The organism is Paraburkholderia ginsengisoli NBRC 100965 (assembly GCF_000739735.1).
In the GTDB taxonomy this organism is placed as follows: Bacteria; Pseudomonadota; Gammaproteobacteria; order Burkholderiales; family Burkholderiaceae; genus Paraburkholderia; species Paraburkholderia ginsengisoli.
Genome location: NZ_BBJF01000005.1, coordinates 57,672 through 170,742, shown reverse-complemented (window position 1 = coordinate 170,742; position 113,071 = coordinate 57,672). Strand labels below are relative to the sequence as shown.

103 protein-coding genes and 3 pseudogenes (2 of these 106 only partly in view) are annotated in these 113,071 nt (G+C 63.4%); 47 read left to right on the top strand and 59 right to left on the bottom strand.

Annotated features, from left to right (window positions below; translation table 11 throughout):
- Nucleotides 1–190: the final stretch of a DinB family protein gene (locus tag BGI01S_RS10025; protein WP_042324874.1), read on the top strand. It extends 296 nt beyond the left edge of the window; 190 of the gene's 486 nt are visible here — the last part of the coding sequence; the start codon falls outside the window, past its left edge; its stop codon occupies nucleotides 188–190.
- A 219-nt stretch (nucleotides 191–409) separates the two neighbouring features.
- Nucleotides 410–670: a hypothetical protein gene (locus tag BGI01S_RS10020; RefSeq protein ID WP_042324871.1), complete on the top strand. Its 261-nt coding sequence runs from the start codon at nucleotides 410–412 to the stop codon at nucleotides 668–670.
- A 171-nt stretch (nucleotides 671–841) separates the two neighbouring features.
- Here the strand turns inward: BGI01S_RS10020 and BGI01S_RS10015 are convergent, their stop codons facing one another.
- Together BGI01S_RS10015 and BGI01S_RS10010 are read right to left on the bottom strand one after the other, a co-directional pair.
- Nucleotides 842–1,222: a BON domain-containing protein gene (locus tag BGI01S_RS10015; protein ID WP_042324870.1), complete on the bottom strand. Its 381-nt coding sequence runs from the start codon at nucleotides 1,220–1,222 to the stop codon at nucleotides 842–844.
- 98 nt (nucleotides 1,223–1,320) lie between these two features.
- Nucleotides 1,321–1,725, bottom strand: coding sequence for a PPC domain-containing DNA-binding protein (locus BGI01S_RS10010; RefSeq protein WP_042324868.1), 405 nt, complete (start codon nucleotides 1,723–1,725; stop codon nucleotides 1,321–1,323).
- A 367-nt stretch (nucleotides 1,726–2,092) separates the two neighbouring features.
- On the opposite strand from BGI01S_RS10010, the gene BGI01S_RS10005 reads away from it, so the two are divergent.
- Nucleotides 2,093–2,449 carry a cupin domain-containing protein gene (locus BGI01S_RS10005; protein ID WP_042324866.1) on the top strand — a complete coding sequence of 119 codons (357 nt, stop codon included), beginning with the start codon at nucleotides 2,093–2,095 and terminating at the stop codon, nucleotides 2,447–2,449.
- A gap of 90 nt (nucleotides 2,450–2,539) precedes the next feature.
- Here the strand turns inward: BGI01S_RS10005 and BGI01S_RS10000 are convergent, their stop codons facing one another.
- On the bottom strand, nucleotides 2,540–4,183 hold the full coding sequence (locus BGI01S_RS10000) for an alpha/beta hydrolase (protein WP_167335641.1): 1,644 nt from the start codon (nucleotides 4,181–4,183) through the stop codon (nucleotides 2,540–2,542).
- Nucleotides 4,184–4,990: 807 nt separating this feature from the next.
- Between BGI01S_RS10000 and BGI01S_RS09995 the strand changes: the two genes are divergently transcribed.
- Nucleotides 4,991–5,782, top strand: coding sequence for an MHYT domain-containing protein (locus BGI01S_RS09995; protein WP_052400445.1), 792 nt, complete (start codon nucleotides 4,991–4,993; stop codon nucleotides 5,780–5,782).
- A gap of 257 nt (nucleotides 5,783–6,039) precedes the next feature.
- Entirely contained in the window at nucleotides 6,040–6,423 is a 384-nt protein-coding gene (locus BGI01S_RS09990) for a BON domain-containing protein (protein ID WP_042324862.1), read from the top strand.
- 144 nt (nucleotides 6,424–6,567) lie between these two features.
- Here BGI01S_RS09990 and BGI01S_RS09985 read toward each other — a convergent pair whose 3' ends face one another.
- Nucleotides 6,568–7,371 (bottom strand): hypothetical protein, encoded by an 804-nt coding sequence (locus BGI01S_RS09985; protein ID WP_232624414.1) that lies wholly within the window; start codon nucleotides 7,369–7,371, stop codon nucleotides 6,568–6,570.
- A gap of 405 nt (nucleotides 7,372–7,776) precedes the next feature.
- Between BGI01S_RS09985 and BGI01S_RS31375 the strand changes: the two genes are divergently transcribed.
- Nucleotides 7,777–8,079 carry an integrase arm-type DNA-binding domain-containing protein gene (locus BGI01S_RS31375; RefSeq protein WP_409372075.1) on the top strand — a complete coding sequence of 101 codons (303 nt, stop codon included), beginning with the start codon at nucleotides 7,777–7,779 and terminating at the stop codon, nucleotides 8,077–8,079.
- Between the two features lie 999 nt (nucleotides 8,080–9,078).
- On the top strand, nucleotides 9,079–9,549 hold the full coding sequence (locus BGI01S_RS09980; protein WP_042324858.1) for a hypothetical protein: 471 nt from the start codon (nucleotides 9,079–9,081) through the stop codon (nucleotides 9,547–9,549).
- Nucleotides 9,550–9,594: 45 nt separating this feature from the next.
- On the opposite strand, the gene BGI01S_RS09975 is transcribed toward BGI01S_RS09980, so the two are convergent.
- The 7 genes from BGI01S_RS09975 to BGI01S_RS09945 form a co-directional block, all read right to left on the bottom strand.
- A complete protein-coding gene (locus BGI01S_RS09975; protein WP_042324856.1) occupies nucleotides 9,595–10,461 on the bottom strand; it encodes a helix-turn-helix domain-containing protein in 867 nt (288 codons plus the stop codon).
- A gap of 129 nt (nucleotides 10,462–10,590) precedes the next feature.
- Complete coding sequence (locus tag BGI01S_RS09970) at nucleotides 10,591–11,142, bottom strand: carboxymuconolactone decarboxylase family protein (protein ID WP_042324854.1); 552 nt, start codon at nucleotides 11,140–11,142, stop codon at nucleotides 10,591–10,593.
- A 179-nt stretch (nucleotides 11,143–11,321) separates the two neighbouring features.
- Entirely contained in the window at nucleotides 11,322–11,543 is a 222-nt protein-coding gene (locus tag BGI01S_RS29495) for a hypothetical protein (protein WP_042324852.1), read from the bottom strand.
- 176 nt (nucleotides 11,544–11,719) lie between these two features.
- On the bottom strand, nucleotides 11,720–12,943 hold the full coding sequence (locus BGI01S_RS09960) for a porin (protein ID WP_042324850.1): 1,224 nt from the start codon (nucleotides 12,941–12,943) through the stop codon (nucleotides 11,720–11,722).
- 80 nt (nucleotides 12,944–13,023) lie between these two features.
- Nucleotides 13,024–13,566: a hypothetical protein gene (locus BGI01S_RS09955; protein ID WP_042324848.1), complete on the bottom strand. Its 543-nt coding sequence runs from the start codon at nucleotides 13,564–13,566 to the stop codon at nucleotides 13,024–13,026.
- A 330-nt stretch (nucleotides 13,567–13,896) separates the two neighbouring features.
- Entirely contained in the window at nucleotides 13,897–14,256 is a 360-nt protein-coding gene (locus BGI01S_RS09950; protein ID WP_042324846.1) for a protocatechuate 3,4-dioxygenase, read from the bottom strand.
- Nucleotides 14,253–15,101, bottom strand: a complete 849-nt coding sequence (locus tag BGI01S_RS09945) for a gallate dioxygenase (protein WP_042324845.1) — start codon at nucleotides 15,099–15,101, stop codon at nucleotides 14,253–14,255. Before BGI01S_RS09945 ends, BGI01S_RS09950 begins: the two co-directional genes overlap by 4 nt.
- 386 nt (nucleotides 15,102–15,487) lie before the next feature.
- Between BGI01S_RS09945 and BGI01S_RS09940 the strand changes: the two genes are divergently transcribed.
- The gene (locus BGI01S_RS09940) at nucleotides 15,488–16,189 is read left to right on the top strand and encodes a GntR family transcriptional regulator (protein WP_042324842.1); all 702 of its coding nucleotides are present in this window, start codon (nucleotides 15,488–15,490) and stop codon (nucleotides 16,187–16,189) included.
- Complete coding sequence (locus BGI01S_RS09935; protein WP_174447396.1) at nucleotides 16,186–17,493, top strand: LysR family transcriptional regulator; 1,308 nt, start codon at nucleotides 16,186–16,188, stop codon at nucleotides 17,491–17,493. Before BGI01S_RS09940 ends, BGI01S_RS09935 begins: the two co-directional genes overlap by 4 nt.
- 31 nt (nucleotides 17,494–17,524) lie before the next feature.
- On the opposite strand, the gene BGI01S_RS09930 is transcribed toward BGI01S_RS09935, so the two are convergent.
- Nucleotides 17,525–18,508, bottom strand: coding sequence for an NAD(P)-dependent oxidoreductase (locus tag BGI01S_RS09930; protein ID WP_232624415.1), 984 nt, complete (start codon nucleotides 18,506–18,508; stop codon nucleotides 17,525–17,527).
- 223 nt (nucleotides 18,509–18,731) lie between these two features.
- On the opposite strand from BGI01S_RS09930, the gene BGI01S_RS09925 reads away from it, so the two are divergent.
- Together BGI01S_RS09925 and BGI01S_RS09920 are read left to right on the top strand one after the other, a co-directional pair.
- Nucleotides 18,732–19,400: an O-methyltransferase gene (locus BGI01S_RS09925; RefSeq protein ID WP_042324841.1), complete on the top strand. Its 669-nt coding sequence runs from the start codon at nucleotides 18,732–18,734 to the stop codon at nucleotides 19,398–19,400.
- Between the two features lie 211 nt (nucleotides 19,401–19,611).
- Nucleotides 19,612–20,214 (top strand): putative pterin-binding protein, encoded by a 603-nt coding sequence (locus BGI01S_RS09920; protein ID WP_042324840.1) that lies wholly within the window; start codon nucleotides 19,612–19,614, stop codon nucleotides 20,212–20,214.
- On the opposite strand, the gene BGI01S_RS09915 is transcribed toward BGI01S_RS09920, so the two are convergent.
- Nucleotides 20,153–22,342: a tetratricopeptide repeat protein gene (locus tag BGI01S_RS09915; protein ID WP_042324839.1), complete on the bottom strand. Its 2,190-nt coding sequence runs from the start codon at nucleotides 22,340–22,342 to the stop codon at nucleotides 20,153–20,155. The genes BGI01S_RS09920 and BGI01S_RS09915 overlap by 62 nt on opposite strands.
- Before the next feature lie 189 nt (nucleotides 22,343–22,531).
- Here BGI01S_RS09915 and BGI01S_RS09910 point away from each other — a divergent pair, with 189 nt between their 5' ends.
- From BGI01S_RS09910 to BGI01S_RS09890, 5 genes are all read left to right on the top strand, one after another.
- Nucleotides 22,532–22,933 carry a DUF2946 domain-containing protein gene (locus BGI01S_RS09910; RefSeq protein WP_042324837.1) on the top strand — a complete coding sequence of 134 codons (402 nt, stop codon included), beginning with the start codon at nucleotides 22,532–22,534 and terminating at the stop codon, nucleotides 22,931–22,933.
- Nucleotides 22,934–23,015: 82 nt separating this feature from the next.
- Nucleotides 23,016–25,427: a TonB-dependent receptor gene (locus tag BGI01S_RS09905; protein ID WP_042324834.1), complete on the top strand. Its 2,412-nt coding sequence runs from the start codon at nucleotides 23,016–23,018 to the stop codon at nucleotides 25,425–25,427.
- Between the two features lie 64 nt (nucleotides 25,428–25,491).
- A complete protein-coding gene (locus tag BGI01S_RS09900) occupies nucleotides 25,492–27,051 on the top strand; it encodes a PepSY-associated TM helix domain-containing protein (RefSeq protein WP_042324831.1) in 1,560 nt (519 codons plus the stop codon).
- A 108-nt stretch (nucleotides 27,052–27,159) separates the two neighbouring features.
- Entirely contained in the window at nucleotides 27,160–27,954 is a 795-nt protein-coding gene (locus tag BGI01S_RS09895) for a DeoR/GlpR family DNA-binding transcription regulator (RefSeq protein ID WP_042324830.1), read from the top strand.
- The gene (locus BGI01S_RS09890; protein WP_042324828.1) at nucleotides 27,951–29,126 is read left to right on the top strand and encodes an MFS transporter; all 1,176 of its coding nucleotides are present in this window, start codon (nucleotides 27,951–27,953) and stop codon (nucleotides 29,124–29,126) included. Before BGI01S_RS09895 ends, BGI01S_RS09890 begins: the two co-directional genes overlap by 4 nt.
- A gap of 39 nt (nucleotides 29,127–29,165) precedes the next feature.
- Here the strand turns inward: BGI01S_RS09890 and BGI01S_RS09885 are convergent, their stop codons facing one another.
- From BGI01S_RS09885 to BGI01S_RS09865, 5 genes are all read right to left on the bottom strand, one after another.
- The gene (locus BGI01S_RS09885) at nucleotides 29,166–30,032 is read right to left on the bottom strand and encodes a sterol desaturase family protein (protein WP_042324826.1); all 867 of its coding nucleotides are present in this window, start codon (nucleotides 30,030–30,032) and stop codon (nucleotides 29,166–29,168) included.
- A gap of 964 nt (nucleotides 30,033–30,996) precedes the next feature.
- Nucleotides 30,997–31,764 (bottom strand): M23 family metallopeptidase, encoded by a 768-nt coding sequence (locus BGI01S_RS09880; RefSeq protein ID WP_232624416.1) that lies wholly within the window; start codon nucleotides 31,762–31,764, stop codon nucleotides 30,997–30,999.
- 619 nt (nucleotides 31,765–32,383) lie between these two features.
- Nucleotides 32,384–32,611: a hypothetical protein gene (locus tag BGI01S_RS09875; protein ID WP_042324824.1), complete on the bottom strand. Its 228-nt coding sequence runs from the start codon at nucleotides 32,609–32,611 to the stop codon at nucleotides 32,384–32,386.
- Between the two features lie 310 nt (nucleotides 32,612–32,921).
- A complete protein-coding gene (locus BGI01S_RS09870; protein ID WP_042324822.1) occupies nucleotides 32,922–33,209 on the bottom strand; it encodes a hypothetical protein in 288 nt (95 codons plus the stop codon).
- A gap of 226 nt (nucleotides 33,210–33,435) precedes the next feature.
- On the bottom strand, nucleotides 33,436–34,293 hold the full coding sequence (locus BGI01S_RS09865) for an oxidoreductase (RefSeq protein WP_042324820.1): 858 nt from the start codon (nucleotides 34,291–34,293) through the stop codon (nucleotides 33,436–33,438).
- Nucleotides 34,294–34,413: 120 nt separating this feature from the next.
- Here BGI01S_RS09865 and BGI01S_RS09860 point away from each other — a divergent pair, with 120 nt between their 5' ends.
- The gene (locus BGI01S_RS09860; RefSeq protein ID WP_042324818.1) at nucleotides 34,414–35,355 is read left to right on the top strand and encodes a LysR family transcriptional regulator; all 942 of its coding nucleotides are present in this window, start codon (nucleotides 34,414–34,416) and stop codon (nucleotides 35,353–35,355) included.
- A gap of 98 nt (nucleotides 35,356–35,453) precedes the next feature.
- On the opposite strand, the gene BGI01S_RS09855 is transcribed toward BGI01S_RS09860, so the two are convergent.
- Nucleotides 35,454–35,786 (bottom strand): DUF2322 family protein, encoded by a 333-nt coding sequence (locus tag BGI01S_RS09855; RefSeq protein WP_042324815.1) that lies wholly within the window; start codon nucleotides 35,784–35,786, stop codon nucleotides 35,454–35,456.
- Between the two features lie 1,047 nt (nucleotides 35,787–36,833).
- On the opposite strand from BGI01S_RS09855, the gene BGI01S_RS09850 reads away from it, so the two are divergent.
- On the top strand, nucleotides 36,834–39,023 hold the full coding sequence (locus BGI01S_RS09850) for a hypothetical protein (protein ID WP_042324814.1): 2,190 nt from the start codon (nucleotides 36,834–36,836) through the stop codon (nucleotides 39,021–39,023).
- 117 nt (nucleotides 39,024–39,140) lie between these two features.
- Here the strand turns inward: BGI01S_RS09850 and BGI01S_RS09845 are convergent, their stop codons facing one another.
- The 5 genes from BGI01S_RS09845 to BGI01S_RS09825 form a co-directional block, all read right to left on the bottom strand.
- Entirely contained in the window at nucleotides 39,141–39,992 is an 852-nt protein-coding gene (locus BGI01S_RS09845) for a carbohydrate ABC transporter permease (RefSeq protein ID WP_042324812.1), read from the bottom strand.
- 11 nt (nucleotides 39,993–40,003) lie between these two features.
- Nucleotides 40,004–40,981, bottom strand: a complete 978-nt coding sequence (locus tag BGI01S_RS09840; RefSeq protein WP_042324810.1) for a carbohydrate ABC transporter permease — start codon at nucleotides 40,979–40,981, stop codon at nucleotides 40,004–40,006.
- Between the two features lie 303 nt (nucleotides 40,982–41,284).
- Nucleotides 41,285–42,538, bottom strand: coding sequence for an ABC transporter substrate-binding protein (locus BGI01S_RS09835; protein WP_042324808.1), 1,254 nt, complete (start codon nucleotides 42,536–42,538; stop codon nucleotides 41,285–41,287).
- 77 nt (nucleotides 42,539–42,615) lie between these two features.
- Entirely contained in the window at nucleotides 42,616–44,598 is a 1,983-nt protein-coding gene (locus BGI01S_RS09830) for a beta-galactosidase (protein ID WP_042324806.1), read from the bottom strand.
- Nucleotides 44,599–44,619: 21 nt separating this feature from the next.
- On the bottom strand, nucleotides 44,620–45,774 hold the full coding sequence (locus BGI01S_RS09825) for an ABC transporter ATP-binding protein (RefSeq protein WP_042324804.1): 1,155 nt from the start codon (nucleotides 45,772–45,774) through the stop codon (nucleotides 44,620–44,622).
- A gap of 191 nt (nucleotides 45,775–45,965) precedes the next feature.
- Between BGI01S_RS09825 and BGI01S_RS09820 the strand changes: the two genes are divergently transcribed.
- From BGI01S_RS09820 to BGI01S_RS09800, 5 genes are all read left to right on the top strand, one after another.
- Nucleotides 45,966–46,997: a LacI family DNA-binding transcriptional regulator gene (locus BGI01S_RS09820; RefSeq protein ID WP_042324802.1), complete on the top strand. Its 1,032-nt coding sequence runs from the start codon at nucleotides 45,966–45,968 to the stop codon at nucleotides 46,995–46,997.
- A 391-nt stretch (nucleotides 46,998–47,388) separates the two neighbouring features.
- The gene (locus tag BGI01S_RS09815) at nucleotides 47,389–48,393 is read left to right on the top strand and encodes a sugar ABC transporter substrate-binding protein (RefSeq protein WP_042324800.1); all 1,005 of its coding nucleotides are present in this window, start codon (nucleotides 47,389–47,391) and stop codon (nucleotides 48,391–48,393) included.
- A 93-nt stretch (nucleotides 48,394–48,486) separates the two neighbouring features.
- Nucleotides 48,487–49,473: an ABC transporter permease gene (locus tag BGI01S_RS09810; RefSeq protein WP_042324798.1), complete on the top strand. Its 987-nt coding sequence runs from the start codon at nucleotides 48,487–48,489 to the stop codon at nucleotides 49,471–49,473.
- A gap of 15 nt (nucleotides 49,474–49,488) precedes the next feature.
- Nucleotides 49,489–50,286: an ATP-binding cassette domain-containing protein gene (locus BGI01S_RS09805; RefSeq protein ID WP_042324796.1), complete on the top strand. Its 798-nt coding sequence runs from the start codon at nucleotides 49,489–49,491 to the stop codon at nucleotides 50,284–50,286.
- Nucleotides 50,287–50,317: 31 nt separating this feature from the next.
- Nucleotides 50,318–51,538, top strand: coding sequence for an ROK family transcriptional regulator (locus tag BGI01S_RS09800; RefSeq protein ID WP_042325888.1), 1,221 nt, complete (start codon nucleotides 50,318–50,320; stop codon nucleotides 51,536–51,538).
- Between the two features lie 58 nt (nucleotides 51,539–51,596).
- Here BGI01S_RS09800 and BGI01S_RS09795 read toward each other — a convergent pair whose 3' ends face one another.
- Nucleotides 51,597–54,686, bottom strand: coding sequence for a transglycosylase domain-containing protein (locus BGI01S_RS09795; protein ID WP_042324794.1), 3,090 nt, complete (start codon nucleotides 54,684–54,686; stop codon nucleotides 51,597–51,599).
- A 192-nt stretch (nucleotides 54,687–54,878) separates the two neighbouring features.
- Nucleotides 54,879–55,901: a LysR family transcriptional regulator gene (locus BGI01S_RS09790; RefSeq protein WP_042325887.1), complete on the bottom strand. Its 1,023-nt coding sequence runs from the start codon at nucleotides 55,899–55,901 to the stop codon at nucleotides 54,879–54,881.
- 139 nt (nucleotides 55,902–56,040) lie between these two features.
- Here BGI01S_RS09790 and BGI01S_RS09785 point away from each other — a divergent pair, with 139 nt between their 5' ends.
- The 7 genes from BGI01S_RS09785 (at nucleotide 56,041) to BGI01S_RS09755 (ending at nucleotide 64,328) form a co-directional block, all read left to right on the top strand.
- On the top strand, nucleotides 56,041–56,973 hold the full coding sequence (locus BGI01S_RS09785; RefSeq protein ID WP_042324792.1) for a dihydrodipicolinate synthase family protein: 933 nt from the start codon (nucleotides 56,041–56,043) through the stop codon (nucleotides 56,971–56,973).
- 397 nt (nucleotides 56,974–57,370) lie between these two features.
- Nucleotides 57,371–57,940 carry an RNA polymerase sigma factor gene (locus BGI01S_RS09780; protein WP_042324790.1) on the top strand — a complete coding sequence of 190 codons (570 nt, stop codon included), beginning with the start codon at nucleotides 57,371–57,373 and terminating at the stop codon, nucleotides 57,938–57,940.
- Nucleotides 57,940–58,731 carry an anti-sigma factor gene (locus BGI01S_RS09775; RefSeq protein ID WP_042324787.1) on the top strand — a complete coding sequence of 264 codons (792 nt, stop codon included), beginning with the start codon at nucleotides 57,940–57,942 and terminating at the stop codon, nucleotides 58,729–58,731. The genes BGI01S_RS09780 and BGI01S_RS09775 overlap by 1 nt, the downstream gene beginning before the upstream one ends.
- Nucleotides 58,732–58,891: 160 nt before the next feature.
- Complete coding sequence (locus BGI01S_RS09770) at nucleotides 58,892–60,181, top strand: NAD(P)/FAD-dependent oxidoreductase (protein WP_042324785.1); 1,290 nt, start codon at nucleotides 58,892–58,894, stop codon at nucleotides 60,179–60,181.
- 94 nt (nucleotides 60,182–60,275) lie between these two features.
- Nucleotides 60,276–60,971, top strand: a complete 696-nt coding sequence (locus BGI01S_RS09765; protein WP_042324783.1) for a TetR/AcrR family transcriptional regulator — start codon at nucleotides 60,276–60,278, stop codon at nucleotides 60,969–60,971.
- Between the two features lie 535 nt (nucleotides 60,972–61,506).
- On the top strand, nucleotides 61,507–62,220 hold the full coding sequence (locus BGI01S_RS09760; RefSeq protein WP_042324781.1) for a phosphatase PAP2 family protein: 714 nt from the start codon (nucleotides 61,507–61,509) through the stop codon (nucleotides 62,218–62,220).
- Nucleotides 62,221–62,648: 428 nt separating this feature from the next.
- Nucleotides 62,649–64,328 (top strand): ABC-F family ATP-binding cassette domain-containing protein, encoded by a 1,680-nt coding sequence (locus tag BGI01S_RS09755; protein WP_042324779.1) that lies wholly within the window; start codon nucleotides 62,649–62,651, stop codon nucleotides 64,326–64,328.
- 216 nt (nucleotides 64,329–64,544) lie between these two features.
- Here the strand turns inward: BGI01S_RS09755 and BGI01S_RS09750 are convergent, their stop codons facing one another.
- The 3 genes from BGI01S_RS09750 to BGI01S_RS09740 are packed head-to-tail and all read right to left on the bottom strand — an operon-like array spanning nucleotide 64,545 to nucleotide 67,476.
- Nucleotides 64,545–65,357: an ATP-binding cassette domain-containing protein gene (locus BGI01S_RS09750; RefSeq protein WP_042324776.1), complete on the bottom strand. Its 813-nt coding sequence runs from the start codon at nucleotides 65,355–65,357 to the stop codon at nucleotides 64,545–64,547.
- Nucleotides 65,357–66,367 (bottom strand): ABC transporter permease, encoded by a 1,011-nt coding sequence (locus BGI01S_RS09745; protein WP_042324774.1) that lies wholly within the window; start codon nucleotides 66,365–66,367, stop codon nucleotides 65,357–65,359. Before BGI01S_RS09745 ends, BGI01S_RS09750 begins: the two co-directional genes overlap by 1 nt.
- On the bottom strand, nucleotides 66,367–67,476 hold the full coding sequence (locus BGI01S_RS09740; RefSeq protein WP_042324772.1) for a sugar ABC transporter substrate-binding protein: 1,110 nt from the start codon (nucleotides 67,474–67,476) through the stop codon (nucleotides 66,367–66,369). Before BGI01S_RS09740 ends, BGI01S_RS09745 begins: the two co-directional genes overlap by 1 nt.
- 286 nt (nucleotides 67,477–67,762) lie before the next feature.
- Here BGI01S_RS09740 and BGI01S_RS29490 point away from each other — a divergent pair.
- Nucleotides 67,763–68,245 (top strand): annotated as a pseudogene (locus tag BGI01S_RS29490) (SDR family NAD(P)-dependent oxidoreductase); the annotation flags it as partial.
- Nucleotides 68,246–68,275: 30 nt separating this feature from the next.
- Here BGI01S_RS29490 and BGI01S_RS09735 read toward each other — a convergent pair.
- The gene (locus BGI01S_RS09735; protein ID WP_042324771.1) at nucleotides 68,276–68,554 is read right to left on the bottom strand and encodes a hypothetical protein; all 279 of its coding nucleotides are present in this window, start codon (nucleotides 68,552–68,554) and stop codon (nucleotides 68,276–68,278) included.
- A gap of 106 nt (nucleotides 68,555–68,660) precedes the next feature.
- On the opposite strand from BGI01S_RS09735, the gene BGI01S_RS09730 reads away from it, so the two are divergent.
- Entirely contained in the window at nucleotides 68,661–69,545 is an 885-nt protein-coding gene (locus BGI01S_RS09730) for a LysR family transcriptional regulator (RefSeq protein ID WP_042324769.1), read from the top strand.
- A 271-nt stretch (nucleotides 69,546–69,816) separates the two neighbouring features.
- Here the strand turns inward: BGI01S_RS09730 and BGI01S_RS09725 are convergent, their stop codons facing one another.
- The 4 genes from BGI01S_RS09725 to BGI01S_RS09710 form a co-directional block, all read right to left on the bottom strand.
- Nucleotides 69,817–70,560: an amino acid ABC transporter ATP-binding protein gene (locus BGI01S_RS09725; RefSeq protein WP_042324766.1), complete on the bottom strand. Its 744-nt coding sequence runs from the start codon at nucleotides 70,558–70,560 to the stop codon at nucleotides 69,817–69,819.
- A gap of 16 nt (nucleotides 70,561–70,576) precedes the next feature.
- A complete protein-coding gene (locus tag BGI01S_RS09720) occupies nucleotides 70,577–71,710 on the bottom strand; it encodes an amino acid ABC transporter permease (RefSeq protein WP_052400444.1) in 1,134 nt (377 codons plus the stop codon).
- Between the two features lie 38 nt (nucleotides 71,711–71,748).
- Nucleotides 71,749–72,624: an ABC transporter substrate-binding protein gene (locus BGI01S_RS09715; RefSeq protein WP_232624418.1), complete on the bottom strand. Its 876-nt coding sequence runs from the start codon at nucleotides 72,622–72,624 to the stop codon at nucleotides 71,749–71,751.
- Nucleotides 72,625–72,726: 102 nt separating this feature from the next.
- Nucleotides 72,727–73,794, bottom strand: a complete 1,068-nt coding sequence (locus BGI01S_RS09710) for a TauD/TfdA family dioxygenase (protein WP_042324760.1) — start codon at nucleotides 73,792–73,794, stop codon at nucleotides 72,727–72,729.
- 477 nt (nucleotides 73,795–74,271) lie between these two features.
- On the opposite strand from BGI01S_RS09710, the gene BGI01S_RS09705 reads away from it, so the two are divergent.
- Both BGI01S_RS09705 and BGI01S_RS31025 read left to right on the top strand, forming a co-directional pair.
- Nucleotides 74,272–74,460 (top strand): hypothetical protein, encoded by a 189-nt coding sequence (locus tag BGI01S_RS09705; protein ID WP_042324758.1) that lies wholly within the window; start codon nucleotides 74,272–74,274, stop codon nucleotides 74,458–74,460.
- 242 nt (nucleotides 74,461–74,702) lie between these two features.
- Nucleotides 74,703–74,930, top strand: a pseudogene (locus tag BGI01S_RS31025) (hypothetical protein); the annotation flags it as partial.
- Nucleotides 74,931–75,063: 133 nt separating this feature from the next.
- On the opposite strand, the gene BGI01S_RS09700 reads toward BGI01S_RS31025, so the two are convergent.
- Genes BGI01S_RS09700 through aroQ form a run of 3 tightly spaced genes read right to left on the bottom strand, consistent with a single transcriptional unit; the run spans nucleotide 75,064 to nucleotide 77,834 of the window.
- Nucleotides 75,064–76,431 (bottom strand): MFS transporter, encoded by a 1,368-nt coding sequence (locus BGI01S_RS09700; RefSeq protein WP_042324756.1) that lies wholly within the window; start codon nucleotides 76,429–76,431, stop codon nucleotides 75,064–75,066.
- 24 nt (nucleotides 76,432–76,455) lie between these two features.
- The gene (locus BGI01S_RS09695) at nucleotides 76,456–77,382 is read right to left on the bottom strand and encodes a shikimate dehydrogenase (RefSeq protein WP_042324754.1); all 927 of its coding nucleotides are present in this window, start codon (nucleotides 77,380–77,382) and stop codon (nucleotides 76,456–76,458) included.
- Nucleotides 77,379–77,834: a type II 3-dehydroquinate dehydratase gene (gene aroQ / locus BGI01S_RS09690; RefSeq protein WP_042324752.1), complete on the bottom strand. Its 456-nt coding sequence runs from the start codon at nucleotides 77,832–77,834 to the stop codon at nucleotides 77,379–77,381. The genes BGI01S_RS09695 and aroQ overlap by 4 nt, the downstream gene beginning before the upstream one ends.
- A 341-nt stretch (nucleotides 77,835–78,175) precedes the next feature.
- On the opposite strand from aroQ, the gene BGI01S_RS09685 reads away from it, so the two are divergent.
- The 3 genes from BGI01S_RS09685 to BGI01S_RS09675 all read left to right on the top strand — a co-directional run bounded on the left by BGI01S_RS09685 (nucleotide 78,176) and on the right by BGI01S_RS09675 (nucleotide 81,234).
- A complete protein-coding gene (locus tag BGI01S_RS09685; RefSeq protein WP_042324749.1) occupies nucleotides 78,176–80,059 on the top strand; it encodes a bifunctional sugar phosphate isomerase/epimerase/4-hydroxyphenylpyruvate dioxygenase family protein in 1,884 nt (627 codons plus the stop codon).
- Between the two features lie 417 nt (nucleotides 80,060–80,476).
- Nucleotides 80,477–80,809 (top strand): YdgH/BhsA/McbA family protein, encoded by a 333-nt coding sequence (locus tag BGI01S_RS09680; protein ID WP_042324747.1) that lies wholly within the window; start codon nucleotides 80,477–80,479, stop codon nucleotides 80,807–80,809.
- A 164-nt stretch (nucleotides 80,810–80,973) separates the two neighbouring features.
- Entirely contained in the window at nucleotides 80,974–81,234 is a 261-nt protein-coding gene (locus BGI01S_RS09675) for a hypothetical protein (protein WP_042324745.1), read from the top strand.
- A 147-nt stretch (nucleotides 81,235–81,381) separates the two neighbouring features.
- Here the strand turns inward: BGI01S_RS09675 and BGI01S_RS09670 are convergent, their stop codons facing one another.
- The 6 genes from BGI01S_RS09670 to BGI01S_RS09645 form a co-directional block, all read right to left on the bottom strand.
- Nucleotides 81,382–81,711 carry a hypothetical protein gene (locus BGI01S_RS09670; RefSeq protein ID WP_042324743.1) on the bottom strand — a complete coding sequence of 110 codons (330 nt, stop codon included), beginning with the start codon at nucleotides 81,709–81,711 and terminating at the stop codon, nucleotides 81,382–81,384.
- A 10-nt stretch (nucleotides 81,712–81,721) separates the two neighbouring features.
- Nucleotides 81,722–82,489, bottom strand: coding sequence for a helix-turn-helix transcriptional regulator (locus BGI01S_RS09665; RefSeq protein ID WP_042324740.1), 768 nt, complete (start codon nucleotides 82,487–82,489; stop codon nucleotides 81,722–81,724).
- A 355-nt stretch (nucleotides 82,490–82,844) separates the two neighbouring features.
- Complete coding sequence (locus BGI01S_RS09660) at nucleotides 82,845–84,131, bottom strand: FAD-dependent oxidoreductase (RefSeq protein ID WP_042324738.1); 1,287 nt, start codon at nucleotides 84,129–84,131, stop codon at nucleotides 82,845–82,847.
- Nucleotides 84,128–84,403 carry a (2Fe-2S)-binding protein gene (locus BGI01S_RS09655; RefSeq protein WP_042324737.1) on the bottom strand — a complete coding sequence of 92 codons (276 nt, stop codon included), beginning with the start codon at nucleotides 84,401–84,403 and terminating at the stop codon, nucleotides 84,128–84,130. The genes BGI01S_RS09660 and BGI01S_RS09655 overlap by 4 nt, the downstream gene beginning before the upstream one ends.
- A complete protein-coding gene (locus BGI01S_RS09650; RefSeq protein WP_042324735.1) occupies nucleotides 84,400–85,536 on the bottom strand; it encodes an NAD(P)/FAD-dependent oxidoreductase in 1,137 nt (378 codons plus the stop codon). The genes BGI01S_RS09655 and BGI01S_RS09650 overlap by 4 nt, the downstream gene beginning before the upstream one ends.
- Nucleotides 85,533–86,489: a 4-hydroxyproline epimerase gene (locus BGI01S_RS09645; protein ID WP_042324733.1), complete on the bottom strand. Its 957-nt coding sequence runs from the start codon at nucleotides 86,487–86,489 to the stop codon at nucleotides 85,533–85,535. The genes BGI01S_RS09650 and BGI01S_RS09645 overlap by 4 nt, the downstream gene beginning before the upstream one ends.
- A 358-nt stretch (nucleotides 86,490–86,847) precedes the next feature.
- On the opposite strand from BGI01S_RS09645, the gene BGI01S_RS09640 reads away from it, so the two are divergent.
- A complete protein-coding gene (locus BGI01S_RS09640; protein WP_042324732.1) occupies nucleotides 86,848–87,753 on the top strand; it encodes a dihydrodipicolinate synthase family protein in 906 nt (301 codons plus the stop codon).
- Nucleotides 87,754–87,764: 11 nt separating this feature from the next.
- Here BGI01S_RS09640 and BGI01S_RS09635 read toward each other — a convergent pair whose 3' ends face one another.
- The gene (locus BGI01S_RS09635) at nucleotides 87,765–88,499 is read right to left on the bottom strand and encodes a response regulator transcription factor (RefSeq protein WP_042324730.1); all 735 of its coding nucleotides are present in this window, start codon (nucleotides 88,497–88,499) and stop codon (nucleotides 87,765–87,767) included.
- Nucleotides 88,500–88,869: 370 nt separating this feature from the next.
- Between BGI01S_RS09635 and BGI01S_RS09630 the strand changes: the two genes are divergently transcribed.
- Both BGI01S_RS09630 and BGI01S_RS09625 read left to right on the top strand, forming a co-directional pair.
- Nucleotides 88,870–90,171: an MFS transporter gene (locus BGI01S_RS09630; RefSeq protein WP_042324728.1), complete on the top strand. Its 1,302-nt coding sequence runs from the start codon at nucleotides 88,870–88,872 to the stop codon at nucleotides 90,169–90,171.
- A gap of 162 nt (nucleotides 90,172–90,333) precedes the next feature.
- A complete protein-coding gene (locus tag BGI01S_RS09625; protein WP_042324726.1) occupies nucleotides 90,334–91,797 on the top strand; it encodes an MFS transporter in 1,464 nt (487 codons plus the stop codon).
- Nucleotides 91,798–91,973: 176 nt separating this feature from the next.
- On the opposite strand, the gene BGI01S_RS09620 is transcribed toward BGI01S_RS09625, so the two are convergent.
- The 6 genes from BGI01S_RS09620 to BGI01S_RS09595 form a co-directional block, all read right to left on the bottom strand.
- Nucleotides 91,974–92,246 carry a hypothetical protein gene (locus BGI01S_RS09620; protein WP_042324724.1) on the bottom strand — a complete coding sequence of 91 codons (273 nt, stop codon included), beginning with the start codon at nucleotides 92,244–92,246 and terminating at the stop codon, nucleotides 91,974–91,976.
- Between the two features lie 66 nt (nucleotides 92,247–92,312).
- Nucleotides 92,313–92,744 (bottom strand): DoxX family protein, encoded by a 432-nt coding sequence (locus tag BGI01S_RS09615; protein WP_042324722.1) that lies wholly within the window; start codon nucleotides 92,742–92,744, stop codon nucleotides 92,313–92,315.
- A gap of 239 nt (nucleotides 92,745–92,983) precedes the next feature.
- Nucleotides 92,984–93,391 carry a VOC family protein gene (locus BGI01S_RS09610; protein WP_042325886.1) on the bottom strand — a complete coding sequence of 136 codons (408 nt, stop codon included), beginning with the start codon at nucleotides 93,389–93,391 and terminating at the stop codon, nucleotides 92,984–92,986.
- Nucleotides 93,392–93,546: 155 nt separating this feature from the next.
- Nucleotides 93,547–94,011 (bottom strand): RbsD/FucU family protein, encoded by a 465-nt coding sequence (locus BGI01S_RS09605; RefSeq protein ID WP_042324721.1) that lies wholly within the window; start codon nucleotides 94,009–94,011, stop codon nucleotides 93,547–93,549.
- An 83-nt stretch (nucleotides 94,012–94,094) separates the two neighbouring features.
- The gene (locus BGI01S_RS31020; protein ID WP_232624419.1) at nucleotides 94,095–94,559 is read right to left on the bottom strand and encodes a hypothetical protein; all 465 of its coding nucleotides are present in this window, start codon (nucleotides 94,557–94,559) and stop codon (nucleotides 94,095–94,097) included.
- 27 nt (nucleotides 94,560–94,586) lie between these two features.
- Nucleotides 94,587–94,955: a nuclear transport factor 2 family protein gene (locus BGI01S_RS09595; protein WP_042324720.1), complete on the bottom strand. Its 369-nt coding sequence runs from the start codon at nucleotides 94,953–94,955 to the stop codon at nucleotides 94,587–94,589.
- Between the two features lie 327 nt (nucleotides 94,956–95,282).
- Between BGI01S_RS09595 and BGI01S_RS09590 the strand changes: the two genes are divergently transcribed.
- The 7 genes and pseudogenes from BGI01S_RS09590 (at nucleotide 95,283) to flhC (ending at nucleotide 100,579) form a co-directional block, all read left to right on the top strand.
- Nucleotides 95,283–95,654, top strand: coding sequence for a type II toxin-antitoxin system RelE/ParE family toxin (locus tag BGI01S_RS09590; protein WP_042324717.1), 372 nt, complete (start codon nucleotides 95,283–95,285; stop codon nucleotides 95,652–95,654).
- Nucleotides 95,651–95,953, top strand: coding sequence for an addiction module antidote protein (locus BGI01S_RS09585; RefSeq protein ID WP_042324714.1), 303 nt, complete (start codon nucleotides 95,651–95,653; stop codon nucleotides 95,951–95,953). Before BGI01S_RS09590 ends, BGI01S_RS09585 begins: the two co-directional genes overlap by 4 nt.
- Nucleotides 95,954–96,096: 143 nt before the next feature.
- Nucleotides 96,097–96,957 carry a helix-turn-helix domain-containing protein gene (locus tag BGI01S_RS09580; protein WP_232624420.1) on the top strand — a complete coding sequence of 287 codons (861 nt, stop codon included), beginning with the start codon at nucleotides 96,097–96,099 and terminating at the stop codon, nucleotides 96,955–96,957.
- A gap of 101 nt (nucleotides 96,958–97,058) precedes the next feature.
- The gene (locus BGI01S_RS09575; protein ID WP_042324712.1) at nucleotides 97,059–97,595 is read left to right on the top strand and encodes a GNAT family N-acetyltransferase; all 537 of its coding nucleotides are present in this window, start codon (nucleotides 97,059–97,061) and stop codon (nucleotides 97,593–97,595) included.
- 325 nt (nucleotides 97,596–97,920) lie between these two features.
- Nucleotides 97,921–99,139, top strand: a pseudogene (locus BGI01S_RS09570) (YeeE/YedE family protein).
- A gap of 535 nt (nucleotides 99,140–99,674) precedes the next feature.
- A complete protein-coding gene (flhD, locus tag BGI01S_RS09565) occupies nucleotides 99,675–99,995 on the top strand; it encodes a flagellar transcriptional regulator FlhD (RefSeq protein WP_042324711.1) in 321 nt (106 codons plus the stop codon).
- A gap of 14 nt (nucleotides 99,996–100,009) precedes the next feature.
- Complete coding sequence (gene flhC / locus BGI01S_RS09560; protein ID WP_042324708.1) at nucleotides 100,010–100,579, top strand: flagellar transcriptional regulator FlhC; 570 nt, start codon at nucleotides 100,010–100,012, stop codon at nucleotides 100,577–100,579.
- Nucleotides 100,580–100,728: 149 nt separating this feature from the next.
- Here the strand turns inward: flhC and BGI01S_RS09555 are convergent, their stop codons facing one another.
- The 9 genes from BGI01S_RS09555 to BGI01S_RS09515 all read right to left on the bottom strand — a co-directional run.
- Nucleotides 100,729–102,057, bottom strand: coding sequence for an Nramp family divalent metal transporter (locus BGI01S_RS09555; RefSeq protein ID WP_042324707.1), 1,329 nt, complete (start codon nucleotides 102,055–102,057; stop codon nucleotides 100,729–100,731).
- A gap of 74 nt (nucleotides 102,058–102,131) precedes the next feature.
- The gene (locus BGI01S_RS09550; RefSeq protein WP_042324705.1) at nucleotides 102,132–103,334 is read right to left on the bottom strand and encodes an acyl-CoA dehydrogenase family protein; all 1,203 of its coding nucleotides are present in this window, start codon (nucleotides 103,332–103,334) and stop codon (nucleotides 102,132–102,134) included.
- 158 nt (nucleotides 103,335–103,492) lie between these two features.
- Nucleotides 103,493–104,149: a methionine ABC transporter permease gene (locus BGI01S_RS09545; RefSeq protein WP_042324703.1), complete on the bottom strand. Its 657-nt coding sequence runs from the start codon at nucleotides 104,147–104,149 to the stop codon at nucleotides 103,493–103,495.
- Nucleotides 104,142–105,305 carry a methionine ABC transporter ATP-binding protein gene (locus tag BGI01S_RS09540; protein WP_042324701.1) on the bottom strand — a complete coding sequence of 388 codons (1,164 nt, stop codon included), beginning with the start codon at nucleotides 105,303–105,305 and terminating at the stop codon, nucleotides 104,142–104,144. Before BGI01S_RS09540 ends, BGI01S_RS09545 begins: the two co-directional genes overlap by 8 nt.
- Nucleotides 105,306–105,318: 13 nt before the next feature.
- A complete protein-coding gene (locus tag BGI01S_RS09535) occupies nucleotides 105,319–106,722 on the bottom strand; it encodes an LLM class flavin-dependent oxidoreductase (RefSeq protein ID WP_042324699.1) in 1,404 nt (467 codons plus the stop codon).
- Nucleotides 106,723–106,763: 41 nt separating this feature from the next.
- A complete protein-coding gene (locus BGI01S_RS09530; RefSeq protein ID WP_042324697.1) occupies nucleotides 106,764–107,618 on the bottom strand; it encodes a MetQ/NlpA family ABC transporter substrate-binding protein in 855 nt (284 codons plus the stop codon).
- A 356-nt stretch (nucleotides 107,619–107,974) separates the two neighbouring features.
- On the bottom strand, nucleotides 107,975–109,615 hold the full coding sequence (locus BGI01S_RS09525; RefSeq protein WP_042324695.1) for an efflux transporter outer membrane subunit: 1,641 nt from the start codon (nucleotides 109,613–109,615) through the stop codon (nucleotides 107,975–107,977).
- A 13-nt stretch (nucleotides 109,616–109,628) separates the two neighbouring features.
- A complete protein-coding gene (locus BGI01S_RS09520) occupies nucleotides 109,629–112,814 on the bottom strand; it encodes an efflux RND transporter permease subunit (protein ID WP_042324693.1) in 3,186 nt (1,061 codons plus the stop codon).
- A gap of 56 nt (nucleotides 112,815–112,870) precedes the next feature.
- Nucleotides 112,871–113,071, bottom strand: partial view of an efflux RND transporter periplasmic adaptor subunit gene (locus BGI01S_RS09515; RefSeq protein ID WP_042325883.1) — the 3' end only. Its footprint extends 1,020 nt past the window's final position; 201 of the gene's 1,221 nt are visible here — the last part of the coding sequence; the start codon falls outside the window, past its right edge; it ends in the stop codon at nucleotides 112,871–112,873.

Genomic DNA, 113,071 nt, shown 5'->3' with positions numbered 1-113,071 from the left:
CGATTTCGAGCAGCCTCTGAACTTCGTGTACACCAGCGGCAAGCGGGCGCGCATGCAGCGAGGCGAGATCATTCTGCACGTTTGTCTGCACGGCACCTATCACCGGGGCAATGCCGGCGCCGTTCTCCAATTGAAGGGTCTCACGCCGAGTCGCGATGCGATTACCGACTTTCTCGAAAGCACAATGTGAAGGCGCGGAGGAAATGACGCGGCGCGGTCTTCAGGCGTGCGCCCTTCGCTCGGATTGGCGATGAATAGCGTTGCGATGAACGTCGGCTTCTGTCAGAGTCGAGGAAAGTTTCGGGTCGGGTCGGGCCGCGCCTCTGGCATGCGGCAGAGTCCAATCGCCTGCGAAACGAATCCGTCATCGCCGTATTGTCGGTGTCGCCTTGCTGGAGTTCACGCCATCATGAAGTCCTTTTGCCTCGCAGCGGTTCTCGTTGTGCTCTTCGCCGGTTGCGCGTCCAACCAGTCGACCGCGAACGATCAGACCGCCCGCTCAGGTCCGGCCGATACGGATACGTACATTCTGCACGGCACCAACGGCGCGATGCCCGGCAACTCCGCGTCGAAGCCACAGAGGCTCACCGTCGGCACCAGCTATTCGGATACGCAATTGATTCTGCCGTGGTTCCTCAATGACATCATCAACTTTGTTAACTACCGCTAGTCGCCATCCGGATCAAACGGATGGCGTCGATCACGCGCGGGGATGGACGCTTGCGCGGATAGAACGTTGTCGGCGCATCAGGCTCGACGCTTCGTGGCCCGCACTATCGGGCGCATAAGCGCGAGCCCGCTGGCAGCAAGGTACGCCGTGACCATTGCACGGCGTACCGGCTCACTTGCCGCTGCCCTCCTCCAGTACCTCCAATCTGTTCCTCACTGACCTGACGCCGAGCACCGACCTCGCCGCGTTGCCAGCACGCGAAATCTGCCAGGTTTCGGGCACCCGTCCTGTGAGCGTGACGACGCCGTGGCTCACCCTGATGTGAATCTCCGAATCATCCATCTCCGGCACGCGCCCAAGAGCCCGGCGAACGTCTCGAACCACCGAGGTATCTGGCCGGGTGCCAGGCGACGACGTCGACACGGCCAGCATTTGCCCACCGAAATCGGCCGGCGTGCTCAACCCTGTTTGCGCGTTCGCATAAGTGGCGCAACTCGCGATGGCCACAACGAACATTGCACCGCTCATTCTGCCCGCAGCCTTTTTGTTCATGCTTCCTCCTTTGGGTTCCGTGAACTTCGCAGTGGAAATACAGAAGAATCGGGTGTAGCTCTGGCGTTCACCGAAGCATAACCGGAATTGTCGACATGTCACCCGGTCGATGAACTTCGTATCACCAACTCCATAAAGCCCGAAGCGGAATCGAGTTCTCTGGAGAAACGATGTTCAGGAAGAAGCACCACCAATATCTCCGCAGTGGTACGAACGAAGCAGCCGCGTCCCACATGACCGCCGAACATCCGGCCACGCGGATCGGCCACCGACATATGCAGATGCGCGCCATCGGATGACAGGGAGCCGGCGAGTGTGAGAATCTCCAGATCGTCGCGCAGTTCGGTGGCTTCCTCGTTGCCGGCAAATCGCAGTTGAGCAATGCCAAGGCTGCCGATGCCCTGGATCACGAAGGCGGCCGGCATGCCGGTCTGACGCAGTACATCTTCGAGGGCGTCACGCAGATCGTCGCCAGGAGAAAGGCGCACAGGATGTGCTTGCATCGCGCGGGTCCAGGTAGGTAGCTTCGCGACAGGTTAAGGCGGATCGAAGTCGGCGGCAATCGAACGCGCGATTTGACGAGCAAGCGGCAATCGCGTGGGCGGGATCGGGTAAGGATGCGGAGAAGAACCGCAACGCACAGCGGCTCGGCTTCCAACAAAGCGAGCCGTGTCGGCCAGATGCTCCTGAACGGCCGGTGCCCTCAGGTCCGCGAGTCGGATCATTTCGCTCACATACTCGCGAAAATTTTTGACTTAGCGGCCACGGCACGACCAGGCTACGCTGATCGTGTCACGAGAACGGTACGCAAGCGGGTGCGCGAAGCATGCCGCGACGCCGACGCTCGTCGACCACCTTGACGGAGACGCCATGATCCAGCCGATCGATTTGCGTGCGCTCGCCGCCGGCACGCAGCAGGGGTATTCGAACCGGGTGCTGACGAGCGTGAACGACCACGACGTTCATCTCAGCGTGATGGACGCGCCGTATTTCTGGCACCGGCATCCGGATTCGGACGAAACGTTTTACGTTGTCGAAGGCGCGCTCGCCGTCGATTTCGACGATGGCACTGTCGACTTGCACGCCGGCCAGTTGCTGACCGTGCCGGCGGGCGTGCGTCATCGAACCCGCCCGCTCGGGGCGCGCTCCGTCAATCTCACGGTTGAGAAGACCCGCGCGACGACCGTCGAATGCGCTGCACCGCCGCATTGGCCGCGCGAACCCTGAGTCACGCCATCGAAACGCCAGGCGCGACAGCCCGCCGCTGCGGGCCGCTCACGTGCATCGCATCGCACCGCAGCACATCGCCCGCCCGCTTCACTCGCGAGCAAACGCCTGGTTGAAAAACGTTTCGCACACCGCCGCAACCCGCTGCCGCGCCGCACGATTCAACACTTCGTGATCCATGTTCGGGATGATCATCGCTCTTGCGTGCAGCAGCTTGTTCAACCGCCGACCGCCGGGGCCGAAGTGCATGCGCAGCTCATCGAGCCCGTGGTCGAGCGGACTGAACAGCAGCCGCACGCGAACGCCGCGCTCATCGAGTTCTTTCATGCGCCGCCGCGCGCGTGTGCCTTTGTTCACCGCGCTGCCGTTCGCGTCGCCGGTCAAGGCCGCGACGTTGCTGACGACGGCGTCGATCGCGTAGCGCGACAGCGTCCGCAACACGGGCCGCAAGCCGACCTCGCCGCGCAGCACCTGCGACCATTTTTGCGCGCGCAGCATCGCCCGAAAATGCGCGCGCGTCGAACCGGCGCCGATCTTCGTCGCGTCGCACATCCTGAAGCCCGCCGGAAAATCGAAGCTCTGCAGATTGACGAGCAGCAGCGCCGTCACCGCGGGATTGGTGGTCGCGGCATGCAGGCCGAGATAGGCACCCGAACAGATGCCGAACACGGCCACGCGCGGATGCCCGCGAGCGACGGCCCAATCCACGGCCAGCGACGTATCGGCGGCAAGCTGCTCGTAACTGAGCAAGGACGGATTGGCGACCATCCACGCATTGCGGCTGTCTCCGATCCCGTGCGCGTCGACGCGCAACGACGCGAAGCCCGCGCGCGCGAGCGTACGGGCAAGCTCGACATTGAAGCGGCCGTCGCCGACATGGTTGGTCGCCGCCGTGTTGGCGATCACTACCAGCGGCGCGCGTTCCCCACGGCCCTCCGGTTCGCACAGGATTGCGAACAGGCGTCCGTCGGCGAGTTCCACCGGCGTCTCGATCGCGCCCTGCAGGCCGCCCGTGCGTCGATAGCGCAGCAGCGACGCCATCGCGCGCGGCGGGATCGGCGCAAACGCCGCCGCCGACGGCGACGGCGCGAACTCGCGGGCAAACCATTCTTCGACGGAGGCGAGCGTCGCCTCGGGCAGCGTTGCCTGCCACGAAGGCTGCATCGCCTCCTCGTATTCCGCGAACGGCAGCGAATCGACCTGGACTTGCAGCGCGTCGTATCTGGCCGCCAAGTCGTGGCTGGGCCCCTGGCTGCCGGGGTGAACGATCAACAGCTTCGTCGCCGGCGCGGTTGCCGCGCGGCGCAGATCGCAGTGCGTGACCGCGTTCATTGCGGCGTCGCTGAAGCGGTGCCCCAGCACGTCGAACGCGCCGGCCGGCACCGCGTCGTTGCGGACCTGTTCGCCGGCCTTCTCCAACCAGGTGCGTTGCAGCACGCTCATTTCGCGCACGAACTGCCGCCCGCCGACGACCGGCGCAACCAGCGCCACGGTATCGACGCGCGCCGCGCTCGCCGCCTGCGCGGCCACCATCGCGCCGAAGCGGAAGCCGATCAGCGCGACCCGCTCGACGCCCGTCGCACGCCTGAGGAAGTCGACGGCCTCGACGGCCTCATCCGTCCACTTGTCCGGTTCGACGAGCCCGCCTGGATCGATCGAATCGCCGGTTCCCGCGTAGTCGAATCGCAGGACCGCGAAGCCGCGCGCCGCGAGGCGGTCGGTGAGCGATCGCATGGTTTGATGCAGCCACAAAGCCTCATGGCCAAGCGGCGCGCACAGCACAATGCCCGCTTTGCCTTTTGCACCGGATTTTGGCAACGGCTCATAAAGCCACCCGAAATGGCCGCCAAAATTGACGGGGTGCATTTTAAAGTCGACTTTAACCGCCTCACTCCCCTCGAGATCATTCTCGACGGTCGTCGCGCGAAGCGCTTTCAATGGAGTGGCCATATCAGTTTTTTGAACGTTGAATTTTGCGCTATTACGCGCCACCCAATGGGTCCGTGTCAGTGCGCTTTCGCACATGACGAATTGGCGAACCCCGCTAGCGATAGCCCGAGGCCAGGACGGCACCCAGGCCGCGCGGCCCACTCCATGCGGCAGACAGGCGCCCCCCGAGTCCGAAGCACGTGATGAAGCAAGGCTCCCTGGGCAGCTTAACTCAAACGATTTGTTACGAATTTCCTCACCCGCCATTCCATGCGCAATAGCGCCGGTAAATAATGCCACCCCATCAACCGTAAAAAAGACGGACATATCCCTTCAATTCTTCAATTAGCTTTCAAGCAGCATGCACTAAACTCCGTTCCGCTTTACTGCTTTCCCCGCATTCGGGTAACCCCGAATAAGGTTTATGCGAGCCATTCAATTCGAAATTGATGCAATGCCGCACACAGCTTTCCGACGGACACCAAGGAGACGCCGGATCAGTACCCAACCGCATCGGCCAGTGCGGTTTGCCGGGCACGCCATGCGTCATCGACGCGGGCTCGCCGGGCCGTCAATCACCATTAATCGAGCTCTTATAAAAGCCGTCGACCTATGCAAAGTCACTACAACCTGGGGTTAGTCGCGTTCTCGCTTATGATCGCGACACTCGCGTCCTACACGGCGCTGGATCTCGCGGACCGGATTTCCCTGCTCGCCTATGCGCGCGCTCGGCAAATATGGCTCGCCGGCGGCGCGCTGGCGATGGGCTTCGGCATCTGGTCGATGCACTTCATCGGGATGCTGTCGTTTTCGCTCAACATTCCGCTTGGCTACGATCTCGCCGTGACCGGTTATTCGCTCGTCATCGCCGTGCTGGTTTCGTGGTTCGCGTTGTATATCGTCACGCGCAAGGACCTCGGCGTGGTTCGTCTGCTGGTGGGCGGCGTGCTGATGGGTCTGGGCATCGCCAGCATGCACTACGTGGGTATGCGCGCGCTGCTGATGGAGCCCGCCATCGACTATGATCCCGCCATCTTCGCCGCGTCGATCGTCATTGCGATCGTGGCGTCGACGGCGGCGCTGTGGGGCGCGCACACATTGCGCAACACCGATCAGCGATACGTGATGCGCAAGCGCATCGGCACCGCCTGCGTGATGGGCGTCGCGATCGCGGGCATGCACTACACCGGCATGGCCGCGGCGAACTTCGCGGCCGGATCGATTTGCGGCGCGGCGGGCGGCGTGCGTCCCGAGTGGCTCGCGGCCGCGGTCATTCCTTCAGCGTTCGTGATCCTCATCGTGACGCTGCTGCTTTTCCATCTCGATGCGCGCGCGAAGTTTCTCGCCGATTCGGTCGCTCAACTCAACGAGCAGGTCGATCGTATGCGCGGGCTGACGCGCTGACGGATGCATCCGGTCGCGCGGCGGCCGACGTGGATTCGTTGTGCACACCTTCCGCTATTGCCGTGACGGTTGTGCTGTCGAGCGCGCTTGCGGGCACGTCGCGAATGGGCCGTTGATCCTGTCATCGCGGCATATAATCAGATCCGGCGTCGCACACGCTTGTCGAGGCGGCATCGGCATCACGTTTCGCTGCCTCGTCCCCCGGCATCACGCGGCTTGAAAAGGCAGACCCCGGACAAACCGGCAAAGGAGGAATAGTGAGAACACACGGCACGAGCAGACTACTCGGCGCGTTGGTCGCCGTCTCCCTCGCGATTGGCGCGACTTACGCGAATGCGCAAACGCCCGGCGGCATGCCGAACGATGCGTCCGCGCACAACCAGCCGATCACGACATCTCAGTCTCGAGCCAGATCCGATAGCCAGTTGGTTCGCGACGTCCGCCGCGCCTTCACGCGCACGACGGGACTGAACTCGGCGTCGATTCATGTGCAGGCGCGCCACGGCGTCGTCACGCTGACCGGCAGCGTGCCGCAGCGCTCGCAGATCCAGCGGGCCGGCAACGCGGCCAGATCGGTGCGCGGAGTCAGGTCCGTGCAGAACCGGTTGACGGTGCGCACGAGGCACGGCAGCGGTCATTGATCGCGCGGCTCGCGTTATCGCCAACAGCGGGCGCGCAAAGACTCAGGGCTCGGCGTTCATTCACCGAGCCCTGGCACTATTCATCATCGATTGTTTTCCCGACCGGCGCTTCGTCGCCCCTTCCACTGACGCGTTGACGATGCGTCAGCGCCACATCCGATAGCTCACCACCGGCGCCCGATACGCGTACATACGCGGCATGCTCAGGTAGACCGGCGGCCGATAAACCTGATACGCGACAGGCGGCGCCATCGGCTGCATCACGGTTTCCACGACAGGCATTTCCTCGTACTGCTGCTGCGCGTAGACCGGGACGTACTGGACCGGAGGCGGCGGCGCATACTCCTGGCGCACATACACGGGCTGGCTGTCGGCGTAGACCGGCTGCATCTGCGCCTGTGCATACTCGGGGGCCGGCTGATACTGCATCGGCATGGCGGGCGCGTACTGCGGCTCCTGATACGCCTGCCGATACTGCGGCTGCGGTTGCGGTTGCGGCTGGTATTGCTGCTGCGGCTGCGGTTGCGGCACCTGACGCGCTTGCGAGACCTGACGCTGCGCGTACTGCCGAGGTTGCGGCGGAATGGTGGTGTACTTCGAGTTGTCGTCTTCGGGAAGGCCGGCCGGCAACGGCGGCACGTCGACGCGGGCGACCTGCGTATTGGTCGGGGTGGTGGGCTTGCGCTGGCCGTGGTTGTGCGACTCGATCATCGCGTTGTAGCCGGCCTGATCCTCCTTGCCGCGATTGATATAGCCGTTGCGATAAGCGCGAGCCACATCCGACATCTTTGCTTTCGGATCCTCTTTCATGCCGTCCGCATTGACCTGGTATTCATCCGGACTGAGCGAGCCGGACGGCGCTTCTTCGTCGGATGCATACGCGGCTTCGGGACCGTCGGCCCAGGCGAGGCCGCACTGTAGCGTTAGCGCCGAGGCGAGCGTCGTCACCCCACACCCTAAAAGCGTTTTTATTCTCATGATCCACCTCGCGGCCGATTAAGAATTTGAAAGCCTAAGATCGGTTGCTCGCTTGCCCCGTGCGGCTGTTTTCCGGTGCCCCCGTGCAGGTGTTATTTCTAGCATATTTGGTGGGGGTGGGGATATCTTTTTTGCTGGGTGTGAGAGGTGTGGCGCATTGGGGCTGCGGGTGTGGGGAGTGTTTCGCGGATATGCGGTTTGCATGGTGAGTCAATGAATAGGCTACGCGACAGATAACACGTCAATGACGCGCGATGCCGCAGAAAGCTGAATCACCTTAGGGTTTCCCCGCTTGGACGCGACTTCTTGCTGCCGATCATCAAGCCTTCGAAAATGCGGGCTGCAATGACTGTCGGCTCAACACTCAACGTTTGATTGCTCGGAGGACTTTGTCATCTTGTCGGCCTAAGCCGATGGTGGTCGATCAGGAAATATGCGGCCGTGCCAGGTCGCTTCGCCGACAGTCGCGACTCGGGGAAGTGGGCCGGTAAGGAACGGCGCTATAGCTGTGGGACGTTCCCGACTGATTCGATCGACGGTGCGCATCTGCAGATTGCCAGGATGAACTCGCTACTGGCGAAGGGCATCGATCCAAACGATGAGCGGGAGGGGGACCGTCCGAGAGTGAGCGACGGAATGGGTCCGGGGGGGAAGAACGGCGGAGGCTTTGGTGAGTGATATCGTCCGGGACGTTACGAGACGGTCTCGACAAGTGAATGACCGCCCATGCAGGCCATTTCACACCACACCCTACGTCTACGATGTTCTAATCGTTGCAGCGCTTCGATGGATCCTCTGGCGGAATGCAAAGGCGCGAGGTTTAAGTCCAGCGCAATTCGCTTTAGCGAACGATACGTTGGATCGAATGGGAATTGGTCGCTTTCCCATTTGTGTTGCTGCGCTGTCGCTGATCCACCACCGAAACCCCGGGTCGATGCTGGCCACCGAGACCGCGGGCCCGGAGGTCATTTTCAGCGGACTCGCGTTGATCTTTTTGCGAGTCGCAAAAAAACGTAAAGCTAGCGCGTGAGACAGAAGCACTTCCTGAGCACACGGGGCAGCCGTGCAAATCAACAGGCGCTGAATGTCCGTTACTGAATGCGGCCAACGCCCGCATCCTCGCGGACACTGCGACGAACATTCGCAATCATCGGCATGCGAGCGGCAGGAAAGAGATCTGTAGCGGCCTCACCGACGCTGTTACATCAATGGCCCATGGGGCCGGACGGTGGCCGAGCGCAAAATAAACTGGCAGCTTCGGGCGGACGAACTTCCAATTTTTTGCCCTAGATTCGGACGGACTCAGCGCGACGTCCAATCGCCTGCGTCTTCTATGCGACCAGCAATGAAGGCGATGCAATCTCACCATTCAATTACTTCTTAGCACTACTCATCCCATAAAAAACGCACACCGACTCTGCTCTATAATCATCAAGCCATCGGAAAACACCCGCCGGCCAGGTTTGGAAGCCTGCGATCGTAACCGCACACCCGCCCAGGCGGGTTGTGCGTCTACTGCTGCACGTCTATATATTTCACAATGGGCGGGCTGTGGTGGGAGAGCCGAGAGGCTCGCCGGTTCGTTACGATCCCGGTCTTCCAATCCCCCACGTGCCCGCTCACCCAAATACCCAACCAAGTGTCGGGCGATCCAAACAATCCCAGGGAGATCGCACCATGAGCAAAGCCACCAAACAACCCGCATCCCGCCCACCGGTCGATGCTCTCCAGCACGAAAAGCTCGCCCTCTCCGCCTTCGACCTATGCGACCGCCAGCTAAGCAACCTCGAAACGCTGATCACACTCACCGCGTCGATCTGTAGGAATCCTGCGATCACGAATGATGAACGTCATCGACAGCGGGCCTTGCTCGAATTACTGGTCGAAACAGGCGAGCAGTATCAACAGGAGCTCGCATGCGACCGCGAGCTTTTCCAGGTGATCGCACTCGATGCAAAGGGCGTCGCGCACAGCCGGATCACCGCGACCCAGGCCACCCGCCTGCTGGCGGAAGCGGCAAACATCGCGGAGAAAGACCCGCAAAGCCCACCGGTCGCCAAGACCACCCCGCGCAAACGCGTGGCCGCGAAAAGCGCAACGATCGTGAGAACGGCCACCACGCGCCGCCCCGCGCCCGTGCGGCACTAACCCGGCTCATCAGAGGCGCCTGACGGAACCGGTCGACGCAGCGCCTCACTCCTGCTGCGGAAGCGCATCGAGCATCGCCAGATGCCGCGCTTCCGTTTCATCATCGGCGGGAAACATGCACTCGATGCGCAGTTCCTGCGCGGCAACGCTTTGCGGCGTGCCGACACTCGCCACCATTGAAAAATACTTCAGCACATGGCCGTCCTTGACGAAGCCAATAGGAATCACCGGCAACGCCGGAGAAGCAGAGGCGCCAGCCGAATCAGCACCGCCCAACCCACCCGCAATTTCACATTCCGCCACATCGGGATACGCGCGTAACGCCGCAAGCAACTCGCGCGTCGAATCATCGACCACTCGTCCCACCGCTTCCCGATAAACCCGCTGAATGAGACTATCTGCAACACTTTTCCAACCCGCGACGAACGGGCGCATCCCCTCGGGATCGAACATCAAATGCAGCATGTTGCGCGGTCCCCTGCGCGCGGCCATATCGACGAAGCAATTGAAAAAGCGCGGCGCGGACTCATTGGTCATCAACACGTTCCAGTAGCGGTCCATGACCAGCGCGGGAAACGGCTCGTGTTGCCGCAACATTCGCGCGAGCGCTTTCGTGACGCTCTGCATTTCCTGCGCGTTCCACGCGGCGTCGGCGTACATCGGCGCATAGCCGGCGGCCAGCAGCAGCGTGTTGCGTTCGCGCAGAGGAACGTCGAGCGTCTGCGCGATATCCATCAACATCTGCCGGCTCGGCACGCTGCGTCCGCTTTCGATAAAGCTGATATGTCGCTGCGAGACGCCCGCATTGAACGACAGGTCCAGCTGGCTTACACCGCGCATGTCTCGCCAGTGGCGCAGCAATGCGCCGAGATCGTTCGGCGGCGTTTTCTTGACCGGGTTCGCAGGGTTCATCGCTCTCTTATCCGCACGTCTGAATTCACTGGGAGTGTCGTGATCGGCAGGCGACGCACGATCAACGGATTGTGCGGATCAGCATACTCCCTGCCCGCCGACAGGAACTCTTAGAGAAAGCACAAAGCCTCAGTTGCCGTTCCAGACGTGCGCGTGGAATTGCGTCTCCAAAGGCGGCTGCGTGATGTTGCCGACGTAATTCGTCATCGTCGACGCCGCCGCGACGGCAATCACCTCAAGCACCTGATCGCGACGGAAGCCTGCTTCGAGAAACGCGCTCACGTCCCGCTCGTCGAGATGGCCGCGTTTCTCTATCGCCGTTTTCGTCAACCGGGAGAGCGCGGCATGTTGATAATCCGCAGGCGAACGTCCCGCGCGGATCGCCTCGACATCGGCGGGGGCAAGTCCTTCGTTCAGCGCCAAAGCGGTGTGAAATGCGACAGCCCATGCGCACGCATTGGTGACCGCGTTCGTCAGCAACAGGGTCTGGATTTGCGCTTCATTGAAGGTGCCGGCATGAACCTTCCTGAACAGATCGAAGAAGGCCGCGATCAGAACCGGGGATTCGGCCATCGCCCCCGCAACGTTGGGAACGAAGCCGAAGGTTTGCTGAATCTGGCGCAACACGGGTTGGGAGTGCTCCGGTGCGGAGTCGATGGTATGAACCTGAAACGTCGACATGATGTGTCCTCGATGGTGAGCGCGGCCCGGAATGAACCGCGCGACCCTCGAAGATTAGGTGCGGGTGAGCTACCCGCCAATTACCTCGGATGTAATCGATTCAGCTCAAGAAAGCGAGCACCGCATCACACCAGGAGAGCGCGGGCTGTGAACCGGCGCTGCGATACCCGAAGGCACGGCTACGGATACGAACGCCAGTGCGCCGGCTGATCCCGGTCCTGCAAGTGCCGCTCCCGTGCGACATGCACGATGTAGTCCTGCGCAAGCGCCCAGTCTGCAGCTTCTTTCTGCGTGGCGGTCTGTTTGACTTCTTTGTGCTCGACGATCACCACGTGATGCAAAGTGGGCGTGTTTTTGTCTGTCGACCGTGGCCGGTGTTCAACATAAGCGTGTTTTTTCACAATGCGTCCTCATTCGGATTGATGGAATCGACTGCCAATGCCCGATCGATAATACGGCTCGCATCGACTCATTCCTCTCGGACGTATCTCTATCCACCCTCGACTTTTCTGGTCACAACCACGAAAAAAAACCGGGCTCCAAAGAACCCGGCTTTCTCCATTACAGACCCTTCAACTCAGAAGCGGTGAATAATCCCCACCCCCACCGCAAACTGGCTGCCCGAAGAAGACGGCGCGGTGTTGTAACCGTCGCCCAGCGTCGCCGTCGCGTCGATGATCTGCCCGGCGCCATTCGTGCCCAGCGTCTTGCCCTTCGCCTTCTGATAAGCCTGCAGTGCGTAGAGCCCGGTCCGCTTGGACAGCGAGTAGTACTCGGACAGGTTGAACTGATGGTACTGCGCGTTATCGTCGATCGCGTTCGCGCGCGTTGCACGGGTGTAGCTATAGCCGAGACCGAAATCCCATGCAACGGCCGGCTTCCAGTGGAGCACCGCGCCACCCGTGTTGAAGATCGCCGTGTCGTGGAACTTCGACCCCGTGCCCGGAATGTACTGCACGTTCGAATAGGTCGCCGTGACGTCCCATGCGCTATTGAACGTGTAGCCGCCGCCCACCGCAAAGCGCTGCTGCGCCTGCGCGGTCTGGTAGCCGTTCGTCAACGCGGACACGCCGATCTGCGCGCCGCCGTTGGTCGTGGTCGAATCCGCGCCCCACGCGCCGCCGCCGAGCGTCGAGTTGTTGATCCGCGAGAAGCCGACCGCGAGGCCGATCGGACCGACTGCGTACTGCGCGCCAGTCGTCCACGTCGAACCGCGGTTGAAGCTGCCCGCCACGCCGCCGAGCGAATACGAACCGCTCACCGTCAGACCGAAAATCTTCGGCGACGTGTACTCGAGCGTGTTGTTCGAACGGTAAATCGTATCGAGACCGTCGATATCGCCAGGGTGAGCGCCGTAGTAACCGGTGATCCAGGTGGTCGGGCTATACGGCGACAGCATCTGGTAATACGACGCGTACTGGCGGCCCGCCGTCAACGTACCGTACGCCGGATTGGTCACGCCGACCCATGCCTGGCGGCCGAACATCGCGTTGGCGTACTGCTGCGCGCCGGTCGTCGAATTGAAACCGGACTCGAGCTGGAAGATCGCCTTCGTGCCGCCGCCCAGGTCCTCTCCGCCCTTCAGGCCGAAGCGGCTGCCGGCCCACACGCCGGGCGTCATCTTGGTCGCCGATTTGCCGCCGCTGGTGACGCCGAGCGCCGACGCCTGGTTATTGGTGTAAGACAGGCCGTTATCGACGATGCCGTACAAGGTCACGCTGCTTTGAGCGAAGGCCGGCACTGCGGCCGCCATCGCCGCGCCAAACAGCACGGCGTCGACTCGTCGGATACTCTTCATCATTCTTCTGATCTCCAGGTTTTACGTCTCGTTGAAATACTTTTTTATCGGCGTGGCGCGTGAGGTTTATCGAACCCACTGCGTTAGTGCCGTTGAGGTTGCAGCAGTCGCTTGACGGTCAAAGCCAGCGGCACGGTGAAAAAGATGTGCGACATGAACCCGCCGATAATCACCGCCGGGTCGTAGTAGTTCGGATGGTTATCCGACGCGATCATGATCGCCACATGCATCACGATCCACGCGAGCACCGCATAGAACAGCGCCACCAGCGTCGCTTCATAACCGCGTCGGCGAAAGTAAGGCCACACGGCCGCAAACAGCACGCCCCACGCCGCCGCGAACACGAAGTGAATCCCCGTGCCCACCACATACGCCCAGATCCCGAGCGACTCCTGCACATGCTTGCCGAACACGAGTCCCGTCGCGTTACGCGGAATGCCCGCCAGCGGCATCAGATGCTGCGCCCCGACCCACACGAGCGCCTCGTAAATCCAGATCACCACCGCGCCGACCAATCCGCCGATCACGCCGGCGCGCAACGTCGCCTTGCAGCCGGGCGAATCGAAATCGGTAGACCTCAATCCCTTTCCAAGGTCCGCCCTGCTCACGCCGAAATTGCCACTCATGTCCGCTCTCCTCGAAACACGCTTTACAACACGTCCCACACGGATGTCGTGCGCGGCAGCCGCAACGGGCCACGCGGCTTCGCGTAACGTCGCCGCGCACGGGTTCAGGTTTCAGACTTCAGAAGCGGGTCAGGCTGCGCGGCGCGCCGCTTGAGAGCGGCGTTGCGGCACACGACGCGCGTCGATCGACGGCGCGCGATGAACTGGATTGGCGAAGATCATGCGTGTCTCCAAGGAAATATTTTCCCGCCCCGGATTTCTGTCGAATCCGGGGTCTTCTAGTTTTGAAGAAGTGAACGCTTGCCGGGCGGGCCGGCAGCATCGGGCGCGTTAGACCGCGTCCGGCACCTTGCGCGTCTTCAGAAACGCTTCGAGTGTTTCGCCGCGCATGCTTGCGTACATGCCGAGGTTCGTGATCTTCACCACGCGCGCGAATTTTTCCAGCACGAAGAAACAGACGCCGTAGCGAATCAGGCCGATCCAGTCGACGTTGTCGACCAGCGTGCGCTCTTCGGGCGTGAGCTTCGCCGCGTCATACGCGGCACTACGGTCTTCGAGCCACAGGTTGCGGGCCGGCGCTTCACGCATCTGCCAGAAGAAGCGGTTCAGGCGCATCGCCTTGATGCTCTGGCGGATATCGAACGGATAGGTGCCGATCAGTTCTTCGACGCCGATCAGTTGCGGGTTCATTGCGTCACCTCGTCTTCATAGATCGTCACGGCCATCGCGGTGCTGGTCGCCAGATAGTAATTGCGGTGCAGTTCGCGGACCTTCGGACCGAGCGCGCCGCGCATCGCCAGCCACATGATCGTCTCGACGCTTTCAGCGCCGCCGAGGCGCACGTAATCGACATGCTTCATCGCCGCGAGACGCTGCGGATCGTTGACGATCAGGTCGAGGAATTCCATGTCCCACTCGGTGTTGTTGAAGCCGCTGCGCTCGCCGTGCACCTGGTGCGAGAGGCCGCCTGTGCCGACCACCACCACGTCGAGATCCTGATCGAACGATTCGATCGCGCGTCGCAGCGCCTGACCGAGCCGGTAGCAGCGGTTCGCGGTGGGCAGCGGGTATTGCAGCACGTTGACTTCGAGCGGCACCAGCGACATCGGCCAGCCCTGGTCGTCATGCGGCAGCATCAGCGAGAGCGGCGAGTTGCAGCCATGGTCGAGCGGACGGTCCTGAAAGATCGTCAGGTCGAATTCGTCGGCGACCATCTGCTCGGCGATGTGAATCGCCAGATCGGGATGCCCCGCGATGTCCGGCAACGGACGCTTGCCCGCGCCTTCGTCCGCGAATTCGTGATTCGCCGACACGCCCAGCGCAAACGTCGGATAGCAGTCGAAGAAGAAGCTGTTGGCGTGATCGTTGTAGAACATCACCATCACGTCGGGCTTGCGTTCCGCGAGCCATTTCGCCACCGGCTCATAGCCTTTGAAGAGCGGCGCCCACGCGGGCTCGTTCTGCTTGCCCTTGTCGTACGCCAATCCGATAGTGGGCACATGCGATGTGCCGATGCCGCCAATGATCCTTGCCATATTCGTTTCTTCCGTTGCTTTGCCGCGTGCCAATCGGATAGGTCGGCGCGACCGGTGAAGTAGCCAGCGCGACCATCTTGGGATACAAAGATAGGAATTGTGCCGTCTGACAGAAAGTGCGGGTAAACCTCACCCGGCCATAGGGGAATGGGCCAAAACGGCGCCGGGCTTCATGTCGCGGCGGACGCGGCGACGCCGCAAGCCATGTGGCATAGGGCTTCGTCGGTATCCCGAGCCGGCTTGGCCGGTCGCGATAGCGGCCCTCACCCGCTCACTGCCGATAAACAGAACAGATGACCCTGAAAAGAAGTCGCAAGCCGTTTCGGAGGCGTGGTGCGGCGCTCCCCGCGTGGCTATACTTCGGTGCTTCAAACCAGTAGACAACGATGAACGAGACGACCCAGCAGGCGATTGTCCAGACGTTACGCGAGAAGATCCTGGCCGGCGAGTTATCGCCCGGTCAGCGCCTCGTGGAAGCGCAACTCGCGCAATGGCTCGGCGTGTCGCGCACGCCGCTGCGCTATGCGCTGAGCGTGCTGTCGGCGGAAGGGCTGCTCGACCGCTCGGGCACGCGCGGCTACGTGGTGCGCCGCTTCAGCGTGCGGGACGTGCTCGACGCGATCGACGTGCGCGGCGTGCTCGAAGGACTCGCGGCCCGCGCGGTCGCCGAGAAAGGCGTCGGCGCCCCGCTCGCGACCGCGCTCGAGGACTGCCTGCGCGAAGGCGACGAGCTGTTCGAGCAGCGTCATCTGAAACCGGGCGACGACGTGCGCTATGCGCAGATGAACGGCCGCTTCCATGCGCTGATCGTGGACGCGGCGCAGAACATGGCGGTGGCCGCCGCGCTTCGTTTGAACGACAAGGTGCCGTTCGTGTCGCCCTTCACGATCGCCTTCGACGAAGCCGCGCGTGAGCATCAATTCATGATGCTGATGTACGCGCATCGCCAGCATCATGCGATCGTGGACGCATTGAAGCAAGGCGAAGGCGCGCGCGTCGATGCATTGATGAAAGAGCACACGCACATCTCGAAGGAAAGCCTGAACCTGTCGCTGCCTTCGTTGCATCTGATCGCGGGCGCGGCATGACGGACGACAACCTTTCGACGGTCGGCCACGCGGCGCCGGTCAAGACGTCGCCCTCGGTGAATAGCAAGGACCTGCTCAACCTCGCGCAACTGCGCGCGTTCCGGCTCGTCGCCGAAATGGGCAGCGCCACGCGCGCGGCGGCCGCGCTGTTTCGCGCGCAATCGGCGGTCACGCGTTCGGTGCAGGAACTGGAGTCGGCGCTCGGTGAGCCGCTCTTCGATCGCGGCCCTTCGGGCATGCTGCCGACGCCTGTCGGCCGCGCGGTGCTGCATCGTTGCGAGCGGATTTTCGCGGAACTGGAAGAACTCGCGCAATGGTGCGCCGCGCGTCAGGCGCGTCGGCGGCCTGCTGCGGAAGGGGCATTGCCGGCTTATCTGCTGAACACGCGGCGGCTGCAACTGTTCGCGGCGCTTGCGCGGCATCGGCACATGCCGAGCGCGGCGAAGACGTTCGGCATCAGTCAGCCGGCGGTTAGCACTGCGATTCGCGTGCTGGAAAGCGGCTCGGGTTTGAGCCTGTTTCATCGCAGCCCGCGCGGCATCCTGCTCACCGCCGAAGGCGAAACGTTCCTGCTGCACGTGCGCCGCGCGTTGAACGAATTGCGGCACGTCCCCGACGATATCGCCGCATTGCACGGCAAGATTCAGGGCTCGGTGACCGTCGGCGCGTTGCCGCTAGGGCGCACGCTGATCCTGCCCAAAGCGATCGCGAAGATGACCTCGCAGCATCCGGGCGTGCGCGTCGTGACCGACGAAAGCTCGTACGAGACGCTGGTCGCGGGTCTGCGCGCGGGCGACATCGACTTCATTCTCGGCGCGCTGCGCGACAACGACGCGTCGAGCGGCCTGAAGAACGAGCGCCTGATGTCGGAAAACATGGTGGTGCTGGTGCGCCGCGATCATCCGCTGGCGCGCGAGCAAGGGCTGAGCATCATGGGCCTGCGTGAGTTGCAGTGGGTGCTGCCGCGTAGCAATTCGCCAGCGCGCGGGCTGTTCGAGGCGCAGTTCAAGCGCATGAAAGTGAAGCCGCCTCTGCCCACGGTCGAGACCGCCGACCTCGCGGTGATACGCGGCCTGCTGCTCGGCACCGACATGGCGGCCGCGTTGTCCGCGCAGCAGTTGCATCACGAGGTACAGTCCGGGCAACTGGTGGTGCTCGACGTGCAGCTTCACAACACGCGGCGCGACATCGGCCTGACCGTGCGCGCGGCGGGCACGCCGTCGCCGGCCGCGCGCGCGTTGATCGATGCGATCCGGCTGTCGGTGGTCGACGTGACGCGCACGATCAGCATCGGCGCGAACTAGCCGCTGTTTCCAGGGCCTGCAACGGCGTTCGTCACTTCGAGTCCGGCAGGCGGTCGAAGAACGCGCGCCAGTCGAAGGGCGTCGACAGCGTGCCGTAGTCGATGCCGGCCGCCTGCATCGCATCGACGATGCTGTCCTGAAGACGCGCGGACGCGTCGCTCATGAACGGTGTGATGCCGGCCTCCTGCAGCGTCTGCGAGACCTCGCGCATTTCCGCCGCGCGCCGGCGACCGTGCTCGGCCACGCGGCTGACCAGGTAGCCGGGCACGTCGGCGGCGTCGCGCATCTTGCCGAACGTTTCCGTGAGCGAGGCCAGCACGATCGACTCCGCATCGTAATGCCGCGCGGCGCGCAGACATTCCACCGTCAACGCTTCGATGCCCTTGATCATTACGCTGCGGCACATTTTCGCCGCCGACGCCACGCCCACTTTCTCCGACACCGCTCGCGCATCGAAGCCCAACGCGTTGAGCAACGGCGCGAGCAGCACGGCGTCGGCGCCGCCCAGCAACATGGGCACGGCGAGGCCATACGGCGGCACCGGCGCCATCACCGCTGCTTCGACGTAGCGCGCGCCCGCGCCCTCGATGCATGCCTGCGCATGTTGCTTGGTCTGCGGCGAGACCGAGTTGATGTCGAGGCAGACCTGTCCCGCTTCGATGCAGCCCGCGAGCGCTTGCGCCACGTCCAGATCGGCTTCGGCGGTCACTGCCGAGACGACGAGCTGCGCGCCGTCGAGCACACTGCGCAACGTCCCGGCAACGCGCACGCCCGCCGCTTGCGCCTTGTCGCGAAGCTGATCGCGCCGCAGATCGAACATCGCCACCCGCACCCCTTTCGCGGCGAGCGCCGCGCCGAGTATCCCGCCGGCCTCCCCGAAGCCGACAAATGCCACGGCGTCGATGCGTGTCAGCCCGCTCATCGCCGTGCTTCCCGTGCGTGAGAAGCCGCGGCGGTTGTGCTGCTCGCGCTGGTCGCGCGGATTGCTCTGTTCAGGCGCCGCCGGTTCGCGCATCGTGTCGCGTTGGCTGTCATCGCTCCTCCTCCCGTTTGTTTGCGTGCGAACCACTATTGTAGGATTCGCGAGTGTTCGGGGAACGCTTAAAGCAGCGCGCAATGCCATCGCATCTGTTTATCGCTCGAAGCTCGCGAACTTGCGCTGCGCGCAACGATGCGGCCCGCACTTTTCTGCTACAACATACAGGCCTTCCGTACTGACACATGACCGAGGTAAGACGATGAATCAGGAACAGTGGAACGCGATGGACGACTTTCTGGCAAGCCGGCTGCTGTCCCCGGACACCGCGCTCGATGCCGCGCTGGACGCGAGCGCCGCAGCCGGTCTGCCGTCGATCAACGTGGCGCCGAACCAGGGCAAGCTGCTGCATCTGCTCGCGAAGCTGCGCGGCGCGCGCCGCATTCTCGAAGTGGGCACGCTGGGCGGCTACAGCACGATCTGGCTTGCCCGGGCACTGCCGGCGAACGGCCGGCTCATCTCGCTCGAAGCGAATCCCGACAACGCCGAGGTGGCGCGCGCCAACATCGAGCGGGCGGGTTTGTCGGGCGTCGTGTCGGTCGTGATCGGCGCGGCCGCGCAGACGCTCGACAAGTTCGTCACGGACGGCGTCGAGCCGTTCGACATGATCTTTCTCGACGCCGACAAGAAGAGCTATCCCGACTATCTGCGCCTGTCGCTGCAATTGAGCCAGCCCGGCACGCTGATCGTCGGCGACAACGTGATTCGCGGCGGCCGCATCGCCGATGCGGCGAGCACCGACCCCGACGTGATCGGTCTACACGAATTTTTCCGGCAGCTCGCGACGAATCCACGGCTCGACTCGACCGCCATTCAAACCGTCGGCTCGAAAGGATGGGACGGCTTTTCGATGACGCTTGTGTCGGCATAGCACGCGCGAAGCGGGCGCGAGTTCGTCATCAACCTGCGAAGAAGCGCCAGCGCGTTGAGACAGATCCGCGCGACGGCATACGCGACGAAGATAACGAACGCTCGCCGCGTATACAGCGTGGCCGTTGCACAAACAGCGGCAATGCTCCGACAATAAGGAACGCGCCGCCGCGGCCAGCGACGCCGCCCCGCCATGACCGGAGAAAACGCGAATGAACAAACGCCAATTCCTGACCCGCGCGGCGGCAGTGAGCGCAACGGCGACCGCCACGCGCGCGTTCGGCGCCGCGCACGGGCACGCGACGAGTTGCCCGCCATCGCCAGTGGTCCTGACGATCTCCGGCGCAATCGAGCGGCACAACCGCGGCGCGCTCGATCCGGCTTTCGACCAGTTACTGGCCAAACATCAGGTGAAGTTCTTCGAAGCGTATGGTCTCGATCTGTCGTCGCTCGCCGGCATGAAAGCGGTGACGATCAGTCCCACCATCGAATACGACTCGCGTCAGCATGTATTCAGCGGCCCATTGCTGACCGACGTGCTCGAACACGTCGGTGCGCCACGCGCGGGCAGCACGCAAATCCTGATGCACGCGATCGACGGCTACGCGGTCATGACGACGCTCGACACCGTGCGCGCGTATCGCTTCATCGTCGCCATGCAGATGGACGGCAAGCCGCTGCCGCTCGGCGGCGTCGGCCCGCTATGGGCGATCTACGACGCGGACAATATTCCCGCGCTGTCGGCTAAGCCGCTCAAGGAACGCTTCGAACTGTCTCCGTGGGGTCTTTATCATCTGCAGGCGAGTGCAGTGTAGCGGCGCCGAAGCGCTCGATGCACGCCTGCCTGACCCGCCCGATCGACGCCGCCCACACTTCACCCGGCGCGCGGCGAAACAGCCGCAGCGTGTGCGGATACCACGGCGAATCGTCTCGCTCGTGCAGCCAGCGCCAGTCGATATCTTTTTCCGGCAGCATCACCCAGCACGGTTTACCCAGCGAAGCGGCCAGATGCGCGATGGACGTATCCACGCAAATCACCCCATCGAGTTGCGCGACGATCGCGGCGCTGTCCGCGAAATCCGTCACGTGCGTACCGAGATCGAGCAACGGCTGACCGGCGGGTGGATCGCGCGCCTCGTCCTCGCCCTGCCCTTTCTGCAGACTCACGAAGCTCAGGCCGGGCACGCTCCAGAGCGGCGCGAGCGTCGTCAGCGAAGGGATCGACCGGTGCGCGTCGTTGTGGTGCTTCGCATTGCCCTTCCAGACCAGACCGATCTTGCGGCCAGGCGGCAACGCGTCCAGCTTAGGCCGCCATTGTTCGACGAGCGCCGGCTCGACCGTCAGTTGCACCGGGCGCGGAATCGTCGCGATGGTCGTGCGCAGATACAACGGGGCGCTCAGCAGACTCGTCCAGCAATCGTAGTTCGACGCGCGCGCCGTCGCGGCGGCATGATCGAACACGGCATCGACACCGTCGACGCAAGCCATCAGCCGATGCAGCGCCGGCACACACGCGAACGCGATATGCGCGGCCCCTTGCGCTTTGAGCAACGTGAAATAGCGGCTGAACTGAAGCATGTCGCCAAGGCCGTCTTCCTGCCACACGAGCAGCGACTTGCCGGCGAGCGAGTCGCCCGCCCACTGCGGACACGCGAGCAACGCGCGAGTCTTGTGATGCACGAAGGAAGGCTGCTCGTAGCGGCTCTCGTACAGCAGCCAGCCTTCTTCGAAGCGGCCCATGCCGAGCAGCAACACGGCCAGGCCGAAACGGGCGTCGCCGTAGTCAGCGCGTAAAGCGAGCGCCTCGCGATAGGCGCATTCGGCTTCGGGCAAGCGCCCCATGTGCATCAACGCGCCGCCGAGATTCGAATGGGCTTCGGCCAGTTCAGGGCACACGTCGAGCGCAGCGCGAAACGCGTCGATGGCTTCGGGGTAGCGATCGAGCAAGCGCAGCACGCAGCCGAGGTTGTTGTGCGCATGTGCGATGCCGGGCTGCCAGCGAATTGCATCACGGTAAGCCTGTTCCGCGTCGGCGAAACGCTCCTGTTTGAACAGCGCGATGCCGAGGTTATAGTGGGCCTCGGCATAGTCGGGGCGGCACGCCAGCGCGGCACGATAAGCCGCCTCTGCTTCTGGCAAACGCGCGAGGTCGACCAGCACCGCACCGAGATTCAGATGCGCCTCCGCGTAATCGGGCCTCAGAGTCAGCGCGAGGCGGCAGGCCAACTCCGCTTCCATCAACCGGTGCGCGGCCCTCAGCACACCGGCGAGATTGTTGAGAGCCTCCGGGTATTGCGGCCGGATAGTGAGGGCCTGACGATACGCGGCGTCGGCTTCGTCGAGGCGGCCCAGTTCCACCAGCACGGTGCCGAGGTTGTTATGCAACTCGGCGTGCTCGCGCAATGCCGGCAGCGCCTGGCGATAAGCCGCTTCGGCCTCGTGCGGGCGACGCAGATCGCGCAGCACGATGCCGTGGTTATAGTAGGCCTCCGCATAGTCGGGGCGCAGCAAGAGCGCGTGGCGATACGAAGCCTCCGCCGCCTCCTTGTAGCCGAGTGCGTACAGCACGCTGCCGAGATGATGATGCGCGTCGGCCTGATGCGGCCGCAGCGAGACCAGTTGCCGGTACATCGCCTTCGCGGCGGACAGACGGCCGAGCGATTTGAACAGCCCGCCGAGACTCGCATACACCTCGGCATACGCGGGCTTCACGTGCAGACACTCACGCCAATGACGCTCGGCATCGGCAACGTTGTGCAACATGAGGCAGCACGCACCGGCGATATTCAACGCATCGGCGCGCGTGTCGGCCGGCAGCGTCGTGTCGTCCAGTAACGGCGTCACCATCGACAACGCTTCGGCGAACTGTCCGGCCGAACATAATGCAACGGCCTGCTGGTTGAGATCGGCGGTCGGAGAGGCGGGCGTCTGCGTGGGCGTCATGAGTCGTGGCAAAGGAAAAGCGGCGCTGTCGCGGCGTTGCGTGCACTCCGCAGCTTAAAAGATTCAGCGCCAATCCAGCGCCGCGAAATGAACGCCTTTTAGCCGTCTATTCCGCTGCTATAAGCGGCATCACGCGAGAAAGGATTGCAAGGCAATGTTAGAATCGCCCCGCTCTCATCTCCGTTCATCATGACGCTACGATCCCGCAACCGCACGACCGCCTGGCTTGGCCTGTTCGCCATGTGGCTCGTCGTGTTCGCGCCGCTCGTGAGTCAGATGCTGACGTCGAGCCGCGCGCACGAGCCCATTGCCGCGCTCTGTTCGGCGTTGCAGCCAGCCGGTGCGAGCGACGCGAGCCTCATCGCCCACACCGCTCCGGAGCCGGTGCATCTGAGCCACGACGACGCCTTCGGCGCGTGCGGCTACTGTCATCTGCTCGAACATCACGTCGCGATGCCGACGGTCGCCGCCGTCGAGCCGTCGGGCGCCCTCGCGTTGGCCGGCACCGCGCCGCCCACGCTTTCCACCCGCTTCACGCCGCTCGGCGCGTTCCCTTCGGGACGCCCTAGGGCCCCGCCCGTCGTTTCCTGATCACTGCCGGTCCTGATCGCGCATTCGTCGCGCCCGTCGAGGGTGCGCGCGGTCGTCTGTCCAATGGTTCAAGGAAACGTTCATGTTCAACTTCGCCCTGCGAAGCCTGCCCTTTTGCGTCCGCCGCGATGCTCGCGGTGTCCCGTTTCGTCGGCGGCCGCAGCCGCTCGTCAGTGCATTTTCTCCGGCTTATTGGCCCGCGCTGATTCCCGCGTTCATTCCCGCGGTCGTGCCGGCCTTCGTGCCGTCCGCCGCCCATGCCGCCGAAAGCGCGGGCACCGAGGCCACGTTGCCCGCTGTCAACATCAGCGCGAATGCGAGCGCGGCTGCCGCGCCGCGCGCCGTCGATCCGAACCTGCCCGCGTCGGTCGAAACCGTCACGCGCGAGCAGTTCGCCAACTGGAACGTCGTCAATTCCGAAGACGTGCTGAAATACATGCCGAACCTCGCCGTGCGCAAGCGCTTTATCGGCGATGTGAATTCGCTGATCGCCGTGCGCGGCACGAGCAACGCGCAAAGCGCGCGCGGCCTCGTCTATGCGGACGGCCTGCTGCTCTCGAATCTGCTCGGCAACAGCTTCACGTTTGCCCCGCGCTGGTCGATGGTGTCCCCCGACGAGATCCAGCAGGTCGATGTGATCTACGGGCCGTTTTCCGCGCTATATCCGGGCAACTCGCTCGGTGCGACGGTGCTGATCAGCACGCGCATGCCGAAACAGTTCGAAGCCAGCGCCGACGTCAAGGCGTTCACGCAGCACTTCAGCCTGTACGGCGTGAACCGTAATTTCAACGGCAGCGAGATGAGCGCGTCGATCGGCGACCGCATCGGCAAGTTCTCGTACCGGCTCGGCGTGAATCACCTGGAGAACACCAGCCAGCCGCTGCAATTCGCGACGCTCGCGAAGTCGGGCACGCCCGCGAAAGCCGGCGACACGCCCGTGACCGGCGCGTACTTCTACAACAACCAGACCAACACGCCGACCGCCGTACTCGGCGTGAACGGCGAAGGCATCGAGCACACGGTGCAGGACCAGTTCAAGCTGAAGATGCAGTACGACTTCACGCCGACGCTGCAAGCCGGCTTCACGCTCGGCTACTGGCACCAGACCTACGACAGCCAGACCTCGACCTTCCTGCGCGACGAAAACGGCAACCCCGTCTATAGCGGTACGGTGTCGATGGGCGGGTACCGGTACACGATCCCCGAGGCCGCGTTCGCGCCGAGTCGCGGTCACAGCGAAAACTGGCTGTACGGCCTCTCGCTGAAAACGCGCAACGCGACCGGCTGGAACGGCGAAGCGATCGCCTCGTACTACGACATCGGCAATAGCGTCGCGCGCACCGCGAATTCCGGCGCGCCCGGCAATGGTCCCGGCACGGTGATCTTCGGCGACGGCACAGGTTGGAAAACGCTCGATCTGCGCGCCACCTATACGCCCGCGACGACCCAGGCCGGTCTGTTGAATCACGCCGTGAGCTTCGGCTATCACTACGACAACTACTTCCTCGACAACCAGAGCTACAACACGCTGAGCTGGCGCGACGGCGACGCGACGTCGTTTGCGAACGCGTTCGTCGGCAAGACGCAGACCCAGGCGTTATATGCGCAGGACGCCTGGCGTTTTCTGCCGCGCTGGAAACTCGTCTACGGTGTGCGCTACGAAGACTGGCAAGCCTACGACGGCGCACAGTCGCTGCCCGGCAAGACCGTTGCGTTCGGCGATGCAAGCCAGAGTCACTTCTCGCCGAAAGCGTCGCTGTCGTTCGACGTCAGCGACGATCTGACCTTGCGCGCTTCGATCGGCCGCGCTTACCGCTTTCCGACCGTCAGCGAATTGTTCCAGGGGCAGATTAACGGCTCGTCGATCGTCAACAACAATCCGAACCTGAAGCCGGAAGACGATCTGTCGAAAGAACTGAGCGCCGAATGGGCGCACTGGAACGGCCTGTTCCGCTTCTCACTGTTTCAGGACGACGTGAAGAACACGATCTTCAGTCAGACCGACACGACCGTGATTCCCAACGTGACGAACTTCCAGAACATCGGCAAGGTCCGCTCGCGCGGCGTCGAAACGAGCTACTCGGGACAGGACGTGCTCGTGCACGGTCTCGATCTATTGGCGAGCGTCGCCTATACGCAGTCGAAGATCATCGCCAATGCGCAGAACCCCGCCACGGTCGGCAAGTACTTCTATCGCATTCCGCTGTGGCGTGTGAATCTCGCCGCGACTTATCACTTCGACGAACGCGCCGCGCTCACGCTCGCCGCGCGCTACTCGGGGCGCCAGTACAACACGCTGACCAACACCGACACGAACCCGAACGTGTTCGGCGGCACCAGTTCGTACACGGTGGCGGACGCGAAGTTCACCTTCAGGCCGACGAAGCTCAGTGAGATCGGCGTCGGTGTCGACAACATCTTCGATGCGCGCTACTTCGTTTATCACCCGTATCCGGGCCGCACGTTTTACGTGGAAGCGAAGCTGCACATCTGATCGCTCGACGTGACCGCTTCACGCACGCAAGCCAATCGACCCATTCAAGCCTGACGAGGATTGCATGTCCACCACCACTACCGCCGCTCAACGCATCAGTTCGTCCTCCGCCGGTACGACGAACCCGGGTTATCGGACGCTCTGGCGCTGGCACTTCTACGCCGGTCTCTTCGTGATGCCGTTTCTCGTCGTGCTCGCGATCACCGGCACGCTGTATTGCTTTCAGCCGCAGATCGAGCCGCTGCTGTATCGCCATCGTCTGATCGTCGAATCGCAGGCGACACCGCGCCTGCCCGACAACGCGCTGCTCGCGAAGGCCCGCGCGGCGATGCCGCCAGACTCGGCGGCAGTGACCGCTGTCATCACGAGCGATCCGAAACGCAGCGCCGAATTCGTCTTCCGTCTCGCGGACGGCGACAAGCAAAGCGTCTATCTGAACCCGTACACCGGCGATGTGCTGGGCACGCTGAGCGTCGAGCGACGCTTCATGCAGGTGGACCGGATGCTGCATCGCAAGCTGTTGCTCGGCAAACCCGGCGAGCTGCTGATGGAGTTGGCCGCCTGCTGGACGCTGGTGATGATCGGCACCGGCATCGCGCTCTGGTGGCCGCGCGGCAAGACCACCGCGCGCGCTGCGCTGTTGCCGAGCTTCACGCTCAAGGGACGCGCGCTGTGGAAGAACCTGCATGCCGTGATGGGCGTCTGGCTCGCGCTCGGCGCACTCGCGTTCGTGCTGACGGGCCTGCCGTGGTCGGGCTCGTGGGGCAAGCAGTTCAAGGCGCTCGCGACCGCCGCGAATCTCGGCGCGCCGCCCGGCTCATGGGGCGGCTTGCCAGTGCGCTCGACGCTGCCGGGGGCGGGCGTCGGTGGCAGCACTCCGGCCGATACGCCTGCGCACAACGCGGGCCATGCCGCGCCTCGCACGCATGGCGAACACGATGAACACGGCGGCCACTCCGCGAACATGGACTCGATGCCAGGCATGGTGATGGACGATCTGCCTCTGCCGCTCACGCCGTGGGCGGTCGGCAACTCGCGTGTGCCTTCTTCTGCCGCGCCCGCTAGCGGCATGGATGCAGATGCCGACGCGGATACACCGCAAGCGCTGCCGCTCGGCCGCATCGTCGAGATCGCGGCGTCGCTCGGCGTGACGGACGGCTACAGCATCGTGTTGCCGACCTCCGCGACCGGCGTCTACACCGTCTCGTACTTTCCCGACGATCCGAAAAAGGAACGCACGCTGTACATCGATCAATACAGCGGCGCTGTGCTGAAGGACATCCGCTATCGCGACTACGGCGCGGTATCGAAGGCGGTGTCGTACGGCACGTCGCTGCATATGGGCCGCTACTTCGGCGTCGCCAATCAGATTCTGTGCGCGGCCATTTCGCTCGGCCTCGCGGCGATGGCCGTGACCGGCTGCGTGATGTGGTGGAAACGGCGGCCGCAGCGCTCGCTCGGCGCGCTGTCGCGCGAACGCGCGGCGCCGCCGATGCGCGGCTGGAAAGCCGGTCTCGTTCTGCTCGGCGTCGTGTTTCCGTTGATGGGTGCCACGCTCGTCACGGTATGGCTGCTCGACTGGATGGTATTCGGGCGCGCTTCAAGGCGCCTCACTAGCGTCTAACCTGCAAGCGCGGCGTCTGCGCTCAAAACAAGGCGTTGCGTCCGTCGAACGTTTACGCTACATTTTGCTCGTTTATGATCGATTGACTCTCAACGGCAAGGTGGACAGATGCAGCGAACACGGGAAGACGCCATCAACGGACTGCTGCCCGAGCAGCGCGAGCAACTCATTCTGGAGCGGCTGCGCACCGACGGGCGCGTGCTCGCGGCAGCGCTCGCCGCCGAACTCCAGACCTCGGAACACACGGTGCGCCGGCATCTGCGCGATCTCGCCGAACAGGGGCACTGCAAGCGCGTGTACGGCGGCGCCCTCCTGATCTCGCCCGCCGACAAACCCGCCGCCGTCCGCATGAGCGAAGCCGTCGATCGCAAGGCCTGCCTCGCGAGCGCGGCGGCGTCGATCGTGCGCCCGAAGCAGATCATTCTGCTCGACGCCGGTTCGACCAACGTCGCGATCGCGGCCGCGCTGCCGGACAACGCAGACCTCACGGTCGTGACGAATTCGCCCGAAGCCTGCGGCCGTCTGCTGAATCGCCCGGGCTTCGACGTGATTCTCGTCGGCGGGCGCATTGCGCGCGGCGCGGCGGGGTCGCTCGGCGCGACCGCGCTGCTGCAAATCCAGCAGGTCCGCGCGGACCTGTGCTTCCTCGGTGCGTGTGCGCTCGACCCGGACGAAGGCGTCGCCGCGTTCGATGCCGAAGACGCCGAACTCAAGCGGGCAATGGTGAAAGCAAGCAGCCAGATTGCGATCGCGCTGACCTCGGAAAAACTGATGACCGCCGCGCCCTTCGCGGTGGCGCCGGCGGCGGCGATCGATTACCTGTTCGTCGAAGCCGACGTGCCGGCCGCGCGGCTCGCGAGTCTCGAAGCGGTCTGCGACAACGTGATGGTGGCGCGCTCATGACCTCACTCGCCACCTCTCATATCGAGCACGTCAAGCCGCTCAAGGAACGCATCGCGACCATCGGCGTATTTCTCGCCAACGGCTTCGGGATCGGCGCGTGGGCCGTCGAAGTGCCGCGCATCAAGGAAAGCCTCGCGCTCAGCGACACCTCGCTCGGCATTGCGTTGTTCGCGTTCGCGCTGGGCGCGATCGTCGCAATGCCGCTAGCGGGACAGCTCGCGCCGCGCTTCGGCAGCGGCCGCGCGACCGCGCTGCTCGGCGCGGCCTTCGTGATCGCGTTGCCGCTGCCCGCGTTCGCGCCCAACATGGCCGCGCTGTGCGCGGTGCTGTTCGCGCTCGGCGCGGCGAACGGCGCATTGGACGTGTCGATGAACGGCCACGCCAGCACCATCGAAACGCAATGGCGCGCGCCGATCATGTCGTCGTTTCATGCGGCGTGGAGCGCCGGCGGGTTGCTCGGCGCGGCCACCGGAGCGATGCTGCAAAGGGGTGGCGTCGGTGTGATCGGCGGACTGCTGGCGCCCGATGCGTTCATCGCTGTCCTGATCGTTTGCGCGGCCGTGCTGGCGTTGCGCGATCTCGGTCCGCGCGTGGCCGCGGCGTCCAGCGGCTTCGCGTGGCCCAGCGGCGGGGTGATGAAACTGGCGATGCTCGCGTTCCTCTGCATGCTGGTGGAAGGCGCGGTGGCCGACTGGAGCGCGGTGTATCTGCGCTCCACGTTGAGCCAGGAAGCGAGCGTCGCGGCGATCGGCTACTCGGCGTTTGCGTTTTCGATGGCGGCGTGCCGCATCGTCGGCGATGTGTCGGTGCGCCGCTTCGGGTCGAGCCGGGTCGTCGCGCTCGGCGGCCTGATCGCGGTGGCGGGGCTCGCACTGGTGCTGAGTCTGCCGACCATGCTGACCGCGTGCGTGGGCTTCGCGATGGTCGGCGTCGGCCTCGCGAATATCGTTCCTGTCATTTTCAGCGCGGCGGGCCGTTCGACCGTCACACCGGCGACGGGCGTATCGATGGCGGCCACCGCAGGCTATGCCGGCTTCCTGGTCGGGCCGCCCTTGATCGGACTCGGCGCGGGGCTGCTCGGTTTGCGCGTGGCGTTGTGCGTGTTGGTGATGGCTACGTTGATCGTCTGCCTGCTGGGCGGCAAGGCGGTGCGGACTGCGCGGCTCGCCTAGACGCAGGATAGCGACGAGGTGCCGGCTCGCCTGGCAACGTCACTTCGTCTCTTTGTCCAGCAGCGCGACCGGCTCGCGGCGCAGCGCGGCAGCGCGTCCGATCTGCACGCCCAGCGGCCAGCTGATCGCGCCGAGCAGCGAGCGCGGTTGCGTGCCGTCGTCGAGACCGGTGGCCGGCCATTCGTGTTTGGCCGGCACCCAGAGTGTGCCGAACAGGTGGTCCCACAGCGGCAGCAATTGCGTGAAGTTGTGATCGAAATGTTCGGCGCGCACCGAGTGGTGCAAGCGGTGATATTGCGGATTGTTGACCCACGTGACGTAGCGGCCGAGGTCCACGCGCAGATTCAGGTGCGCGAAATAATTGCCGAACATGAACACGAAGGAAGTCGCCCCGACGATCCACGGCTCGACCCTGAACAGAACGCCCACCAGCGGATAGAGCAGACAACCCTTGATCAGCACTTCGGACCAGTGATGCCGCAGCGTCACCGTGACGTTGAAGTCGACCGCGCTATGGTGCAGCGAATGCAGCTTCCACAGCACGGGCCACGTGTGCTGCAAACGGTGAAACGCGTATTCGAGCACATCGATGGTCAGCAGCACGATCACGAACGACGCGAGCGCGCCCCATCCGCGCGACACCAGCACGACCATGCCGCCGCCCAACGCGTTCACGATGGCGACACTAGCCGCCGCCGTCAACGGCTTCGCCGCCTCGACGAGCGCCAGATACAAACCCGCATAGGCCATGTTCATGCGCTGCCCCGAGCGCGATTGCAGCAACGCGGCGGGCCAGCGACGCTCCAGCAACGCGCCCACGCCCATCAGCGCCAGCACGAGCGCGTACGCTTGCAGCCAGAGGCTCGCGTGGTGCAGCAGGCCGGAAAACGGGCTTGACGCAAACATGGAATTCCCCGGTGGAGAAGTGCATCAAAGGCGCATGGCGTGCAGCTTCGCTGGACGCGTCGGGACCATGCGGGGCATCGGAGATGCACAGACGCTTTTACGCGATCTTCGCAGCCTGCCGGGCGACGCGCAAGCGTTCGGTTCGCGCGGAGTGTGGCCGCGCGAGCATGCAGCAGTGCATGGCCGACGCCAGGGGCGGGAAGATCGGATGGGTTTGCCGTCGAGCGGCTTAAGAGTTTCGGCTGCATTGCGTCGAACTCGTGCGTGAGCGAACGGCGCTTGACGCCGGTCCGGCGAAGAGGCCCCCAGAGATCTTCAGGTCTATCCACGTGGACAGAAAAAAGTGGCGAGGTCATCGCTTCACGTCGTCACGATCACGAGTGACCGATACATCGCGTATCGATCACTCGCGTCGCTGTTTATTGACTACGTACTTTGTTGGCCCCGCCGCACCCCGTGTGATGCGTCGTTCCCCGAACGCGATACACGAAGACTTTTGCTGCTGCCGGAATCTGTTCACTGCGAGTACTGCTTTTTCTTTTCCGGCCGCAGCGTATTTTTGCTTTGTGGCTCAGCTATTGCAACAGCTATGCCAAGAGCGTTACGGCCTTGCTGGGCAAGGGCGCGCGATACAGCGGCCGCTTCGGCGCGGGCTTCGCGGCACGCAATGAGTCGGAATTGATACACCGGCGCGTCCCGTGGCAACGCTTCCGCGTGAACCCGGCCCGCGTTCCTGCGCGCAATGGAAAACCCCTGGAGGTGCTGACCGGCAACGGTTTGCGGAACGCTTTGGGCAGATATAGCGGTCGCGGATTCCACTCGACAGCGCTTTCCCGACGCGGACCGGTATGTCGCAAAGCTGAGACGGGAGCCAGTTCGTGCGCATGACATGCGCGTTGAACGCCGACACACTATTTGCTCTCGCGACTCGCCGCCAACGCCCTGCTTCGTCGCGTCGGCAGCCTCACAGCAGCGCGGTCAACGCCGCGGCGCGCGCCTTGAACTGCTGCAACTCGTCGGCGCGAAGCGGCGTCTTCTGTGGCAACTCGACCGTCAGCGGATCATGCGGCACGTTGTTCACGTGCACTTCGTAGTGCAAATGCGGACCGGTTGCCCAACCGGTTTCGCCGACATAGCCGATCACCTGAGCGCGATTGACGTGGCTGCCGCGACGCAGCCCCTTTGCGAAACGCGACAGATGCGCGAACGTCGTCGAGTACGGCGGCGGGTTCTGAATGACGATCACCTTCCCGTAGCCGGTTTGCTGGCCGATGAAGCGGACCACGCCGCGCGCGGTGGCATGCACCGGCGTGCCCGAGGGCGCGGCCAGGTCGACACCGTCATGGCTTTGCCAACGATGCACAACTGGGTCGAGACGATGCAACGAAAAGGCCGACGACACGCGCGTGAACTCCAGCGGATATCGCTCGAAAGAAGGCTTGGTGCTCGCGCCGTCTTTCGAATAATAGAAAGGCTTGCCTTGCAGATCTTTGTGAAGGAACACATCGTGTGTCGTCCCGCCGCGGACGATGCGCACCGCGAGCGGTTCGTGCGCTGCGCCGTCGTCAGGGCTGGCGTCGAACACTGCGCTCACGCCGTCGCCTGCTCGCAGATCGCGCGAAAAATTAACTTCGCCATGGAATGCGTGCGCCAGAATCGCCGTCGTGGCCGCATCGACACCCATGCTCTGCGCGGCAGCGGCAAAGCTGTGTTCGATAGAAGCATGCTTCACGGTGAAAGCGGGCGGCTTCGGCGGCGGTGCATCCGTGGCACCCGGCACAGCAGGCGCTCCAGACGAACTCGCGGGGCGCGTGGCCGAATCTTTGCTCACCAGCGACACGTCCGGGTCCTCGGTATGAGCAGCACGATTGTGACTCAGCAGGTAAGCCGCGCACGCGGAACTGATGGCACAGACGACGATGATTTTGCCGGCCCGCCCGGGCAGGACGCGAGCTACAGATAGGGGCATTGACTAAAAGCGGTCGACCATCGGTGCGCCGACGACACGCACGTGCAGGTGGGTTTATTGAACCAGCACCCCCAGTCACTGCATGAGGCGCTGCTTAAGGCTGGGGCTAGCCTAGGGAGGCTTTCTTAAGTGAAGCTTAAGCTGCCCCCAATAGAAAAGGGGGTCGGGCGCATAACCGACGCGCATCTGAAGACGTGATGGCAGGCCGATGCGGAGCGTGCAAATGGACGGATGTCCGTCTCACAGGGCGTTTTCGCGCGGGTGAATCGCGCACGCGTGCGGTGCTGCGCGGCGGTCTCTTACCGCCGCTCGATGCGTCGAATCGATGGGTGAGCGGATTCGCGCAAGCGGGTCCGGCGACGCGCGGCGTCGCCGTCGCTGGTCAAGACAGCGAAGCCAGCATGTTCGACAGGCGTCGGATATGGGCCTTGAACGCGTCGCTCGCTTCGCGATCGGTGGTCGGATTCAGATGCGACGTTTCCGCGAGTTGGGCCTGCTCGTGAAAGTCGTTGGCGATCTTGCGTTTGATGTCCGCGGGCAACGAGCGCACGACGGAAACCAGCAAAGCCTCTTCGGCGTGCATCATGCCCAGAATCGAATGCGTGTCCATGCGAAAACCTCCGGTGAAGGTATCGTCAGTGCAAACCAGCAAGCGCTGGCGCACTTCATGGTACCCCGCCCGCCAGCAGCGCTGCGGCCGGTTCGGATCGCCGTTACTCCGCGATCGAATAGCGCGACGCACGGCTTTGCGGCGCTTTCGCGGGGCGCTCGACGCGCGCGCTGGCGCCCCGGATAAACAGGACAGCGCAGAACGCGACCATGGCCCAGATGCAGAGAAGTATCGTCAAAGCGCTCATTTTGGATTTCGGAAGGTCGAGACTGCGATTGATATCGTCGTGCGTGAAAGACGTGCGGGACGCTCAGTGCGTCGTGGGCTGGTCGGGGCCGCCGAACAGAAGCTCGTCGATCAGCCGTGTGGTCAGCGTCAATTGCTGCTCAAGCGACGCGCGCGCCATTTCCGCGGCTGCCGGGTCGTTTCGCCCCACGGCGGCATGAGTTTGCGTCGCAAGCTGCAAGACGCCCTCGGACGCGCGTTGCAGTTCGTGCATCGCTGCGTCCTGAGCCGCTGACGGGCCGTTCCATTCGGACGCGGCGAACTCGGGCAAGCCGGCTTCGAACGGATGATCTTTGTCGTGGCGGGAAGACATCGCAGGCTCCTGGCGCGATTGGCATAACGCCAGTTTCAGCCGAGCCTGCGGTTTTCAATTGATCGAATAGAAGCCGTTTGTGAACCCAATCCAAAGCCTTCGAATAACGTCGCTTTCCGCTGAAGAATAAGCAAGGCCGCGCATGGCGGCCCGTGAACGGCCGCGAGGCGCCGTGAATTCCCTCGCGCGGGCGCGGCGGGATTTACGGCGCCGACAGACCAGCACCTCAAGCAGGAAAATCCGTCGATGCCGACAGCGCCCGCCACGTTTGCATTTCCTGCTCCACGTATGCGTTTTTCGCGGCAATCGCGGCCAGCGTATCGGTGCCGAGCGGAAGACGCAGCGGCGGATTGGGCGCGTCGACCAGTACGACCATCGCGTCCGCCAGCTTTTTCGGGTCGCCGGGCTGGTTGTGATTCATCTGGGTGGCCTTGCGGCGAACCGCGCCCGAACTCGCGTCGTAGTCGGCGATCACGTCAGGCGCAATCGTCAGCGACGACGCGTCGAGGAAATCCGTGCGGAAATAACCTGGCTCGACGACCGTCGCGTGAAGGCCGAGCGGTTGCAACTCGTCTCTGAGCGCTTCGGTGAGACCCTCGACCGCGAACTTCGTCGACGAATACACGCCGAACCCCGCCGCGCCGCGATAGCCACCGATCGACGAAATGTTGATCACGTGGCCGGCGCGCCTGGCGCGCATGACCGGCAGCACAGCGCGCGTGACGTTCAGCAGGCCGAATACGTTGGTGTCGTACATGCGGCGCACGTCGCGGTCGGCGGACTCCTCCACCGCGCCCAGCAGACCGAAGCCCGCGTTGTTCACGAGCACGTCGACGCGGCCGAATTTTTCCATGGCCATTTGCACCACCGCTTTCGCCTGCGCCTCGTCGGTCACGTCCAGCGCAACCGGTAGCAAAGCGGCCGAGTCGCCGAGGCGCTCCACGATGGCGGCAACGTTGCGTCCCGCCGCCACGACCGCGTTGCCGTCCGCGAGCGCGGCCTCGGCGATCAGCGCGCCGATGCCACGCGATGCGCCGGTGATGAACCAGACGCGCTTGAAGTCGTTGTGGTGAAGGTCAGCCATGATGTTTCTCCTACGAATGGTGTGAAAGTGAAGCCATGGTAGGCGCGGCGACTGACACAAACTAGCCACCTATTGCTAGACTGATAATCAACTTTTGTTTGCTAATCCGAGGCGCAGGCGATGAACGAAGTTCGTGCAATCACCACGTTCGTGCGCGCCGCGACGCTAGGAAGCCTGCGGCGCGCGGCGGTCGATCAGGGCATCTCGCCTCAGGCGGCAAGTCATGCGGTCATGCAACTGGAGAAGGAACTCGGCGTGCGGCTCTTTCATCGCACGACGCGCAAGCTCAGTCTGACCGAAGAAGGCCAGCGGCTATTCGACAGCGTGAAGCCGGCACTTGCCATTTTTTCGTCCGCGCTCGACGAGGCGCGCCGCTCGAAGGAAGAAGTGGGCGGCCTGCTACGCGTCAGCGCGCCGCGAGCGCTTGGGCTGCCGGTACTGTGGCCGTACTTCGAGCAATTCCAGCGTCTTTACCCGAACGTGCGGCTCGAAGTGCAATTCGACGATCACTTCACCGATCTCGTGACCGAACGTGCCGATGTGGGATTTCGCGGCGGGCCGCCGCCGTCGGGCGGATCGATTGCCCGCGCGCTCGTGCCGATTCAGTTGATCGTGTGCGCATCGCCCGACTATATCGAGCGTCACGGTGCGCCGCAAACTATCGATGATCTCGCTCAACACCGTTGCACCGGTTATCGGCGCGCGAACACGGGCAAGCTCGCGCAGTGGCAATTTCAGATCGACGACGAGATCGTCTATCGCGACATGCCGCCCACCATTTGCGTGAACGACACGGACGTGGAAACGCAGGCGGTGTTATCGGGGCTGGGTATCGGACAGCTGGGCAGCTTCAATGCCACCCCGCACATCCGGACCGGCCGGCTCGTTGCGTTGCTGACGCAGCACATCACCGAGTACGGTACGGTCTATATCTACTACGGGCATAGGACGGAGCAGCCGTTGCGCGTGAAGACTTTTATCGACTTCATGGTCGAACGGATGGCTGATAACAGGAATTTCTTTCTCGATGCGAACGAGCTTCGCGCTGTCCGCGCGGCGTAACGCGTAATGCGTGGTGCCCGCTTGCCGGCGTATTCTCGCGCTGCGAGCCGGCGGTGGCCTCAATCAATCGCCACCCACTCGACGCGCAGCGCCTCGCGTCAACCCGCTGCGACGACGTCGATACGCAACGCCTCACTGCCAGCCGCGATCGCGAGCAGCAGATCGACGTTCGGATGCGCGCCCGGACGATTGCGCGCGTCGCCCGTATGTTCGGCGAACAGGGCGAGGCCGTGCTCGGCTGCTTTCGCGTCCAGCGTGCCGAACGTCTCGCGCAGATAGTTGTACACCGCGAGCGAGCCCTGCTTGCCCGGCTTGTTCTCGATGCTCGCGACCACGGCGCCCTTGCCGTCCACCAGATCGATACGCGCGATACCGTCGATGGCCGGCATCTGCGCCAGGTTCTCCTTGAATACGCTGCTCGGTTGAATCATTGAAAACACTCCTTCCGTTCTAAAAATTGCATGGCGGGCCGTATCTTATCCGATGGAGCTTGCGCGGCAGCGTTGGGTCGACGGGTGGGTTGCGTGCGACGCGTGTCGAACGCGGAATCGTTCAGCGATCTGCGGTCGATTCCAAGGAATCCTCCCTAAATTTCACCGAGTTTGTTTCCACGCGCCGCCGAGCGTCAGCGCCCATTAGTCGGATGCTTTTCTCGCGGATAGCCGCTTCTCTGGCTCAGGGGGCTCGGAATTCGATCGCGCAAACGTTTTACGTCGTATCTACCGAATGGAACGACACATTGCGTTGAACCGGGAACATCAGTGTCGCCGTCGCCTCGCCGAAGACGAGCGGCATGGACAACGGCGGTTAGCGGCCATTCCCAGTGATCGGCGCCCGCCAGGCAATAGCTTCGCAACGCTTATCAATGCGCAACGGACTGTCGTTCACTGCGAATCCGTCGAGCGAAACCAGTGAAAGCGTTTAAGCATTCCAATTCAATTCGGCATTCCGCTGTCCGCTATATTTTTTTGATCGCGTGCGAAAAGCAGAACCGATAGGAATGAATTGATCAGGCGCCCTCCGCTCCTCCTCAGGAACAGGGACACGCGCGCTCGTCGGCAAAATTCGTCTGACTTGCCAAGTTCGTTGAGATATGATCTCCTACGACTTACCAAATATTTCAGGCGCAGGATCCATCGGCGTTTCTCATCGCCGATGGTGCGCCGCAGCGAAATCAGCGCGGGAGACGCCTTTTAGAGATACGGTTGCAGACTAGAGATGACGGCGCAACTACATGCGGGAGTAACTCTCGCGGACAGATTCTGTCCGACCCGGCTATGTCATCAGACAACCGATGATTGGCTGCAGCACCTCATTGCCTCCATTTCCGAGGCCCGATGTGCGCGCCGTTAGCTTCATCAAGCATCACGGTCAGAATTTGTTTTTAATTTATTAAAGGAGATGCAAAAAACGAATAATGCTTTACCGACAAAACGTCCATTCAGGCATCGAATTAAATTAAAAATCTGGAGACAAGCATGCTTTCACCGAGAAAAACCGCGCTCGCATTCGCACTGAGCACCGCCACCGCTCTTTTATTCAGCGCATGCGGCGGCGCGAATGACGGCTCAAACGGTTCACCGAACACCCCACCCGACACCCCGCCGGTAACCACGCCCGATCCGTCCAAAGGCGGCGCCATTTCGCTGCACGGGATTGTCTACGGCGCGCCCGACACGAGCGTCCAGGCCGACGCGGGCATCCCTATCACGATGATGGGACAGATGAGAGCGCTATTTGACCTCATCAAGAAAGCGCCGGACTTCACGCAGGTCGTCATGGACCTCGGCGACGGCAATCCGGTCCACGTGCTGGATACCAACACGGGCGATAAATTCCTGCCCGGCAAGCTGGCGCTCGGCCTGTCGTGGATATTGATCGATATGAAATCGAAGGGCGATCCGGCCTACGCGGATTATCTGGCGACGTATCAGAAGATAACGACCGCCATGATGACGCAGATGAACGGCGCCAATTACATGTACGCGAACACGTCATGGGGCGAGTACTACTATCTCGTCGCGCTCAATAACTTCAAAGCGCACGGCATGCTCAACGAGGTTTTCAGCGACGCGATGCTGGCTACGTTGCAAAGCCGCCTGACCTTCTGCGACATGTTCGGCGCGGACGCCAGCGGTAAAACGAATACGTGTCCCACTGCCGGCGTGCCGATCGACGTCGCTTCGCTCAATACCGCGCAAAACTACTACGCGGTCTCTTACGGCATTGCAGGTTTGAGGCAAAAGCTCGGCTGGAGCAATCCGACGTTCTCTTCCGCGTCCGATGCGACGGTCGCCACGATGGGCGCGCGTGATGCGCTTCTGTACACGCTGACCAAGCACATCAGAAACGATTCTTCCGGCGGCTTTTCGGACGAAGCATCGAATACCCATACCACCTATTACGATCAGGCGCGTTTCGACCGGTACAGCACGCTGCTGATCGGCGAAGTCACCGAGCGAACGCTGGAAATGGGCAATGAGGCCAACCTGACGCCGGAATTGAAATCGTATCTGCGCAAATCGGTCGACCTGATTCTCCCGCAACTCAACGCCGACGGCCAGGGCTTCAACTACGGGCGCTCCATCGGCCCGTACGGCGATACGGCCTTCATGGAAGTGCTGACCGCAGCGGCCAATGCGGGTGTACTCACGCCGCAGGAAATGCAGGTTGCCTACGCGTACATTTACAAGGCGGCCTATCGCTACGAAACGTTCTGGTACGACCCGACCTTGCCCACGCCGTCCGTGAACATGTGGGTCAAAGGCCGCGGCACCGATACGTATCGTGGCAAGCCGCGCGTGATGGGCGAGAACTTCAGCCTGTTGCACCAGTTCATGTACGTGAACGCGTGGTGGGACAAGCTCGGTTTCAAGGGCAAAGCGCCGATGGCTGATGCCGATCTGCAAACCTGGCTGGATGCAAAACCGCATTACACGCTCACCTGGTACAACCAGCCGACCGATACCGCGCATCCTTATAGCGCCGCGCTGATCACCGTGCGCGACGGCAAGCGTGTCATCAATCTGAATTTGAGCCAGGCGCCCGACTATAACTCGTTCACGCCGTACTACCCGACCCCGTTCTCCGACAAGCTGATTTACGGCACGACGGACCTCAGCTATGCATTGCTGATTCCGCAGGTTTCTTATGGCGGCAAAACCTATATTCCGGTCACCTACTACAAGAACCTGAACGTGCAGGAAGCCAACGGCCAGGTGGTGGTCTCTTTCGACACGGCCAAATTCAGGCAGGCCACGAAGAACGCGACCTATACGTCGGATCTCGATCTGCAGGTCCATACGGTGTTGACGTTCAGTCACGGCAACATGAGCCGAACCGACACGCTAAGCTCTGCAACGCTGACCGGCAATATGTCGGTCGAGACGGATTTCACGTCTTTCGCGGACTTCCCGAACACCACGGCGAATGGCGACGGTGTTTCGGTTAACTACGCGAACAGCATTGCAACGAACTACGGCACCACGGGCTTCGACAGTTGCGCGCTGTCCAACTTCGAGATGGCGAGCGGTGTCACCAATCCGCTGTCGACCACGCCGATCGGGCAATTGCATTCGAATTTTGCCTGCACTACGCATCCTTTCGCGCTGACGGGCGGAGGCAATCGCACGTTGAGCTGGACGTTGAAGTACGCTGATTCGAACTGAGCCTGATGTTCTGCCGGTCTTCTCCGGAAGACCGGCGTTTGTACGGTTGGTGCGCAGAAAAAAAGCCCGCTTGCGCGGGCAACCCTTCTCTCACATCGCGCAACAGGCAACGCGCCTCTAGCCCTTCGTCGCCCCAAACGTCAACCCGGCGACAAAGTGCTTCTGCATCGCAAAGAACATCGCCACTGACGGCAGCGCGGCCAGAATCGACCCGGCCGAAACGAGATTCCACGCGGTCGTCCACTGTCCCTTCAACGCGGCGACGCCCACCGTGATCGGCGCGGCATCATCGCCTTGGGTCAGACACAGCGCCCAGAAATAATCGTTCCACACGAACGTAAACACGAGAATCGCCAACGCCGCGAGCGCCGGGCGAATCAATGGCAGCACGATTCTAAAAAACACGGTCCACTCGTTCGCCCCTTCTATCCGTGCCGCCTCGACCAGTTCGAATGGCAGCTGCTTGATGAAGTTGCGCAGAAACAGCGCGCAAAACCCGGTCTGAAACGACACATGAAACAGGATCAGTGCGCTCACGGTATTGAACAAACCGAGTTGCAACGACAGGTCGCGCACCGGAATCATCAACACCTGCACCGGCACGAAATTGCCCGCGACGAATGTCGCGAACAACGTCGAGTTGCCGCGAAACCGGTAGATCGCCAGCGCGAATCCGGCCATCGCCGCCAGTGCAATCGAACCGACCACGGCAGGCACCGTGATCAGCACGCTATTCCAGAAGTAATGCAGCATCGGCGACGTGGTCAACGCCTCGCGATAGTTATCGAACATCGCGAAGTGCTTCGGCCATCCCCAGTAGTTGCCCTCGCTCAGTTCTTCCGTCGAGCGCACGGACGTGACGAGCACGGCGATCATCGGCAGCAGCCAGATCAGCAATGCGATGGGCAACGTCAGTTTGTACGCGCGGCGCGAGACCGGCTTCCATTTGTCGATCGGGATAGGAAACATGGTCGGTTCCTTTATTGCTCGGTGCGCAGCATCCGCCGCAAGTGATAAACGATGTACACCAGCATGATGCCGAACAGGACGACGGCAATTGCCGCCGAATAGCCGATGCGGTAGTACTTGATCGCCGAGTCGTACATGTAATAGGCCAGCACGGTCGAACTTTCGAACGGGCCGCCGCCGGTCATCACCGAGATCAGGTCGAAACTGCGCAATGCGCCGATGATGGTGACGACGATCGCCATGAACGTGGTCGGCCGCAATTGCGGCAGGATTACATGCCACAGCATCGACCAGCCATGCGCGCCTTCCATGCGCGCGGCTTCGATCTGCTCGGCGTTCAGCGAGGTGAGCCCGGTCAGATAAAGAATCATGCAATAGGCGGTTTGCGGCCACAGCGCCGCGAACACGATCCCGAACGTGGCATAGCGCGGGTCGCCGAGCACGGGCACGCCGTGGCCGAGTATGACCGCGAGCAGGCCGAAGGTCGGGTCGTAGAACCACGAGAAGATCAAACCGACCACCACGCCCGACAACACGAACGGCGCGAAGAACAGCGATTTGACGATACGTATGCCCGCCACCGCCTGGTTCAGATACAACGCGACAGCGAGGCCCATCGGCGGCGCGAGCAGGAACAGCACCAGCCAGATGAGGTTGTTCTTCAGCGCCGTGTAGAACGTCGGTGCGTGAAACAATTCGACGTAATTGGCGAGCCCGATGAACGACGGCTCGGTCATGCCGTCCCAGTTGAAAAAGCTCAGGCGGATGGTCGACAGGATCGGCCACACGACATAGATGGCCACCATCACGCAGGCCGGCGCGAGAAACAGGAACGCGGCACGCCGCTGCCGGCGCGCGGTCGGCGTGGGACGGCGTCGGCGCGATGCGGTGGGCGGACCGCCGCGCACCGTGCCGCCTGGCGAAGGCAGGCCCGGACCGCCCGGTTCAGCAGGACCGACGACGGTGTGACGGCTAACGGAATGCGACACGATTATTTCTCCTGTCGACCGGAGTTAGTGCTTTAGCTGTCGGCCGGAGTTAGTGCTTCAGCACTTATTCCGGCCCCATGCAAAGCTCTTACTCCGGTCCCATGCAACGCGGTCGACCGGAGTTAGTGCTTTAGCTGTCGGCCGGAGTTAGTGCTTCAGCACTTATTCCGGCCCCATGCAAAGCTCTTACTCCGGTTCCATGCAAAGCGGTCGACCGGAGCCGGCGCCTACACCTAACCCCGATCTCATCCAGACAACTAAACCCATCGAAATCAACGACAGCGGCCTCACGGCCGCCACCGCTCACTTCTTGTAGATACGCTTGCGGCTCTGCTCGAGTTGCGCGAGCACGTCGTCGAGCTTGGTCGGATCGGAGACGAACTGCTGCATCCCCTTCATCCCTTCGTCGGCCATTTCCTTGGTCATATCGCGATCGTAGAACTGCGCGATGCCGCCCTTCGTGTTCGCGAGAATCTGGAAGCCGATCTTCGAAATCGGGTCTTCCGGTTCAGGCGACTTGCTGTTCGCCGACAACGAACCAAGTCCGGTCGCCAGTTGCGCGCCGATCTGAGGCGTTTCGACGAACGCGAGGAACGTGTGCGCGTCCGCCTTGTTCTTTGCTTTCGACGGAATATGCAGCGATTCGACCGGACCATCTTCGGCGGTCGGCACCTTCGGGTCGATCACCGGAAACTGGAAGTAGCCCATTTGCGGCTTCACGTTCGGCGGGAAACCGGCGGTGATGAAGGTGCCCATCAGCATCATCGCGGCTTTGCCCTGGAACAGGAATGGCTGCACCGAGTCCAGATCGTAGGAGAGCGAATTGTCGATGAAATAGCCCGCGTCGAGCAATTGCTTCCACGTCGTGTAGACCTTCTTCACGCGCGGGTCGGTGTAGGGAATCTCGCCTGCCATCAGCTTTTGATGGAACGCATTGCCGTTCAGGCGCAGGTCGAGATAATCGAACCAGCCGGCGAGCGTCCAAGCGTCGCGCCCCGCCACGGCGATCGGCGTGATGCCGGCGGCCTTCAGCTTCTTCGAGGCGTCGAGAAACTCGTCCCACGTTTTCGGCTCGCCCTTGACGCCGGCCTTCTCGAGCAGATCCTTGCGATAGAACATGCCCCACGAGTAGTACACCGTCGGCGCAGCGTACTGCTTGCCCTTATACGATGACGCTTCCTTGGTCGACGCATACATGTCGTTCCAGCCGTTCTTCGCCCAGTCGCCGCTCAGATCTTCGAACAGGCCGCGCTGCGCGTAATACGCCATGCGTTCGCCGTCATGCCAGTTGACGATATCGGGCGCAACGGTGGAGAGCCAGCCGGGCAACTGCACCTTGTACGCTTCCTCGTCGATGAACGACACCTTCACGTCGATCCCCGGATTCGCCTTCTTGAACTCGTCGATCACCGACTGCCAGACCGCGCGCTGGCTCGCGCCCTTGTACGCGATGTTGACCGCGAGCGTACCGGCCTGTGCCGTGTTGACGGCGGACGTCCCCACCGCCGCAGCGGCCAGCGCGAGTGCCAACAGAATCTTGCGTGGTTTCAGCATCATGTTGCCTGTCTCCTTTATTCCTGGTTTTGCGTCGTTGTAGTTACTGCATGGAATGCCGTCTTCAAGCCAGCTCTTCATCACGACCGATAAACCGCCACGCCCTGCGGCGCAATCTCGCGTGAACCGATCACGAACGCGTCGTCGGCTACGTCGGCGAGCGTATGCGTCGCGTCGCCGTAGTTGAACGCGTAGGTCAGCGCGCCGCGCCGGCTGACGCGCACGCTGTCGCCGAGCGCCACTGTCGTCACACCGGCCTCTTGCGCGATCCGTTCGAACAGACGCACTGTGAGCGCATCGTCGAACAGGCTCGCCAGGTAGTGGAACGCGCCGCTGCGCACATACGCGGGATGGCCGTCCGCAAAACGGGCGCGCACGTCGAGTGCAGTCGCCGCATCGCTGTCGATGAAATCGCGCCAGTGACGCGCATAGCCATCATCGCCGTTCGCATTCGTGCTATCCGAAAGACGCACGCCTTCGGTCACGTTCGGGCGCATCGATTCGACGCGCCATACCCGCGCCGGCAGCACCGACGTCAATGGACCCGGCGGCAGATTCGCCGGGATCCGCAGGTCTTGAGTCTTCGAACCGGTGCGCGGGCCGAGCACCACCTGCGCGCCGGAGCTGGCGAGACGCGCGGCGAAATCGTCCGGCACGACCGGCAGCGGCGGCACGACGATCAGGCTGTAGCCGTCGAGCGGTGCGTCGACCGGCACAACATCGACATCGAGTCCGAGCGCACGCAACGCCGAGTAGTACTCGAACGCGAAACGCGGATAGTGAAAGTCCGCCCCTTGCGGATGAATCTCGAACAGCCACTTCGCCTCGTAGTCATAGACGAGCGCGACCTTCGAACGGATCGCGGCGTTGGCGTCGGCATTCGCCGCGAGCACCGTGCGAATCTCGTTCGCGACCTGAGCCGCTTCGTTGCCGCCGACGTCGAGCCGGTTATCCGGCGTATTCAAACCCGCATGCATCTGTTCCTGCGCGAACGGCGCCTGACGCCAACGGAAGTACGACACGCAACCCGCACCATGCGCGAACGCCTCCCAGCTCCACAGCCGCACCATGCCCGGCAGCGGCGCCGGATTCCACAGCGCCCAGTTCACCGGACCCGGCTGTTGCTCCATCACCCAGAACGGCAGCTTCGACATGCCGCGATAGACGTCGTGATTGAACGACGCGAAGTCGGGATGGCCGCTCCGCAGCCAGCGCGCCTTGATGTCCGGCGCGAACCACTGCTCTTCGAGTGCGCCGAGCGGATAGCTGTCCCAGCTCGCGACGTCGAGATCGGCGGCAACCTTGTAGTGATCGAACTCCGTGAAGAGCTGCATGAAATTGTGCGCGACCGGACGGCCCGGCGAATGCGCGCGAATGATCTCGACCTGCATACGGTTGTAGCGCGCCACTTCATCGGACGCGAAACGCCGGTAATCGAGGCGGTGCGAAGGATGCGCTTCGGTCACGGTAGCCACCGGCGCGTCGATCTCGTCGAAGCTGCGGTATTCCATACTCCAGAACACCGTGCCCCACGCCTGGTTCAGCGCGTCGACCGTGTGATAACGTGCCTTCAGCCACTCGCGAAAGCGCTTCAGGGCCGCGGGCGAATAGCTGACCACCGTGTGATGGCAGCCGAACTCGTTATCGGTCTGCCAGTACGCGACCGCCGGATGCTTGCCGTAACGCTCGGCGACCGCCGTGCAGATGCGTTGCGACGCTTCGAAATACGACGGCGACGAGAAGTCGTAATGACGCCGCGAACCGAACGCACGCGGACGACCGTCCGCGCCGATCGGCAGAATGTCAGGATAACGATCTATTAGCCACTTCGGCGGCGTAGCGGTCGGCGTGCACATCACGACCTTCAATCCGGCCGCGCCCAGCACGCCGATCGCGCGATCCAGCCAGCCCCAGTCGTATTCGCCAGGCGTCGGCTCCATGCGGCTCCATGCGAATTCGGCGATCCGCACCTGCTCGATGCCGAGTGCTTTCATCCGGCGAGCGTCGTCTTCCCACATCGACTCCGGCCAGTGTTCCGGGTAATAACAGACTCCAAGGCGCATCCCAATGTCCCCTAACGTTGCTTATGCGTGGTGTTCGACGGATTCGAGCGAAGCGGCCGCGAAGCCGTCCTCGGCAAACAGGTGGCAAGCGAGCGGGGGCACGCGCAGGCTCGCGCGGTCCCCTGGCGCGAGGCGCGTATCGCCCGGCGCTTTGGCGATCAGCACGGCGCCGCCGGGTTGATCGAGGTGAACGTAGCTGTGTTCGCCGAGTTGTTCGACGAGCGACACGGTGCGCGCGAGCACGCCGTCGGCAGATGAAGCGGCCGACGCATCGACGAACTCCAGGTGCTCCGGACGCACGCCGAGCGTGACCGTTTGCGCGACTTGCAGACCTTCACCGCTCACCGGCACGCGCACGTTTTCAGACGTGTGATCGAGCGTGACGACCACGCCCTGCGCATCGATCGACGCTATTTTTGCCGGCAAAAAATTCATGCGCGGCGAGCCGATGAACCCGGCGACGAAGCGGCTCTTTGGACGGTGATACAACTCGAGCGGCGCACCGATCTGCGCGATGCTGCCGTAGCGTTCGGTGTCCTTGCCCGCATGCAGCAGCACGATCTTGTCGGCGAGCGTCATCGCTTCGATCTGATCGTGCGTCACGTAGACCACGCTCGCTTTGGCGAACTGCTTGTGCAGCCGCGCGATCTCGACGCGGGTCTGTCCGCGCAGCGTCGCGTCGAGATTGGATAACGGTTCGTCGAATAGAAACACGCCCGGCTCGCGCACGATGGCCCGCCCGATCGCAACCCGCTGCCGCTGACCGCCGGACAACGCCTTCGGCCGTCGGTCGAGCAACGCCTCCAGCTGCAGAATGCGCGCGGCTTCGCGCACCTTGCGGTCGATTTCGTCTTTGGGCGTTTTGGCGAGCTTCAGGCCGAAGGCCATGTTCTCGAACACGGTCATGTGCGGAAACAGCGCGTAGCTCTGAAACACCATCGCTACGCCGCGTTGCGCGGCGGGCACGTCGTTGACGAGCTTGCCGCCGATGGAGAGGTCGCCGTCGCTGACGTCTTCGAGACCGGCGATCATGCGCAGCAACGTGGACTTGCCGCAACCCGACGGACCGAGGAATACGCAGAACTCGTTCTCCGCGATCTCCAGGTCCACGTCGCGGATCACCGGTGCGCCATCGCCATACGCCTTCTGCACGCCTCGTAACGAAATGCTCGCCATTGCATCGACTCCGTGATTTAATCAGCTCGAAGTCGGAGATTAAGCGCTTAATCAGCAGGACCGAAAAAAGCGATCGCGTGCGATCGTTGGACCCTGCCTGTCTCCGATATCGATTGTTTGTGCGACAGATGGTGCCGCGCCTTGCGCCGCGACGCAAATGTCGAACATCCGTCCCAAATATTGAAGACAACATGCCCACACTCAGCGAAGTCGCACATCATGCAGGCGTCACCCCAGCGACCGTCTCAAACGTGCTGCGCAATCGCGGCCGCGTCGGCGCGACGACCCGTCAACGCGTCCTCGACGCCGTCGAGGCGCTCGGCTATCGGCCCCATCTGGCTGCCCGCGCACTCGCGGAGGGCCGCGCGCCGACCCTCGCGCTGATGGTGTCGAGCATCGCCAATCCGTTCTATCCGGAGTTCGCGCTGGCCGTCGAACGCGCGGCGCGCACGAGCGGCCACTTTGTGATCATTTGCAATACTAACGAAGACCCGCTGACCGGCCGCGCGTATCTCGACCAGATTGCGGGGACGCTCTCCGAGGGCGTGCTCGTGACCAACGCGAACCTGGACTTCGCCGATCTTCACACCACCGAAGCGCGCGGCACGCCGGTCGTGTTGTGCATGTGGGAGCGGCCACACGAGCCGCCGGGGCTGCCATGCGTCGCGGTCGATTTCCGGCGCGCGGGCGAGCTGGCGGGCGCGCATCTGCTTGAGCTCGGGCATCGGCGGATCGGCGCGATTGTCGGCAGCAAGGCGTCGGGCATTCACGCGGCGCGCTACGAGGGCTTCGTCGATGCGCTCCGCGCGGCCGGCGCGCCGAAGAACCGCGTTCGACACGCAACCGATACGATCCACGGCGGCTACGTCGCCGCGCGCGCGCTGCTGGAAGCCGACCCGAAACTCACGGCGATCTTTGCGACCAACGACCTGCCCGCGCTCGGCGCGATGCACGCCGCCGCCGATCTCGGTTTGACCGTGCCGGGCGACCTCTCCGTGATCGGCATCACCGACATTCAGCTCGCGCGCGAATCGCGGCCCGCGCTGACGACGGTGGCCGTGCCCACGGTCGAAGTCGCCGGACTCGCCGTGTCACTGCTGCGCGAGCTGATCGAGTCGTCGTATGGACAGTCGGGGCGCGACGCGGCCAGCGTACCGATGCGGGTTTCGTCCGCGCCTGAACTGGTCGTACGGGCATCCACCGGCGCCCCGCGCGCGCAGTAATGGACTCGTCGGCGCGGCCGTCGACGTCAATTCGCGCAACGCACGCTTCGTCTACGATGCGGGGCAGCGCGCGGCCAACGACAACGCCGCCCTGCCTGCCGTACTGCATCCTTCAGCCTTCAAACGCCTTTCGCACGAGCCAGGACTTTCCCGAATCCGGGGCTCTTCATCTTGCATCGCACCACTCGCGCCAAGCCGCGCCACGTAAGGCCAACGGCTTTTTGACGCGCGTGGGCGCGTCAGCTTCCGTCCAAAACGTTGCCTTGACTCGCGTCATCACGCCTGCTGTACTAAATCAACCAAAGTGATTTAGACGGCGATTTCGATGCAGGTACTCGGCACGCCGCCAGCCAGTCCACAACGTCGTCACTAACAACCGGAGGAGCGTCCCATGAATCTGAATTCCCGCAAGCATCCTGTCGCCAGGAAAATCGTGTCGATGTGCGTCGCGGCATCGGCCGTGTGGTGCGCGAGCGCGAGCCAGGCGGCCGATCAGCCGGTCGTCGGCCTCATCACCAAGACCGACACCAATCCGTTCTTCGTGAAGATGAAACAGGGCGCCGAAGCGGCCGCGTCGAAAGACGGCGCGAAGCTGATCAGCGCCGCCGGCAAGTTCGACGGCGACAACGCGAGCCAGGTCACCGCGATCGAAAACATGATGACGGCCGGCGCGAAAGCGATTCTGATCACGCCGAGCGACACCAAAGCGATCGTGCCGAGCATCAGGAAAGCGCGCGCCGCCGGCGTGATGGTGGTCGCGCTCGACACGCCGACCGATCCACAGGACGCGACCGATGCCCTCTTCGCCACCGACAACTTCAAGGCCGGCGTGCTGATCGGCAAATACGCGAAGGCCGCGCTGAACGGCAAGCCCGCGAAGATCGCGACACTCGATCTCGCGCCCGGCGTGTCGGTCGGTGTGCTGCGTCACAACGGCTTTCTCGAAGGCTTCGGCGTGAAGGAAGGCGACGCGTCGATCGTCTGCAGTCAGGACACGCGCGGCGATCAGGCGAAGGGCCAGACGGCGATGGAAAACTGCCTGCAAAAATCGCCCGACATCAACGTGGTCTACACGATCAACGAACCGGCCGCCGCTGGCGCGTACCGCGCGCTCAAAGCGGCGGGCAAGGACAAGAGCGTGATGATCGTCTCGATCGACGGCGGCTGCGAAGGCGTGCGCAACGTGAAGGCCGGCGCGATCGCCGCGACCTCGCAGCAGTACCCGCTGAAAATGGCCGCGCTCGGCGTGAACGCCGGCGTCGAGTACGCGAAGACCGGCAAGAAAGTCTCCGGCTATCAGGACACGGGCGTGACGCTGATCACCGACAAGGCGATGTCCGGCATCGACAGCAAGGACACGAAGTACGGCCTCGACAACTGCTGGGGCAACAAGTAACGCCCATTGTCTGGGCGGCGCGTCATGGCGCGCCGCCGTCCGATTTGCCGCGTCGCGCGTCTGCGCCACGCTTATGTACCGAGGACATCCATCATGTCGACGCCTTCCACGCCCGCCGGCCATTCACGCTCCTTCTCCGACCGCCTGCCGTCGCTCGCCGAGGTCGGACCGCTGATCGCGCTGGTGCTCGCCTGCGGTTTCTTCATCTCGCAGAGCAGTCGCTTCCTGTCGTTCCAGAACCTCTCGCTGATCCTGCAACAGACGATGGTGGTCGCGGTCATCGCGATCGGCCAGACGCTGATCGTGCTGACCGGCGGCATCGATCTCTCTTGCGGGATGGTGATGGCGTTCGGCTCGATCATCATGACCAAGTTCGCAGTCACGCTCGGCGTTCCGCCGATCCTCGCGATTCTGTGCGGGATCGCCGCGAGCACGCTGTTCGGCGCGCTCAACGGTGTGCTGATCACGCGCATCAAACTGCCCGCGTTCATCGTCACGCTGGGTACGTTGAATATCGCGTTCGCGCTCACGCAGATCTATTCGAACGCGGAGAGCGTGTCGAACCTGCCGGACGCGATCATGTTCTTCGGCAACACGTTCAAGCTCGGTCCTGCCGACGTCACGTACGGCACGGTGCTTACGTTGCTGATGTATCTGGCCACCTGGTTCGTGTTGCGCGATACGGTGCCCGGCCGGCATCTGTACGCACTCGGCAACAACGCCGAGGCCGCGCGATTGATGGGCCTCTCGTCGCAGAAGATCCTGCTCACCGTGTATTCGCTGGCCGGCGCGATCTACGGCATCGCGGCGCTGCTGTCGGTGTCGCGCACCGGCGTCGGCGATCCGCAGGCGGGCCAAACCGAGAACCTCGACAGCATTACCGCAGTAGTGCTCGGCGGCACAAGTCTGTTCGGCGGACGCGGTTCGATTGTCGGCACGTTGCTCGGCGCGTTGATCGTCGGCGTGTTCCGAAACGGGCTGACGCTGATCGGCGTTTCTTCGGTGTACCAGGTGTTGATCACCGGCATGCTGGTGATTCTCGCGGTGGCCGCGGACAAACTTTCCCATCGTCGCGGTTGAGCACAGGAGTCCATCATGTCGACACTCAATACGGCTTCCGCCCCGATGCCCGTCCTCCAGGCGCGTGGCCTCGTCAAACGTTATGGCAACGTGACCGCGCTCGACGGTTGCGATTTCGAAGTGCTGCCCGGAGAAATACTCGCCGTGATCGGCGATAACGGCGCGGGCAAATCGTCGTTGATCAAGGCGCTGTCCGGCGCGACCGTGCCCGACGAAGGCGAGATTCTACTGGACGGCAAACCGGTCAAATTCCGCAGTCCGCTCGACGCTCGCGCGCAAGGCATCGAAACCGTGTACCAGGAACTCGCGGTCGCGCCGGCCATGAGCATCGCCGAAAACCTGTTCCTCGCACGCGAACTGCTCAAGCCCGGCTGGCGCGGTTCGATCTTCAAGATGATCGACAAGCGCCGCATGCTCGATGAAGCAACCGCGCATATGAAGGACTTGCAGATCGGCATCCGCTCGATGCGCCAGGCGGTCGAAACGCTGTCGGGCGGCCAGCGCCAGGGCGTCGCGGTGGCGCGTAGCGCGGCGTTCGCCCGCCACGTGGTGATTCTCGACGAACCCACCGCCGCGCTCGGCGTGAAGGAAGGCAACATGGTGCTCGAACTGATCCGGCGAGTGCGCGATCGCGGCCTGCCCGTCATCCTGATCAGCCACAACATGCCGCACGTGTTCGAGGTGGCCGACCGCATCCATATCCAGCGGCTCGGCCGGCGCGCCGCGCTCGTCAACAGGAGCGACGTGCACATGTCGGAAGCGGTCGCGATCATGACCGGCGCAAAGGAAGCAGACGTCAAGGCGATTGCATGACGCGCGCCTCCTGCTGAGCGGACTCGCGACGATGGATACCCGCTCCCCGCTCAAACGCACGGTCGGCTCGAATCAGGTCGGCATGCGGCAATTCAACGAACGCATCGTGCTACAGGCGATCCGTCTGCACGGGCCGTTGCCGAAAGCCGACGTGGGCCGCCTCACGCGTCTGTCGATGCAGACGGTGTCGATGATCGTCGACCGTCTGATCGACGACGGCCTGCTCGAAAAGCAGGCGCGCGTGCGTGGCAGGATCGGCCAGCCTTCGGTGCCGATCGCGTTGCGCGCGGACGGCGCATTCACGATCGGCATCAAGGTCGGCCGCCGCAGCCTCGACGTGCTGGCGCTCGACTTCGCCGGTCACGTGGTGTGCCGCGATGTCTTCGAGTACGCGTATCCCGATCCGCGCACGCTGTTTCCCGCGCTCGAAAGCAAACTGGCGCGCGTGAACCAGACCCTCGGCGCAAAGGCGGGCAAAGTGGTCGGCCTGGGCGTCGCGGCGCCGCTGTGGCTCGGCGGCTGGCGCGACTTTCTCGGCGCGCCGCCCGACGCGCTCGACGCGTGGCACGAGATCGATCTGCGCAGCCGCATCGCGACGATGACGGGCCTGCCCGTCGAATTCGCGAAAGACACCACGGCCGCGTGTGCCGCCGAACTCGTGATGGGCCAGGGCCGCGGCATTCACAACTTCCTGTATCTGTTCGTCGGCACGTTCATCGGCGGCGGCCTCGTGATCGACGGACGCCTGCACGGCGGCCCGCACGACAACGCGGGCGCGGTCGGTTCGATTCCGCTGCGCGACGGCACCGCGCGCAAACCCGCGCGGCAATTGCTGCACGCGGCGTCGGGCTTCGTGCTCGAAAAGCTGTTCAGCGACGCGGGCGCGCCGGCCGCTGCCGCGCACGATCATCGCGCGCTGCTGCCGGAGTTGTGGCGGCATACCGAGCAGTGGCTCGACAGCGCGTGTCCGGCGATCGCCAACGCGCTGACCAATGCGGCCGCGTTGCTCGATCTCGAAGCGATCGTGATCGACGGCGAACTCGACCGGCAACTGGTGCGCGAAATCATTCGACGCACCGAGCGCGTACTCGATCGTTTCGAATGGGAAGGGATGGTGCGGCCGCAATTGCTCGAAGGCGCGATCGGAGCCGATGCGCGTGCGATGGGCGGCGCGATTCTGCCGCTGTATGCGCATTTCGCGCCGGTGCATGAGTTGTTCTTAAAGCCGGCTGCGACTGATGCGGAGTACTGAGCGCGAATAAACGAGCGACCGTTGGGGGGCGTTTAACTTCGCCCCGCCGTTCACGCGCTCACTGCACGGACACCTTGGCCACCGCAGCCGTCTTCACCGCCGGCTCTTTCACCAACGGCTCCAGCACCGGCGCCAACGACTTCAGCAGTTGCACCGACAACGCGCTCGTGAACGCGTAATGCGCCGCATACGGTTCATGCACCCACGCGGTCAGCGTGCCGTAGAAACGGTCGCCCATCGCGAACACGAAGGTCGCGCTGCGGTTCACCTTGCGCGACTCGATCAGCCGCGCGCCCTTTGCGTAGACATTCAAACGCTGGTCGCCGGTGCCCGTCTTGCCGTACACCGCGAGCGTCTGCCCGTCGGGGAACTTCATGCCTTCCGCGAGCCGCCGGGCGGTGCCGCCCGTCACGACGTCGCGCAACAGCGTCTGCATCACGTTTGCGATTTCCGGCGACAACTGCTGCTCCGGCGCCACCGCCGCGCGGCGGAAGTGCGTTTCGTACGGCGTGTCTTTCGCGAAGTCGAGTTGCGTGAGGCTTTCGGTCGGCACCTTGTTGCCGTCGTTGGCGATCACGCCGATCAGTTGCGCGAGCGCGGCGGGCCGATCGCCCGATGCGCCAATCGCCGCCGCATACGAAGGCGTGAGCGTCGCGAACGGATAGCCGAGCGCCTGCCACGATTTGCCGATCGCGTCGTACGCGCGCAATTCGACCATCCGTTTGATGCGGCGATCCTGCGTCGCGTGATAGCGCGTCTTGAAGAGCCACGAATAGGTCGACAGACGCACGTCGCGGCTCGCCTTCTGAATGTCGTCGAGCGTAGCGGCAGGATGCGCGCGCAGATAGTTGAGCGTCCACAGTTCGAGCGGATGAACGCTCGCGATATAACCACGGTCGTTCAGATTGAAGCGCTCGATCGCGTATTTGGCGTACAGGTTCGCCAGATCCTCGTCGTCGAGTACCGCTGCGGCCGGCGTGTTCTTCAACACCGCGCGCATCTGCGCGTTGAACCACGCGTTCGACCCGTCCGGCGCGACGCTGCGCAACACGGTCGCCACTTTCGGCGGCGACTTGCGCACGCCGAGCAGCAGCAGCGCCAGCGCCTGATCGGGCGTCTTGCCGTGATACTTCGTGTAGAAGCGGTTCATGTACACGCGGCTTTCCTGATCGGCGAAACGCGTCAGATACATCGTGCGGATCGCGGGATCGCCGAGCCATTGCGTCGACGGCCCGGTCGTCTTGATCATCTCGTAGTGGACGATGTCGCGCATCAGCCGCACGAACACGAGATTCACCGAGTGCTGGAACGCGCGGTGAATGGTCAGGATGCGGCTGTTGTCGTCGGACTCGAAGTTGTTGAACGTCTGCGCGCCGCCGCCCGTGTAGAACGTTTCGCCGGGGCTCGCCGAGTACTTGCGCTCCACCGCCGCATCGAGCATCGCCTGCAAGGAGCGGTCCGGCGTATGCGTGAGATAGTCGAGTGCCCAGCGCGTCAACTGATCGGTCGGATCGGGCTTGATGGCTTTTAGCTCCGCTGTGCTCAGCGATGCATAACGCGCATGCAGTTCGGAGACGATCTGCAAATACGTGACCACGGTACGCAGTTTCGCGGTCGAACCGAGATTCAGCCGCGCGCCCGAATTGATGTCGAACGGCTGGTTCACGCTGTCGGTTTGCACCCGCACGAGGTTCGCGCCGTCGCGCCGTTCGAATAGCGTAAAGCTATAGGCGATTTTCGACGGATCGTCGGAAGGCCGCAGCATTTCGAAGCCGACGAGTCCCGCCGCCTTCGCACCGTCGCGCGTCGCAGCGGCGGCGAGCCGTTCGCTGACGGCCTGCTGCACCGCGTTGTTGAGCGTGCCCGTGGCTTGCAGATCCAGGCGGTCTAGTTCATAGAAACTCGGAATACCGAGCGAAGCCAGCAGGTTCGAACGCATCGACGTGACGGCCTTGCGCGAGACGAACGAGTCGGCGCTCTGCGTCTTGACGGGCGCGCGATGCAATTCGACCTGCGCGGCGAGCGCGGCATCGCGCAACGGCATCGTGACGACGCCACCCGTCGCCAGCAGCCGCAGATAACTGTCGGTCAGCCGTTCGAGTTCGGCATAGCCGCGATGCAGGAAAAACGACGGCGCGCGTTGCGCAATCATCAGCGAGAGCACCTCGCGCAACGCCTTGCCCTGCTCCGCCAGATTCTGCGGGGTCGAAGGCGCGTTCAGCAGGCGGTTGACGTCGTTGAAATCGCGGCCGTACCACGCGGCGAGACCGTCGCCGATACCGTTGATTTCGCCGATCCCCGGTTGCGCGGCAAGCGGCACCGAGTTCAGATAACGCACGACGATCTGCTGGCGCGCGGGCAGCGTCTGCGGACCATTCAGGTACGCCCGCACCGACGCCGACGCGATCTGCCGCAACTTCTCCGGCGGCGTTGCGGTCCGCCCACCTGCCGAGTGGCGGAATTTTTCGATCTGCGTGGCGAGTGTGCTGCCGCCCGGCGCGGGCTGATGATGATTGAACACGTGCAGGCCCTGGTCGGCCAACGCGCGGCTGAAGCGTCCCCAGTCGATCGCGGGATTGCGGTTCGGTTGATTGGGATCCAGCAGATAGCGGTCTTCGATGAAAAGCAGCGAGTTCACGATGACCGGCGGGATCGCGTCGAAACGGTCGTACACGCGACCGGGAAAACGCGCGTCGAAGAGCGGCGCGCCGGTGCCGTCGAAAAGCTGCAGACCGGCGATATCTTTTTCCGCGTACGGCAGAAAGAGGCCGTTATCGGCCAGCGACAGCATCCGTTCGGAATTGCGCGCCTGCGAACCGATTTCAAACCCGCGTTTCAACAGACGCTGCTGGATCGCGGGCAGCAGCGCGTAGCCGAGCCGGTTGTCGTACGGGCCTTTGTCGGCTTGAGGAAAACGGATCGAATGACTGGGACCGTCGGCGACGGAAAAGCCCACGTCGCGAGTCAGTTCGGAGAGGTAGCGCGCCTGTAGCCGTGATGTTTCGATTTCGACCTGAACGACCCGCACGACGAGTGCCAGCGCGATCAGCAATGCCGCCGCCAGCCCCCATTTGAGCCACTTGAGCCATTTGCGCACAGGCGTCGTGCCGGTTGCGCGAAGCGGAAACCGAAGCAGTGGCCGATTCATGGCTGCTCTCCCCCGAGCGATCGCCAGGCTTCCGGCCCGGCTGACTTCGAAGCAGTGTAGCGCGGAAGCCGGAGCCGCCAGCGGTTCGGATTTACCCGACAGTGTCGCCGCTACAACACCTTTTCACGGCGCATGGCAAGGCGCGAACTGGCGTGAGATATTGAGGGTCTTTCACGTGTCGCAACCGCCGCTTCAGGCGGTTTTTCGTTTTGGCGCGGCGCGTTTTCGCGGTGCGCGTTTCGGCGGCGGTGCCGGTATCGGCGGTTGTGTCGACAGTTGTGCCGGCTCCGCCGCCCGAGCGCGCAGCAACTCGATGAACTGCTCGGCCGGCGGCGACAGCACGCCGCCCTTGCGCGTCACGACACCGAATGTTTGCGAAGGCGACTTCAACGTAACCGGCACGACGCGCAGCATCTTCTGGCGGACGAACATCGCGGCGATCGCGGTCGGCAGCAGCGAAACCAGTTCGGCACTGCTTTGCAACAACGCGACCGTCACGAACGTGGACGCCGTCGAAATCGGGTTGTCCGGCATCTGCAGGCCCGCCAGATCCATCTCCCGTTCGAGCAGCGCATGCAACGGCATGTGCGACGGATACATCACCCACCGATGACCGGCCAGATCGCGCAACTGCACTTCCTTCTTCGGCAGCGGCGGATGGCCGTAGCCCACCACCACCGACAACGGCTCGTCGCCGAGCGGCCGATACTGATACTTCGACGGATCCGCCGCGACGGCCGCACGGCCAATCACCAGGTCGAGCCGGCCGTCGTCGAGTTGCGGCAGCATCCGCGCGCTGGTGTCCTCCACCACTTCGATCGACAGATTCGGCTGTCCCGCATGCAACCGGTTCAGCGCCGGCACCACGCACTCCGGAATCGCGCCCATGATTGCGCCGACCGCGAGGCGCCCGCCGCGTCCCGAGCGGATCTCGGCGACGTCCTGGCACAGCGCGGTCAGATCGGTCGCCACGAGACGCGCGTAGCGGATCACGCAATGGCCGAGCTGGTTCGGAATCATGCCGGTCTTCGAACGCTCGAACAGCGGCGCGTCGAGCATCGACTCCAGTTCCTGCAACGCCTTGCTCGCCGCCGATTGCGTCATCGACATCGCGCCGGCCGCTTTGTGCAGCGACTTCAGATCGTCGAGCGCGATCAGCAGTTGCAGTTGCTTCATGCGGAGTTTCGACAGCAGGACGTTGAACGTGTCTTTCATGGCGGCTTGCAGAGCGTGAGTCGCAAAAGCGATCACAAGATGGAAACAATTCAATATACCTGCCGCGCGGCGCGCCGTATAGTCGGCGCTGGAGACATTCGAACACCTTCGCCGATCATCCACGGATAACGACATCACCATGACCCAGGCATCGCATTCCGCCGCATTGCGCGGCGTGTTCCCCGTCGCGCCGACCATCTTCGACGACGCCGGCCGGCTCGACCTCGAAGGTCAAAAACGCTGCATCGACTTCATGATCGATGCGGGTTCGAACGGCCTGTGCATTCTGGCGAACTTCTCCGAGCAGTTCGCGCTGTCCGACGACGAGCGCAATACGCTGATGCACGTCGTGCTCGAACACGTCGCGGGCCGCGTGCCGGTGATCGTCACGACCACGCATTTCAGTTCGTACCAGTGCGCCGAACGCAGCCGCAGCGCGCAGGCCGCGGGCGCCGCGATGGTGATGGTGATGCCGCCGTATCACGGCGCGACGATCCGCATCGGCGAGCGCGGCATCTATGAGTTCTATCGTACGGTGTCCGATGCAATCCAGATTCCGATCATGATCCAGGATGCGCCGGTGAGCGGCACGCCGCTGTCGGCGCCGTTTCTCGCCCGCATGGCGCGCGAGATCGACAACGTGTCGTACTTCAAGATCGAAACGCCGCAAGCAGCGAACAAGCTGCGCGAGCTGATCGAACTGGGCGGCGATGCGATCGTGGGTCCGTGGGACGGCGAAGAAGCGATCACGCTGATGGCCGATCTGGATGCGGGCGCGACCGGCTCGATGACGGGCGGCGGTTACGCCGACGGCATCCGTCTGATCGTCGACGCTTATGCGGCCGGCGATACCGAAGCGGCCGCCGCGCACTATCAGCAATGGCTGCCGCTGATCAACTACGAGAACCGCCAGGGCGGCCTCGCATCGTGCAAGGCGCTGATGAAGGAAGGCGGCGTGATCCGCTCGGATGCGGTGCGTCATCCGTTGCCGGCGATGCACCCGGCCACTCGCGAAGGATTGCTGAAAGTCGCACGGCGGCTCGACCCGCTGGTGTTGCGCTGGGGCCGTTAAAGCGCGTTCATCAACGACGCGGCCGCGTCGTAAACCCGTTCCGGTCAGAACGCTTGCCGGTTACTCGGCAAGCGTTCTGACCTCGACAGAAAGCGGCGCGACTCACGCCACGCCGCAACCCCGAACCCGCGCGTGATGCTTTATCGATCCCGCACCGCGTAGCTTCGTTGGCGGCCGTTCGTTCAAGCTCGCGCAACGGCACTGGCCTCCCTGCACACGCACCCCGTGTCCTTGCCGCCCGGCAACGCGCAAACCAATAAACCGCACGCAACGCCAGGCTCTGCTGCCCTATACGCGCGTTGTCATCGAGCGGATGCACGTCACGCGAAAAAAACCGCATATAAGGTCAGGAAGAAATTGAGTAACATAGGCCCGCAAGCCCAACCTACTTCTTCCCATGACCGCCAATCCTCGAGAACTGACGCCGGAAACTCTCGCCGAGCTGCTCGAACGCATTGCCAAGGAAGATGCCGCGGCATTGCGCGAACTCTATGATCTCGCCGCCCCGAAACTGTTCGGTCTCGCGCTCCGTATATTGAGCAGGCATGAGTGGGCCGAAGAAGTCTTGCAGGACAGCTTCGTCAATATCTGGCGCTTTGCCGGCGACTATCGCCGCGCACTGTCCGCACCGATGACGTGGATGTCCGCGATCGTCCGCAACCGTGCTCTCGATCATCTGCGGCGGGTCAACACGCAGGAAACGGAATGGAGCGATGCGTTGGACGACCTCGTGGCAACCGGCGACCCGGACCCCGAAGCGCTGACCGCGGTCAGCCTGCAGGCCCGCCCGCTCGCCGGCTGCATGCAACAACTGGAACCGGCGCAGCGACAGGCGGTAGCGTTGGCCTACCTGCGCGATCAAAGTCATAGCGAGATCGCGGACATGCTGGCGGTGCCGCTCGGCACCATCAAATCCTGGATCAGACGCGGCCTCGCCAAGCTGAAAACCTGTCTGGGAGGCGAGTGATGAATCTGGCTCGCTATCCTCGACTCGTCGATCTGCTGGCCGCCCAGTACGCGCTCGGCACGTTGCGCGGCGGCGCTCGGCGTGGCTTTCAACGGTATGCGGAACGGGACGCGACGATCCGCAATGCGATCGACGAATGGCAGCGGCGCCTCGCGCCGATGGCCGAACTCGCCGAGCCGCGCATGCCGCCAGCCGCCGTCTGGGAGGCGATCGAGCGGCGTCTGGGCCTCACCGCCGCACGCGATGCCGCGCGGCCGCGCCATGTGCCGCCAACGCCGGCGCGTCCGGCGCGTCCGGCGCGTGGCCTGTTCGACAATCTCGCGTTCTGGCGTGGCTGGGCGATCGGCGTCACGGCGCTGGCAGCAATCGCCGTGGTGGTCGCGGTGCGCTCGCTGTTGCCGGCCGCCACAGCGCCCACGACTGCGCCGACCGTCGCGCAGCAACCGGAAGCGGCCGTTTCGCACGTCGCCGTGTTGAGCAGCAAGGACGCGCGTCCGGTGATGCTGGTCGCGTGGGACGAAGCCCACTCGACGATGACGCTGCAACCGCTCGGCAAGGTCGACCTGCCGGCCGGCCGCGCGATGGAGCTATGGGGCATTCCGGCGAGCGGGCATCCGGTGTCGCTCGGCATGCTGCCGGACAGCGCAAGCGGCAAGGTCAGCGCTGGCCAGCAGAAGCCGGAGAGTTACGAGGCGCTGGCGGTGTCGATCGAAGCGCCGGGCGGATCGCCGGATCACAATGCGCCGAACGGGCCGGTGGTGTTCACGGGTAAATTGCTGCCGGTTTCCTGACGGGAGTTGTGCGTTGAGCGGCAAGGCCGGCGTTCGCTTCACAGCGAACGCCGGCTTTTTGTTTGAGCGGCGTTACGTCCGCTCTCGGCTCGCCACCTATCGAACACCACTACGCCCCGCAACTGGACGCGCGCGCGCAATTGCCGCTACCCTTCACCGTATGCAAAGCTTTTACGAAGCCACCATCACGCGCCCGTCCGCCTACGCGCCGCTCAGCGGTCGACGCAGCGCCAACGTGTGCATCATCGGCGGCGGGCTCGCCGGGCTATCGACCGCGTTGGGACTTGCCGAGCGCGGCGTCGCGGACGTCGTCGTCCTCGAAGCGCAGCAGGTGGGCTTCGGCGCATCGGGCCGCAATGGCGGCTTCGTGTTCGGCGGCTACAGTCTCGATTGCGCCGACCTGCTGAAAACCCTCGGTCCCGCTCGCGCCCGCGAACTCTATGCGCTGACCACCGACGCCGTCGATCTGATGCGCACACGCATCGCGCGCTACCAGATCGATTGCGATGCGACCGATGCCGGCGTGATCCTCGCGAACTGGTTCGACGAACCCGCGCGCCTCGACGCGCAGCGGCGCTTGATGCGCGATTCGTTCGGCGTCGAATGGGAGCCGTTGACGGCCGCGCAACTCGCTTCGCAACTGAAGACACGCCGCTATCACGGCGGTCTGTTCGAGCGCAACGCGTTCCACTTTCATCCGCTCAAATACGTGCTCGGCGTCGCCGATGCCGCGACCCGCGCAGGCGTAACGATCCACGAGCATTCGCCGGTTGTGCGATTGCAGCGCGACGGCGCGGGCTTCATCGTGCACACGGCGCAAGGCGCGCTCGACGCGCGCCACGTCGTGATGGCGGGCGGCGGCTACGCGCGCAACGTGTACGCGCGCGTCGAGCGCGCGGTGCTGCCCATTGCCACCTACGTGATGGCAACCGAACCGCTCGGCGCGCGTCTGCGCGATGCGATCGACACGCGCGCCGCCGTCTACGACACCCGCTTCGCGTTCGATTACTACCGCCCTCTTCCCGACACGCGCATTCTGTGGGGCGGGCGCATCTCGGTGCGCGACCGCGCGCCGGAGACGATCGCGCGATTGCTGCGGCGCGATCTGCTGAAGGTCTACCCGCAGTTGCACGACGTGCGCGTCGACTACGCGTGGGGCGGCCTGATGAGCTACGCGCGACACAAGATGCCGCAAATCGGCCGCAGCGCGGACGGCGTCTGGTACGCGATCGGTTTCGGCGGACACGGGATGGCGCCGACCACCGTGTCCGGCGAACTGCTGGCCGCGGCGATTGCCGGCGAGCGCCCGGTGCCCGACGCGTTCGCGCGCTTCGGTCTGACGCCCGCATTCGGCGCGCTCGGTCTCGCGGCCGCGCAGCTGACCTACACCGCGATGCAGACGCGCGATGCGCTCGCCGCCCGCCGCCGGCCCGCGCGACCCGGTGGCTGACGCATCGCAAGAGGCCGCCACCTATGTCCGAGACCCGCGCCGGAGGCCATTTTCACCATGCTAGAATGCGCGGTCACTGCCGCTTGAACACACAATGAAAAAGGGAAGCAAGGCCGCCGAGCCTGATACCAACGGCATCCCGTCCGACACTCCGCGTGGGGACGCCCGACGCAAATACGATCCCGAACAGACGAAGCGCAACATCCTCGACGTCGCGACCCAGGAGTTCTCCGCGATGGGACTGACGGGCGCACGCGTCGACGCGATCGCGGAGCGCACGAACACCACCAAGCGCATGCTGTACTACTACTTCGGCAGCAAGGAAGGGTTGTACCAGGCGGTGCTCGAGAAGGTGTATGGAGACATTCGCGCGCTCGAACAGGATCTGCACGTCAGCGAACTCGACCCGGTCGAGGGCATGCGCGCGCTGGTCGAATTCACGTTCGACTATCACGATCGTCAGCGCGACTTCGTGCGGCTCGTGACCATCGAGAACATTCACGGCGCGAAGTACGTCGAGCAGGTGAAGACGTTCAAGGGGCGCAATGTCACCGTCATTCACACGATTGAAGATCTGCTCGCGCGCGGGATTGCGGCGGGACAGTTTCGTAGCGATATCGATCCGATCGACCTGCATCTGCTGATCAGTTCGCTGTGCTTTCATCGGGTCGGCAATCGCCATACGTTTGGGACCGCGTTCGGGCGGGATCCGTCGCATCCGCGTTTGAGGGCGAGGCATCGGGCAATGATTGTGGATGCGGTGTTGAGGTTTGTGCGCAAGGACGGGTGAGGTGTTTCTGCCAGTCGGCGTGGCGCGGGCGGGCTTGAGGCGGTCGCCCTGTTAAGACTGGCATGCGCGCGCTGAAGGCAAGGTCCGCAACTGACCCAGCACCTGCTCTCGACAAATGCCTGCCGACTACTGTCACCGCGTGAGGTAGCAATCGGTCAGTTGCCGCCGTTCGGGCGCGGCTATGTGCGGGCCGGGTGTTTGCTCGCGGTGCGCCGGCATCGGGGCAGCGTCGCTCGTTGCCGTGCAGCCGCCGGGATGCTCGCGGAACGACGACCCATAGTCAATCACTTCGCCATTCAAAGAATAAACAAATTTCTGTAGTGACTGATTCAAGGACGCAGCGAGGCGAGGCGGCGAGGCGTTGTAAGGCCAATGAAACGCGTATGCGTGCGCCATATTCGAAGGACTCCGATGATCACGAAGCCGCATCGCCGACGATCAGTTCCGACTTTATGCGAGGTATTGCACGAACAATTGCACTGCGGAGCACATACGCTTTTAACATAATTGCCATGTTCGAATGGAGACGCGGCGCATGAATGCTTTCGACAGGGATGTTCTAACCTGGCTCGTTCATATCGGCTCATCGTCATCCTTGTTCGCCCACTCCGTTGGCGCGATCGCCAGGTTCTATTTCACCAAAGGCGTCGTTCCGCTCGCGATTCTCTGTGCCATTTGGTTCCAGCCGGAAGACTCCCAGCCATTGCGCCGCGAGACTGTCGTCGCGACGCTGTGCGCCGCGCTCGCGGCATTCGTGCTCGGCCGCCTCCTTGCGCTGACGCTGCCGTTCCGCCTCCGCCCGCTTTATGAGCCCTCCGTTCATTTGTCGTTTCCACTCTCCGACCAAACGGGCAACGAAATGCGCTTGTGGAGTTCGTTCCCCAGCGATCATGCCGCGCTCTGGATGGCGATAGCCGTCGGGATTTTCCTTGTCTGGCGATGGATCGGCGTGCTTGCGATCGTGCATTGCGTGGTCTTCGTGTGTCTGCCCCGCGTCTATCTGGGGCTGCACTATCCAACCGACGTCATCGGGGGCGCGGCCATCGGCGCCTTCTGCACATGGCTCTTCACCCGGCCGCCGATACGCACACGCCTCGCGCCGCTCTTCTTGCGATTCATGGAACACCGACCGGCAGTCGGTTACATGCTCGCCTTCCTGTTCTTCTTCGAACTCGCGACGATGTTCGAGGAGCCGCGCCTCCTCGCGGTATCGGTCATAAAGTACCTACACCCTGGGTTGCTCCATTGAGTACATCGACGAACGCGGCTTTTTGGTGTCGCTATGAGGCCGGCGCCGCTTTGGGGCCGATCGCTCCGGCGCGGCTGTCGGTTGCCGTGTGATCGCCCGTGCGCGGCAACGGTTTCCTGAATGGCCAGGCCCCGCGTGGCAATGGACGGCCGCCAGCCCTAAGGCGAATGTGTCTTCAGGGTCGCCTACGGTCTCTGGTCGATGTTGGGTTGGAGTTCGGGCGACCGAGGCATCGGGTAAAGATCGGCCAGGCACTCACCGTCTGTTCGCTGGCCCCGCAGCCGAAACGCCTGCTGCGCCAGTGCCCGCCGCTTTGTTGCCGGCAGACGCTGCAAAGCGCAAGCGGCTCTTCACTCGCGCGACCAGAAAATAGACAGCCCTGTACGTCCTGTCGGCTATCATGCCTATCCTCTTCGAAGTAGCTCCTTATGATTTCCGTCCGGAATGTCACGCTGCGCCGCGGCGTCAATGTCGTACTCGATGGCGCGTCCGTCACCTTCACCCCAGGCGAAAAGATTGGTCTTGTCGGCCGTAATGGCGCCGGCAAGTCATCCTTTTTCGCCCTTCTCAACGGCACGCTGCACGAAGACGGCGGCGAGTTCTCGATTCCTGCGGCATGGAAGATGGGCCAGGTCGCCCAGGACATGCCCGAGACCGAGCAGAGTGCGACCGACTTCGTCATCGAGGGCGACACCCTACTGCTGGCCGCGCAGGCCGAAGTAGCCGCCGCCGAGGCCGACGACGACGGCATGCGCATGGCGCACGCCTACATGGCCCTGCACGACGCTGGCGCACATGATGCCCCCGCACGCGCGCAGGCGCTGATCCAGGGCCTGGGCTTCAGTGCTGCGCAGCTTGACCAGCCGGTCAACAGTTTCTCCGGCGGCTGGCGCATGCGACTGCAGCTGGCGCGTGCGCTCATGTGCCCGTCCGACCTGCTGTTGCTCGACGAGCCCACCAATCACCTCGACCTCGACGCGCTGGTCTGGCTGGAAGCGTGGCTCAAGCGCTATCAGGGAACCATGGTCGTGATCAGCCACGATCGCGAATTCCTCGACGCGGTGACGCAAGTGACGGTACACGTCGACAACGCCAAGCTCGTGCGTTACGGCGGCAACTACAGCAAGTTCGAAGAAATGCGTGCTGAGCAACTGGTGTTGCAGCAGGCCGCAGTGGCAAGGCAGGCGGACAAGATCGCCCACCTGCAGAAATTCATCGACCGTTTCAAGGCCAAGGCCTCGAAAGCGAAGCAGGCGCAGAGCCGGGTCAAGGCGCTCGAACGCATGGAGAAGATCGCACCGGTGCTGGCTGATGCAGAGTTCACCTTCGAGTTCAAGGAGCCGCTCAACGTCCCAAACCCGCTGCTGTCGATGCTGGATGCGAGCTTCGGCTACCCGGCGCCGACCGACGCAGCGCCGGACACACCGCCGACGGTCATCGTGCGGGGCATCAACCGATCCGTGCTGGCCGGGCAGCGCATCGGCATTCTCGGTGCCAACGGCCAAGGCAAGTCCACGCTGGTGAAGACGGTGGCGCACGAACTCGCGCCGATCGCCGGTGAAATCAGCGAAGGCAAAGGCCTGAACATCGGCTACTTCGCGCAGCAGGAACTCGACGTGCTGCGTCCCCTCGACACGCCGCTGGAACACATGATCCGCCTTGCCAGGGACACGCCGGCGCACCTGCGTGCCCCCGGCCAGAGCGGCACCGAACAATCGCTTCGCACCTTTCTCGGCACTTTCAACTTCAGTGGCGACATGGTCCATCAGGCGGTCGGCACGATGAGCGGCGGCGAAAAGGCGCGGCTCGTATTGTGCATGATCGTGTGGCAGCGCCCCAACCTGCTGCTGCTCGACGAGCCTACCAACCACCTTGATCTCGCCACACGCGAAGCGCTAGGCATGGCACTCAACGAATTCGAAGGCACAGTGCTGCTGGTCAGTCACGACCGGTCCCTGCTGCGCGCGGTATGTGACGAGTTCTGGCTCGTCACCAAGGGTGGCGTCGAGCCCTTCGACGGAGATCTGGACGATTACCAGCAGTTTCTGCGCGACGAAGCCCGTCGCATGCGCGAGCAGGTTGCCGGGGAGCAGAAGGTCATCACCTGAGCCAACCCCCTGGCAATTCCAGTTTGGAAGCTGCCATAGCGCTCGCTTCGAGTCGAAGGGCCGCCTCGGGTCGACACAAGCCAAAACCCATCGGACACCGTGCGGCTAAAAGCGGTCCCCGGAAATCGAGAGCCAGATCATCGACAATCCGATCAGTTGACCGGCATCGAAACCGGCCGGCGCTGCCCGATCGGGCATACGCTCTGATTAATGGCCTCAACGCGCGCCGGCCGCGCGCATTGCCCGGTACTCCCGCCGCACGATATCCATGAGCTCCGACACGGAAGTCAGCGCACTCTTCTGCTCGTAAGTCACCTGGCCTCGCTGCATCAACATGATGCGATCAGCGATATCCAGCGTCTGCGCATAGTTGTGCATGATCATGATGATGGAAAGGCCGCCCTTTTCCTTCAAGCGCATCAGGAGGTCGATGATGAGCCCCGCCTCGCGTGCGCCCATCGCGGCGAGCGGCTCGTCGAGCAATAAAATCTTCGCATTGGAATACACGGCGCGCGCCACGGCGATGGCTTGACGCTGGCCGCCGGAAAGGCGCTCCACGGGCAAATCCACCGAAGGCACGTGCACGCCGATATCGTCGAGACATTGCGCCGCGCGCTCGCGCATCTGCTTGTGGTCGAGCAGCCTGAACGGTCCGCGCCGTACGATCTCGCGGTTCAAAAACATGTTGTGGTAAATGCTCAAGGAATTCGCGAGCGCGAGATCCTGATACACGCATTCGATGCCGAGCGAACGCGCATGATCCACCGAGCGCAACAGCGTCTCCTGGCCGTCGATGTAGAGCGCGCCGGCCGTTTGCTGATGAAAGCCCGTGAGAATCTTGACGAGCGTGGACTTGCCCGCGCCGTTGTCGCCGAGCACACCCAGAATTTCGCCCTTGCCGAGCGTGAGCGAGACGCCGTCGAGCGCGGTCACCGCGCCGAAACGTTTGACGAGGCTCTCGCCGCGCAGTGCGAGCGGCGCATCGGGCGCGGCATTCGCGCCTGGGGAGGAAGTTTGCGATTCGTCCATCAGCGCCCTGCCTTACGGCGAAGGCGCCCGACGTGGATATTGAAGATCATCGCCGCCAGAATCGCGGCGCCAAGAATAATGTTGAACGTGAACGCGTTAATGCCGATGAGCGTGAAGCCGTCGTTGAGAATGCCGAGCACCGCCGCGCCGATGAGGCCGCCCACGATGGTGCCGGAGCCGCCCGTGAGCGGAGTGCCGCCGATCACGGCAGCGGCCACGGCAAGGAACATGATCTGATTGCCGCCCGCCTGCGGGTCGATCGAGGTAATACGAAAGGCTTCGAGGATCCCGGTGAAGCCCGCGAGCACCGCGGCAAGGATGAAGTTGCCGAGGCGCAGCCGGTTCACATGAATGCCGGCCTCGCGCGCACCGACTGGATTTGCGCCCGCGGCCTGAGTATGCAGGCCCCAGCGGGTATGCCGCAAAAGCACATGCATCGCGAAGGCGATCGCCACGGTCCAGATGATTTCGCTGTAGCCCCACCCACCCATGAATGCCGAGAACGTAGGCGACCCCGGCGCGGGCGCGGGCGTGCCGCGCGAGACGGTGAGCGTGATGCCGTTGATGAGAAAGAGCGTGCCGAGCGTGGTGACGAACGAGGGCAATCGCAGCCACACCGTCACGGCGCCGTTCACGAAGCCGACGATCGCCGCGGCCACCAGCCCCGCGATCACGGCGAGCCACATGGGCGCGCCTGCGTCGTTCGCAAACACCATCATGAACGGCGCGAATGCGAACACCATGCCCGCCGACAGATCGATGTCGCCGCCAATCATCAACATGATTTCGCCGAACGCGATGATCGCCACCGGCGCGATGAACTGCGAAAGGTTGGCGAGGCTCGCGTTGGTGAGCAGGAAATCGTGGTTCGCGAATTCAAAGTAAGCGGCTAGCAGCACGGCCACGAGCAGAATACGCAGTTCTGCCGCCCAGTGTGACGCGAATGAACCCCCCGCGCGCACGGGTGCGCGGGCGGCTTCGATCTTGCTGGTTTCCTTCACTGTGTTCATCACGACCTGATTGCGCCTCTCATCGGAACGATTTGCGGCTTGGTGGTCTTGCCTTCAAAACGCGTCGAGGTATTAAGGTAGGGCTCGACAGTCTCCTTCGTCACGAACTTCAGGCCGGTGTTGGTGTCGGCCGGCCCGACCAGCCCGCCCGAGGACAGGAACACGAACGCCTGCATCACCGTATAGAAACCCTGCACGTACGGTTGCTGATCGATGGTGAAGTCGAGGAAGCCTTCGTGGATGAGCTGGATCGTGGTCGGCAGGAGGTCGAAGCCGCCACCGTGCACGCCCTTCGACGGAAGGTTCGATTCCTTCATCACCTGCGCGACGCCCTGCGTGCTGCCCGCATCGACGGCGAACATGCCCTTCAGGTCCTGGTGGCCCAGATAGAACGACTTGATCTTCGACAGCTCCTCGTTGACCGTCGCACCAGTGGCCACGGTCTGGACGTCGATCTTCTTGCCGGACTTCTTGATGGCGTCGCTCGCACCGTCCAAGCGCGGCTGAATGTTGAGCTGCCCCGGTGTTGCAATGAAAAGCGCGACCATGCCGCTGTCAACGAGGCTCACGATGCGCTCGCCCATCTGGTAGCCGGAGAGATACAGGTCCTGGCCGATATACGCGAGGCGCGGATTCTTCTTGCCGCGCGGCGCGTCGGCGTTATAGGCGAACACCGGAATGCCGGCGTCGAGCGCGGCCTGGATAGGCTTGTCGAAGGCGGTCGGATCGACAATCGGCACAGCGATGGCGTCGGCCTTTGCGGCAATCGCCGAGTTCACGGCGCGGACCATTTCGCCCGCGTCCGAAGTGGCCGAGCCGGTCCACTGATAATCCATGCTGAGCAGCGAGCAGGCATCCTGAATGCCGTACTGCGTCGGCACAAAGAACGGGTTGGTGGTGACGTGATTGACAAACACGATCCTCCACTTCTTGTGCGAGGGGAAAGCCGCCTCCGCCGCCTGCGCGGTGCCGATCAGCCCGCCCGCACCGCCTGGCCCGCCCAGCAGCGAAAGCGCTGCGCCCAATCCCGTGCCCTGCATCAGCGCGCGCCGCGCCGCGCTGAATCCGTTAGGGCCGTGCTCCTGATCGTCATCACGTTGCTGTGCCATCTCGTCCTCCGGTTCTTTTCTTCGTTGGTCGGTGTGGTCGATGCGGTCGACGTTGAGTCGATCGCATGCAGATGCTGGACGGCAGCGGAGTGCTGGGCAACGCGGGACTCGGGCGTGGAGACGTGCAACCCCGATCTGAAAGTGCGATATGCGCCGTGTGGTACCGAAAATGTTAGTGCAACGCGGTTGCACCTCCTAATCCATGTATACCCCTAACTAGTCCGACTATTGGGATGCCGGATTAGAGGACCGCCAGGTCAGGGAATCGACACCGGCGGCCCGCGTCGTCAACGTGTCGAGCAGCGTTGGGTCGCTGACGGCAAATTCGGACCCGGCTTTCGCCTACCGCGCGATTTTCGGCCCTGTCTACCCAGCCTCCAAGACGGCTCTCAACGCATTGACAGTCGCAATGGCAATCGAGCTGGAGCCTGAGGGGATCAGTGTCAACGCCGTCTCTCCGGGCTTTACCAGCACGAACCTCAACGGATATGCCGGCGCTGAGACTGTCGAGGAAGGCGCGCGCGAGGCGGTGCTCGTCGCACGGCTGGGCGCGGGCAGCCCGACAGGGAGGCTCACTCGCCGGGAAAACAAAACGATTCCCGTGGTGATGTCGTTTCGAGCGTGGAATCGGAACGGCGACGGATTGGGCCGGGTCGAAATGCCAACGATGCACGGGAGATGCAGGGTCGGCGCAGCGCCGCCTGCTTGCACTCCTCCTACGCGAAAACCTCGGCGGCAAATCCGTTGCGAGCAAGTCAGCCGGGCATAAAAGTTCTAACGACAAGTTGGCCTTTCCGGATCAGTTCGAGCAGGCTCGCATCTTCTCCACGAGCGCATCCTGCTCCGGGGAGAGCTGGAAAAAAGCTTCCATGAGTGAGTGTTCGTCATTCATCTTCTTTTCGAAACACACGTGATCCACGTCACGCATAGTCGCCGTGATATACAGTCCGGCGATGACTAGAAGCGTCACCAACAAGCCGGTGAGAGTCAACGCAGCGACCCATTTTTTCGCCTCCGCATCGATATCCGTTAACTGCCCATCTTCGTCGCTGTCGACGCTTTCCCTTGCATCAAGCATTCTTTATCTCCGGAGCCTGTGACCTCCGATCTTCGTTCCAGAGATAGAATATGAAAAGTTGAATTTCCTGAAATCGACGTTCAGTTTTTTCTAACTTACCACGCTGATGAGAGAGATTAGTCTGGACCGGCTGCGCACGTTGGTGACGATCGCAGACCTTCGTTCCTTTGCGGCCGCCGCGCGTGTCCTGCATCTGGCTGCGCCGACAGTCAGCCTTCACATCCAGGAACTGGAAGAGCGCATTGGTGCGCCGCTGCTGTCGCGCAAGCGCGGCCACGTTCAGCCCACCACAATCGGGGAATCTCTGCTGGAAAAAGCCCGGCACCTGCTGGCCGATGCCGGGCAGGCGCTGGACGACGTGCGGCGGCAAGTGCAGGGGCTTGGGGGCCGTGTACGACTTGGCGCGTCGACGGGCGCAATCGCACACCTCCTGCCCCAGGCTCTTGAAGTGTTGGCACAGCAACATCCTGCAATCGACGTCCAGGTTTCGGTGCTCACGTCGCAGAACACGCTCACCCGTCTCGCGGAAGGATCGCTGGATGTCGGACTGGTCGCGCTACCGCAACCCACGATGGCTGGCCTCGTGATCAAGCCGTGGCGCCGGGATCCTGTCATGGCCTTCATGCCGGCCCACTGGGAATGCCCAGCCCGCGTGACGCCCAGGTGGCTGACCAGCAAGCCTCTCATTCTCAATGACTCGACTACACGGCTGTCGCAACTGACCGCAGAGTGGTTCGCAGCGGGCGGTCATCATCCCGTGCCACGCATTCAGCTCAACTATAACGATGCGATCAAGAGTCTGGTCTCCGCGGGTTACGGCGCAGCGTTGTTGCCCCACGAGGCCACGACTCCATCGCCTGACCCGCGCATTGTCATGCGTGCGCTACGCCCGGCGCTGTGGCGCCGGCTCGGCGTTGCGCATCGCGCCGGCTGCGTTGAAAGTTCCACGCAACACGTACTCGATGTGTTGTGGGATCTGCGATTGATATAGAAATCGTCATCTGCCGCATCGTTCGCTCCGGTCAGGACAGAAACCTGCTGCATGCTTCGACGAATGAATGGCCGTCTGCAGGAAATTGGTAGCCCGAATTGGCCCACTTGCCGAAGTTCGTCATGGGGCCGGCTTCGGCCGCAAGGAGACGTTCACGTCGATACGACTACTTAAGCTTTGGGTTTCCGCTGCATTGCTGTATTGGGCTGACGCCGAGCAGGACTCCGAAGACTGCCACCGTAAAAGGCGCCTGAATGGCATAGCCTATCGGTCAGATGCGCTTGGCTTCCCGAATACTCTTGAGGAACGCGCGCGTCCTGTCGCGCGTCGGATCGCCAAAAATCTGCTCCGGTGGCCCTTCTTCATAAACGGCGCCATCGCACAGAAAGCATACCTTTGACGAAACCTCACGCGCAAAGCCCATCTCATGGGTCGCGAGCAGCATCGTCATGCCCTCACTCGCGAGATCTCGCACGATGTTCAGAACTTCGGAAACGAGTTCGGGGTCAAGTGCGGAGGTGATTTCGTCGAGCAACAGCACCATCGGATCCATCGCCAACGCGCGCACGATCGCCACGCGCTGCTGCTGTCCGCCCGACAACCGATCCGGATATTCCTTCGCCTTGTGCGCGAGGCCAATGCGCTTGAGCAGCGTCATCGCGCGTTCTTCCGCTTCGCCTTTCTCCTGTTTCAGAACGCGAATCGGAGCGAGCGTCACGTTCTCGAGAACGCTCATGTGCGGAAACAGGTTATAGCCCTGAAACACGATGCCGATGTCTCGACGCAATGCATCCACGTCAACGCCGGGACCGGTGATCCGGTCCCCGTGGACCAGTATTTCGCCGTCATCGATCAACTCGAGACCGTTGATACAACGTAGTAGCGTCGACTTCCCCGACCCTGACGGCCCGATCAGGCACACGACGTCATGCTCGCCGACCGTCATCGCGAGCCGCTTGATAACCGGCACCGCACCGTACGATTTCGAAATGTCGCGAATGTCGATAAACGACATGGAATCTCCCTCAAGCTTAGCCCGCACGCATACGAGCGCGATCGCGCCGCATCATTCGCTCGACAAATCTCGTTTGCGGAATCGACACGACAATGAAAAGCAGAGCCACCGTGCTGACAGCGGAAAGATTGTAGTAATTCGACGCAATCAACATCGACTGATTGAATGAATCGATCACACCCACGACAGACACCAGCGCCGTATCTTTCTGCAACGAGATAAAAGAATTGAGCAGTGGCGGAATGATCTGCCGGATCCCCTGCGGAACGATGACAAAGCGCAACGTCTGGAAATGGGAGAGGCCAAGCGAACGCGCTGCGGCGCTCTGGCTCCAGTGAATGCTCAGAATGCCGGCGCGATAAATCTCCGCGACGTAAGCGCCCACGGTCAACGTCAATGCGACGATGACGAAGACCGTCAGCGAAAAATCCTTCAGCACGGGTATGCCGGTCAACGGAATACCGAAACCGACGAGATAGATCACCAGCACCGCGGGTACCGCGCGGAAGATATCGATGTACGCGGTGGCGATCAGGCGAATCGGTTTGCCGGCGACACCGGGCGCGAACATAGCGAGCGCGACGATCAACCCCCAGATCAATACCAGGACTTCCGTAATGATGGAGATCTTGACGTTCATCCAGAAAGCAGCGAGTACCAATGGGAATGTCTTCACCATCAGGGGTACCAGGAAGAACGTCTTGGCTACCGCCTGATGGTTGACCAGAAAGAACTGAAAGACGAGGATCACGACCAGCTGCGCCAATGCATATCCCAACGCGACAAAGCACTGGTCCCGAGCCCCCGAGCGGGCGCTACGCGCTTCCGCGAGATCCTCATTCGCAACCGCATCGCGAATACGGCCACACGCTCTGATCGCCCGGACCACCGGCAACACGATCGCGATCGCAAGCAACGCGAGAACCACGGCGATCGCATTGACCCACGCGCCATCGAAATGAGCCGCCAGACAGGCGGCTCGCATGACAGCAACCGTGTACCAACTTCCCAATACGACGGCAGCGACCGCCGCGATCGATGCGAGCAGCAATGATGTGGGCGCAGACGGCATGCCCCCCATTCTCAAGCGGCGCCCACTGCCCGCGGGGGCCGGCATGACGTCGCTTGTCTGTCGCGTTGCATTGCTCATAGTTCAGGCTCGTTGGGTGGGATGCCGGGTTGGGTCGCTTAGGGGTTCAGCACCGGCACTTTGGTGGGATCCGCACCGAGTTCCGGCGTCAGGTACTTGGTGGTCAGCTTCTCCAGCGTGCCGTCCTTCTTCATCCCGTCGATCAGCTGGTTGAATGCCGCCAGATTCGGCGAATCCTTGTTGACCAGTCCGCCCCATTTTTCACCGGTATCGAAACGCCCAACGACTTCCAATGCGCCATTCGAGTTCTTCGCGCGCAGAAGAACGTTCGGCGTATCGTAGACCACAGCGTCGACTTGTCCCGCGGCAAGCGCCGTGTACATCGACGGCGGATCGTTGAATACCTTCGGCTGCTCGGCGGGTTTTACTTTTTCGACAATGTAATCGTAAGCAGTGGTGCCGCGCTCAACCGCATAGCGAAGCTTGCCGAGACTCTTCTTGTCGACCTTGGTGCCGGCTTTGACCAGGATCCCCTGATCTGAATTGAAGTACGGCACAGTGAAATTCACCACCTGCTTGCGCGGCTCGGTGATAGTGATTTCGCTCAGCGCGATATCGAATCCCTGCGATTGTCCAGTCAGAATCTGCTGAAAGGACCGGGGCACCAGAACCACTCGATCGAGTCCCGCGCGATAAGCCATGTTGGCGGCCATGCAGTACTCGAATCCGTCCTTGATCGTGTCGGGAGAATCGCCATTCCACCAGCCTGGCACGCCGAGAACCGGCCGCACCGACAGCGTGCCTGGAACGGCGGTCGTCAATTTGACGGAGCCCTTTTGTCCCGTTACTTCGCAATTGCCAAAGTCCTGCGCGCCGAATGTGGTGGCGGTGACGGCACTCAAAGCGACGCAAACCGCCGCCCGATAAAGCCACGTTCCACGTTTTTCTGTAAGAGGCATACTGCTTTGCGACACGTTAGTCTCCTCAATTGTGGGTTATTGCATCTTCAACGACTGGCGACACGTCGACAGCTTACCGAGTACTGCGGAACCGCGAGATCGGGAGAAGCCCTGCGCTCAACTCATGCAAGGTGTCGCGGGCTGCGCAATACCGCCATGAGGCATGCCACCCGATATATCGCCCCAGAGGATTGCATGATCTTCAGGCAACGCGCGCGAATTGGGTACCGACAACCAGAGCCTCATCAGCATCCGATCCTGGCCGGTCGTCGCGTCGTCCTTGAAAGCCGTACGCCCGTGATACACGATATGGTTGTTGAGAAGCTGGATGTCCCCAGGCGCGAATCGCATTTCGAAACACTGCTCCTGAGCGAGTTGCAGAAGCATTCGCAAAGCTTCGTGCTCGGCATCGGTCAGTTTGCGCACATTCGAAAGCAATTGCGCATTCTCGATGTAGGTCAGCGAAAAGTGACTCGTGAGTTTGCCGTCCCGGACCCCGAAAACCGGCAGATCATAGGTCACGTACTGGCCGCCGGCTTCTTCCCCGAAACGGCTACGCGGAATGGGTTTGCACAGCAGCGCATGCAGATCCGGCCGGCGCTTTAGCATTTCGTTGTAGACGGTCGCGCTGCTTGCGAGCTTGCTGACGCCGCCTTCCGATGCCTGCCGCACGCAAAGCAATCCGACTACGTCGCAGCGGTCTGTGTGAAAGCGCAGTTCTCCGGGCGACAAGGTGCGCGCGCCCGACGATAGAAATTCCTTACCCGATGCGTCCACGGTCGCCCCATACAGTTTGGCGCCGACACCCGCACCTTCGTCTTTGATCTCGCGCATCAATTCGCCGCGGCGATTCTGGAACATCGGCGTGCCAAGATAATGGCCCAGTGCATACCAGATGCGGCGCAACTGTTCCTGGTCGTAGCGACTGACATCGAGGCCGCGGACTTTCACCATCCCGGAGCCGTTTTCGAGTTCTTCGCGCACGTCGTCGAAGAAGGCCTTTGAACTGGGCAGCGGGAAATTATCGCGGTTGACGCCGGTCCAGTCGATATCGGCCGACTTGCCGACGGCAATGTCGATCTCGTCCAGCACCGCTGGCGGAAAGTCCTTGACCCACCGAGCATTCTCGTACATTTCGACACCGTTCCACACACACGCACCTTGCAGGTAATCGGCGGATGACATGGGTTCTCCAAAGTGATTAGACTTCAGCAGTTATTGCCCCTGAGTCCATGATGCGTTTCGAACGGGTGCAACTGCCGCGTTGCAGGGTTGTATATACAAGAGATGCAAGATAAGTCGCGGCTAGTTTTCCTTCAAGCGTTTCTCGTAAGAATGCGGGCAAACACCTATCTGGCGCGGCGCCCCGCACGTGGGCATCGGAACGACGGCGGACTTTCGTTGCTTGGCGACGATTAGCGTGTTCCGGACCCGCGCTTCGATGAACCTCCAACAACACTATGCAATGCGGAAAAGGCACTGCGTGCACTGTGCACGCAGTCGGCCGGGTGCGATAAGCGGACATTCGCGTCCGAGGTGTGAAGGTCTGAAACGCGTGGCGGCTTCGGCCGGTGAACGTTGAGATCGATCGCCACGACAACGCCCGCCGTCTCCCACGCGGTGCTAGACTGAATAGCCGTTCGCCAGATTTGGAGGTTGAAAATGACCAGCGCTTACGTTGTCAAAACCGGCGAAAAGTTTCTTTGCAGCGCGGAGGATGGCGACATTGGCCTCGCGCCGGAGATAAAAGAAGCGAAGCGCTTTCTTTCCCGTGAAGAAGCCGAAGAAGCGGCGAATAAGTACGCTGATTCTGGATACGAAATAGTCGCTTTCGACGTCACTGACCGTTGACTCGGTGTTGATTTCCACCGAGTCTTAACCGCGAACGACACCAACTTCCCGCGAATGACGATTTTGGACGCGGCGGCATAGTGACCAGTTGCTACCGTCGCGTCTCACCCCCTGAATGACTGCTTCTACGACCGTCGCATTTTCACTCGGTAGTGGACTATTCACATTTCAGGATCGAGTGACCGAATAGGTCGATTTCGGACCTCCGCGGTTTCCGATCTCGGGCACCCGGCTGGTACCGGATGGAGCGGCATGAGCCACCAAGGTCCGTCAGCCGTCTACGCACCATACCCCGGCCCATCAGAAATCAACCGGCTTCGCGTCAACCAGTAGATGCACTCCAGTACGAAAAGCTCGTCCTACCAGCGTTCGATTTATGCGACCGGCAGGCGGGTCAACTAGACACCTTGATCGCCCTCGCGTCCTCAATAGTTAGAAATCCTGCCGTTACGCGCGACGAAAGAAAGCGCGATCACGTTGCCCCCAACCACCCCGCAACAACCATCCACCCCCCAGCACTAAATGACCAAATAAAAAACGGGACGTGGCCCACGCCACGTCCCGTTTTTTTTCATCGACCGAATAAAAAGAACTAAAACCCGTTCAATCCACCAGTACGATCCGCTTGATATCGCCAACGATAAAGATGTACGACAGCGCGCCAATCAAAGCGACCGCGCCGATAAACACCAGCGCACCAACGAACGACCCGGTCGCCGCAACAATGAAGCCCACCACTAGCGGCGTAATGATCCCAGCCAGGTTGGCGGCGAAGTTGAAGATGCCGCCGGTCACCCCGAGCAGCCCTTCGGGCGCGATGTCCGACACCAGCGTCCAGCCGAGCGCAGCCATCCCTTGCGCGAAGAACGCCACCGACAGAATCGCGATCACCACCACGTTGCTCTCGACATAGTTCGCGAGAATGATCGTCGACGCGAGCAGCAGGCCGGCGATGATCGGCAGCTTGCGCGCGACATTCGCCGACTTGCCGCGACGCAGCAGCCAGTCCGAGAACACGCCGCCGAACATCACGCCGATCGACGCCGCGATGAACGGCATGATCGCGAAGAAGCCGATCTTCAGCCACGCCATGTGACGCTCGGTGGCGAGGTACGTCGGGAACCACGTGAGGAAGAACACCAGCGTCGAGTTGCCGGCGAACTGGCCGAGGCAGATCCCCGTCAGTTGACGATGCTTGAGCAGACGCCCAATGGTGCGCCATTCGAAGCCGCTCTTCGCGGGAGCCGCAGCCGCCGCTGCATTCGCGCTCTTCTTGCGTTGCGTGAGACCGCCGCCCGCTTCGATGTAGTCGAGTTCTTCCTGGTTGGCCGACGGATGCTCATGCGGTTCGCGATAGAACATCCACCAGATCAGACCGAACACGATGCCCACGCCGCCCACCACGTAGAACAGCGAGCGCCAGCCGAACGCGCCCATCAGCATAAACAGGAACGGGCTGAAAAACGCGAGGCCGATATATTCGCCGACGGTATAGGTGCCAGTCGCCATCGCGCGTTCGCTCTGCGGGAACCAGGTCGCCACCACGCGGCTATTGGTCGGAAAGCATGGCGCCTCCGACACGCCGAGGCCCAGACGAAACGCGAACAATCCGCCGATGCCGTGCACGAGCCCTTGCGCGAGCGTGCACAGCGACCAGAACGTCATCGACAGAAAGTAGGTCAGCTTGCTGCCAAAGCGGTCGAGAAACAGACCGCCCGGAATTTGCGCGGCCACGTAGCTCCATGAAAAGACGGAGAACAGCAGGCCCATCATCGCGGCGTTGATGCCGAGCTCTTTCGTCAACTGCGGCGCCGCGATGCCGAGCACCGTGCGGTCCAGATAGTTGATCATCGTGCCGACTGCAAGCAGTCCGAGAATCTGATAGCGGGCCTTCGAGCGGCGCGTGCCGCCGATCGCGGCGCCGTTCTGATGCGGCGTGCCGGAAGAACTGGATTGAATCGGTTGCGACATGTCGGGCTTGTCTCCTCGCTCTGGTTATTTTTGCAACAACGACTGGAAGTGCGTGTACACGCGTTCGGCGTCCGGCTCGAGCCCCGTGAAGATGCGCATCGCGTCGACCGCCTGATACACCGCCATGCCGCCGCCGCTCAACGTGCGGCAGCCGAGCGCTTCGGCCGCCTGCAACAGCGCGGTGCGGATGGGGAAGTAAACGATGTCCGCGACCCACAGATCGCGGTGCAGCAATTCGACCGGCAACGGCAGACCGGGCAATTTCGCCATGCCGGTGGGCGTCGCGTGAATCAGACCGTTGGCCGCGGCGAGCGACTCCTTGAGGTCGGTGCCCGCGCTGACCGTGCTGGCCGGGAAGCGCTTTTGCAATTCATCGGCGAGCGATGCGGCGCGCGTGGCGTCCACGTCGAATAGCGTGAGCGACTTCGCGCCCATCTGCAGCGCCGCGTGCGCGACCGCCGCGCCCGCGCCGCCCGCGCCGAGTTGCACGACGCGTTCGAGCGACACGTCCGGCAAGCCACGCTGGAACGCGCGCGCGAAACCGGACCAGTCGGTGTTGTGGCCGATGCGCTTGCCGTCCTTGAACAGCACGGTGTTGACCGCGCCGAGTGCGCGCGCGTCGTCGGACAGTTCGTCGAGCAGCGGAATCACCGCCTGCTTGCACGGATACGTGATGTTCAGACCGTTGAAGCCCATGCGCTCGGCGGCGGTCAGCAGGTCCGGCAGCGCGGCGGCGTCGAGCTTCAACGCCTCCAGATCGATGCGGCGGTACACGTAGTGCAGGCCGAGCTTGCTGCCCTCTTCCTCGTGCATGGCCGGCGTCAGCGAGCCGCTAATGCCCGAACCGATCAGACCGACGAGATACGAATGCGGGGTAGCCTGTGAGCTGGCCAATGCATTCGCCGGGACGCTTACGCGCGAGTCCGGTTGTGAGTTCGCTTGTACGTTCATTTCGCCGCCCTATTCTTAAGAATGGTCGCCATCCGCTCCAACGCGAAGACGTAGCCCTGTGTGCCGCAACCGACGATGATCGCCTCCGCCACCGCCGACACATACGAGTGATGGCGGAACGCCTCGCGGCGATGCACGTTCGAGATATGCACTTCGACGACCGGCTTGTCGATCGCGGACAGTGCGTCGGCAATCGCCACCGACGTATGCGTGTAAGCGGCCGGATTGATCACGATGCCGTCGACCTTGGTGCGCGCAGCATGCAGCCAGTCGATCAGTTGATGCTCGGCGTTCGACTGGCAGAAGTCGACCGCAAGGCCGAGGCGCTCGCCCGCGTCGCGGCAGAGTTTCGCCACATCGTCGAGCGTTTCCGCGCCGTAGATGGCCGGCTCGCGCGTGCCGAGCAGATTGAGATTCGGTCCGTTGAGGACCAGGACGGAGGCAAAACTCATGACGACTCCTGCAAAGTAAGGCACGCAGCGCACCACACCATCGCGTGGCTGCTTCACGACGTGGAACGAAGTGTGCACCCATTGGCGCGTGTCGTCATTGGGGGTTTCTACGAATTTGTACCATCTAGTTAGTTTGTATAGACTGGCGAAACTTCCGTTAGAGTGGGTAATTCTGGCCTGCGTCTTGCGGATGCACGTGATGGACCCGCCTGCTTCTCGCATTGCAGCATGTCTTGCGGCAGACGCATGCAAGGCAAACGTATGCAAGCGCCGAACGCGGCGCGCCGGCCATTACGCGTATTCTTCAACTGTCGTTCTGACTGTTTTTGCAGGAGCCGTTCATGCAACGTTCGATTGCCACCGTATCGATTAGCGGAACCCTCGTCGAGAAGTTGACCGCGATCCGGGCGGCGGGCTTCGAAGGCGTCGAGATCTTCGAGAACGATCTGCTCTATTTCGACGGCTCTCCCGCCGACGTGCGTCGCATCGCCGACGATCTCGGGCTGAAGATCATGCTGTTCCAGCCGTTCCGCGATTTCGACGGGGTGAGTCCGGAGCGTCTCGAACGCAATCTCGACCGCGCGAAACGCAAGTTCGACGTGATGCACGAACTCGGCACGGACCGCATTCTGGTGTGCAGCAATGTGTCGCCGGACACCATCGGCGACGATGCGCTGATGATCGATCAACTCGGCGCGCTGGCCCGCGCGGCTGAAGCGGCCGGCGTGATCGCCGGCTACGAGGCGCTCGCGTGGGGCAAGCATGTGAAGACTTACCGCCACGCGTGGAAGCTCGTCGATGCGGTGAACCATCCTAATCTCGGGCTCGTGCTCGACAGTTTTCATACGCTTTCACTGAACGATACGGTCGACGCGATCGCCGACATTCCGGGCGATCGCATCGCGTTCGTGCAGATCGCCGATGCGCCGAAGCTCGCGATGGACGTGCTCGAATGGAGCCGCCACTACCGTTGCTTCCCAGGTCAGGGCGATTTCGATCTGGCGAACTTCACCGCGCAAGTCGTGAAAACCGGCTACCAAGGCCCGCTGTCGCTGGAGATTTTCAACGACGGCTTTCGCGCCGCCCCCACCACGATCACGGCCGCGGACGGCCACCGCTCGCTGCTATTCCTCGAAGAGCAGACCCGCGCGTTGCTCGAAACGACGCAGCAGCCGGTCGGCGACCTGTATCGCTCGCCGGCGGCGCCCGCGCACGTCGGCTATCAATTCCTCGAATTCGCGGTCGATCATACGACGCGCGCGCAACTCGTCGACTGGCTCGGCAAGCTGCGCTTTCGCCAGGCCGGCCAGCATCGTTCGAAAGACGTGACGCTGTTCCAGCATGGCGCGGCGTCGATCGTGCTGAACGCGGAGCCGGATTCGTTCGCGAACGCGTTCTTCCAGCAGCATGGTTTGTCGCTGTGCGCGTCGGCGTTTCGCGTGGACGACGCCAACCAGGCGTTCGAGCGCGCGGCCGGCTTCGGCTACGCGCCGTTCTCCGGCCAGATCGGCCCGAACGAGCGGGTGCTGCCCGCCGTGCAGGCGCCCGACAGCAGCCTGAACTATTTCGTCGACGAAACGCCGGATCAGCCCACGCTATTCGAAGCCGACTTCGTTCTCACCGACGTCAACGGTCCGACCGAAGTCGGCCCGCTGTCGCGCATCGATCATGTGTGCCTGTCGGTGCCGGCGAATTCGCTGGATACGTGGGTGCTGTTCCTGCGCACCGCGCTAGGCTTCCAGGCGGAGCCGGGCGTGCTGGTGCCGGACCCGTACGGCCTCGTGCGCAGCCGCGCGCTGCGCAGCCACGACGGGTCGGTGCGGATCGTGCTGAACGCATCGGTCGATCACCACACGGCGGTGGCCGAGGCGCTGCACACGTATCACGGCTCCGGCCTGAACCACGTCGCGTTCAGCACCGGCGATATCTTCAGCGCGATTCCCGAATTCGTTGCGGACGGCCTGCCAGTGTTGCGCATTCCACGTAATTACTACGAGGACCTCGCCGCGCGTTACGCGTTGCCGGACGACATGCTGGAGGCGCTGCGCGTCAACAACATCCTGTACGACCGCGACGAGCGCGGCGGCGAGTTTTTCCACGCTTACACGGAACAGCTGGATCAGCGCTTCTTCATGGAGATCGTCGAGCGGCGCGGCGGTTACGACGGTTACGGCGCGGCCAACGCGGCGGTGCGGCTCGCCGCGCAGGCGCAGCGGCGCAAGTAGGCGGATTTCGGCGACGCGGGAAGCCGTTCCTGCGTTTGCCGGAACCCGGCGGCTACGACGGTTACGGCGCGGCTAACGCGGCGGTGCGGCTCGCCGCGCAGGCGCAGCGGCGCAAGTAGCGCGGATTTCGGCGACGCGGGAAGCCGTTCCCGCGTTTGCCGGAACTTCGGGCCACTCGCGCGAGTCTCGGGCAGATACAGCGGTTCCAGCCGTTCCGTTTTTAACCGTTTTATCGGTTCGGCCGCCTCGATTGGCCCGTCGTGCCCCGCCCCTCAGGCACGCCACATGCGACCCCGGCTCGGGCATCCGCGCCGCCCCCGATATAATGGCGCCTGATTTTGCGGCCCACGTCGCGCGGCTGCGCCATGTGCGGGGCGTCGCATCCACCCGTCGGCCGAATGAAACGCCAGGAGAGTTATGAAGAAGTTTGCCGTAGTCCTGTCAGTTCCCCTGCTCCTCAGCGCTTGCGCGTACTTCCAGAAGAATCCGGATGCTGGCGAGCCCGTCACCGACACCGCCACGCAGCGCTCCGTCGACGACGTGGTCGCCTGCCTGACCCAGGTCGCCACCAAACACAACGCCGCGTTCAAATCCACGGCGATCCCGCAAGGCCAGATGCTCGACTTCGGCGACTCGAACATCATCAAGGTACGTAGCGACAATGGCGCGACGACTTACCGTTTCTATGCGGGCAAGCGTCACGTCAGCAACCTGTGGCTCGAATCGGCCGGCAAAACCTGCGCCCCATAAGGGTCGGTGGCGTAAGGGCGTGTAAGCGGGACGATCAGCGGACATGCGAAAAGTTGTCCCATTGCAATCTTCATGTCACGGTATTACGGGACAATGACTCTTAAGAATCGTTTAAGACTTCGTCCGCATGATCCCCCGGACACGACCCGCACGAGGTGCGCACCATGAACCAAGCCGAACACAACACGAACGACACGCCTGCGCCGGCCAAGCGTCCCACCATGCTGCGCCGTCTGCTGAGCCACCACGAACTGGCGACGCTGCTGCTGTTGCTGCATGCGCCGATCGACGCGTCCGCGAAACCCGAGATTCCGCGGCTTCACGAAGCCGGCCTGATCGAAACGGTTTCCGGCGACGCCGGTTCGTCGCACATCCGTCTGACGAGCGAGGGCAACGCGGTGCTGCGCGGGCTCGGCGTCAAGTAACGCGAGCCGTCCGAGGCCACCGGCTCGCGCGCCCGCGCAGAAGTCCCACGGTCCCGGGCTCGACCCGCTTCGGCCCCTTGCGCGCCAGGCAAGCACTACACAAGCAGTCCGTGCCAACATCCAGCACGCCGCAACACTCCACCCGCCTCACGCCTGCCACACGCCGTATCCCGCTTCGCGCAGGCCGATCGCCAGTTCCACTTCCATATCCTGTGCGCCCCGGTAAGGCATGGGATTGAACACGTCGTACAGCTCAGGCACGAGACGCAAGCCGTAATCGCGCACATAGCGGTTGGCCTGAATGCCGGCCTTATGCCGGTCGAAGCGCAAGTCGGGGTCCAGTCCCGTCATCCCCACGTACACGCAGGGTTTGTCGAACCGGTAGTCCGGATTCGCGCGGCGAAAGCGCGCCTCGTTCCAGACCGCGTCGTCCAGCGCGACGACGTACACGTAGTAGTGGTGCCTGCGACGAACCATGTGCGGCGGCTCAGCTCCGAGCTGTGCCGTGTAGCAGCATCCGGTATTCGCTCGGCGTGACGCCGACGGTCGCTTTGAATTGCCGCGTGAATGCGCTGTGGTCGGTGTAGCCGCACAGCGCGGCGACGTCGGTGACCTTGTCGTGCGAAACCAGCAATGCGGTAGCCGCGTCCAGACGCGTTTTCAGTAGCACCTGGCGCGGGGTCAGGTGAAACACCTTGTGAAAATAGCGCTCCAGTTGCGCGACGGACATATCCGCCATCGCGGCAAGCTGCTTCAGATTCAACGGCTGCACGTAGTTTTCCTGGATCGACTGAACGACCGCCGCAAGCCGGCTGTAGGCCGGGTGGCTGCTCTCGTCGGCTTTCAGATCGCGGGAAATACCGGCGAGCCCGACCACCTTGCCCGCCGGGTCCCGCAGCGGTTGCTTGCACGTGAGGCACCAGCCGGGCTGCCGGCCGGGATACAGATGCAGTTCCAGTTGATCGAGCATCTGACTGCCGACGCCGATGATCGCCTTGTCCTGCGCCGTATAGATGCGCCCGAAGCGGCGCGGGAACACGTCCTCGGCGGTCTTGCCGAGGAGCGCGGCCTTTTCCTTGAAGCCGCAGCGCGAAGCCAGCGTGCGGTTGACGAGCGCGTAGCGCGCATCGGCATCCTTCACGAAGAACACGACGTCCGGCATCGCGTCGAACACCGGCTCCAGCAACCTGAAGTGCGACAGCATGGCGGACAGCGTTGCGTCGTCCGGTTCGAGCGGATGAGCCAGCGTGTTCATCGTGCGTGGTCTCCCGTGGGTCCGTTGGGTCGTTGGTCCGTGGCCGGAAAGGTGTGCGCGCGAATCGCGACGCCGGCGCGGCATGAGCGGCTGGCGCGCGCGGCCGGTGCGTGCATTCGCGCGCGGCCGGTCGATTATAGAGCGGCGCGTCGGCGGCCAATATCGGTATCCTTCCGGCACGGCGGGCCAAGGCGTGCGAGCGGGAGCGGGAGCGTCGTTCGACCGTCGGGCGCGGCGGCGGCCGGCCGAAGTACACACGGGCTACCGCATCGCAGATTCGTCCGTGACACGCGCCCATGCGGGCGCGGTCGTGCAGGTTCGCCTCGCACATTGCGTGCGAGCGGGAGCGGGAGCGTCACTCCACCGCCGGCGGCTCCGCGCCAGCCGTCATCAACGTGCCGATTTGTGCCGGACTGAACGGCGGGCGCGGTGTGGCCGGCGGCCAGCCGAAGTACACGCTCGCAGCCGTGCCGCAGATTCGTCCCTGGCAGGCGCCCATGCCGCAGCGCGTCTGCAGTTTGGCCTCACGCCAGTCGGCGCAGCCGCGCACTTCGCCGATGCTCACGTCTTCGCAACGGCAAAGCAACGTGGCGTCGGCGGGAGGCGTGCGTGCGGCGTCGCGCAATGCGAAGGCTGCGTCGACGCGCCGGCCGAAGCGGCGCCAGCGCGCCCGCTTTGCATGCAGCGCGACGCGCGTTGCCGCAGCCGCCCCGCTCGCCGCGAGCCCGGCGATCTCGCCTTCGACACACGCCAGTTCCGCGCCGCCGATGCCGGTGCATTCCCCCGCCGCGAACACGGATTCGACCGACGTGCGTTGCTCGCCGTCGACGACGATCTCGGCCGCGTCGTTGATCGCGCAGCCGAGCGCCTGAGCGAGCGTGATGTTCGGCACGAGTCCATAGCCGCACGCGACGCGCTCGCAATCGAGCGTCACCTCCGCCCCGCCGCCACGTTGAATAATGGCTCGCTGCACGCGGCCCGCGCCCTGCACCTCTCGCACGATACTGCCGGTCCAGTAACGCAGTCCCACGAACCCGCGCGTCAGATCGAGCGCCTGCCGCAGCTTCGCAGGCTCGCCCAGCAGCGACGCGCCGAAGCGTGCGACCGCGAACGCCGGTGACTGCTCGACCACGGCCACCACCCGCGCACCAGCCGCGCGCGCGGTGGCGAGCGCGGCGATCAGCAACGGACCGCTGCCGGCGATCACGATCCGCTCGTCCCGCACCGGCATGCCGCCTTTGATGAGCGCCTGCAATGCGCCGGCGCCGGTCACGCCGGGCAGCGTCCAGCCGGCGAACGGCAGAAGCCGTTCACGCGCGCCGGTCGCGAGAATGAGCCGGTCATAGCGGATGCACACGCCGCCGTCTTCCCCCGATTCGAGCAGCAGCCCGCGCGAAGCCAGCGGCGCGATCACGCGAGTCGACGGCCAGTGGGTGAATCCGCTGTGCGTGTTCAGCGCACCAAGCAGTGCACGCAGCGGCGCTTGCGCCGGATGCCCCGGACCTTGTCGCCAGATCTGGCCGCCCGCGCGCGGATTGTCGTCGAGCAGCGCGACCGTGGCGCCCTCGCGCGCCGCCGCGTGCGCGGCGTTCAAGCCGGCCGGACCGCCGCCGACCACGACAATGTCGAAGTGTTGCGTCATCGCGCGTCCTCAGGGTCGTGCGTGCGGACGACCTGGCCTGCGCGGCACAGCGTCTGACAGGCGAGCGCGTGCGCGCGGCCGTCGATCGTCACGCGGCACTCCTGGCACACGCCCATGCCGCACAGCGCGCCGCGACACTCGCCGCTAACCGAGCGCCGCGAGCCGCTCACGCCCGCGATGACAAGCGCCGCCGCCACGGTCGTGCCGGGTTCGACGTCGATGGTTTGGCTGTTTATCGTCAAACGGATGCGGGCCGCGTCGGTGGCGATCATGGGCTACCTGCCTGGCGAAACCGGTCGGCGAAACGCACCGGCAAATAAGGCTCGGCGGGAATCGGCGCGGCGCTCCCCGCGATCTGCGCGGCGAGCAGCCGGGCGGTGCCGAGCGACGTCGTCACGCCCAGCCCTTCGTGACCGACCGCGAGCCACACACCGGGCGCGAACTCGCCAGCGGGCCCAATCAGCGGCAGCCCGTCCGGCGACGCCGCGCGAAAGCCGGTCCACGCGCGAATGCCGTTGAGCGTCGGCAGCACCGGCAGATAGCGCGCGGCGCGTTGCAGCATCCGCGCGAGCACGGGCATCTCGACCGCGGGATCGGTGGTGTCGAACTGGCGCGACGAGCCGATCAGCAATTGCCCCGTGGGCCGCGCCTGCGCATTGAACGCAACCGACGTGCCGGCCGCATGATGCGCGCTTTTGATATAGCCGAGTTCGAGCAATTGATGACGGATCAGTCCAGGATAGCGGTCGGTGATCAGCAAATGACCCTTCTTCGGCTCCAGGGGTAACAGCGGCACGAGTTGCCGCGCGCCCAGACCATTCGCCACGATCACATGCGCAGCGCGGACGCGCTCGCCGTCGGCCAAGGTAACGCCGCTCGCGTCGACCGAAGCGACCGGCGTCGCGAGCCGCACGCGGATGTTGGCGGCGTGAGGCGATTGCGTCAGCAGCCAATCGGCGACGGTGGGCGCGTACACGATGCTGTCGTGCTCGATCCGCAAGCCACCGGCCATCGACGCCGCCAATGCCGGCTCGCAGTCGCGCAGTGCGGCCGCGTCCAGCAGTTGCGCGACGACCCCCTGCGCGTCGAACGCCGCCTGCATCGCGCGGGCGGCTTGTTGCTCTTCGTCGTCGGCGGCGACCCATAGCGTGCCGCAACGCGCGAACGCGTCGCGCGTGCGCAACTGCGGCGCGAGTTGCAACCACAAGTCGCGCGAATAGCGGCTCAACGCGAACTCGGCAGGCGAGTCGTTCATCACGACGATATGGCCCATGCCCGCCGCCGTCGCGCCGCCGCCGATACGCTGCGCGTCGAGCACCTCGACCCGCATGCCGAGCGCGGCCAGTTCCGCCGCGCACGCAGCGCCGACAATGCCGGCTCCGACGATCACCGCGTCCGCGCTCATGCCGTGCGAATGCCCCACGCGAACGGATCGCGTTCGTCGAAACAGAGCCGCCCTTCCGCGATGATGTGCGCGTGGCCGGTGATGGTCGGAATCACCGAGATGCCGTCGCCCGCATCGCGATAGCTCGCTTCGAACACGCTGCCGATGATGCTCTCCTGGCGCCACACCGCGCCTTCGGCCAGTTTGCCGTCGGCCGCGAGACACGCGACTTTCGCGCTCGTGCCGGTGCCGCACGGCGAGCGGTCGTACGCATTGCCGGGACACAGCACGAAGCTGCGACTGTCGATGCCGTCGCGCGAACCGGGTCCGAAAAGCTCGATGTGGTCGATCAGCGCGCCGTCCGCGCCGGTGATGCGCTGCGCGATCAGCGCGTCGCGTATCGCCGAGCTGAAGGCGGTCAACTCGCCGATTTGCGCGGCATCCAGCGCGTGCCCATGATCGGCGACCAGAAAAAACCAGTTGCCGCCCCAGCCGATATCGCCCGTCAACGCGCCGTAGCCCGGCACGTCGACCCGCACCGCCGCGCGATAGCGATAGGCCGGCACGTTGCGCACGGCGACGCTGCTGTCGTCGTTGAGCGTCGCCTCGACCAAGCCGACCGGCGTCTCGATCCGATGACGCCCCGGCCCGATCCGTCCCATGTGCGCGAGCGATACGACGAGCCCGATCGTGCCGTGTCCGCACATGCCGAGATAGCCGACGTTGTTGAAGAAGATCACGCCGGCCGCGCAGGTGGGGTCGTCCGGCTCGCACAGCAGCGCGCCCACTACCACGTCCGAGCCGCGCGGTTCGGTGACGATGCCCGCGCGCCAGTCGTCGAAGCGCGTGCGCAAGACGTCGAGCCGTTGCGCAAGCGAGCCGCCGCCGAGGTCCGGCCCGCCGGACACCACGAGGCGGGTCGGTTCACCGCCGGTGTGCGAGTCGATGATGTTCAAGGTTTTCATGACGCACATGGTAGGAACGGCGGCCGTTCGGGTCTTGGTGTGCGTGCGCGTCGATTGTGACGATTTCGGCATAGGCGCGGCGAGATGTCGTGCGCTCGCCAGAACGCAAAACGTGTGCGTTGCACGGGTTCGATCAACACTCATCGAACATCGGCGCGAGCCCGGCTTGACGCCTGTGCTCATGCGTCGCCGGCCATCGCGCAGATCGCCGCGAACGTGCTCTTGTGAGTGATTCAAGCGATACGGTATGTTGCAGCGGGCCATTCGACTGTGCCGAAATCGTCATCCGGCACGCGCGATTCGCGCAAGACGCCGACATTTTCCCTGCTTACACTGCGCTTCGACACATACACTCAGGAGAGCAGTCGTGGCGCATATCTGGGAAGGCGTATTGCCCGCAGTCACCACCAAGTTCCACGCGGATTTCAGCATAGACCGCGCATGGACCGGCAAGAACATCGAAGCGCAGATCGACGCGGGTGTGGACGGCATCATCGTGTGCGGCTCGCTGGGTGAAGCGTCGACATTGTCGCTCGACGAAAAGCTGCAGGTGCTCGACATTGCCGTCGACGCCGCGCGCGGTCGCGTGCCAGTGCTGTTGACGATCGCCGAAAACAGCACGCTCGACGCCTGCCGCCAGGCCGAAGCCGGGGCCAAACATGGCGCGGCCGGTTACATGGTGCTGCCGGGGCTGCGCTATCTGTCGGATCGCCGCGAGACGCTCAACCATTTCCGCAGCGTCGCCGACGCAAGCGCCTTGCCGCTGATGATCTACAACAATCCGCTCGCTTATGGCGTCGACATGACGCCCGGGATGTTCGCGGAAATCGCCGACGAGAAGAAGATCGTCGCGATCAAGGAATCATGCGGCGACGTGCGGCGCGTGACGGACCTGATCAACGCGGTCGGCGACCGCTTCGCGATTCTGTGCGGCGTCGACAACCTCGCAATGGAAGCGATGCTGATGGGCGCGCATGGCTGGGTGGCCGGCCTGGTGTGCGCGTTTCCGCACGAGACGGTGGCGATCTACAAGCTGCTGAAAGCGGGACGCCTCGAGGAAGCTCGCGCGATCTACCGCTGGTTCGCGCCGTTGCTGGCGCTCGACGTATCGGCGAAACTCGTGCAGAACATCAAGCTGGCGGAGACGATTGTGGGTCTCGGCACCGAGCCGGTACGGCCGCCGCGTCTGCCGCTGGTGGGCGACGAGCGCAAGGCGGTCGACGCGCTGATCCGTCACGCGATCGAAACCCGGCCGACGCTGCCGGCCCTCTAAGGAGACTAGCCTCAGGCGGCCTGCTTCTGCGCGTCGGCGGCGTCGACGTCGGTTTCGCCCTGGCGCAGATGCAGCAACCGGTAGCCGCTCTTATAAACCGGTTGCAGACGGAATTCGTTTTGCGGTTCGATCTCGAGCAGCAGGCGCAAGCGCGACACATGACTGTCGATCGTGCGGGTGAATTCGCGGAACTCGCGGCCCCACACCATCGCGAAGATGTGATCGCGCGACATCACGCGGCCGATGTTGGAAAAGAACAGCGCCGCGAGCCGGTACTGCGTGCCCGACAGCGGCACCGGCTGGCCGCGCAGCATGACGAGCTGCCGGCGCGTGTCGAAATGGTAGGGCCCGACGTTGAAGCTCGCGGTGCTGAAACGATCCGGATACGCGCGCCGCAGCAACGCCGCGACGCGCTCGCGAAACTCGGCGGCGCGCAACGGCAGCGCGACGTAGTCGTCCGCGCCGTTGGTGAACGCGCGCACCGCGCTCTCCTCCGACGTGTCGTTCGACGCGAACATGACCGGCAGGCGATCGCCGCCGATGCCGCGCACCGACCTCAGCACTTCGGAACCGGACAGGCGCGTGCCCTGCCAGTCCAGCACGAGCAGATCCACCGTGGACCGGGCGAGCGCTTTGGACATGGCGAGGCCATCGTCATACACCACGCAGGTATGGCCGGCCTTCAAGAGGGCTTGTTCGATCGATAGACGCATGACCGGGTCACGCTGAAGGACAGCAACACGCATGGACGACTCTCAACGGGGTAGCTGGGACGCCATTCTCAGAGGCGCTCTGTTTCTATCCCATAGGAGCAATCCGAATTTGCATGTTCATTGCATTGCGGCAGACATCTTGACTCAGTGAGGGACCACCTGGTCGAGCGTCGAGAAAAACAGTCCGAGCGCACTTTCCTCCATCTAATTAAGCACTTCCCGAGGCGAGCGGCTTTCATCCTGTAAAATCCCGGCCTGGCCCAAGTCGTCATCGCGCTTGCCCTACCCGGGCGGCGCGCCGGTGTCCCGTGCTCTACCCAGCGCTTGCCACACTTCTCGCCCGACGACCGCCGTATTTCCACGCGCTACGTGTGGCTTCCCATTCCAAAACAACGACATAGCAATGCAAGCGACAAATCTGGGTGGAGCGCAGGCTGTCACCCCACGCCCTCTTGGGCGCAGCGACTACAAGACGCTCGGCCTCGCCGCGCTCGGCGGGGCGCTCGAGTTTTACGACTTCATCATCTTCGTGTTCTTCGCGCCGGCGATCGGTCAGCTGTTCTTCCCGGCCGCGATGCCCGACTGGCTGCGTCAGGTGCAGACCTTCGGCATCTTCGCCGCGGGTTATCTGGCGCGGCCGCTCGGCGGCATCATCATGGCCCACTTCGGCGACCTGTTCGGCCGCAAGCGCATGTTCACGCTGAGCGTGCTGCTGATGTCGGTGCCGACGCTGCTGATGGGCCTGCTGCCCACTTACGCGAGCATCGGCGTGCTGGCGCCGGTGCTGCTGCTGTTGTTCCGCGTGATGCAGGGCGCGGCGGTCGGCGGTGAAGTGCCGGGCGCGTGGGTGTTCGTCTCCGAGCACGTGCCGCAGCGGCACATCGGCTATGCGTGCGGCACGCTGACGGCCGGCCTCACGGCGGGCATTCTGCTCGGCTCGCTGATCGCGTCGGCGGTGAACCGCCACTTCGCGCCGGAGGAAATCTCCGCGTACGCGTGGCGCATTCCGTTCCTGCTGGGCGGCGTGTTCGGCATGTTCTCCGTCTATCTGCGCCGCTGGCTGCATGAGACACCGGTGTTCGCCGAGCTCAAGCAACGCAAGGCGATCGCCGCGGAAGTGCCGCTCAAGGCCGTGCTGCGCGACCATGGCCGCGCGGTGATCGTGTCGATGCTGCTGACGTGGATGCTGTCGGCTGCGATCGTCGTCGTGATTCTGATGACGCCGACGCTCCTGCAGAAGCAGTTTCATATCGCGCCCGCCACCGCGTTGCTGGCGAACTGCGTGGCGACGCTGTGCCTGACGATCGGCTGCGTGATGGCGGGCGCGATCGCCGGGCGCATCGGCGCGGGACGTACGATTTTCATCGGCGGCCTCGCGTTGGCCGTGACCTACTACGTGATGTTCCAGCAACTCGCGGTCGATACCTCGGCGCTGGTGCCGCTGTATGCGCTGGCGGGGCTGTTCGTCGGGGTGATCGGCGCGATTCCGTTCGTGATGGTCAAGGCGTTTCCGCCGGTCGTGCGCTTCTCGGGCATTTCGTTCTCGTATAACGTCGCGTATGCGGTGTTCGGCGGACTCACGCCGATCGCGGTTTCGCTGATGATGAAGTCCAATCCGATGGCCGCGCCGATGTATGTCGGGGCAGTCTGCATTCTCGGCGCGTTGACGACGCTGTTCATCAAGGACGCGCCGCGCGCGCGTTGAACGGGTGGGTTGATTAAGCTGTGATGAGACGGCGCTCCTTCGGGGGCGCCGTTTTTGTTTCCGCTGTAATTCGCAGTCCTTGCGTTCAAACCTGCCCCGCCGACATCCACACTTCACGCCGCCCCGAAACATCGGGCGCTACATGGGCCTACGATGTATCCCATGAACACATCAACGTCCCCTCTTTCGCCCGCGCTCGGCCGCGTTCTTGCGACCGTCAGCGTCGGTTTCGTCGTCACGCAACTCGACGTCACCATCGTCAACATCGCGTTGCCGCAAATCGGCGCGAGCCTGAAAGCGAACGTCGCCGGTCTGCAATGGGTGGTCGATGCCTATACGCTCGCGTTCGCGGTGCTGATGCTGTCGGCCGGCGTGCTCGGCGACCGCTTCGGCGCGCGGCGCATGTATGCGGCCGGGATCGTGCTGTTTGCGTTCGCGTCGCTCGCCTGCGGTCTCGCGCCCGAAGCTCCGATGCTGGTCGGCGCGCGCGCGTTGCAGGGCGTCGGCGCCGCCGCAATGCTGCCGAACTCGCTGGCCTTGCTCAATCAGTCGTACGGACACGATCCCAAACTGCGGGCGCGCGCGGTCGGCTTGTGGACCGCCGCGGGCGCGGTGTCGATTGCGGCCGGACCGGTTGTCGGCGGCCTGCTGATCGCGGCATTCGGCTGGCGCAGCATCTTTCTCGTCAATCTGCCGATTTGCGCAGCCGGTCTGGCGGCGACCCTGCTCTGGGTGCCGCGGCCGCAGACCGAGCGCCGTCGCGCGCAAGCCGCCGACCCGCGCGGCATCGACCTCAGCGGCCAGGCCCTCGCGATCGTCGCGCTGACCGCCTTCGTCGCGGCGGTGATCGAGTGGCGGCCGTTGGGACTGAGCCACCCGCTCGTGGCCGGAGGCTTTGTTGTCGCGCTGCTCGCGGCCGCCGCGTTCGTCGCCGTGGAAGCGCGTGTCGCGGCGCCGATGCTGCCGCTTTCGCTGTTCGGAACGCGCACGTTCAGCGCGGCGGTGCTGTTCGGCATCTGCGTGAATCTGACTTACTACGGGATGGTGTTCGTGCTGAGTCTTTATCTGCAGCGCGTGCGCGGCTATACGCCGTTGCAGGCGGGGCTCGCGTTTCTGCCGTTGACGGGCGGCCTCCTGCTGTCGAACGTGGTGAGCGGGTGGGTGGTCGGCCGCTTCGGCGTGCGCGTGCCGATGATCCTCGGCGCCATCACGGCCGGACTCGGCTACGGCCTGCTGCATCGGGTCGACGCCGCCACGCCGTTGCTCGGTCTGCTGCTGCCGTTCCTGCTGATTCCATCGGGCATGGGCCTCGCAGTCCCGGCGATGACCACGGCTGTCCTCGCATCGACCGACGCGCAACGCGCAGGCACCGCGTCGGCCGTGTTGAACACTGCGCGGCAAGCGGGCGGCGCGGTGGGCGTGGCCGCTTTCGGCGCGCTCGCGAGCGGCGCGGCGGCCGCGCAGATCGTCGCCGGCATGCAGGCCGCGACCGCGATCTCGGTCGGCTTGCTGGTCGCGGGCGGTGTGTTGAGCTGCCTCGTGCATCCGGAGCCGCATGCGTCGGTTGCGGACTCCCACGAGAATGCGCGTGAGCGGGACTCGACGCGTATCGGTGAATCACGCTGAGGGCTGTGCGTCGTTGCGTCGTTAGGCCGTGGCCGTGATAGCCGGTACGTGCGTGGAAAAAACAACCCCCGCGATGCTTGCGCACAGCGGGGGGGGTGTCATGGATGACGACGTGGTTTGCAAGGTCACGCAGCGGGCGTCAGGTCGCAGTTAGCAGCGCGCCGACGCCGCTGCGCTCATAGCGTCGCCTCCTGAATCGCGCCGGTATCGATCGCGCGTTCGATCAGTCCTTCGCTTTGCGCCTTGGTGATAGCGTCGGCGATCAGTTTCTCCGGCTCCTCGATTTCAGCCTTGATCGTGCTGATGAAGCCGGATGCATCCAGAACCACCAGCGTCTTCGCCGAATCGGCGAGGCTGATGATCACGCGATGCGGCGTGGGCCCTTCGCCGAGACTGGCGCACAACTGCGTGACCTTGCCACCGATAGTTTGCTCGAAAGTTTGAATCATTATGTGCTCCCTTGATTACACCCAGAATCGAAAGCGACGGCACCGGCTAGCGCACCGCGTGCCGCATCAGAGACTGAGGCCGCCGCGCGGCGCGCGTGCGCCGTCGACGCTCAGGCGCCCCGCGCCGGTCACGAACAGCAGCAGAAAACCACCGGCGATGCCGATGTTCTTCCAGAAGTGAATCACCATGTCGCGCTGCAAGGCGGGGTCGACGACATTCCAGAAATCGTGCCCCAGCACCGCGGTCGCCACCGTGTACACCGCCAGGATCAGCGCGAGCGGACGTACCTTGAAGCCGACGATCAGCAGCAGGCCGCCGAGCACTTCGACCGCGGTTGCAATCGGCGCGGCGACCTGCACGAACGGCACGCCCTTCGAATGCAGATAGCCGACAAAGCCCGCATAACCCAGCAGCTTCATCACACCACCCCACAGAAACAGCACGGCAAGGGCGATACGTGCAACGAAAATAACGCCGGAATCGACGGGACGCGTCATGAGGCACTCCTGTAAATGAATAAGCAGCAGACCCGCTCGAGCAGCGGCAGTTCCCCACATTGCACCTGAGCATATGTGCAATGGCCGCCTTTTCCAAGCTCGGGCGGGATTGCGCGGCGCGATACGCGCCGGGTCGCGAAGACGAACGCCGTGTCCCGGCGCGCCGCGAATGGCCGCTTTGGACAGGCATCGCGAAGACTGAAGGTTGTCGCTTCCGTCAGACTTTGGCGAGGCTTCGGTTACGCGTCGGGATAGGTCGCGACTTCGATCAGATTGCCGTCCGGATCGCGGCAATACACCGAAGTCATCTTGCCACGCGCGCCGTCGCGCTCGACCGGACCTGCCTCGATCGCGACGCCTTCGGCAAGCCAGTGCGCCTTGACCTCGGCCGGGCTCGCGGCGGTCACGAAACACAGATCGGCGCTGCCCGGCACCGATTCGCGGCCGGTGAACCATGCGACCGTGTCGGCGTCGGCCGGCCGCAGGTTGATCTTCTGATTGCCATAGGTCATCGCCACACGCGTACCCGTGCGCGACGCGAACTCGGTGCGTTGCATACCGAGCATGCGCGCGTACCAGGCCGCGCTGGCTTCCACGTCGGCGACATTCAGAACGAGATGATCGAGACTGTCTATCGAGAAGCTCATGGGTTTCGTCACCGTGGTCGGATTCAATGGGCCGCCGTGGACCATGCGCAGCGCTTAGCCGCGAGCAGACCCGACGTTAGCATGAGCGCGCGATTCGCGTTCGCCGTCACCGCGTGCGGACTTCGACTTCGCACGGCACGCATGCATGTGACGAACTACGTGCGCGGCGTATCCGCGGCGAGCAGGACGCCTTTCGTGAAGACGAAGCAACCATAGCCCCGCTCCTCGCCGGTCGCGATCACGCAATACGCGTTGCGCGCCCGCTCATAAAAAGCAAAACGTTCGATCGACGCGAACGGCACCTCGCGCCCTTCCGCTGCGTCGACCTCGGCCTGCGCTTCGCGCTGCACCGCAGGAATCGTATGCGGCTCGCCCACGACTTCCATTCGCGACGCGGGTTGCTCGATGAACGTGTCGAGCGGCATCACCGACAGCACCGCGCGAATTGCTCGCGGCGAACTCACGCCGTCGAGACGCAGCAGCTTGCCGAGCACGGTTTCCTGTGCAACCGACGTGCCCGGAAAATTCGCGTCGCAGATGACGAGTTCGTCGCCATGGCCCATCGAGCGCAGCGCATGCAGGATATCGGCGTTCAGCAGCGGGTCCAGATTCTTCAGCACGGTGTCTCCTTATATGGTGTGTCCCGATCGACGCGCTCGTCGTCGGGGTGGGTCGCGTTATGCACTTTCACTTTCGCTCGCGCTCACGATGATATTCGCACTTGCGCGAACGATCGCGAGCGGGCGACGGCAGCGACGGCGCTGCCGCGCGGTGCATCGTGCGCATCGCATTGCGACAGTCGATTGTAGCAAGCAACGTCGCGCGCCTCCGCGCAACGCGGCTGGCCGCGGCCGACCGCTATCGCAACGCCGCCGCGCAATCCGTCAGCGCGTTGCAACGGCTCACGACCGCCGCGCGCGACGTCCACAGACGCCGCGGCGGCAACCCCGCACTGCCATCGCAACCAGCCGACCAGCGCGAGCAGCACGAGCCCCGCGCCGCCCAACACCGGCTCGCGCCAGCCCAGCAACGCGATGAACATGAACGCCCGCGCGCCGGCCAGCAGCGCGAAGCCGGCGATCGCGCTGGAGCACGCGTCGAGCGCCGCCGACAGGCGCGTGAACGCGATGACGCTTCGATCGGGCGTGGGGGCAATGGGCTCGTGCATGATCGTCTCCGTGAAGAAATGCGCAGCTCAGGCGCTGCCTGGCGCGTCGTCGAGGAAACCGGTGACCGCCTGCAGACGACCGTGCGCATCCACCACGCCGAAGTCCGATCCCTTGACGATCGCGTCGCCCGCGGGCGTGGTCAGTTCCCATGAAAAGCGCAGCCGGTTCGCGAAGCCGTCGACCTGGGTCGTGCGACGAAACTGGTGTTGCGGGAAGCGTTCATGCACCGCGCGAATCATCGCGTCGATGCCGTCGTGGCCCGTGCCGGCGAGCAGCGGATCGCGATAGTCGGCGTCGGCGCTCCATGTCGCGGCGATCAACTCGCGACGGCGCGCGCTATCGGTTTCGTTCCACGCGTCGAAATAACGGTCGATCAGATCGGTATGCGCATTCATCTCAAGACTCCTTGTTGGCATGACTGAGCACTACGCTCGGCAGACACGTCGTATGCGGCGGGCTCGGAGTGAAGATTGGCGGTTCGTGCGCGTTGCGTCGATTACGTGGGAGGTAAGTTTTTGAATGCGCCGTCGCGGACGCGCGCCGTTTTTTGCGACTGCGTTTCCCGTGTGTTGATCGCGTTCGTTGAACGTCGGATTAGCCATCTGGCTGAATCGTCAGGAAGCGCGCCGACCGCTAATCTCATGTGGCAATTGGGAGCCACGTTGTGACGGCGCGGCATGTGAGACAACGAACGGGGTGCGGCTGCGAGCCGCTTTATTAATATGGTTTTTACGCTTGCAACGACGTATCTAAGAGGATACACTACCAAACAGATCGGAACACCACCGGTGTACACGGTCAACCGCACCGAGGTGTTCGACACCTGGCTGCCGGAGCTCGCGGATCTGCGCGCAAGGGCGAAAATCCTCGTGCGGATCCGGCGTGCGGAGCGAGGGCATTTCGGCGACGTGAGGTTGCTGGAAGAGGGCGTGTTCGAGATGCGCATAGATTGCGGTCCGGGCTACCGCGTCTACTACGCGCGTGAAGGGCGCACGGTGTATCTGCTGCTTTGCGCTGGCAACAAGTCCACGCAGCCCGCCGATATCAAGTACGCCAAAACAATGTGGACAGCAATCAGAGAGGAACGGTCATGAGCAAGATCAAAACGGCACGGTTCGACGCATCGCACTACCTCGACAGCGAGGAAATGATCGCCGAGTATCTCAATGCAGCGCTCGAAGAAAGCGACGCGGACATCCTGCTCGCCGCCATCGCCGACATCGCAAAAGCGCGCGGCATCGCCAAGGTCGCAGCAGACGCCGGACTCGGACGTGAAAGCCTGTACAAAACGCTCGCGCCCGGCTCCAAACCGCGCCTCGACACGGTGTTCAAACTGCTGCGCGCCCTCGGCGTCAAACTCAACGCCGTGCCCCAACGCGTGGCAACCGCGTGAATCGCATTGGCGGTCGTCGTCAGGCCTGCATGCTCGCGTTGCAGCCGGCTCTCGTACTCCCGTTTATTTTGTAGACGTCAGCGGGGTATTCGATTACCTGCGAGGTAATGGATTGCTCGGACGCTTTGGCTATCATCGGTGGCATGAACACACTCTCTCTTGCGCAAACGGTTTCTTCGCACACGTCGGCGGCCAGTCGTACGGTCGGCGATCTGCTGCGCGAATGGCGGCAGCGGCGCCGCATGAGCCAGTTGCTGCTCGCTACCGAGGCCGACATTTCGACCCGGCATCTGAGCTTCGTCGAATCGGGCCGCGCGCTGCCTAGCCGCGAAATGGTCATGCATCTCGCCGAACGTCTGGACGTGCCGCTTCGGGCGCGCAACGCATTGCTGGTCGCGGCGGGTTATGCGCCGCTGTTCCGCGAGCGTCCGTTGTCCGATCCGCAATTGGCCGCCGCACGCGTGGCCGTCGAACTGGTGCTCAAAGGACACGAGCCCTACCCTGCGCTCGCAATCGACCGGCACTGGACCATCATCGCGGCGAACAATGCGCTCGCGCCGCTGCTGGGCGGCGCCAGTCCCGAATTGCTGAAGCCGCCGGTCAATGCGTTGCGGCTGAGCTTGCATCCGCAAGGCATAGCAGCGTCCATCGTCAACTGGCATGCGTGGCGCGAACATGTGCTGGCCCGGCTGCAACGCCAGATCGACGTAAGCGGCGACGAGACCTTGAGCGCCTTGCGTGACGAGCTGGCCGCGTATCCCGCACCGCCGGGCGCGGATGCGGCTGACAATGACGACACCGGCGTCAACCAGATCGCCGTACCGCTGCGGCTGCGTACGCCGATCGGCGTGCTGTCGTTTTTCAGCACGACCACCGTATTCGGCACGCCAGTGGACGTCACCCTATCGGAACTGGCAATCGAGGCGTTTTTTCCCGCCGATCAACAAACCGCGGTTGCATTGCGTGAGTTTGCCGAAAGCCAGCGCGCCGGATCGGAGCACTAGACCTTTCCAAAGCCTTCGCGTGCTACAGGAAGACAAGCTCGGGCATCGAGCGCGTCGCTCCGGTCACTCGCGCAAGCCAATCCATGCTGAGGTGCCGAGAGATGTCCCTGAACGATGCCGCAATACTCGTACGCCAACTCGGACCTGCCGACCGGGACGCGTATTTCCAGCTTCGTCTGCGCGGGCTGAAGGCGCACCCGGAATTGTTCGGCCAGAGTTACGAGGAAGCGCTCGCGAAGGGTGCGGCGCAGCATGATGCGAGCTTGCGGGGCGCGTACGCCGCCGAGGGTGACTTCCTGCTGGGCGCTTTTCTATCGGCCGACACGCCGCTGGTCGGCGTAGTCGGGCTGGCGCGCAACCAGCGCGAGAGGGAACGGCACAAGGCGGCGGTCGTCGGTATGTATGTCGCGCCGGAGGCCGCTGGCCGCGGTGTTGGACGTGCGCTGCTCAACGAGTTGCTGGCGCGGGCGGCACGCGTCGACGGTTTGCGGCAACTTCAACTGATGGTCGACAGCAGCAACGAAGCGGCGCGCAAACTCTATGAGTCGGCCGGCTTTCGCAAATACGGCTGCGAGGTCGAAGGGCTGAACGTCGGCGGCGTTTTTTACGACACCGATCTGATGATGCGGTTTATGTGATGGATCACGGTGCAAGACGCACGGCGCGTCTTCGGCTCGCCCCAACGAGAAAGCGATGCCCGCCGTGCCGAGGTAGCGCCGTGCTGCGGGTGCGCGCTTGGGGGTTCGGGTCGCGCGCGAACGTCTGAGTGCCCGGCGTCCACGCGGCTGAACACATGCACACCCACGCACATGCCTGCACGCTCCCAACCCCTCACCGGCAAGTCCCTCCCCCCGCTCGATCCATGCTATCTTTTTTAATTGCCTTTCCGCGCCACACCAACCCCAACTGTCCCCCGGCCGCCTTCGGGCCGCCTTTGATTAGCTGTTTGTCAGTCAACTTACCATGTCCGATCTCTCTACTCCGCTTCCCCGCGTGCCGCGCCGTTTCGACATCAATCCGAAACCGCTTGGCGCCGCGCTCGTTCTCATCGCGCTCGGCGCGATTTATCTGGCGCAAGCCGTCAGTGGCCGCCAGGCGGCGCTGTACATCGTCGGCGCGCTGTTGGGAATGTCGCTTTATCACGCGGCGTTCGGCTTCACGTCGGCCTGGCGGGTCTTCATCGCCGACGGCCGCGGCGCCGGTCTGCGCGCCCAGATGCTGATGCTCGCGCTCGGCGTGTTGCTGTTTTTTCCGGCGCTCGCGGCGGGCACGTTGTTCGGCCATCCCGTGGTCGGGCTCGTTGCCCCGGCCGGCACGTCCGTGCTGGTCGGCGCGTTCATGTTCGGCATCGGTATGCAGTTGGGCGGCGGCTGCGCGTCCGGCACGTTGTACACGGTGGGCGGCGGCAGCACCCGCATGCTCGTGACGCTGGCGGCGTTCATCGTCGGCTCGGTCGTCGCCACCGCGCATATGCCGTTCTGGACCGCGTTGCCGTCGCTCAAACCGCTTTCGCTGGTGACGTCGCTTGGCGCCGGCTGGGCCATCGTCCTGAATCTGATCGTTTTTGCCGCTATCGCGTCGCTCACCGTGCTGGTCGAGCGGCGTCGCCATGGCCGGCTGGTCAACGAGCCGCTCCGTCAACCGCACGCATCGCCGTGGCTGCATGGCCCGTGGCCTCTGTTCGTCGGCGCGATCGCGCTGGTTCTGCTCAATTTCGCCACCTTGGCATTGTCGGGCCGTCCCTGGGGCGTGACGTCGGCGTTTGCACTGTGGGGCGCCAAGATCTTCGCGGCACTCGGCATCGACGTGGCCAACTGGCCGTATTGGGCCACTCAAGCCAATGCAGGCTCGTTGGCCGCCCCTGTGACACACGACGTCACGTCGGTGATGGACTTCGGCATCGTCCTCGGCGCGATGACGGCTGCGGCGCTTGCCGGCCGTTACGCGCCGGTCTGGAGGGTGCCGGCTCGTTCGCTGATCGCGGCGGTGGTCGGCGGCCTGATGCTGGGCTATGGTGCCCGTCTGGCCTATGGTTGTAACATCGGAGCCTACTTCAGCGGCATCGTGTCAGGCAGCCTGCACGGCTGGCTGTGGCTGGTCGCCGCGTTCGCCGGCAATGTGCTCGCGTCTGCGCCCAGCGTTCGGTCTCGAAGTGGAACGGGTGCGCCAGACCGGCTGCTAGACGTTACGCAGGAAGTTACAATTGCGGCTCCGTTTGTAACCGGGGCCCCACCATCCCGTTACATCTCTGATGTGTCCCCCAAGCAGTGCCAAAGTGAGGTATTTATTACATCAATTTGGCCTGCCGTCGCTGCCCCTTTTCTATTCAAATGGAATTTCCGGCCTCCCGCCGGCGCTTCGAGCTTTGCTCAGACAATTATGCTAAGCGCCGGTATTACAAGGGATTTCACGGATCAGACGAAATTCACAGAAGAGAAAAAATTCGCTTGGCATCATCTATTACAGCGCTGTGAAATACTTACCGAAAATTGATGTATCTTTTTGAGATATTTTTTTGAGAAAGGATTGATTTCTTGTTTTACCCTTCATACAATTCGTCCCAAGCTGTTACGAAATGTAACGCGATGTATCAAAAAGTCGCTCTCTGTATCAAGTGGTGACATGTAGCCGGAGGATCGCGTTTCCGGCGAGGCACAAAAGACATAACGGCCAAAAAAAGGCCGACATAGTAATTCGGGGCTTCGGAAACACAAAAAATGGACCGTAGCAGCGAGACGCTGGATTCAATCCGCGAGATCAATTTGTCTTACATCATGCTTGCGCAACGTATGTTGCGTGAGGACAAACCGGTCGGGATGTTCCGCCTGGGGTTGTCGTCGGAACTGGCCGATTTGCTTGCCGGGCTGTCGCTCGCGCAGATCGTCAAGCTGGCCTCTTCCGATCAGCTTTTGTGCTTCTTCCGCTTCAACGACCACTCGATGTTGTCGGCGTTGACGCAAACGACCAAGCACGCAGCAGTTGCACCGACTCACGCGGCGATCCTGCTTGCAGGCCAGCCGGCTGAGCAGTTTGCTTAATCGAGGTGACTGCGATGCTCAAGCGTAGCCTGACAGAAGACGCACAAGAAGTATTCCGTGCGATCGCGTTGATCGAACTCGGCGCCCGTATGCAGGTGCTCGAAAGCGAATTGACGCTCTCGCGCGACCGCATGATCCGCCTGTACCGCGAGGTCAAAGGCGTATCGCCGCCCAAGGGCATGCTGCCGTTCTCGGCGGACTGGTACATGACGTGGCTCGCGAATATTCACGCCTCGTTGTTCTACAACACGTACCTGTTCCTGAAGAACGAAGCGCGCTGCTCGCATCTGGATGCGCTGACCAAAGGGTATCGGCTGTATCTGGAACATTGTCAGCACAGCGAAACCGAACCGGTCCTCGACCTGACGCGTGCGTGGACGCTGGTGCGTTTCTTCGACGCCGACATGCTGCAGTTGACCAAGTGCTGCCGTTGCACCGGCAAGTTCGTCGCGCACAAGCACGATCTGCAGCACAACGTGGTGTGCGGTGCGTGCCAGCCGCCGTCGCGCGCCGGCAAGACGAAGAAGGCGGCAGCCGCCCGCCAGGAAGCGCTCGAAGCGGCGCAGGTTGCGCAAGCCGCCTGACTCGAACTGATTGGAATTGGGATTGACTCGACGACGGCTGGTCCGGCCCGACTCGAACCGAAGCCTTTAAAAAATCCGCACAGTGTGCGGATTTTTTTTCGCCGCCGCGCGGCTGATCGACAGCAATCGACTGCTCGCGCCTGGCCGACTCAGCCGGCCAGGCCCACCGTCTGCACCACGAGCCAGAGGTTCGCCGCACTGATCGCCACAAACAGTGACCACGCGAGAAGCCGCGTCGGCAGCCTGTTGGCGAACTCGCCCATCAGCGCGCGATCGTTGGTCATGCGAATCAGCGGAAAGAGCGCGAACGGCAGTTGCAAACTCAGCACGACCTGGCTGGCGACCAGCAACTGCCCGACCGCCCCGTTACCGAGCATCTGCACGCCGATCAACGCGGGAATCAACGCCAGCGCCCGCGTGATGAAGCGCCGCTGCCAGCACGGAATCTTCATCTTCAGGAAACCTTCCATGATGACCTGCCCTGCCACCGTGCCGGTGAACGTCGAGCTTTGTCCCGACGCGAGCAGCGTTATCGCGAACAGGATCGCCGCGAAACCGGTGCCGACGATCGGCGCGAGCAGCCGGTACGCGTCTTCGATCTGGGTCACCTGGGTGTGGCCGGTCGCATGAAACGCGGCGGCCGCGAGAATCAGGATCGCCATGTTGATCAGCAGCGCGAGAAACAGCGACGCGATGGTGTCGATTCGCGACATGCTGATCGCCGAACGGATGCCGGCCGAGTCGCGCTTCACCGCGCGCGTCTGCACGATCGACGAATGTAGATAGAGGTTATGCGGCATTACCGTCGCGCCGAGAATGCCGATTGCCAGATACATCGGCTCGCGCGAATTCAGCGCCTGCCACGACGGAATCAGCCCTTGCGCGACCGACGGCCAATGCGGATTCACCAGCGCGAGTTCGATGATGTAGCCCACGCCGATGGTCGCGATCAGCCCGAGCATGATTGCCTCGAGATCGCGGAAGTTCTTGCCCTTCAGGCCGAGCACGATCAGCGTGTCGAACGCGGTCAGCAACACGCCGGTGGTCAGCGAGCAATTGAAGAGCAGATGAAACGCGAGCGCGCCGCCGAGCACCTCGGCGAGATCGCAGGCGACAATCGACAACTCCGCGAGCAGCCACTGCACGCGCGCGACTCTTGGCGAATAACGCGCGGCGGACAACTGCGCGAGGTCGCGTCCGGTGGCGATGCCGAGGCGCATGCTCAAACATTGCAGCGCCATCGCCGCGAGGCTCGACAGCAGCACGACGAACAGCAGGCTGTAGCCATACCGCGAACCGGCCTCGATCGCGGTGGCCCAGTTGCCCGGGTCCATATAGCCGATCGAAACCAGCAGGCCGGGTCCCGCGAATTGCAGGATCTTCTTCCAGAACGGCGCGCCTTGCGAGACGGCGACCGAGCCTTGCACCTCGGATGGACAAAACGGCGCCGTAGCGGTGGTCGGTAGTTTGAAGATCAATCCGGGGTTCTCTTGAAGGGAATCAACCGCGGCGCCTTATGAACAAACAGGCAAACAGGCCGCCGCGAACCGCCTCAAGTGTACAAAGAAACCTCCGGCAATGTCCCGCTGAGCGCGTAGCGGCCGACGTCGCGCACGCGGTAGTCGAGCGGATCGTGCAGCGTATGCACGCGGGCGTTGCGCCAGAAACGGTCGAGCGCGAGCGGCGCGTGCGTGGCGCGCGCGCCACAGGCGTCGAACAGTTTTTCGCTGACGTCGAGCGCGGCGCGATGCGCAACGATCTTCGCTTCCGACGTGGCGAGCGCGACGTGCGCGCGTGCTTCGGCGGTGAGCGACGGGCCTTGCTGCCAGGCGTCTTCGAGTGCATACGCGGCGCGCGCGGCCAGTGCTTCCGCGCTCACCGCCTGCAGACGCATCTCGCCGAAACGCTGGATCAGATAGGGATCGTCGGTGGCTTTGGCGACGCCGGAGTTGATCCACGGCCTGCCGTTCTGGTTGACGTATGCGCGTGCTTCATCGAGCGCGCCCTGCGCGATGCCCACGAACAGATTGGTCAGCACCTGCTGCGAGATCAGCGTGCGCAGGCTCGCGTATGGGGTGTCGGCGCGTTCGAGCACTTCATGCGGCTCGACCCGCACCTGCGCGAACGACACGCTGCCACTGTCGGTCTGCCGTTGACCGATCGGGTCCCAGTCTTCGTGGACGGTGATGCCGTCGCGCCCTGTCGGCACTACCGCGAACACTGGCTTGCCGGTGGCCGGATCGTGCGCGGAGACCGTCATCATCCGCGAGCCGCGCGTGCCGGAGCAGAAGCCCTTTTGCCCGTCGAGACGATAGCCGCCGTCGCCAGTGGCCGTTGCGACGAGCCTCGTGTCGAGCGGGTTCACCGCGTTGCCCCACCACCAGCGGTGCTCGACGGTGCCGTTCAGATAGCGGCTGCGTTGCTCCGCGTTGCCCCACATGTTAACGCTCACCACCTGCAAGCAGGTGAAGCCGAGCAGATGCGCGAGCGCGCTGTCGACCCGCGCGATCTGCCGGATGGTCTCGTAGATGTCGGGCCAGCGCGCGCCGTTGCCGCCGAATTCACGCGGCACCGCGAGCGTCAGCAGACCCGCGTCGGCGATCCACTGTTTCTCCTGCGCAGCGTGGCCGCCTTCACGGTCGCGCTGCGCCGCGCTCGCACGCAACGCGTCGAGCAGACCGGCAAGATCGCGCACCGGCGGCGCGGCGGATGCCTGACGCGTTTGCAGCGCGTCGGCATGACGAGGTTCGTTCATGCAATGTCCACGTGAAAAAGTTGGATAAGCGGCAGGCGTCGCAGCGCGCGACGCCTGCCGCATCAGACAGCATGATAGGCGCTTGCATGCCGGCGTGGGATAGCCGGTTTGCAAGCGCCTTTCTGTGCCGCCATTAATATTATTACGGACTCCGACGTTTACGCGCGTTGCGCCAGCCGCCTCACAAAACGGTCGCCGACGAACTGCACCGCCGTCACGATCACGATCAGCAATACGATCACCGTGACCATCACGGTCGTGTCGAAACGCTGATAGCCGTAGCGGATCGCCAGATCGCCGAGGCCGCCCGCGCCGACCGCACCCGCCATCGCCGACGAGCCGATCATCGCCACCACGGTGATCGTGAAGCCGCCGAGAATGCCAGGCAACGCCTCGGGCAACAGCACATGCCAGACGATGTGGCGGCGTTGCGCGCCCATAGCCTGCGCGGCTTCGACCAGACCACGGTCCACCTCGCGCAAACTCACTTCGGCAATGCGTGCAAAAAATGGAATTGCCGCGATGCTGAGCGGCACGATCGCGGCCCATACGCCGATCGTCGTGCCGATCAACAAGCGCGTGAGCGGCAACAACGCCACCAGCAGAATGATGAACGGCGTCGAGCGAAACGCGTTGACGAGCGCGCCGAGCACGCTGTTCACCGCGGGTTTTTCGCAGATGCCGCCGCGTGTCGTGCCGACCAGCACCAGCGCGAGCGGAATGCCGACCAGCGCCGCGATGAATGCGGACACGCCGACCATCACGATAGTGTCGCGAATCGCACCGACGAGTTCGGAGAGCCAGAGATCAGACATAGCCGAGCACCTCGACATGGTTGGCGTAACGGCGCGCCCGTTCGAGCAGCGTCGCGATTTGCGTTTGCGCGGTACCGTCCGCGTTCGCCCGCACTTGCGCCGACACCACCAGACGCCCTTGCGCATGCCCCTGAATCCGGTCGATGCCGCCGTGCACGAAATTCACCCGCCCGCCTTCGACACTCAATGCCGCCGCCAGCGCGCCGAGATCCGGCTCGTGCGCATCGGCGCCGGTGAAGCGCACGTCCAGCAGAATCCGCGCGTCGTCCGCCTGCGCAAGTTCGTGCACCGGCTTGACCCGTTCAGCCAGATCCGCGGGCAAGTCGTGCACGAGGGTCCGCAGCAGCGCACGCGTCGCGTCATGTTGCGGATCGCCGAACACGCGCCACACCGGACCGCTTTCGACGACCTCGCCACGCTCGATCACCGCGACGGTATCGCAGACTTCACGAATCACTTCCATCTCGTGCGTGATCAACACGATCGTCAGATCGAGCCGCCGATTGATATCGCGCAGCAACGCGAGAATGGCTCGAGTCGTTTCAGGGTCGAGTGCGGAGGTGGCTTCGTCGCACAGCAGAATGTCGGGATCGGTGACGAGCGCGCGGGCAATGCCGACCCGCTGTTTCTGACCGCCGGACAGGCTCGCCGGATAAGCATCGCGTTTGGCCGACAAGCCCACCAGTTCGAGCAGCGCATCGACTTTCCTGTCGATCGACGCCTTGGGCACGCCGGCGATTTTCAGCGGCAACGCAATGTTCTCGCGCACGGTTTTTGCGGAGAGCAGATTGAAGTGCTGAAACACCATGCCGATACGCCGGCGCAATGTCACCAGACCTCGCTCGTCGAGTTCGCCGACGCTCACGCCGTTCACGCGCACCGCGCCAGAACTCGGCTCCTCCAAACCGTTGATGAGCCGCAGCAACGTCGACTTGCCCGCGCCGCTGCGGCCGATGATGCCGAACACCTCGCCGCGCGTCACCGTCAACGCGACGTTCGCGAGCGCCGTGCTCGGCACGCCGCGGGCATCGGCGAATACCTTGCCCACGTTGTCGAATACCACGACGGCTTGGGTCGCCGCGTCGTCATTCTCCCGCTTCAGCGCAAGAGACGGCGCGTCTTCGATGAATTGCGGCACGTCGAAAAGATTGGCCATTGCTTCGCTCCTGTCAGGCTTCCACGGCGGTTTTCACTGCGACCTGTGGCCGCCTATGCTGCGCGCCCGCATGCACGTCGGGCAGCCGCGCGCGACCGCCGCCGAACAGCTTCTCGCGCAGCGTGGGCGCGGGGTCGTAGTCCTCCTTGTAGACGCCGCGATTCTGCAACTCGGGCACCACCAGGTTCACGAAGTCTTCGAACGATTCGGGCATCACCGTGCGCGTCAGATTGAAACCGTCGACGCCCGCTTCTTCGATCCACGACACCAGTTCGTCCGCGATCTGCTGCGGCGAGCCGACCACCGGTTTCGCGCGTCCGCCGAGCGTCATCTGCTCGAGCACCTTGCGCTTGGTCCACACACCGCTCGTGCTCTTCTTCGAAATCGCTTCGATCGCCGATTGCATCGACTCGGTCTTCACATAGGAGATCGGCTCGTCGAGTTCGTACTGCGAGAAGTCGATGCCGGTGGAACTGGAGAAATGCGCGAGACCGCCCTCGGCACTCGCATAACGCCGGTACTCCGCGAACTTCTCCTGCGCCGCGCGCTCTGTTTCACCGACTACAACGGTGATGCCCGCAAAGATCTTGATGTCGTCCGGCGCGCGCCCGAAGCTCACCGCGCGCGAGCGGATGTCGTCGACGATCGAGCGCGTCAACTGCTTGTTCTGTCCGCTCACGAACACGCATTCCGCGTGACGTGCCGCGAATACGACACCCCGGTTTGAGGAGCCCGCCTGGTACAGCACTGGCGTGCGTTGCGGCGACGGCTCGCTCAGGTGGATCGCGTCGATCGAATAGTACGGACCGCCGTGCTTCACGCGGTGCACCTTGTCCGGATGCGAGAAGATGCGCGCCGCGCGGTCACGCACTACCGCGTCGTCTTCCCAGCTCTGCTCCCACAGTTTATAGACCACATCCATATAATCGTCGGCGCGGTCGTAGCGGTCGTCGTGACTGATCTGCTGCGCGAGACCCATGCCGCGCGCGGCGCTGTCCAGATAGCCGGTGACGATGTTCCAGCCCACGCGCCCTTTGGTCAGATGATCGAGCGTCGACATCCGACGCGCAAACAGATACGGCGGCTCGTAAGTCAGATTCGACGTGACGCCGAAGCCGAGATGCTTCGTGACGTGCGCCATCGCGGGCACGATCAGCGACGGATCGTTGATCGGAATCTGCACCGACTCGCGCAGCGGCGTGTCCGGTCCGCCCTCATAGACGTCGTACACGCCGACGATATCCGCCAGAAAGATCCCGTCGAACTTGCCACGCTCCAGCGTTTGCGCGAGGTTCGTCCAGTAATCGAGGTCGGTGTAATGCGCCGAGCGATCGCGCGGATGCGTCCACAAGCCGTGATTGATATGGCCGACCGCATTCATGTTGAACGCGTTCAGCAGGATCTTTTTCTTCGCCATCGTGCGGCTCCTTTCGTGTTCAGCTACGGCAACCCACGGCACTACCACGCGACCGCGTAGAGATTGCCGAACGCTTTGTCGAGCGCGGCGCGCACGGCCGGCGAATGCTGATAGATCGAAATGAACTTGCGGATGCGCGGATCGTTCGCGCTTTCCGGACGCACGACCCACTGGATCGCGTAGTTCTTGTTTTCGAGGCCGTCGAACAGCAACGCACTATTCGGATCGGTGGTACCCGCGAGCTTGATGAAGCTCGGGTAGCCCTGCGCGAGATCGACGTCGTCGAGCGAACGCGCCAGTTGCGACGCTTCGAGCTGAACGAACTTCAGATGCTTCGGGTTATCGACGATGTCGAGCGTCGTCGCGCGATAGTCGACACCCGGCTTCAGCTTGATGAGACCCGCACGTTGCAGCAGTAGTAGACCGCGGCCGCCATTCACCGGATCGTTGGCGATCGCGACCGTCGCGCCGTCCTTCAACTCGTCGAAGCGTTTGATCTTCTTCGAATACAGGCCGATCTTCATGATCGTGCCCGGCGCGATCGCGACGAAGTTATAGCCGCCCTGCTTCCTGGCGTTCTCAAGAAACGGGATGTGCTGGAAGTAGTTGACGTCGATGTCCTTGTTCGCGAGCGCCGCATTCGGCGTGTTCCAGTCGGTGAACTCGATGAGCTTCACGTCGAGTCCCTGCTCCTTCGCTTCGCGCACGGCGATCTTGAGCGCCTCAATTTGTGGGCTGGTGGACGTGCCGATCCTGAGCGTCGGTGTGTCGGCGGCGAATGCGGGTGCGGCCGGCAATGCCAACGCGGAGGCGACAGTGAATGCGCCGGTCAGCGCGACAGCCGACGCGTGGAAAGTGGTGAAAAAGCGCCGCACGGTGGACAAGGAAATGCGCATGATGAACTCGCAGAATTGGGCGTGGTGTTATGTCGAGGCGAGCCGATCCAGCGGCGTGGGTCGAGGCGTGCTCAACAGGCCGGCAAACATCGGGCAATGGAAATGTGCAACGTATGGCTTGGCCGCCGCATAACGACGGCCAGGCGCGCGGATCGATCAGCGCGGACAGCGGAAGGTCGGACAGGTCATCGCCTCTCTCCAGATGAGGTGCGAACCATCATAGAGGGCGTCAATCCGGTGGTCTACGAACGGATTTTCGAAAGGAAAGCGAAAAAAACGATTTGGATGAAAAACGCCGGGTTGCGCTGTCGCGCGACCCGGCGTTCATTACGCTACGGTGCTAAAGAGGCAATCAGTTAGCGCTTCGCCACCTGTTGCGGCAAGGCCGACGCCGATGCCGACGCTGAAGCAGCCACCACGTCAGAAGCCCCAGCCGGCGCGACCGCCCCTACCGCCTCACCCCCCGTCCCCTGCGCGCTCATTTCTCCCCATCCACCACCCAGCGCGCGAATCAGATTTACCGTCGCCACCGCCTGCGTGCCCGACAGATGGCTCGCCTGCAATTGCGAAATCAGCACCTGCCGCTCGCCGTCGATCACATCCAGATAGCTGACCGCGCCCTCCGTGTACTGCGTGCGCGACAGATGCGCGGCCCGTTGCGAGGCCTGCACCGCCGTGTCCTGCTCACGCATCTGATCGTCGAGCAAACGCAGATCGGCGAGATTGTCCTCGACCTCGCGGAACGCCACCAGCACCTGCTGACGATACTGCGCGACATCCTCGTCGTACTTCGAGCGGGCTTGCGCGAGGTTCGCCTTGCGGCGGCCGCCGTCGAACAGCGGCAGCGTCAACGCAGTGCCGGCGAACGGTCCGAGAATGAACGCGCGGCTCGACCACATGAACAGATCGCCGAGCGTCGCCGACTCAAACCCCGCCGCGCCGGTGATATCGAGCTTCGGGAAAAACGCGGACTTCGCCAGACCCACGCGCGCATTCGCCGCCTGCATCGCGCGCTCCGCCGCCGAAATATCCGGGCGCCGTTCGAGCAACGCCGACGGCAAACCGGCCGGCACGCGCACCATGACCGGCGCGAGCGGCGCTTCCGCGAACGAGAAATCCGCCGGCGGCTTGCCGAGCAGAATCGCGAGACTATGCTCGGACGCCGCGCGCTGACGCGCGACGCCGACCGCGTCGGCCCGCGCGCTCGCGAGTTCGTTGCGGGAGCGCGAAACATCCAGTTCACCGATATCGCCTTCCTTGAAACGACGCTCGACCAGCTTCAGCGTGTCCTCGCGCAACGCGACGGTGCGCCGGTACAGTTCCTGATCCTTGTCGAGCTCGCGCAACTGGAAGTAGTTCTGCGCGACGTCGGCCTGCAACGACAACTGCACCGAGCGGAACAGCGCTTCGCTTTGCTGCTCGTCCGCCCGCGACGCATTCACGTTCGAACTCACGCGCCCGAACAGATCCGCTTCGTACGACGCGCCGACCTGCGCGCGCCAGATCGTGCCCGTCGTGCCGCCCGCGCTATCCGGCTGGAATTGCGAGGCCGCCGACGCACGCTCACGTGTCGGGCCGAAGCCCGCGTCGAGCTTCGGGAACCAGTCCGACTTCGCCGCACGCGTCACCGCACGCGCCTGCTGAACACGCGCCGCTGCTGCCTTCAGATCCTGATTCGCGGCGGCCGCCTGCTCTTCGAGCGCGTTCAGTTGCGGGTCGCCGAAGATCGTCCACCATTCGCCGCGATGCGCGTCGTCGGCGGGCTGGGCCTGCTTCCACGTGCCGACGTCCTGCGCGGCAGGCGCCGACGCAGCGGACGTGGCCGACGCAGCGGGCGCTTCCTTGAACGCGACCGGCGTATCCACGTCCGGCCGCTTGTACACCGGCTCCACCGAGCAGGCGGCGAGCAGCGCGACCAGCAAACCGCTGAGCGCCACCCTGCCCCATCGACTCATCGAGCCAAAGCGAGCGCCCGACCCAAATTCAAAGTGCTTCATTATTGTTTTCTCCTCAAGCGTCCGTCACCGGCGCGCCATAGTGCGGCGAATCTTTCTGCGCGACGTGAATCGTCCCACCCGCGAGCGTACGCAGCACCACATAGAACACAGGGGTCAGCATCAGACCGAACAGCGTCACGCCGAGCATGCCGAAGAACACCGCGATACCCATCGCGTGACGCATCTCCGACCCGGCCCCGCTCGACAGCACCAGCGGCACCACACCCATGATGAATGCGATCGACGTCATCAGAATCGGCCGCAGACGCAGGCGGCTCGCCTCGATCGCCGCCGACAGCGGCGTGTGTCCGTCGTGTTCGAGCTCGCGAGCGAACTCGACAATCAGAATCGCGTTCTTCGCCGACAACCCCACCAGCACCATCAAGCCGATCTGCGTGAAGATGTTGTTGTCGCCGCCCGTGAGCCATACGCCGGTCAGCGCGGACAGCACGCTCATCGGCACGATCAGGATCACCGCGAGCGGCAAGGTCAAGCTCTCATACAACGCCGCGAGCACGAGGAACACGAGCAGCACGCTGATCGGGAACACCCACATGCCTGCATTGCCGGCCAGAATCTGCTGATAGGTGAGGTCGGTCCATTCGAGCTTCACGCCGCGCGGCAATACTTCCGCCGCCACGCGCTCGGCCGCGGCTTGCGCCTGGCCCGACGAGAAGCCCGGCGCGGGTCCGCCGTTGATGTCGGCCGCCGTGTAGCCGTTGTAGCGCACCACCATTTCCGGACCATAGGTCGGCGTCACCGTCACCAGCGACGACAACGGCACCATGTCGCCCGCCGCGTTGCGCGTCTTCAGTTGCAGGATGTCGTCGGCGCGCTGACGGAACGGCGCGTCCGCCTGCACCCGTACCTGATACACCCGGCCGAAGCGGTTGAAGTCGTTCACGTACAGCGAGCCCAGATAGATCTGCATCGTGTTGAACACGTCCGTGACCGGCACGCCGAGTTGCTTGGCCTTCACGCGATCCAGGTCGACGTTCAGTTGCGGCACGTTGATCTGATAGCTGGAGAAGGTCGGGCCGAGTTCAGGCGTTTGCGCCGCGCGCTTCACGAATGCTTCCGCTGCCTTGTTCAGTTCCGCGTAACCGAGCGCGCCGTGATCCTCCAACTGCATCTTGAAACCGCCGAGCGTGCCGAGACCGAGCACGGGTGGCGGCGGAAACACCGCGACGAACGAATCCTTGATCGCGCCGTACTGCTGGTTCAACGCACCGGCAATCGCACCGGCGGAGAGCTTCTTGTCGCCGCGCTCCTTGAAGGGCTTGAGCGTCACGAACACGATGCCCGCGCTCGAACTATTGGTGAAGCCATTCACCGACAAACCGGGGAACGCCACCGCGCTTTCCACGCCCGGTTGCTTCAACGCCACCGCGCTCATATCGCGGATCACCTTTTCCGTGCGATCCAGCGACGCGCCATTCGGCAACTGAGCGAACGCGATCAGATACTCCTTGTCCTGCGCCGGCACGAAGCCGCCCGGCACCACACGCGAGATCAGCACGGTTGCGCCGAGCAGGATCGCGTACACGACGAGCATCGCGCCTTTGCGACGCAGCACGCCATTCACGCCACGGCCATAAGCCTCCGAACCGCGATGAAAGACCTTGTTGAAGCGCTTGAAGAAGCCGCCGAGCACACGGTTCATCGCACGCGTCAGGAAGTCCTCCTTCGCACCGTGGCTGCGCAACAGCAGCGCGGACAACGCCGGCGACAGGGTCAGCGAGTTGAACGCCGAGATCACCGTCGAGATCGCGATGGTCATCGCGAACTGCTTGTAGAACTGACCCGTGAGGCCCGTCATGAATGCGAGCGGCACGAACACGGCGACCAGCGTCAACGCAATCGCGATGATCGGCCCGCTCACTTCCTGCATCGCCTTATACGTCGCGTCGCGCGCACTCAACCCGTTGGCGATGTTCCGCTCGACGTTCTCCACCACCACGATCGCATCGTCGACCACGATCCCGATGGCGAGCACCATGCCGAACAACGACAACGCGTTGATCGAGAAGCCGAACGCGAGCAGCAACGAGAAAGTCCCGACAATCGACACCGGCACCGCGATCAACGGAATAATCGACGCGCGCCACGTTTGCAGGAACACGATCACGACGATCACCACCAGCGCGATCGCTTCGAGCAGCGTATGCACGACCGCCTCGATACTCGAACGCACGAATTGCGTCGGGTCGTAGACGATCTTGTATTCGACGCCCGCCGGCATGTCTTCGGCCAGCTCCTTCATCGCCGCGCGAACCTGCTCGGAAATCGCCAGCGAGTTCGCACCCGGCGCCTGGTTGATCGCGAGCGCCACCGCCGGTTTGTTGTCGAGCAACGAACGCAGGCCGTATTCCGATGCCGCGAGTTCGACCCGCGCGATGTCGCGCAGATACGTCACGCCGCCATCGGGCGCGGTCTTGACGATGATGTCGCCGAATTCGCCCTCGGTCTTCAAACGGCCGCGCGCGTTCACCGACAACTGCAACTGCGTGCCCGGCACCGAAGGCGATGCGCCGATTACACCGGCCGCCACCTGAATGTTCTGCTCACGAATCGCGTTGACCACTTCGGTCGCCGTCAAACCGCGTTGCGCGACCTTCTGCGGATCGAGCCACACGCGCATTGCGTAGTCGCCCGAACCCCACAATTGCACTTCGCCGACGCCCTGAATTCGCGCAAGCCGGTCCTTGACGTTAAGCAGCGCGTAATTGCGCAGATACGTCATGTCGTAGCGATTGTTCGGCGAGATCAGGTGGACCACCATCGTCAGCGTCGGCGAACTCTTGATGGTCGTCACGCCGAGCCGTTGCACGTCTTCCGGCAGACGCGGCAGCGCCTGGTTCACGCGGTTCTGCACCAGCTGGGTCGCGAGGTCCGGATTGGTGCCGAGCTTGAACGTGACCGTGAGCGTGAGATTGCCGTCGCTATTTGCTTGCGACTGCATGTACAGCATGTTCTCGACGCCGTTGATCTGCTCTTCGAGCGGCGAAGCCACCGCCTCGGCGATCACCTTCGGATTCGCGCCCGGATACTGCGCGTGCACCACCACCGACGGCGGCACCACTTCCGGATACTCCGAAATAGGCAGCTTGAAGAGCGAAATGATGCCCCCCAGCAGGATCAATACCGATAGCACGCCGGCAAAGATCGGTCGATCGATGAAGAATTTGGATATGTTCATGGGAAGCTCTTAACGTTGGAGCAAGTGCCGCGCTAGCGTGCCGCGGCGCGTGGGGCTCACGAATTCTTGTCCGCTTTGGCGCTCGCTTTGGGCTGCGTCTGCGCGAGCGGCGCGCTATTCGGGTCCTGGTCGGTCGTCATCGGCACCATGTGCGCGCGCACGGAATCGCCCGGACGTATGCGCTGAATACCGTTGACGACGATGCGGTCGGTCGGCTTCAGCCCGTCCTTGACGACGCGCAGGTTGCCCTGCATGCC

What these genes read in the sequence shown, in the direction of transcription:
- BGI01S_RS10020 (WP_042324871.1), top strand. Translation starts at nt 410, where the DNA reads ATGAAGTCCTTTTGCCTCGCAGCGGTTCTCGTTGTGCTCTTCGCCGGT.
- BGI01S_RS10015 (WP_042324870.1), bottom strand. Translation starts at nt 1,222, where the DNA reads ATGAACAAAAAGGCTGCGGGCAGAATGAGCGGTGCAATGTTCGTTGTG.
- BGI01S_RS10010 (WP_042324868.1), bottom strand. Translation starts at nt 1,725, where the DNA reads ATGCAAGCACATCCTGTGCGCCTTTCTCCTGGCGACGATCTGCGTGAC.
- BGI01S_RS10005 (WP_042324866.1), top strand. Translation starts at nt 2,093, where the DNA reads ATGATCCAGCCGATCGATTTGCGTGCGCTCGCCGCCGGCACGCAGCAG.
- BGI01S_RS10000 (WP_167335641.1), bottom strand. Translation starts at nt 4,183, where the DNA reads ATGCGATCGCTCACCGACCGCCTCGCGGCGCGCGGCTTCGCGGTCCTG.
- BGI01S_RS09995 (WP_052400445.1), top strand. Translation starts at nt 4,991, where the DNA reads ATGCAAAGTCACTACAACCTGGGGTTAGTCGCGTTCTCGCTTATGATC.
- BGI01S_RS09980 (WP_042324858.1), top strand. Translation starts at nt 9,079, where the DNA reads ATGAGCAAAGCCACCAAACAACCCGCATCCCGCCCACCGGTCGATGCT.
- BGI01S_RS09975 (WP_042324856.1), bottom strand. Translation starts at nt 10,461, where the DNA reads ATGAACCCTGCGAACCCGGTCAAGAAAACGCCGCCGAACGATCTCGGC.
- BGI01S_RS09970 (WP_042324854.1), bottom strand. Translation starts at nt 11,142, where the DNA reads ATGTCGACGTTTCAGGTTCATACCATCGACTCCGCACCGGAGCACTCC.
- BGI01S_RS09960 (WP_042324850.1), bottom strand. Translation starts at nt 12,943, where the DNA reads ATGATGAAGAGTATCCGACGAGTCGACGCCGTGCTGTTTGGCGCGGCG.
- BGI01S_RS09955 (WP_042324848.1), bottom strand. Translation starts at nt 13,566, where the DNA reads ATGAGTGGCAATTTCGGCGTGAGCAGGGCGGACCTTGGAAAGGGATTG.
- BGI01S_RS09950 (WP_042324846.1), bottom strand. Translation starts at nt 14,256, where the DNA reads ATGAACCCGCAACTGATCGGCGTCGAAGAACTGATCGGCACCTATCCG.
- BGI01S_RS09945 (WP_042324845.1), bottom strand. Translation starts at nt 15,101, where the DNA reads ATGGCAAGGATCATTGGCGGCATCGGCACATCGCATGTGCCCACTATC.
- BGI01S_RS09940 (WP_042324842.1), top strand. Translation starts at nt 15,488, where the DNA reads ATGAACGAGACGACCCAGCAGGCGATTGTCCAGACGTTACGCGAGAAG.
- BGI01S_RS09935 (WP_174447396.1), top strand. Translation starts at nt 16,186, where the DNA reads ATGACGGACGACAACCTTTCGACGGTCGGCCACGCGGCGCCGGTCAAG.
- BGI01S_RS09930 (WP_232624415.1), bottom strand. Translation starts at nt 18,508, where the DNA reads ATGCGCGAACCGGCGGCGCCTGAACAGAGCAATCCGCGCGACCAGCGC.
- BGI01S_RS09925 (WP_042324841.1), top strand. Translation starts at nt 18,732, where the DNA reads ATGAATCAGGAACAGTGGAACGCGATGGACGACTTTCTGGCAAGCCGG.
- BGI01S_RS09920 (WP_042324840.1), top strand. Translation starts at nt 19,612, where the DNA reads ATGAACAAACGCCAATTCCTGACCCGCGCGGCGGCAGTGAGCGCAACG.
- BGI01S_RS09915 (WP_042324839.1), bottom strand. Translation starts at nt 22,342, where the DNA reads ATGACGCCCACGCAGACGCCCGCCTCTCCGACCGCCGATCTCAACCAG.
- BGI01S_RS09910 (WP_042324837.1), top strand. Translation starts at nt 22,532, where the DNA reads ATGACGCTACGATCCCGCAACCGCACGACCGCCTGGCTTGGCCTGTTC.
- BGI01S_RS09905 (WP_042324834.1), top strand. Translation starts at nt 23,016, where the DNA reads ATGTTCAACTTCGCCCTGCGAAGCCTGCCCTTTTGCGTCCGCCGCGAT.
- BGI01S_RS09900 (WP_042324831.1), top strand. Translation starts at nt 25,492, where the DNA reads ATGTCCACCACCACTACCGCCGCTCAACGCATCAGTTCGTCCTCCGCC.
- BGI01S_RS09895 (WP_042324830.1), top strand. Translation starts at nt 27,160, where the DNA reads ATGCAGCGAACACGGGAAGACGCCATCAACGGACTGCTGCCCGAGCAG.
- BGI01S_RS09890 (WP_042324828.1), top strand. Translation starts at nt 27,951, where the DNA reads ATGACCTCACTCGCCACCTCTCATATCGAGCACGTCAAGCCGCTCAAG.
- BGI01S_RS09885 (WP_042324826.1), bottom strand. Translation starts at nt 30,032, where the DNA reads ATGTTTGCGTCAAGCCCGTTTTCCGGCCTGCTGCACCACGCGAGCCTC.
- BGI01S_RS09875 (WP_042324824.1), bottom strand. Translation starts at nt 32,611, where the DNA reads ATGGACACGCATTCGATTCTGGGCATGATGCACGCCGAAGAGGCTTTG.
- BGI01S_RS09870 (WP_042324822.1), bottom strand. Translation starts at nt 33,209, where the DNA reads ATGTCTTCCCGCCACGACAAAGATCATCCGTTCGAAGCCGGCTTGCCC.
- BGI01S_RS09865 (WP_042324820.1), bottom strand. Translation starts at nt 34,293, where the DNA reads ATGGCTGACCTTCACCACAACGACTTCAAGCGCGTCTGGTTCATCACC.
- BGI01S_RS09860 (WP_042324818.1), top strand. Translation starts at nt 34,414, where the DNA reads ATGAACGAAGTTCGTGCAATCACCACGTTCGTGCGCGCCGCGACGCTA.
- BGI01S_RS09855 (WP_042324815.1), bottom strand. Translation starts at nt 35,786, where the DNA reads ATGATTCAACCGAGCAGCGTATTCAAGGAGAACCTGGCGCAGATGCCG.
- BGI01S_RS09850 (WP_042324814.1), top strand. Translation starts at nt 36,834, where the DNA reads ATGCTTTCACCGAGAAAAACCGCGCTCGCATTCGCACTGAGCACCGCC.
- BGI01S_RS09845 (WP_042324812.1), bottom strand. Translation starts at nt 39,992, where the DNA reads ATGTTTCCTATCCCGATCGACAAATGGAAGCCGGTCTCGCGCCGCGCG.
- BGI01S_RS09835 (WP_042324808.1), bottom strand. Translation starts at nt 42,538, where the DNA reads ATGATGCTGAAACCACGCAAGATTCTGTTGGCACTCGCGCTGGCCGCT.
- BGI01S_RS09830 (WP_042324806.1), bottom strand. Translation starts at nt 44,598, where the DNA reads ATGCGCCTTGGAGTCTGTTATTACCCGGAACACTGGCCGGAGTCGATG.
- BGI01S_RS09825 (WP_042324804.1), bottom strand. Translation starts at nt 45,774, where the DNA reads ATGGCGAGCATTTCGTTACGAGGCGTGCAGAAGGCGTATGGCGATGGC.
- BGI01S_RS09820 (WP_042324802.1), top strand. Translation starts at nt 45,966, where the DNA reads ATGCCCACACTCAGCGAAGTCGCACATCATGCAGGCGTCACCCCAGCG.
- BGI01S_RS09815 (WP_042324800.1), top strand. Translation starts at nt 47,389, where the DNA reads ATGAATCTGAATTCCCGCAAGCATCCTGTCGCCAGGAAAATCGTGTCG.
- BGI01S_RS09810 (WP_042324798.1), top strand. Translation starts at nt 48,487, where the DNA reads ATGTCGACGCCTTCCACGCCCGCCGGCCATTCACGCTCCTTCTCCGAC.
- BGI01S_RS09805 (WP_042324796.1), top strand. Translation starts at nt 49,489, where the DNA reads ATGTCGACACTCAATACGGCTTCCGCCCCGATGCCCGTCCTCCAGGCG.
- BGI01S_RS09800 (WP_042325888.1), top strand. Translation starts at nt 50,318, where the DNA reads ATGGATACCCGCTCCCCGCTCAAACGCACGGTCGGCTCGAATCAGGTC.
- BGI01S_RS09795 (WP_042324794.1), bottom strand. Translation starts at nt 54,686, where the DNA reads ATGAATCGGCCACTGCTTCGGTTTCCGCTTCGCGCAACCGGCACGACG.
- BGI01S_RS09790 (WP_042325887.1), bottom strand. Translation starts at nt 55,901, where the DNA reads ATGAAAGACACGTTCAACGTCCTGCTGTCGAAACTCCGCATGAAGCAA.
- BGI01S_RS09785 (WP_042324792.1), top strand. Translation starts at nt 56,041, where the DNA reads ATGACCCAGGCATCGCATTCCGCCGCATTGCGCGGCGTGTTCCCCGTC.
- BGI01S_RS09780 (WP_042324790.1), top strand. Translation starts at nt 57,371, where the DNA reads ATGACCGCCAATCCTCGAGAACTGACGCCGGAAACTCTCGCCGAGCTG.
- BGI01S_RS09775 (WP_042324787.1), top strand. Translation starts at nt 57,940, where the DNA reads ATGAATCTGGCTCGCTATCCTCGACTCGTCGATCTGCTGGCCGCCCAG.
- BGI01S_RS09770 (WP_042324785.1), top strand. Translation starts at nt 58,892, where the DNA reads ATGCAAAGCTTTTACGAAGCCACCATCACGCGCCCGTCCGCCTACGCG.
- BGI01S_RS09765 (WP_042324783.1), top strand. Translation starts at nt 60,276, where the DNA reads ATGAAAAAGGGAAGCAAGGCCGCCGAGCCTGATACCAACGGCATCCCG.
- BGI01S_RS09760 (WP_042324781.1), top strand. Translation starts at nt 61,507, where the DNA reads ATGAATGCTTTCGACAGGGATGTTCTAACCTGGCTCGTTCATATCGGC.
- BGI01S_RS09755 (WP_042324779.1), top strand. Translation starts at nt 62,649, where the DNA reads ATGATTTCCGTCCGGAATGTCACGCTGCGCCGCGGCGTCAATGTCGTA.
- BGI01S_RS09750 (WP_042324776.1), bottom strand. Translation starts at nt 65,357, where the DNA reads ATGGACGAATCGCAAACTTCCTCCCCAGGCGCGAATGCCGCGCCCGAT.
- BGI01S_RS09745 (WP_042324774.1), bottom strand. Translation starts at nt 66,367, where the DNA reads ATGAACACAGTGAAGGAAACCAGCAAGATCGAAGCCGCCCGCGCACCC.
- BGI01S_RS09740 (WP_042324772.1), bottom strand. Translation starts at nt 67,476, where the DNA reads ATGGCACAGCAACGTGATGACGATCAGGAGCACGGCCCTAACGGATTC.
- BGI01S_RS09735 (WP_042324771.1), bottom strand. Translation starts at nt 68,554, where the DNA reads ATGCTTGATGCAAGGGAAAGCGTCGACAGCGACGAAGATGGGCAGTTA.
- BGI01S_RS09730 (WP_042324769.1), top strand. Translation starts at nt 68,661, where the DNA reads ATGAGAGAGATTAGTCTGGACCGGCTGCGCACGTTGGTGACGATCGCA.
- BGI01S_RS09725 (WP_042324766.1), bottom strand. Translation starts at nt 70,560, where the DNA reads ATGTCGTTTATCGACATTCGCGACATTTCGAAATCGTACGGTGCGGTG.
- BGI01S_RS09720 (WP_052400444.1), bottom strand. Translation starts at nt 71,710, where the DNA reads ATGAGCAATGCAACGCGACAGACAAGCGACGTCATGCCGGCCCCCGCG.
- BGI01S_RS09710 (WP_042324760.1), bottom strand. Translation starts at nt 73,794, where the DNA reads ATGTCATCCGCCGATTACCTGCAAGGTGCGTGTGTGTGGAACGGTGTC.
- BGI01S_RS09705 (WP_042324758.1), top strand. Translation starts at nt 74,272, where the DNA reads ATGACCAGCGCTTACGTTGTCAAAACCGGCGAAAAGTTTCTTTGCAGC.
- BGI01S_RS09700 (WP_042324756.1), bottom strand. Translation starts at nt 76,431, where the DNA reads ATGTCGCAACCGATTCAATCCAGTTCTTCCGGCACGCCGCATCAGAAC.
- BGI01S_RS09695 (WP_042324754.1), bottom strand. Translation starts at nt 77,382, where the DNA reads ATGAACGTACAAGCGAACTCACAACCGGACTCGCGCGTAAGCGTCCCG.
- aroQ (WP_042324752.1), bottom strand. Translation starts at nt 77,834, where the DNA reads ATGAGTTTTGCCTCCGTCCTGGTCCTCAACGGACCGAATCTCAATCTG.
- BGI01S_RS09685 (WP_042324749.1), top strand. Translation starts at nt 78,176, where the DNA reads ATGCAACGTTCGATTGCCACCGTATCGATTAGCGGAACCCTCGTCGAG.
- BGI01S_RS09680 (WP_042324747.1), top strand. Translation starts at nt 80,477, where the DNA reads ATGAAGAAGTTTGCCGTAGTCCTGTCAGTTCCCCTGCTCCTCAGCGCT.
- BGI01S_RS09675 (WP_042324745.1), top strand. Translation starts at nt 80,974, where the DNA reads ATGAACCAAGCCGAACACAACACGAACGACACGCCTGCGCCGGCCAAG.
- BGI01S_RS09670 (WP_042324743.1), bottom strand. Translation starts at nt 81,711, where the DNA reads ATGGTTCGTCGCAGGCACCACTACTACGTGTACGTCGTCGCGCTGGAC.
- BGI01S_RS09665 (WP_042324740.1), bottom strand. Translation starts at nt 82,489, where the DNA reads ATGAACACGCTGGCTCATCCGCTCGAACCGGACGACGCAACGCTGTCC.
- BGI01S_RS09660 (WP_042324738.1), bottom strand. Translation starts at nt 84,131, where the DNA reads ATGACGCAACACTTCGACATTGTCGTGGTCGGCGGCGGTCCGGCCGGC.
- BGI01S_RS09655 (WP_042324737.1), bottom strand. Translation starts at nt 84,403, where the DNA reads ATGATCGCCACCGACGCGGCCCGCATCCGTTTGACGATAAACAGCCAA.
- BGI01S_RS09650 (WP_042324735.1), bottom strand. Translation starts at nt 85,536, where the DNA reads ATGAGCGCGGACGCGGTGATCGTCGGAGCCGGCATTGTCGGCGCTGCG.
- BGI01S_RS09645 (WP_042324733.1), bottom strand. Translation starts at nt 86,489, where the DNA reads ATGTGCGTCATGAAAACCTTGAACATCATCGACTCGCACACCGGCGGT.
- BGI01S_RS09635 (WP_042324730.1), bottom strand. Translation starts at nt 88,499, where the DNA reads ATGCGTGTTGCTGTCCTTCAGCGTGACCCGGTCATGCGTCTATCGATC.
- BGI01S_RS09630 (WP_042324728.1), top strand. Translation starts at nt 88,870, where the DNA reads ATGCAAGCGACAAATCTGGGTGGAGCGCAGGCTGTCACCCCACGCCCT.
- BGI01S_RS09625 (WP_042324726.1), top strand. Translation starts at nt 90,334, where the DNA reads ATGAACACATCAACGTCCCCTCTTTCGCCCGCGCTCGGCCGCGTTCTT.
- BGI01S_RS09620 (WP_042324724.1), bottom strand. Translation starts at nt 92,246, where the DNA reads ATGATTCAAACTTTCGAGCAAACTATCGGTGGCAAGGTCACGCAGTTG.
- BGI01S_RS09615 (WP_042324722.1), bottom strand. Translation starts at nt 92,744, where the DNA reads ATGACGCGTCCCGTCGATTCCGGCGTTATTTTCGTTGCACGTATCGCC.
- BGI01S_RS09610 (WP_042325886.1), bottom strand. Translation starts at nt 93,391, where the DNA reads ATGAGCTTCTCGATAGACAGTCTCGATCATCTCGTTCTGAATGTCGCC.
- BGI01S_RS31020 (WP_232624419.1), bottom strand. Translation starts at nt 94,559, where the DNA reads ATGCACGAGCCCATTGCCCCCACGCCCGATCGAAGCGTCATCGCGTTC.
- BGI01S_RS09595 (WP_042324720.1), bottom strand. Translation starts at nt 94,955, where the DNA reads ATGAATGCGCATACCGATCTGATCGACCGTTATTTCGACGCGTGGAAC.
- BGI01S_RS09590 (WP_042324717.1), top strand. Translation starts at nt 95,283, where the DNA reads ATGGTTTTTACGCTTGCAACGACGTATCTAAGAGGATACACTACCAAA.
- BGI01S_RS09585 (WP_042324714.1), top strand. Translation starts at nt 95,651, where the DNA reads ATGAGCAAGATCAAAACGGCACGGTTCGACGCATCGCACTACCTCGAC.
- BGI01S_RS09580 (WP_232624420.1), top strand. Translation starts at nt 96,097, where the DNA reads ATGAACACACTCTCTCTTGCGCAAACGGTTTCTTCGCACACGTCGGCG.
- BGI01S_RS09575 (WP_042324712.1), top strand. Translation starts at nt 97,059, where the DNA reads ATGTCCCTGAACGATGCCGCAATACTCGTACGCCAACTCGGACCTGCC.
- flhD (WP_042324711.1), top strand. Translation starts at nt 99,675, where the DNA reads ATGGACCGTAGCAGCGAGACGCTGGATTCAATCCGCGAGATCAATTTG.
- flhC (WP_042324708.1), top strand. Translation starts at nt 100,010, where the DNA reads ATGCTCAAGCGTAGCCTGACAGAAGACGCACAAGAAGTATTCCGTGCG.
- BGI01S_RS09550 (WP_042324705.1), bottom strand. Translation starts at nt 103,334, where the DNA reads ATGAACGAACCTCGTCATGCCGACGCGCTGCAAACGCGTCAGGCATCC.
- BGI01S_RS09545 (WP_042324703.1), bottom strand. Translation starts at nt 104,149, where the DNA reads ATGTCTGATCTCTGGCTCTCCGAACTCGTCGGTGCGATTCGCGACACT.
- BGI01S_RS09540 (WP_042324701.1), bottom strand. Translation starts at nt 105,305, where the DNA reads ATGGCCAATCTTTTCGACGTGCCGCAATTCATCGAAGACGCGCCGTCT.
- BGI01S_RS09535 (WP_042324699.1), bottom strand. Translation starts at nt 106,722, where the DNA reads ATGGCGAAGAAAAAGATCCTGCTGAACGCGTTCAACATGAATGCGGTC.
- BGI01S_RS09530 (WP_042324697.1), bottom strand. Translation starts at nt 107,618, where the DNA reads ATGCGCATTTCCTTGTCCACCGTGCGGCGCTTTTTCACCACTTTCCAC.
- BGI01S_RS09525 (WP_042324695.1), bottom strand. Translation starts at nt 109,615, where the DNA reads ATGAAGCACTTTGAATTTGGGTCGGGCGCTCGCTTTGGCTCGATGAGT.
- BGI01S_RS09520 (WP_042324693.1), bottom strand. Translation starts at nt 112,814, where the DNA reads ATGAACATATCCAAATTCTTCATCGATCGACCGATCTTTGCCGGCGTG.